Source organism: Faecalibacterium sp. HTF-F (assembly GCF_023347535.1).
Classification (GTDB): Bacteria; Bacillota; Clostridia; order Oscillospirales; family Ruminococcaceae; genus Faecalibacterium; species Faecalibacterium wellingii.
On sequence record NZ_CP094473.1, the window covers coordinates 1088327 to 1198300 of the forward strand.

Genomic DNA, 109974 nt, shown 5'->3' on the forward strand with positions numbered 1-109974 from the left:
TTTATGAGCAAACCAGCTGCGTATCGGTGGTTCGCCCTCCCGGGTCGTGCGGCGGGTAGCTGCACAGTCATATTCGCCGGTCAGCAGCGTGTCCAGCATGTCCGGCAGAAGTGACGGTGGGTCCTGCAGGTCGGCATCCAGCGTTGCCACATAGTCGCCTTTCGCTGCCTGCAGACCTGCATAGATGCCGGCTTCCTTGCCAAAATTGCGGCTGAAGGAAATGTATCGTACCCGATCATCCTGCCGGTGCAGTTTCCGCGCTGTATGCAGAGTACCGTCCTTTGAACCATCATCCACAAAGATGATCTCAAAGTCTGCATTATGAGATTTTTTCATATTCTTTGCCACGCGGCACGCTTCCTGATAAAAAAGGGGCATGGCCTCTTCTTCATTATAACAGGGTACGATCAGACTGATTAACATATCGCCCGTTTTCTCCTTTTCCATTCATTCGTCTTTTTGGAGCAGGTAAATAACTGCCAGACCTTTTTCTGAGATTTTTTCTACTGTTTTGTAATTTTCCTGTTTGGCAAATTCATACACTTCAGCCTCGGTCATCTGCGTTTCGGGGTAGGTTGCAACTGCCAAGATCATTTCCTTGTTTCCCGTTTTCTCCGTCAGGTAGCTCTCCGAAATATCATTGGAAATATCATCTGTTACACAGATACTGTCAAAGTACAAAAGCTGCGGGAGAAGTGAGGTAATAGACGGGTTACTTATCTTTGATCAAAATATGCATTTTTTTGAGTATAGCATACTTTTCGTCCGACTTCCAGTGCAAGTCTGCGTCTGGAATGCATATTCCCCGCATTGAAGATCAAGCTCCTTTTGTTATTCGCACACAGCTTTCTAAAACAAAAAGCAGCCGCATAGCAAATACTACACGACTGCTCATATGTCTGTCCGGTCGAAGGATGACAGCACCGCAGGCTTAGTTCTCTGCACCGCCCTCGGCCTTCATGGCGTTGTAGCCGATCAGGACGGTCCACACATAAGCGCAGGTCTTGGGGATCATCAGCATACCGATCAGCGGGTTCACTTCAGCCCACAGCACGACGGGGATATAGAAGCCGAAGCTCAGCACGATGGTGAGCCACATCCAGCGGAAAGCCCGGTCGCTGTGCTCCTTTGCACTGTGGTAGAACAGCACGATGACCAGCAGGCCAAGCAGTGCAAAGGGGATGTTCCGCAGGATGCCCCAGGCGAGGGGAGTCTTGTTGGTGAGCCACTGGTTCTGAGGCATCATGCACAGCAGCACACGCGCAGCGGACAGGACATACACGGCAATGGTCAGACCCTTCCGGCCCTCCACATGGTAGCGCTTGCGCCAGACATAATACAGCAGCACGTAAAAGACGGTCATGGTGATGGAAGTGATCCACTTGCCCAGACCCAGAGGAACTGCGTAGTTTTCCAGACCGGTGGTGCACAGTGCCAGTGCACGGGGGACAAGGTGGAAGGAATCGCCTGCACCCAGCACCATAGCCATAAGGCCGAACAGCTTGAACTGCGAGCCGCTCTTGCTGCTGCGGATCATACGGATGCCCACCGTGAGCACGGTGACCAGATAGAAGATGTCGAAAACGGTTTCAATGATTGCACGCATAGGGTTTGCTCCTTTTTAGATTGGATTGGAGAAAATATGATATAGTATATGGGAACAGGATACTTTCATCCTGCGGCACCAATCAAGTTGAACACTGTTCATTTTAGACTTAAAAAATTCCCACAAATCTGTGGGACATTTTTCAGTAGACAGCCCGCCGTACGATCTCCAGCACGGTAGATGGGTCAAAGTCCTGCCGTACCAGAGCGGACAGCATCAGCGAGAACAGCATCTCTGCAAATTTTTCAACGGTAAACTCCGCTGTGAAGGCGTCAGCCCGGATTCTGGTATCATTCCGCAGCACCGTGCACAGGGCATCCAGAATGTGCTGCCATGCCCGCTGCATCTGCTGCTTTCCATCGGCGGTGTCCTGCTGGACAAAGCCCAGCGCATGATGGGTGAAAAATCCCGGATACCGCTGGCAGCCGTACTCCAGCTGCTTGTACATCCACCGGACGCAGGACAGGGTGTCCTGAAAGACAGCCTCATCCTCCGGATGATGGAAGATATCGTTCCAGATGCTTTCCACCGTGGCACTCAACAGATCGGTCTTGGATTCAAAGTAATTGTAGATGCAGCCCACCGAGACTCCGCAGGCAGCAGCCACCGAACGGATGTTGATACCGGCCCATCCGTTTTGCTGGATGAGTTTTCTGCTGATCTGCAGGATGTTCTCTTTTGATGTTGCCATTGGATTCATCCGATCACCTCAACGTGAACATTGTTCATAATGCGTAGTATACACACCGGATGGGGAATTGTCAAGAGATATTTTGAGCTTTCGTACCTCTCCATGCCCTCCTGCTTTGCAAAGATTTTTCGGGTACATCCTGACTGCTGCCTGACAAAAATGCGGTGGTACAGCCTGCGCAGGCGGCAAAAGATAGGATAGAACCATTATAGCAAGCGGCCCATGCACACGCAAGAGAGGCGTTCCGGCTTTTACATCCTAAAACCGGCGTGCGGCGGCATAGGAAGAAAGAAAAACAGCTCTGCGAAAAAATAGACGATTGTACGGAGTTCATAATTTTTTAAGATTTATTTTGTGAAAAAGTAATATTGAAAAACCAAATCAGGGCTGATATACTAGTACTATGATATCCAGTTGGACATGTTACTGGTAATGCAGGCAGGATCTGACGGAATGACGAATACCTTTTCTTTTGGGTGGATTATAGCCAGATACTATGATTCCGGGAGAAGCTGTATACGGAGTCATTCTGTTGGATCCTTTTTCTTTTGCTCGTTTCGGCCGGACGGCAGGGGAATGCCATCACACACAAGATAAAGGAGAACACAATGAAAAACTACAAGCAGACTGCCTCCGACGTGCTGCGTCTGGTTGGCGGCGAAAAGAACGTTGTGCAGGTCGAGCACTGCTCCACCCGCCTGCGCTTCACTCTGGCAGACACCTCCAAGGTGGATGTTGCTGCCCTGAAAAAGACTGCCGGCGTCATGGGCGTTATTTCCAGCGGCCCGCAGTGTCAGGTGGTCATCGGCAACGATGTCATCGAAGTGTACGATGAGCTGCTCAAGCTGGGCACCTTCAACGCAGGTCAGGCAGCGGCTCCCGCTGCTCCCAAGGGCAAAAAAGAGATCGGCGGCATTATTCTGGACTACATGGTCGGCATCTTCCAGCCGCTGGTCCCCGCCATTGCAGGTGCAGGCGTTCTGAAGGCCCTCATGGTGCTGCTGAGCACTCTGGGCGTGATGAGCAGCGGAGACATCGCCTATAAGGTGTTCGTCGGCGTGGCAGATGCGGCTCTGTACTACCTGCCCGTCATGGTCGCCTTCACCACTGCAACCAAGTTCAACTGCAACAAGCTGGTGGCTGTGGCTCTGGCTGCTGCCATGATCCACCCCAGCGTTTCCGCTCTGCTGGCTACCGAGGGCGGTGCCTACTTCCTCGGCATCAAGCTGCAGAACATCGCTTACGGCGGCCAGGTGTTCCCGGCCATCCTGACCGTCATTTTCATGTCCTTCATTGAAAAGTGGGCCAACAAGTGGTGCCCCAAGGCCATCCGCGTGTTCTTTGTGCCCATGTTGTGCTTCGGCATCGGCTTCCCTGTGGCACTGGTCGTCCTCGGACCTCTGGGCTACAACATCGGTGCCCTGCTGACCACTGTGATCCTTGCTCTGTACAACACTCTGGGCTGGCTGGCCGTTGCTCTGCTGGCTGCTGTGCTGCCCTTCATGATCTCCATGGGCATGCACAAGGCTCTGGTCCCCTATGCAGTTGCTTCTATTTCCGACCCCGGTTTTGAAATGCTGTACATGCCCGCTTCTCTGGCACACAACATTTCCGAGGGCGGTGCCTGCCTAGGTGTTGCTCTGAAGACTAAGGATGAAAACCTGCGCGCTACCGCAATTTCCGCTGGCATCTCCGGCCTGTTCGGCATCACCGAGCCTGCTCTGTACGGCGTCACCCTGCAGCACAAGAAGGTCATGATGTCCGTTGTGATCTCCAGCTTTATCGGCGGTCTGTTCGTTGGCCTGATGAAGGTCAAGGCATTCGTTGCTATGGGCCCCGGTCTGGCCGGCATGGCCATGTTCGTTGACCCGGACAACTCCAAGAACATTCTGTGGGCTGCCATCGGTCTGGTGATCTCTATTGTGGCCTCCTTCGCACTGTCCTTCTTCCTGTACAAGGATGAGACTCCCGCTGAGGGCGAGACCGCAGAGACCGCTCCCGAGGCTGCTGCAGACGCAGCTGCTGCGGATTCCACCATCAGCAGCCCCCTGCAGGGCAAGGCCATTGCACTGGATCAGGTGAAGGACGAAGTGTTCTCCCAGAAGATCCTGGGCGACGGCATCGCTGTGGTGCCCGAAAAGGGCGAGCTGTATGCCCCCGCAGACGGCGTGATCGAGTCCGTGTTCGGCACCAAGCACGCTGTTTCCATGAAGACCGCTGCCGGTGCCGAGCTGCTGATGCACATCGGCATGGATACCGTCAAGCGCGACGGCAAGGGCTTTGATCCGCAGGTCAAGGACGGTGAGACCGTCAAGAAAGGCCAGCTGCTGATGAAATTCGACCTTGACGGAATCAAGGCAGACGGTTATGATGTAACTACCCCCATCGTCGTGACCAACGCCGATGAGTTCACCATCAAGACTGTGGCCGAGGGCATGGTTGTGCCCGGCGCTGCACTGCTGAAACTGGAGGCTGTAAAATGAGTTTCCCCAAAGGTTTTTTCTGGGGCGGCGCTGTTGCTGCGAACCAGGTAGAAGGCGCATGGAATGTGGACGGCAAGGGCCCCAGCGTGGCGGACGTTGCCACCTATAAGCCCAATACGGACGTGAAGGATTACAAGTCCCATGTTGCCATGGACGACGCACACATTGCTGCCGCCATGGCCGACCCGGATGATACCTATTATCCCAAGCGCCGCGGCATCGACTTCTATCATCATTATAAAGAAGATCTTGCCCTGTTTGCCGAGATGGGCTTTACCATGCTGCGCGTCTCCATCGCATGGACCCGCATCTTCCCCACCGGCGAGGAAGCCCAGCCCAACGAGAAGGGCCTGCAGTTCTACAGCGACCTCTTTGCCGAGATGCACAAGAACGGCATTGAGCCGCTGGTTACGCTGAGCCACTACGAAATGCCGCTGGCACTGGCCACCAAGTACAACGGCTGGGTGGACCGCCGCGTCATCGATTGCTTTGCAAAGTTCTGCCATGTGTGCTTTGAGCGCTACAAGGATCAGGTCAAGTACTGGCTCACCTTCAACGAGGTGGACAGCGTCATCCGCCACCCCTTCACCACCGCCGGCATCATCCCCAGCCGTGTGCCCGAGGATAAGATGCTGGAGACCTGCTATCAGGCTCTGCATCACCAGCTGGTGGCCAGCGCTATGGTGGTAAAGGACTGCCACGAGATCATCCCCGGCAGCAAGGTGGGCTGCATGCTCACCAAGCTCACTACCTACGCCCGCACCTGTGCACCCGACGATGAGCTGGCTACGCAGGCAAAGAATCTGGAAAACCTGTTCTATGCCGATGTGCATGTCTGGGGCGAGTACCCCCGCCTGATCCTCAAGATGTTCGAGCGCAAGGGCATCCACGTGGAAATGCTGCCCGAGGATGCCGCCACCCTGAAGGCAGGCTGTGTGGACTTTGTTTCCTGCAGCTACTATATGACCATGACCGAGTCTGTGGACCCGAACGCAGAGCGCACCCCCGGCAATACTGTGCTGGGCGTCAAGAACCCGTATCTGCCCTCCACCGACTGGGGCTGGCAGATCGACCCCAAGGGCCTGCGCTACAGCCTGATCGAGCTGTATGACCGTTACCGCAAGCCGCTGATGGTGGTGGAAAACGGCATGGGCGCCAAGGACGTGGTGGAGGCCGACGGCTCCATCCATGACCCCTACCGTGTGGAGTACTTCCGCCAGCACATCAGCGAGATGGGCAAGGCCATCGATGAGGGTGTTGAAATGTGGGGCTACACCACATGGGCACCCATCGACCTGATCTCTGCATCCACCAACCAGATGTCCAAGCGCTATGGCTTCATCTATGTGGATCAGGATGATATGGGCAACGGTACTCTGGCCCGCAGCCGTAAGGACAGCTTCTACTGGTACAAAAAGGTCATTGCTTCCAACGGCGAAGAGCTGGACTAAGCGGCAGTCTTAAGGTTTCAACGGAAGGAGGAGGGACCGATGCACATTCAGAAGGTGCTGAACAGCAGTGTTGTGCTGGTGCAGGATGACAGCGGCGAGGAATCCATCCTGCTGGGCAAGGGCATCGGCTATGGCCGCAAGGCAGGCGAGCCCATTGAACGGAAGCCCTCAGACCGCGTGTTCCTTCCATTGTCCAACCCGGACGCACAGCCTATGCTGGAGCTGTTTTCCAGCATTCCGGCATCCTATCTGGAATTGACGCAGGACATTGTGGACGACGCAGAGCAGTCGCTGGGAGTCAAGCTTTCGGCGCACATCTATCTGCTGCTGACCGACCACCTGCATTTTGCAGTGGAGCGCCAGCAAAAGGGTCTTGTGGTGACCAACCGCATCTTCTGGGAAATCAAGCATTTTTATCCCAAGGAGTACGCGGTGGGCCAGCGCGGCCTGCAGAAGGTAAAGGCAAAGCTTGGCATTGAGCTGCCGGACGAAGAGGCAGGCAACATCGCCTTCCATATCGTCAACGCCCGGCAGGACCCGCAGGCCGGCTACGATGCCATGCGGGCAGCGCAGCTGATCGGTGAGCTGTCCAACATTGTCACCTACAGTATGCACTGCCCGGTGAGCACCGAGAGCATCCACTATGCGCGGTTCGTGAGCCACCTGCAGTATTTTGCCGAGCGGTTCTTCTCCGGCAAGCTGATGGACAGCGAGGACGACTTTTTGTTCCAGCAGATGCAGCAGAATTATCCGGCAGCGGTGACCTGCGCGGAAAAAATACGCACCTTTGTGCTGCGCAAGTACGGCGTGTTTTTGCCCAACGAGGAAACCGCCTATCTGGCGTTGCATGTGGCGCGGCTGACAAGCGGCAAATAAAATCAAAAGGGGAGAGCTGCCTTGCAGAAAGGCGGCTCTCCTTTTGGGCTTTTACAACACAAGACGGAAAAGAGGAAAAACAATGCAGATCAGCATTCTTTTGGCCCAGCAGATCGCGCAGCTGTTTCTGATCCTGATCATGGGCTACGCCGTGGTCAAAGCAGGGCTGCTGAAGGCAAGTGACAGCAAAGTGCTCTCGGTGGTTATGGTATATCTGGTCACGCCCTGTGTCATCATCAATGCGTTCCAGATCAACGACACGCCAGAGATCCGCAAGGGACTTTTGTACTCCATGGCTATTGCGGCGGCTATCCATATAGTGCTGCTGGGGATCAGTGCACTGCTGAGCCGTCCGCTGAAGCTGGATGCCGTGGAACAGGTGAATGTGATCTACAGCAACGCGGCGGCGCTGGTGATCCCGCTGGTCAGGGCCCTGCTGGGCGATGAGTATGTCATCTATTCCTGCGCATTTATCATTGTACAGCTGATCCTGCTGTGGACGCATGCCAGTTCTCTTTTGCAGGGCGACCGTGCGCTGGACTGGAAAAAAGTTTTTTCCAACATCAATATGATCGCCATTGCGGCCGGTGCGCTGCTGTACTGGTTCCGTGTGGCGCTGCCTGCGCCGCTGCAGAACACCATGAGCACCATGGGTGATATGATAGGCCCCATGGGCATGCTGCTGGCGGGTATGGCCATTGCAGAAAAGCCGCTGCGGGATGTGTTCTGTACCCGCCGCAACTACCTGCCCACCGTGCTGCGGCTTGTGGTGTGCCCGCTGGTCGTGCTGGTGCTGCTATTGGTCTGCCATGCTTCCAGCTGGGTGGCTGATGGCAAAAACATCCTCATGACGGTGTACCTTGCCGCCATTACCCCCGCCTGCGCCACCGTTACCTCCATGGCCCAGCTGTACGACCGCGATGCAGCGCATTCCAGCGCGTTGTATGTGCTCACCACGCTGCTTTCCATCATCACAATGCCGGTGATGATCGGCCTGTTCGATCTGCTGCTGTGATGAGCTGCACGTATTCCCTCCGCCAAAACACAATGGAAAGGAACCAACTTCAATGAATCGACCCAAAGACGAAGGCCTGAACGGAAACGAAAAAATCGAGCAGGCGGTGTACGCCCTGCAGCAGGAGGCCACACAGGAACAGCTGGCCCACACCCTCACCGTCATCCGGCGGCGCATGAAGGAACACGGCCAGTTCGTCGTGGCGGTGGAGCCTAATTTGGGCAGTGAGCAGATGCAGCTCCGGACCATCCGGACAGCCGACGGTGCAAGCTGGTGGTATGCATTCACCAGCTTTGAGGAAGAACTGAAGGGAGCCGAGCCGGTGCAGTCCACCTTTCTTGTGGATATGGACAAGCTGTTTGATGCAGCACTAGCCGTGCCGGAGATCAGCGGCATCATCCTGAACCCATGGAACCGCACCATTCAGCTGGATAAAACGCTGATCCGCATTACCAAAGGAAGCTGACCGCCAAAGGGCAGCAGACTACTTATGATGAAAGTGCAATATCGGGGAGGAAAGCAAAGATGTTCAGACTCATGAGAAGAGCGAACCGGGAAATCCCGGAGGAAGCCGCAAAACATCTGCTGAAGCGGTCCCGGCGGGGCGTGCTGGCCGTCAACGGCGATGACGGCTATCCATTTGCCATTCCGGTCAACTATTTCTACGATCAGGAACAGGATAAGATCTATTTTCACGGTGCAAAGTCCGGACATAAAGTGGATGCACTGAAAAAGAACGATAAGGTCTGCTTTACCGTTTACGGCAATGAGCACTTTGAGCCGGGCGATTGGGCCCCCTATGTGCAGAGCACAGTGGTCTTTGGCCGCTGCAGGCTGGTCGAGGATGCAGCCGCCACCGAGGCCCGCGTGCGGGAACTGGGCCTGAAGTATTATCCCGGCAGGGAAGAGGTGGAAAAAGAAATCGCAAAAGCCATCAAGGGCGTACAGCTCTACGAGATCACGATCGAACACCTGACCGGCAAGCAGATCCAGGAAAAGTAAAAGGCCTTCCGGATCGCATCTGCGTGGAAACTGAAAAGACAAAAAGACAGAGGCAGCATAAAAGCTCCTCTGTCTTTTTTAGATGATGGCTTTATAGCAGGTGCTTATGAAAACGGTTTCTCAGTCCACCACGGGGATGTCCAGCCCGAATTCCAGCGGGCGGAAGCGGGGACAGACGTTCTCGGTGATGCAGATGACCGATGCAGCCAGACGACTGCCAATCTCACAGGACTCGGCCAGAGTCTTGCCGTAGGTCTGGCCGATGACTGTGCCGGCGAAGAAGGCGTCACCGGCACCGGTGGTGTCGAGAACGTCTACCTTCTTGGCGGGCACGATGCCGGATCCGCCGTTGGCACGGGCGTACACGGCACCCTGACCGCCCATGGTGATCACCATGCTGGGAATGTTGGCACTGTGTACATTGGCAGCCAGCACTTTGCGCATTTCCTCGGGGCTCAGGTGGTCGTAGTCGTCCGAAAAGAGCAGCCCGGCTTCCTGCTGGTTGCACACAAAGCAATCGATCTGCTGCAAAAAGTCCCGGCGCTCCATAGCGATGCTCATGTTGGAAATGGCAGCAAAGACCTTCTTATGGTACTTTTTGGCATAGTGCAACACCTGCTTTACAGTTTCCTTTTCCAGATCCAGCTCCAGTGCAATGGCGTCACAGTCGGCAAAGATCTCATCTCCCTTTTCCTTCAGCAGGCCGGTGAGGGGAGTGGTGTCCGGCCGCTTGGAAATGGCTGCGTGCACATCGCCGTCGTTGTCAAAGATGGCCAGCCAGGTGCCCATGCCGTCCGGCACACGCAGGATGTAGCGGGTGTTCACCTTATGATTTTCCAGCTTGTTGATCACATCCTGTCCCATGCCGGTGTCGTCCACCAGACTGACAAAGGTAGGACGCAGCTCTACATTGGCGATATCTTCCACTACATTGCGGCTCACACCGCCATGCACCTGCTCAATGCGCCCAGCGTTGCGTCCGCCGGGAATGTAGGCAGACAGGGGATACCCCTTGATATCCACAAAAACAGCTCCGATGACTACGATGCCCATAAACGATAAACCTTTCTGAATTCAGTTGATTTTACCTTTATTATACAGGAAGCAGACAAAAGAAGCTATCCTTTTGCCGATTTTTGCGGAAAAACTTCTGTGCGGGACGATTTGAAAACGCCCTCCGCTGCGCTCTGGGCATCGTCAGAGGAAGAACTATTTTTTATTTGGGATTCCGAAAAGTCTGCGGACTTTTCGGAATCCCTTTTTCACGGAAAGGGGTCGTGACCGAGAGTGGCAGCTTTCATTTCTGCATTTTGGAAAGCCTGTAATAATTGTTGTAGATGTCGTTTTCCGCTACGGGCCCTCCCGTGAAAAGGCCAATCGGGAAAATCCGCAGATTTTCCCGATTGGCAAATATAAATAATATTCCGCTAAAAATGCCCAGAGCGCAGCGGAGGGCATTCTAAATCAGCACGTATCACATCGCGGTGCGTGCCGTGCGCACCAGATATTCCATGGCCTGCACCGGGTAGTGTCCGGCGGCCGTTTCGCCGGTCAGCATGACGCTGGCGGCACCGTCTAATACGGCGTTGTAGATGTCGCTCACCTCGGCCCGGGTGGGTACGGCGCGGGTGCACATGCTGTCCAGCATCTGGGTCACCACCATAAAAGGCACACCGGCAGCCCGGCAGACAGCAGAAAGCTGCTTCTGGCAGCGGGGCAGCTCCCACAGCGGCATGGCGTTGCCAAGGTCGCCCCGGGCAATGACGATCTCATCTGCAAGGTGCAGAAATTCCGGCAGGGCACGTACCCCAGCCATGTTTTCAATTTTGGCAAAAATGCGGATGTCTGCTGCGTCTGCCTGCTCTAAGGCGCTGCGCAGGGCCAGAATGTCTGCCTTGCCGCGCACAAAGGGCAGCATCACGCCGGTAACACCGCACTGCTTTGCAATTTTCAGGTTCTGCAGGTCCTCTTCGGTCAGGGCAGGAGAGTGCACGGCAAGGCCCGGCGCAGCAATGCTCTTGCGGCTCTGCAGCGTTCCGCCGCGTACCACTGTGCACAAAAGGGCACCCGGCAGGGTCTGCGTCACCTGCACCAGAAGTTTCCCGTCGTCCAGCAGAAGCTGCTGTCCGGGTGCAGCGGCCTGCACCAGAGCTGCCGGGCAGGGAATGCCGTCTGCGCCAAGGCGTACAGAACTGCCCTCAACCAGAGTGACAGGCTCTGCCAGCGTGCCGATGCGCAGCTCCGGACCCTGCAGGTCGATGAGAAGCTGCCGGATGCCGGCTGCGCGGATCATTGCCAGCCAGTCAGCGTGTGCGGTCAGCGGTCCGTGGGAAAGATTCATGCGGATGCCGGTCATGCCGGCTTCCACCATGCGCTGCAGGGTCTCCAGCTGCCCACAGGCCGGGCCGATGGTTCCATAAAAATCCAAGATCCTTTTCCTCCGTCCATTTTCGGTGCTGTTTATCCAATGAACCTATTGTAACATGAATTGTCTGGATTGAAAAGAGCCGGACGCGGGCAGAATAAGGGGATAATAAAAGAGGCTGTTGCACATCGTTTTAGCCGAAAGCGCAACAGCCTCTTTTGTTGTGGGCAATCAGCCCTCAGATGCAAAAAATTCCCGGGTCAGCCTGACCACTGTGCCGGAAAGCAGCAGCAGCGCGAGCAGGTTCGGAATGCTCATCAGGCCGTTGAAGGTATCCGCAATGCTCCACAGCAGGCCCAGATCCATCGTTGCGCCCAGAATGGACACAAAGGAGTAGACCAGAAAGAAGGGCTTTGCCACCTTATCGCTGCGGCACAGGAACACCAGAAACCGGGAACCGTACAGGCCCCAGCCGATGATGGTGGAAAAGGCAAAGCAGCACAGCGCCACAGCGGTAAAGACCGATGCCCACCCGCCGTAGGTGGTGGTGAAGCCGCTGATGGTCAGCTCTGCACCGGCAGCAGTGCCGTAATTCACGGGAGTGCCGCTGCACAGGATGACCATGGCGGTCAGGGTGCAGATGACGATGGTATCCGCAAATACTTCAAAGATGCCGAACATGCCCTGCTTGACCGGCTTTTTGGTGTCGGCGCAGGCGTGGGCGATGGAGCCGGTGCCAAGGCCGGCCTCGTTGGAGAAGATGCCGCGGGAGACGCCCTTCTGCATGCTGACGAACAGGCTGCCGATGGTGCCGCCGGTGAAGGCAGCGGGATCGAACGCACCGGCAACGATGGACTTGAACACATAGGGCAGACGCTCAAAATTCAGCACCATGACGCCCACGGCCAGCGCGATATAGAACAGCGCCATAAAGGGCACCAGCTTTTCGCTCACGCTGCCAATACGCTTGATGCCGCCCAGCAGCACCAGCGCTACCAGCAGGGTCACGATGATGCCCACCACAAGGTTCAGGGTGGAAAGAGAACCGCTGCCCACGATGCCATACTCCAGCAGGGCGGTGTCAACGGCCGCAACGATGGTGTTTACCTGTGTGGCATTGCCGGTGCCGAACACGGTCAGCACGCCGAACAGGGAATACAGCACAGCAAGAAACTGCCAATGCTTGCTCAGGCCGTTTTTAATGTAGTACATGGGGCCGCCTACCCATTCGCCGGTCTCGCTGCGCTCACGGTAGTACACCGCCAGCGTGACTTCGGCGAACTTGGTGCACATGCCCAGCAGGGCAGAGCACCACATCCAGAACACCGCACCCGGGCCGCCGATGGCGATGGCACCTGCCACACCGGCGATGTTGCCGGTGCCCACGGTGCCCGCCAGTGCGGTGCACACCGCCTGAAACGGCGTCATGGCACCATCGGAAGCATCCTTTTTGCGGAACATGCGTCCGATGGTAGTTTTGATGGCGTAGGGGAATTTGCGGATCTGCAAAAAGCCCGTGCGCACGCTCAGGAGCAGGCCCACGCCGATGATGCACACCATGGCAGGTACGCCCCAGATGAATTGGTTGACCGCATGATTGACGGCCGTGATCGTTTCGATCATATTTTCCCACATCCTCTGTTAAATTGCGCTTTTCCAGCCGTAATGCCGGAAAACAAACAATTTATTTTACATCAGAATTTATACGCTGTCAAATAAAAATTGCAAAAAAGAAGGAAGAACCTTTGCGGCTCTCCCTTGTGCTGTGGACGTTTGTTTTACTTTGCCTTCGCCGTCCGGCGCTTTCAGGAAAGCTCAGCGCTTTTCAATTGCCCGGCGGTACACCGGGTAGGCCACCAGCGCAGAAAGTGCCTCGGTGATCCAGAAGGCATGCCACACGCCGTTTGCGCCCAGAAAATGGCACAGCACAGCGGCCAGCGGCATAATGAAAAGAAGATAGCGGCACAGCGAAATGACCAGCGATTCGGTGCCTTTGCCAAGGCCCTCCAAGGCACCGGAAGAGGTGGTGGAGACGGCAGAAACCACAAAACCCAGACAGATGATGCGCAGGGCGGTCTGGCCGATGGTGATGGTCTCGGGGTTGGAGGTGAACAGCTGCATCAGCGGGCGGGACGCGAACAGGCAGATCAGGGTCCCGGCTGCCATGATGGCTGCACTCATAATGAGGGTGAGCTCATAAAGCTTTTTCACACGGGCGTGCTGTCGGGCACCGTAGTTGTAACCAATGAGCGGGCGCATGCCCTGCACAATGCCGTTAGCGGGCAGATACAGGAAGGTCTGCAGCTTATAGTAGATGCCCAGCACCACCACATAGCTCTGGGAAAAGCCCGCCAGCAGTCCGTTCAGGAAAGTGACCAGCAGGGAGGGCAGGGCCAGATTGAGAATGGCGGGCACACCGATGCCGTAAAGCCTTTTGTCCAGTGCGGCGTTCGGGCGCAGGCAGCTGCGGCGCAGGCGCACTGGGAGCTCGGTGCGGGCATAGACGAAAAGGTAGACACACAGGCTCAGCAGCTGACCGATGCCGGTGGCAAGGGCTGCACCTGCAATGCCCATGGCAGGCACCGGGCCTAAGCCGAAGATCAGGATGGGGTCCAGAAGGATGTTGCACACACAGCCGAAGATCAGCGCCGCCATGGTCACCTTCATGCGGCCCACGGCCTGAAACATCTTTTCAAAGGCCAGTGCCGCCATGTTGATGGTGGCAAACAGGAATACGATGGTGGAGTAGGTGATGCCGGAGGAGATCAGGCTTTCGTCACCGGTGAACCGGCGCAAAAAGCCCGGCATGATGGCGATGCTGAGAATGGTGATGAGAATGCCGTGTATCAGGCTCAGAGCCATACCGTGGGTGGCTGCGGTCTCAGCCTTTTTGCGGTCGCCTGCGCCCAGATACAGTGCGATCATGGCATTGATGCCGATACCGAAGCCGATGGCGATGGCGTTGGCAAAATTCTGGATCGGGAATACCAGCGACAACGCAGTCATGGCGTCCTCGCTGATGCGGGCCACGAACAGGCTGTCTACAATGTTGTACAGACTGTTCACCAGCATGGAAATAACATTGGGCAGCGCCATGGATACCAACAGCGGCAGCACCGGTTTTTCTTTCATAAAGGTTTCGTTCATAGTGTTTGCATTGCTCCTGTAGAGAAAAGAAATGAATTACTGCAGCCGCGGAATCGTCAGGGCGAGACTGCTCGAAGATAAACGCAGACGCAAAAAAGCCACACAATGGCTCTTTTGAAGTCATTGTGTGGCGAAAAGTAGCATATTGCTGTAAAAATCCACACGAATTTTATTAACTGTAGGATAACACGGCTTCCGGCAGATGTCAAGAGGTCAAACAGATAAAGTATGACTTTTATAGACTTGACCATTTTTCACCGGGAGGCTAAAATAAAAATAGATACTTTATAAAATAAGGAGAATCCTGCCATGAAATGGATGATCGCATCCGACCTGCACGGGTCGGCGTTTTACTGCAAAAAAATGATCGAAGCGTTTGAGCGGGAGAGAGCAGACCGGCTGCTTTTGCTGGGGGACCTTTTGTATCACGGCCCCCGCAACGACCTGCCGGAGGGCTATGCCCCGAAGGAGGTCATCCCGCTCCTGAACGGGCTGAAGCCGGCGCTTTTGTGCGTGCGGGGCAACTGTGACGCTGAGGTGGATCAGATGGTGCTGGATTTTCCCATTCTGGCCGACTATGCTGTGCTGCCAGTGAGCGGGCGGCTCGTTTACGCTACCCACGGTCATGTGCACAACCTGAAAAATCTGCCGCCGCTGGCTCCGGGAGATGTCCTGCTGCATGGCCACACCCACATTCCGGCGTGGACAGAGTTCGGCGAAGACAATCTCTACCTGAACCCCGGTTCTGTGAGCATCCCAAAGGAGGGGAGTGTACATAGCTATATGACACTGGAAGGGGAGACCTTCCTTTGGAAAACGCTGGAAGGTGAAGTGTACCGGGAGCTGGAGCTGTGATGGGGGCAATGGAGCTGGAAGAGAAAACGGTTCAGATCCGGGATGATTTCGACCCGGACAAAATTCTGGCAAGCGGCCAGTGCTTTCGCCCCCGGAAGCAGGCGGAGGGCTGGTATCGGTTTGTTTCCGGGAGACAGCTGCTTTACCTCAGACCGCTGCGCAGCGGAACCTACACGGTGAGGTGCGAGTCGGGCGCATGGGAAACCTTCTGGCACGGTTACTTCGACCTTGGCCGCAGCTATGCCGCTCTGCGTGGAAAGCTGGACAGCCGGAACGACTTTTTGCAGCGTGCCATGGAATATGGCCGGGGCATCCGGGTGCTACGGCAGGACGAGTGGGAGATGCTGGTCAGCTTCATCATCTCGCAGCGAAAGAGCATCCCGGCCATCCGCAGGGCGGTAGAGCTGCTTTCGGAGCGGTTTGGCGAGCGGCTGGGCAGCGATGGCGAAGGGCCTGTGTATGCGTTCCCGACAGCAGAAGCGCTCTGCTGTGCCGGGGAGCAGGCGCTGCAGGAGTGCGGTCTTGGCTACCGCACCCGCTACGTGCTGCATGCGGCGCAGCAGGCGGCAGAGGGCACACTGGACCTGAAGAAGCTGGCTTCCATGCCCGATGAAGCGCTTTTTGCCCGGTTGATGGAGCTGGATGGCGTGGGCAAAAAGGTGGCAAACTGCGTGTGTCTGTTCGGCTATGGTCGTGTGGGCCGTGTGCCGGTGGATGTCTGGATCGAACGGCTCATCCGGGACGAGTTTGCCGGGCAGGATCCGTTCCCGCAGTTCGGGCCGGAAGCGGGCATCGTGCAGCAGTACCTGTTCTTTTATAAAAGAAGCGTGGGATGAGAACCGCGGAACTGCAGGCAGGAGCGTAGGATCATCCGTTAAGCAAAAAAGGCGGCGGCTTCCTCTGTTTGAGGAAAGCCGCTGCCTTTTCATCATTTTACCGCCTGCTTTAACCGTTCCAGATCATCCGCATCCGGGTGAGAAAGGGCGTTGTCGAAATTCTCGATCAGCGCATCCAGGTTGGGCAGATGGATCGGCTGCTTTTTCATGCCCTCATACCGCTGGCGTACCGACAGCGGCATCTTGCCCTGACACATATAACGGCCGAAGACCGTGTTGCTCCTGTCCAGTGAACGCTCCGCCTTTTTCAGGATCTTGCTGAAATACTCCTCACTGCCGCCAAAACCGGCGGTGCCAAAGAGGAAGATATTTTTGCCATGCAGCTGCTTCAAAAAGTCCAAAGTACTTTCGTCAGCGGTTCCTTTGTCTGTCCAGAAGCCCACGTAGAGTTCGTCTGCCTCCAGGGCAGCAGGGTCCGGAGTGCCAAAATAGCAGCAGCTTTCCTGTGGCAGACAGGTGTGCAGCGTGTCTGCCAGTAATTTTGTGTTGCCTGTTTTACTGCTGAATACGATCGCGTAGCTCATAGGTTTCTCCTTTGTTCGGTAGCAACAAAAAACACCACACGTTTCCGTGCGGTGTTTTTCCTTCTGGTGGAGAATACCGGGATCGAACCGGTGACCTCTTGCATGCCATGCAAGCGCTCTCCCAGCTGAGCTAATCCCCCAGATGTCCGCGCCGTGCCTGACGACAGGAGTAATTATACCAGCGCTTTGCCGGATTGTCAACCGTTTTCGGAAGATTTTTTCCGGAAAATAAAAAAAAACAAAACCCCCGCACAGAACGGTTGCCCATTCTGTGCGGGGGTATGTCAGCCCTTTGGTTTCCCTCCGGACACAAATCTATTCTTTATTCAGAACAGATTAGACAGTCTTCAGATCCTTGCCGTAGTTCCAGTAGCCGCTGTTCAGGCCAGGATTCGTCGCAGGCTTGACTTGCAGACCGATGGGCTTAGAACCCAGAGTGTAGATAGCAGCCAGGCCGCCAGCAACGCTCAGACCAGCGTTCAGGATACCCAGAGCAGCGCCCCAAGCGCCGTTGCCGTAGGTGTGGGTGCCCTTGTCGTATGCACGATGCACGGTGTTGAACACGCCGCCGATGAAGTCACCGGGGACATAAGCGCCATCGAACACGCTGTTGAAAGCAGCGTTAACATAGTTGGCCAGGAAGGTGTTGCCGACGATCTTAATCACGTTGGTAGAAACATTCTGCCAGTTCTGAGCGGTCATAACGGGTGCCAGGTAGTCAACCAGAGAAGCACCACCAACAACGTAGGTCAGTTCGTTTTCTGCAACAGCAGAGAAGTTTGCAGGCATCATCATAATGATATTCTCCCTTCAAAATTAGAAAAAAGTTTCCAAGCCGCTCTTGCGCGGCCCGTACTCTTCTTAGGATGGCAATAATATACCACACTTTCCAGAAAGATTCAAGTGCTTTTTTGAAAAAAATGTGAAAAGTGTGATAACTTGTGAAAATTCGGTCTCAAAGTCTTTACAATGGCCGTTTTTTTTACGGATCAATAGAACTTTTTCCAATATTTTGGAAATACTGAATTGTATGTAAAACCTTGCGGCTTTGCCAGCTCAGAGCTGCAAAAGCACCTACAGGTCAAAGCCCCGGAGAGGCATTCTGCCGAAAAGAAAACCCCCGCACAAAACGGTCTCCCATTCTGTGCGGGGGTATGTTAGCCCTTTGGTTTCCCTCCGGACACAAATCTATTCTTTATTCAGAACAGATTAGACAGTCTTCAGATCCTTGCCGTAGTTCCAGTAGCCGCTGTTCAGGCCACCAGCAGTGGAACCAGCAGTAGCGCCCTTGACTTCCAGACCGATGGGGTCAGAGCCCAGAGTGTAGATAGCAGACAGGCCGCCAACAACGCTCATACCAGCGTTCAGGATGCCCAGAGCAGCGCCCCAAGCGCCGTTGCCGTAGGTGTGGGTGCCCTTGTCGTATGCACGATGCACGGTGTTGAACACGCCGCCGATGAAGTCACCGGGGACATAAGCGCCATCGAACACGCTGTTGAAAGCGGCGTTAACATAGTTGGCCAGGAAGGTGTTGCCGACGATCTTAATCACGTTGGTAGAAACATTCTGCCAGTTCTGAGCGGTCATAACGGGTGCCAGGTAGTCAACCAGAGAAGCACCACCAACAACGTAGGTCAGTTCGTTTTCTGCAACAGCAGAGAAGTTTGCAGGCATCATCATAATGATATTCTCCCTTCAAAATTAGAAAAAATATTCCACAAACCACTTTGTGTGGTTCGCATCCCGTATCTAGGATGGCAATAATATACCACACTTTCCAGAAAGATTCAAGTATTTTTTTGAAAAAAATGTGAAAAGTGTGATAACTTGTGAAAATCCGGTCTCAAAATCTTTACAAAAGCCGTGCTTTTCAGCGCATCGACATGGTTTTTTCTGTAATTGGAAGATACTGGAATGTGTGAGGGCTTTTCTATGAAAACTGTGATCTATCTGGATGAGCTGCTGCTGACGAACTTTCTGGCCGCAGCAATGCTGCTTTTGTGCACCGGGCTGCTGTGTGCACGGCAGTGCAGCGGCCTGCGCCTGCTGGCAGGCAGTGCGGCGGCAGCGGCCTTCTCCCTTGGCATCCTGCTGCCAGAGCTGCCCGGCGCGGCGGCAGTGCTCTGCAAAGCCTTTACCTGCGGTGCCGTTGTGGCTGCTGCCTACGGTGTGCCCGGCCCGCGCGGCTTTGCCCGGCTGTGCGCGTGGTATCTGCTGCTGAACCTGCTGCTGTGCGGGGCGGCAGTGCTGCCCGGCGTGCAGAGTGCGAACCTCTGCGTGTACCTTGCCCTTTCTCCGGGGCGGCTGCTGCTGAGCTGCGGGGTCGTATTGGCCATGCTGCGGGCGGTGCTGTTCTGCTTTGGCCGGGCAGGGCCCCGCAGCGTCGCCGCCGTTCTGGAGCTGGACGGTGCCGCTCTGCCGGTGCAGGCGCTGTGCGACACCGGCTTTTCGGTGCAGGACCCGCTGAGCGGGCGGGCTGTGGTGCTGCTGCATTACCCCTCTGTGCGCGACGGCCTGCCGCAGGCGCTGCGTACCTTTCTGGACAGCTACTTTGCCTGCGGCGCGGCACCGCCGCCGGAGCTGGGGGTGCGGCTGGTGCCCTGCACCACCATTGCCGGGCACTGCGTGCTGCCTGCGGTCCCAGCCAAAGCCCTGCGCGTGGGCAGCCGCCGGGCACAGGGTTTTCTGGCTGCATTCTGCCGCCCGGAAACACCCCCGGAGCACTGGACCGCACTGCTTGACAGTGAGCTGGCCGGGCAGCTGGGCATCCGCTGACGCTTATATTATAGATGTACAGGAGGAGATCTCATGTTCCATGGTATTTCTGCATTCCGGCTGTTCTGGCAGCGGCTTCTTGCACGGCTGCGATACTGCGGCGGTGCCCATTATCTGGCGGGCGCGCCCAGTCTGCCGCCGCCCCTGACCCCGGAGCAGGAAAAAGCCCTGCTGGCCCGCATGGCAGAGGGAGACGCCTGCGCCCGGGACGATCTGATCACCCACAACCTGCGGCTGGTGGTGTACCTTGCCAAAAAATACGAAAACAGCGGGGTCCCCGCCGAGGATATGATCAGCATTGGCACCATCGGGCTCATCAAGGCCGTGAACACCTTCACCCCGGAGCGCAGCATCAAGCTGGCCACCTACGCCAGCCGCTGCATCGGCAACGAGATCCTGATGTACTTACGCAAAAGCTCCAACCGCCGGCAGGAGGCCAGCATCGACGAGCCGCTCAACGTGGACGGCGACGGCAACGAGCTGCTGCTCTCGGACATTCTTGGCAGCGACGAGGACCAGATCAGCCAGCGGCTGGAACAGGACGCCGAGCGTGCCATTCTGCGCCGTGCCGTGGACAGCCTGTCCTCACGGGAGCGGCAGATCATGGAGCTGCGCTTCGGTCTTGCCGACGGCGTGGAGCGCACCCAGAAGGAAGCCGCCGATGCCCTTGGCATCAGCCAGAGCTATATCTCCCGGCTGGAAAAGCGGATCATCCATACATTAAAGGCCCAGCTGGAAAGCGAGTGAAGTGGAAAAACGCGAACTGCCGCCCGCCGGGCTTGACAATCCGCGCTGATTCGCATATAATAAAACTACAAAAGGCGCTGGCCCTGCAAACGGCTAGTTCCTTACCGGATTAGTCAAGAAAAGATGACCGCTCGGATTGGGACTCGAGGCGGTCATCTTTTATTTTGCCGCGCTTTCCTGCCAAACGGGAAAGCGCACAGTTTTTTCCACGCATACAGTGCCGCTGCACATCCCATACTCCCGGTGAGAACAAAAACAGACCGGGGGCGTTTGGATGTACAACAAAGTGGAGCTGTGCGGCATGAACACGGCCCAGCTGCCTGTGCTGACCGAGGCCGAAAAGCGGGAGCTTCTGGCCCGGGTGCGCACCGGCGATGCCGCTGCGCGGGAGCGGATGGTGGAGGGCAATCTGCGGCTGGTGCTCAGCGTGGTGCAGCGGTTCGCCCAGCGCGGCGAAAATCTGGACGACCTGTTTCAGGTGGGGTGCATCGGGCTCATCAAGGCCATCGATCATTTTGACCCCGCCCAGCCGGTGCGCTTCTCCACCTACGGAGTGCCCATGATCATTGGCGAGATCCGGCGCTTTCTGCGGGACAACAATGCCCTGCGGGTGAGCCGCAGCCTGCGGGATACCGCCTACCGGGCCATGCAGAGCCGCGAGATGCTGGAAAAGCAGCTTGGCCGCGAGCCGACCATGGACGAGATCGCCCAGAGCGCCGGGCTCACCCGCCGGGAAGTGACGGCGGCGCTGGAATCGGTGGTGGAGCCCATCAGTCTGGATGAGCCGGTGTACACCGACGGCGGCGACGCCATGTATGTGATCGATCAAGTGCGGGACCCGGATGGCGAGGACAGCTGGATCAGCGGGCTGCAGTTCCGCCAGACGGTGGCCGGGCTGACCCCGCGGGAGAAAAAGATTATGGAGCTGCGCTACCTGCAGGGCAAGACCCAGATGGAGGTGGCGCAGGAGATCGGCATCAGTCAGGCACAGGTCAGTCGGTTGGAAAAGGGCGCGCTGAACCAGTTCCATCCCCAGAACCGGCAGTAAAACAGACGGCACGCTTCCGGAACAAAAACAGAAAGCGCGCCGTCTCTCATTTGCGGCTGTATTTGCGCCGGGTAGCTGCGCCGCCGCGCAGATGCCGCTCGGCTTTGTTGCGGGCCAGCACAGCCCGCACCTGCCGGAACAGCTCCGGCTGCAGCGTCCGCAGCCGCACGGCCACGTCCTTGTGCACCGTGGATTTGCTGCACCCGAACACCGCAGCCGCCGCCCGCACGGTGGTGCGATGAGCCGCAATGTACTCGCCCAGCTGTATTGCTCTCTGCTCAGGGTCTCCCTTCATGCCCGGATCCCTCCTGCTGTATTATGGTACAGCCTATGCGCCTGACGGGGCAGATATGTGCCGCCGGGGCTTGACTTCTGCACCAGATGCGCTATACTTTTATACGGACATAAAAACAGGGGTGCCGAAAGGCTGAGATCCGCATTGTGCGGAGTACCCTTTTACCAGACCGGACAATGCCGGCGTGGGAGTTTGCAGAACTGTCCGTTCTTTCACAAACCCCGTGCGCCTGCTAAAAAGCGGGCGCATTTTGTTTTTGTGTACTATCGTTCTGAGAAGAGGAATCCTTATGACCAAAACCTATTCCAAGACCCGCATTCTGGTGGAGGGCGCACTGATGATCGCGCTGTCCACCGTTTTGAGCATGATTCAGATCCCGCTCATGCCCCACGGCGGTTCCATCACCCTGTTCAGCATGGTGCCCATTCTGGTAATGAGCTACCGCCACGGCGCAAAGTGGGGCGTCATGACCGCCTTCGTCAACAGCCTGATCCAGCTTGTGCAGGGCCTTGGCAATCTGGCGTACTGCCAGACCCTCACGGCGCAGGTGGGCTGCGTGCTGCTGGACTACCTTCTGGCCTTCACTGTGCTGGGCTTCGCCTGCCTGATTGCAAAGCCTTTCCGCAGCCGTACCGTGGGTGTCGGTGTCAGTGCCTTTGTGGTATGCCTGCTGCGCTTCCTGTGCAGCTTTCTGTCCGGTTACATCGTCTGGAAGGACTACGACTACGCTTTCAGCTGGATGACCGAGGTCGGCTTTCCCGGGATCTCCAGCATGAGCGTGGACGGTCTGTGCTGGCTGTACAGCGCCGTGTACAACGCCACTTACATGCTGCCGGAAGCCATCCTGACCACCGTCCTTGTGGTGATCCTGATCCGTGTCGCACCCCAGATCTTCGACCGGCAGAACGCAAGAGCGTAAGTTTTTTCGCAGTCATTTTTCCCGCCGGGAAGGGCATTCCCCCGGCGGGAATTTTTTTGCAGAAAATCCAGAAAAGCTGTTGACAATCCGGCAAGGCGCTGGTATAATTACTCCTGTCGTCAGGCACGGCACGGACATCTGGGGGATTAGCTCAGCTGGGAGAGCGCTTGCATGGCATGCAAGAGGTCACCGGTTCGATCCCGGTATTCTCCACCAATCAAGAGCAAAACGAACACAGAACCACCATTCAAATGGTCGGTAATGTGTTCGTTTTGTTTTGCGAGATTCCAAATGTCACCCTGACATGAAAAAAGCGCCCACGTTACCATCATCGGTAGTGTGGGCGCTTTTCTGTCTTAATTTACCGAAAATCGGAAAAAACTCCCGAAATATGAAGTTTTCTGCCAAAATGCAGACAAGCCGGGTACATATCGGCTAAAATTTCGGTAAAAGGAGACAAAAGGCTATGATTAGAATTTTGCTGTCTACCCGCCTCGGCGAAAGGCGGATGACACAGAGCGAACTTGCACGTGCAACAGGGATTCGCTCCCAGACCATCAATGAGCTGTACCACGATTTTGCAGAGCGAGTCAGCCTGGATGATCTCGACCTCATTTGCGAGGCCCTTGACTGCGAACTGGATGACCTCATCGTGAGAGAGCCCAACCCGGAGCGTAGGGTCAAAGAGGTGCGGCACATCCCTCAGACCGTGAACAAGTCTCGCAAGAAATAACCTCTCCTGCCCGGATGCGTCAAGCGTCCGGGCTTTTTTCGTTCTCATCCGGCACGAATTCCAGAAGATCTGCGGGCTGGCAGTCCAGAACGGTGCACAGCTTGTCCAGAACGTCCAACGGAATATGCTTGACGGAGTTGTTGTTCATGCCCGACAGAGTGGGCTGGCGAATCCCAGTCATTGCGACCAAATCCTTTTGTTTGATGCCTTTTTCGGCAAGCACGGCTTTCAACTTGATGCGAATCATGTAAGCACCTCCCTTTTCTTCACTATATCACACTTACCTGAAAATTGCAACGCTTTTCGTAAAAATATTTACGAAAAATGTTGTTTTGCTATTGACATACAACGAAATTCGTTGTATAATATAGACATAGAGAGGAGGTTACGAGGTGCAAGGGAGCAACCCAAAGGGGGTGATGCTCCATGACAAGCAAGGAATTTGCAAAGCTCACCAGAGCCGAGCAGGTAGCCCGCTTTGAAGCATACAAAAAAGCGGCTCAGGATCGCACCCTGAACCGCTAACCGCTAAAAGCCCGTTATCCACAAGCCCCTTGCACCTCCATTTTATTTTTTTATTGAAGATTTGTCAAGAGTAAATCGGAGGTTTTCAGCATGAAGTTCATTGACATCAACCGAGAGTTCACCGCAGCAGCCAACAGCTACATGGCGCAGGGCTACTACATCAACGCCGGAACGATGGGCGGAAGCCAGGGCGAGGTCGCTCACATCGACCTCACAAACGGCACCGAGATCATCCGGGTGCTGCTCACCACATTTAACAACTACCTTGGCACCGAGGGTGTGGAGCTGATTGTTGGCCGGGTCAAGGACGACATCAAGCCCAATCAGGAAGACCGCTGGAACACCGTCTGGAATGAGCGTCTAGAGGTCATCAGCAACAAGAAGTTCTACCGTCTGAACAACCGCGCACAGGATGGATTCTACGGCACAGAGGAGGAAGCAAACGCCGCCGAGGAGAAGCGGTTTGACCGCTACAAGAGCCGCCGCAGCAATGACAGTGCGCTGGATGTGACCACAAAGGCCGCTCCGATGGTCAAAAAGTACATCCACGAGAAGTTCGGTGTCCGGCGCGTGAAGATGGACGACATCAAGGTCGTCAAGCACGGTGGCCGCTACACCGTCACCTACCACAAGCACGCTGCACAGCTGCACTAAGGGGAGGGCGCAAAGATGGTCACGATTCAGAGCCAAAACTTCGGCGTTGAGATTGAAATGACGGGCGTTTCCCGCGGAACAGCCGCCTCCGTCATCGCCAACTACTTCGGTGTCGGCGGTATCCACTTTGCAGGTGGCACCTACCAGACGTACGAGGCCAAGGATAGCAAAGGCCGCGTATGGAAGTGCATGAGAGACGGTTCCATCACTCCCCGGCGGCGCAGAGGTGGTGCAATCGTAGAGGCAGACGATACCTACCGCTGCGAGGTCGTGACCCCGATTCTCCAGTATGAGGACATCACCGACCTGCAAGAGGTCATCCGGGCACTGGTCAAGAAGGGTGCCATGGCGAACAGCTCCTGTGGTATCCACGTCCATGTTGACGGTGCGAACCACACGCCCGAAAGCCTCTGCCGGCTGCTGAACTTCGCCACCGGGCGGCAGGATCTGTTCTACGAAGCCCTGCAGATCGGCAGCCGCGCAGACCACTGGTGCCACAAAATCAACCCTGCCCTGTTCCGTGAAATGAAGAAGAACGGCCGAGCAAGCCGGAACGATGCAGAGCGCATCTGGTACAGCGTAGTGAATGACGGATATGATGGAGGTGTGGATTCTTCCCACTACAACAGCACCCGGTATCACGGAATCAACCTCCATGCATTCTTCACAAAGGGCACCGTGGAGTTCCGGCTGTTCAACGGAACCACCCACGCCGGGCGCATCAAAGCATACGTTCAGTTCTGCTTGGCAATGAGCGCATGGGCTATCAACTGTGACCACGACAACCTTCACTTTAGGTCTATCAGCGGGTACACCCAGCAGCAGAAGCACGATTTGATGATGCGGGTGCTTACAAAGCGTCTGGGCATGAGAGGCCCGGAATTCAAGACCGCCCGGTTGCATCTCACCTCTGCATTTTTGACAGAGGCCGAGAGTGAAAATACCGCCGCCTAAAAACCGAAAAGCTGCGCTATCTGGCTATACGGGCATTTGGAGGATATGACAATGAAACTTTACAAATACTCCGGCACCATCGAGGAGCTTGCCGTTGAACGCGGTCGAATCTCCTATATCAAACTCTTTGATGTGACCGACTTCGACAAAGCACCAACCAGACTGGAAGTCTTCGGTGCGCTCGGCAAGTACATTGCGGCCATCGAGTTAACCGATGCCGAAGAGCGGTACATCAAGAGTGATTGGTACTTTGACAGCAACCTGTATCTGCGCCGCATTGAAGTCCCCGGCGTGGGCGATTGGCCGGCAAAGATTATCACCCAGTCGCCTGACGACATCGACCAGCTGGAGATCTTCGGAGAGCGGGAGTACATCGAAACCAGCAAGCCGAAGTCCATGCCCGGCGAGGAAGTGAACCGCTGGCTGATGTGGGAACGTCAGAACATGAAGTAAGGAGGTCATGACCATGTTCAGTATTACCGATAATGAGAGATTGCGGGATGCGTATGCACTCCTGATGTTCATGCAGCGCGATATTTCAGCCTCTGCCGAAAAGAAATCCGCTGTGAAAAACTTGGCCGCAACCGTCAAGATGGAGATCCGGGCCTACAATAACCGCCCCGTTTCCAATGTGCGCATTATCAGTGCCGACTATGACGGCCGTCTGGAGCTTGTTCAGCTGCCCGATAAGCTGGACGAGGCGCACGAGGCGGATGCCGCCGACTGGTTTCGCGACAACTGCTATCTGGAAGCTTACAACAGCCAATATGACTGCACAGGGCAGGAGTTCACGAGCTGGTATAAGCTGTTCAGGCGGCAGGGCCACTGGTTTGCATACCACTTGGTTAGCCGAGATGTTTAAGGAGGAAGCACAATGACAGACGAAAAAGCTATTGAGAAGATGGTCTATGACCAGCAGCAGGGCTGGCCGCTGTGCCCCCGCTGCGGCGAGAGGATGCCGAACAAACTGACCCACGGAGCACTGAGCCGCCACGCCAAGGGCGTGTACATCTGCGCGGCCTGCGGCACCGATGAAGCCCTCCGGGACTGGACCGGGAACGTCAAACCGCTGTCCGACTGGGTGCTGGTTCGCGTATACAACGGAGATTTATGGAAAGAGGCGAAGTAAAATGAGTAACATTGAAAAATTTGCTCCGAGGCTGAGAACGCTTATTGACGAAAGCGGGATTACTGTGCGTTCGCTGGCAAAAGATTTGAATGTATCGGTTGGCGTTTTGTCTGATTGGCAAAACGGAAACAAGACTCCAAGAGGAGATTCTATTATGAAACTCACGGAATATTTCGGTGTCACTGCTGATTATCTGTTGGGTCTGACCGATGCAAGCACGATAGATGCCGATATTAGAATTTCGTGTGACACTACCGGTCTTTCTGAAAAGGCGGTCAAGATACTTTCCGGCATGGAAAAGTCGGACGTTGAAAAGCTGTCCAAGTTGATTGAATTCTACAGCACCATCCGATAAACAAAAAATCCCCCTCCACTTTGCCTACACATACCCCGCGAGGTTCGCAGGGCTTCGACAAAGCAGAGGGGGATTTTTGCGCGCTACCGAGGTAGCCAAATATAAAATCAAGAGTGGACCATGCCGGGCCGCTCTCTACAAAAGCCGAAGCTTTTCAAGTGCCTCTATTTTACACGGCACTCATGCAGCAGTCAAGACTTTTTGCCCAGTGCTGCGGTCATAACATCAAAGGCGTGTTCGATGACAGTATCCATCACCTCGTCGGTGATGGCCCAGCGGATAGCCGCCGGGCACTTGGCGCGGAGAGCGGCGAACACCTGCTTCTTCTTTTTGGCACCCTGCCCGCTGCCCATGATGGACAGCTCGGCCTTTTCGACCAGCTCCAGAGCCAGATCCTTGACGGTGGCCTTGTAGCCCAACCGGATACCGCCGATTGCCAGTGCGATAAAACCCGCCAGCATCAAGATGATGGCGACGGGAGCGGGAATAAAGTTCAGCATAGCTTCCATGGTATTGCCTCCTATAAGCATCAGCGGCGCGGAGAGCTACCCCTGCGCCGTTTTGTCGTGTTGGTTATATCGGATGTTTCACAGGTACTTGGAAGCCCCGGAAATGGCCTTCCAGCTGGCAGGGCCGCAGATGCCGTCCACCGTCAGTCCATGAGCCTCCTGCGCTTTCAGCAGCGCGTTCTCTGTGCCCTCGCCGAAAATGCCGTCCGGGGTCAGTCCCAGCAGCCGCTGGAGCATCTTCGTGGCTGCACGGTTTGCATCCCCGGTGCAACCCCGGCGGATGGTCGGCAGAATGAACTTCTGGTAGGTGGTGCTGGGGTAGTGCCGCGGGGCATCGCACAGCCACGTTGCCTTTGCATCGCGGGTATCGGTGTGTACGATGGCGCAGCCGTCATACCAGTAGATGCCCACCGCCTTGAAATACTGGGCGGCGATGATGCCCAAGGCCACAGGATTGATGCTGCGGTTCACCATGCGCCAGTCTGCCGCCATACCATAGCGGTGCTTGGAATTTGGGCTTCCGCCAACGGTTTTGCTGGCATTGTGCGTGATGCAACGGTATCCGCTGGTCACCTTGATGGCCTTGCCCAGCTTATCCCGGATGGCCTGAAGTTTTTCGACCAGCTCCGAATCGACCATCTGGCGAGTACACCCGCAGGGGCACTTGAAGTCCTTGCGGGTGAAGTTCTTGCTCAGGGCAGATGTGTCGCTGGCCTGATAGACGATGACTCTCATGTAGAAAACCTCCTTCAAGAGAAGTCGTGCTTTTGAAGCCGCTCATTGTACACCCGTTTGATATTCGCTACCGCACAGATGCAGCGGTTGTTTTTGTAGTCGGGGTGACTGCGGCAGTAGTCCTCATAGGCATCAATGACGGCCAAAATCTCGATAAAATGCTCCCTCGTGTGGTGCTTATCATCAATCAGTTCGTCATTGAAGCGCAGGATCTGGGTACGCAGAAGATTGGCATTGCGCTCATCATCAACTTGGATATGCTCCTCCAGCTTTTTCTGGGTCTGCTTCTGCTGTTCCAGCACTTCAGCATTCAGGGCGTGTCCGATGATTTTCGCAAGCCTGCTCCACGGATTGATCTTGATGGGCGAAACCTCAATGAGCGAGAGCAGCACCAAAACCATCCCGCCACCGCTCCAGAACAATTCTTTCAGATTCACAGCCATCCCCCTCACTGAACCAGCGCGGCGATTGCCTGCAAATCAAAAATCGGAGCATCAAAAAACGCTCTCGCCCACAGCCAGTAGTCTTCGGACTCCGGGCGGCGGTACTTTTGACAGAGTGCCGATGCCCAAACCCGGTTCCAGCGGGTCTGGTAGGCTGCATCCCGGCGCTCAAGGCACCGCTGGATGCTGTCAACCAGCTTCCCCCGCAGGTCACCAGCGCCGTCGTCGTCCTGCACGAAGTAGTCCAGAGCGTTCTGGCTGCTCACAGTGCATACGCGCTTATTCTGGTGTATAAGAAAACCGCCCTGATTACTCAGGACGGTTCCATAAGGGATGTTCACACGCCCGTCAATCCCGACGAAGCGGGCCCGACGGCGGGCGATAAAGCGTTCATGCTCCATAGGTTAGACCTGCTCTTTCTTCTCGGCGAGCATACCGGTCAGCTCGGCGTAGTGCTCATCGGTCAGTTTGCCGGCGGCGTAGAAAATATCGATCTTCTCCGCCAGACCATCGGTACTGCCGCGCTCGATCATGCGCTTGCAGGTGCGATACAGAACTAGTTCCGTTGCTTTGCTCATTGCCTTTTCCTCCTATCAGGTATTCTCAGTGTCATCCGTATCGGAGACATTCAACTCCAGAAGGGTCAGGCGATAAGCCTGATCCACGTTCATCTCGTCGGCATCCTCGATGGCAGCTTTCGCCCCCATAATCCAGCCACCAATGTCGGTCGGCTCCAGAATGACGCTCTCTGCATCATCCAGAGGCTTCCGACCAAACAGGTGGTACGGTGTGCCGGCATAAGAAATGCCCGAAGCATCAGGCTCCGGGCAGAGGATATAACAGCCGTTGTCGGCTTTTTTGATGTAGGTCACGTCCTCGGTCAAGGCAAGGACGGTGCCATCACTGGCTTTGATGATTTTGTTGAACAAGGCACTCTACCTCCAAAAATTGCATAGCAAAGCCGCCGCAGGCGCAGCAGCCGCCCATGGTCATCAAAATTTTTATAGTAGGCTTCTTGGCAGTTCATATACTGCGCTACCTCCTGCAGGGTACGTTTCCCGGCCAGCCATTCACGGTGGAACAGCTTCAGTTTCCTCCGTGCGCGTATCACGCCGTCACGGCTACCATTGACTTTGATTTTCCCGGTCTCGGTCAAGGTAAAACGAGCCTTGCACCAGCGGAAAGGCTTTGTCAGAGGGATAATCTTGCATTTCTTCTTGTTGACCGGGATGCCGCGGATTTCAAACTGGCGCACGATAGCGCGGCCCAGCTTTTTCAGATCTTCGATATCCGGGAGAATGATGCAGTAATCATCCATGTAGTGTCCGGCGCTATGCGTGGACATCTGGCATTTGATCCAGTTGTCCACAGCACTGGGCATTGCCGCCATTTCTTGTTGGCTCGGCTCAACGCCCAGCGGCATCCCACGGCCCGGAAATTCGCCGGGAGCAGTATCAATAATGGTATCTGCTATCCGCCGAAAATCAGGGTTCAGGATATACCGCTGGTGCCGCTGATAGATGATAGAATGGGGTGCATAAGGAAAGAACTTCTTCAGGTCGAGCAGCAACACCCCGCCCGCACGGCCATACTTGCGGTAATGCCGTGCCAGCTGCTGTTTGATGCGCTTGATCTGCCAGTGCAGTCCCTTACCAATCCGGCTTGCACCGTTGTCATAGATCATGCTGGGGTCGTAAAGCGGCTCCAACACTTCCTTGCTGATGACCTTGTGGATTTGTCGGTCTGTAATATGAGGAGCGTCAATCCCACGAATCTTGCCGCGTTCGCAGACCGTGAAATGAACGTATTTCTTAGGCCGCCACCTTTTTGCCAAAATAAGCCGCCGCTGCTTCGCTGTGTTGGAAAACAGATGCCGCTCAAAGTTCTGCGTGCTCTGCTTCCAGCGTACACCGTTGCAGCATTTCCGGCCGTATTTGAACATCGTGTGGTAGCTGAACACTTCTTCCAACGAACCGAGGGCGGCACAACGGGCTTCCTGTCTGGCTCGGCGTGCTGCCCGGCGGCGCTGGTATCGTGCTTCATGGCGCTCCTGACTTGTCATAAAAGTATTCGCTCCTCGTACAGATGAATTGTAGGGCATCGTCTAATCTGCTTTATGCCGGCACATGAAACGCGGTAAGATGCATCCCGCGCCATGCAAGAAGCGTCCGTGTCGGCATATCGAAAAGCAGTTTTAGAGGTTTGACCCTCAGGGAAGTACCTCTCCTTTTGCTATGGTCGTCTTTCACCTATGGCTACTCCATGTGACCAAGCATTGCAAAATCCGGGCACAACACCATACGCATTGTTAGCGTTGTTATAGTCCAACGACCCCGACGACGAAACCGCGCAGAAGTAGTTGTTGTTGTTGATGTTGTTGTAGTTCGGCGACCGCAGCCACCAGACCGCCGCCGCAGGAATTGACAGAGATACACCCACTTAAAAATCAGGCTTTCCGATTGACCGTTCCGATCATGCCTTGCAGCAGGTCGTTTTCCTTGTCAATCAGCTCACCCAACTTTTGAGCCATTTTGTCCAGTCTTTCAGTTGCTTTCTTCGCATCGACACTTTTCCCTGAGGGAGTTGTGAAACATCCCTGCGGGTTCTGGGTCATGATGAGATAGCAGTGAGTCAACCGAACATCCAGCGCCATCAGGGATGCCCGCGCTTCCAGAAGATGTGCTTTACGAAGCTGGCGCCGCTGATCGTCGGAGGGATAGATGCTGTTTGCCTTTTCAGCGTGGTCTATCACCTCGCCTGCCAGCTTTGCAACCGGTTCTGCAATCAATCTGGAATACCTTGCGGAAATGCGGGTCAGGAAGTTTATCGTTTCAATGTAAATCGCATTGGCGACATTCACATACTCCGCCTTGCTTTCTGTGCGCTTGGATTTCAAAACTGACATGATACTTTAGTCTCCTTCGGGGTCATCGAGATCAATTTCCCCTTGCTCTCGCTCAACTTCTTCCAAATGCTTGAGCAGCACATACTCTATGTAGTTCGTGATGGACCGATGCTCTTTTGTTGCTAGAACACCGATCTTATCAAAAACTTCATCGGACAGGCGCAGTGTAAAGACGCGCTTGTTAGTTGCCATACAATACCTCCTAACAAACAGGTTTTGAAAGTATTGTATAGCGTTTTTCGTGCCGTGTATGCACTCATAAGACAGTTGAGTGATAGCACTTTCAGTATCTTTTTTCAAAAAATCGCGCGGGGCGCTGACGCGCCCTTTGAATTTTTTAGGAAAGTTTGCTGTTTTCCGCCCACTTCCGTGGGCTTGAGTAAGTCGAGAATCCCTGCGGGGGATTAGACAACAAAGCCGGGCACAACACCATACGCATAGTCAGCGTTGTAATAGGCCAACGACCCCGACGACGAAACCGCGCAGAAGGAGGGGTCGGTGTAGAAGCTGGTGTAGTACGGCGACCGCAGCCACCAGACCGCCGCCGTTCCGGTGGCGGAATGTTTATTGGCAACTTTGCTGTTACCCGCTTTGAAGTAATCGTACTGTGCCTGATAGTTCGGCTCCGCATCATTGCAATACTGGTGCGTTGCAAAGACCTCATACTCGGACAGCAGGAACAGATAATCCGTGGTAGAGGACACGTTGCTGGCGGTATTGCCGCCACCCTTATTATCCGTATACTTCGTGCAGGACTTCATCACCGCCCGCAGGTCGGCGGGGAGTGCAGCCAGCAACGTGTTGGTGGTCGGGCTGGTGGGAGAACTTGCGCTACCCAGTACCTTGCTCCGCATCTGACTGCTCCCCCAGCCGCCAGAGTTCGTGTTGCTGGTGTTCATCGTGAATGCGCCAGACGTGGAAGTCGTGCTGCCGTAGCTACTATCCACCAGACCAACAAACTTGCCGCTGATCTTGCCCAAAAGGAAGTGGATGCGGTTGCTGCCCTCCTTGCCGGAATTGTGGTTGAAACCGATGATAAAGGCATCAACTTTCAAGCTGGAGATCGTAGTCGCACCCACCTTGCCATTGATTGTCACGGACTTCGTGGCACCAACAGACCAGTAGTTTGCACCCTGACCAGCATCGCTGACGGCCTTGATGACTGCCCAACTGTTGCTGCTGAGCGTTTTGGACACCAGCGTAACGGCCACCGTGAACGTCTTGCTGGACGGTGCAGTATAGTTGGTATCTGCACCCACATTGACCGTAATAGTGGCACTGCCGGTCGCCTTTGCGGTCACCGTGATGGTGGTGCCGGAAACACTTACCGTTGCAATGTTCGTACTGCCAGAGGATGCGGTCACCGTACCGCTGCCCGGCCGCGTAACAGTGATGGTGCCAGAGGTTTTCGGGTAGGTCAGGCTCAGACTGCTTGCGGACAGCGTAATACTGCCGGTCGCCTTGCCGATCGTCCACGAAGCGCTCTTGGCCGTAGTCGTCCCATCCGACCACTTATAATTGGAAGTCGGGGTAAAGGTGGCGCTGTAGCTGCCAGCGTTGGTTGCGCTGCTCGTGCCGCCGATCGTCAGCTGAGAACTGTTATAGTTGCTCCATGCAGGGGACTGCGCCGAGCCGTTATAGGTCACGCTGCCGGTCTGTGCCGGCACATTCTTGACCTCGGCTCGGCCAATCGTCCACGACACACTCTTGGCTTCCTGCGTGCCGTCCGTCCAGACATACTTGCCGATGGGCGTAAACGTGGCCGTATAGGTGCCAGCATTGATGCCGGAGGTCACGCCCCCGATCGTCATCATGCTGCTGTCATAGCCTTTCCATGTGGGACTCTGGGTGGAGCCGGTATAGGTCAAGCTCCCGCTCTGGGCGGGCACGGCCTGAATCGTCAGGGTCAGCACAGAAAGCGCATCAATGGCTTCCTGCACATTCGCCGCCGAAATTCCGGACTTGCTGTTGTCATAGGAAATATCTGCCGCAGTGCCGCCGGACGAACCGCCGCCACCACCAGCATTAAAAGGACCCCATGCCATAAGATTAACCCTCCTTTGCCGCTGTCGCGGCCGTGATGATGTGGTACTGCGCCGAAATCGCAGCTGTGGGCACCGATGCCGCACGGAGCCGGAGGATGCCGGCACGGCTTTCCGTCGCAACAAAATTTGCCGCTCGTGCAACTGCGCTGCTCGCCGGGACAACATCCACCACCACGCTATCTGCCGCCGTCAGACCATCCACCTTGATGTCGATGTACTTCGTATACCCGGGGACGCTGGAATCGGACTTCCAGCCGGTGACAGGGATGGAGAACGAAACGAATGTTGCCCGGTCTGCTTTCAGTCCGTGCATTTCTTCCAGTGCAGCTGCGGCGGCAGATGCGACTTTGGCGGTAGCATTGCTGGACTGGGATGCAGCGCTGCGGAGCTGATCCAAAGTTGTGAGCGCATTGCTCAAAGAAGTCACCTCCCATAAAAAAATAAGGGGCAGCGGTGAATATTCTCCGCCGCCCCTTTACTCATGAGATCTCAGAGGCTTACTCGCCGTAAATCTCTGCCAGCATCTCGGACACCTCGGCATCGGTAGCCGTATGGTTCGCAATGGCCTTATCGATGGTGGTACCCATGCCGTCCAGCTTGGTCTTATCCTCAGCGGACATCAGGCCAGCCTTGGCAGTGGTCGCCTCGTCATAGGTGGTATCCTGAGCCGGGATGCCAAGGCCGGTGATATCATCCTTGGTCACAGGAATGGTATCGGTCACATGGCCCTCTTCATCCACAGTGGTCTTGTACAAACCGCTGGCAGCAGCGGTGTGGGTGGGATGGACATACTTGTTTGCGCCAGCCTCAATGCCGTCCAGCTTATCCTTGAGAGCCGCAGTGAAGTTCTCGTCAGACAGACCCTTGCCCGCTTCTTTCTTCACATAGCCAGACAGGTCAACGAAACCGGCCAGCACATCATACTTGTAGGCATCGCCGACCTTGACCACCACGACATTGGTGCCCTTGGGATATTTGTTGCCCGCACCCTCAACGAAGTTGGCGGTGGTGGTGAAAGCATCGGTCACGTTGTAGACGTTGCCCAGAACGTCCTCAGCCAGAGCAGGCAGCGCAGCAAAGGCCACAGAGCCAGCGGGCTTATAGACAGCGCTGATCTTGGCGTTGATCTCGTCCTTGGTGTAAGCGTCGGTGATGCCGTATCCACCCAGAGTAGTGGCCTTGTCGGCCTTTGCAGCCAGAACAGCAGCCAGAGCGTCGTCGAGGTCAGACTGGGAAATCTTCGCCTTGTAGGCCAGTGCAGCCAGACCCTTGATGGCAACATCGGTACCAGCCACGGAAATGCTACCGTTCTTGGAGCCGGTGGCAACCAGAATGTCCACCATCTTCTCAGCGATGGCCAGGGCAACGCCGTTCACCTTAACGCCCTCCAAGACGTTGGCCTGTGCGCCGACATCCTCCAGAGCCTTGATGCGCTTGTTCTGGGCCTCGTCAACGGCCTTCTGCTTCAGACCCAGCTCCTTCAGTGCGCCCAGCTTTGCGAGCTTCTCAACATTGTAAGCCATAATAAGTATCCTCCGTAAATTGTTGTTTGGTGTTTATTTGTCGTAGATTTCGGCCAGCATTTCGGATACATCATCCGTAGCTGCCATCTGGTCTTCGGAAACTGTGGCGTGGACAGAAATAACACCGTCTTTGGTCACTTCCACGCCGTCGCCAATTTTCACGCAGCCCAGCCGGTCACGGGTCGCAATTACCAGTTCACCGGTGCCACCTCCTTTCCCGAACAGAGTGACGACTGCCTGAATATCAGCTTCCGGGATGCGCTGAGAGAAAAAGCGAACAATACCGTTCAAAGTCTCGCACCCGTTCAGGACACCCGCCTTGTTCGAAATAGAAAAGCAGCTGGCAGTTGCGGAACCGCTGGGCCAAAGCTCAGGGGTGCAGTCTGCCAACTCTGCATCGTAGGTATACGCATACGGCATTTCACCCTCGCTGTCCGATACGGCTTTCCAGCCGTCCACAGAAAGGGTCAGGTCGTATTTGCCATAGTAGCCGCCGGAGCTGCCGCCACCACCGCCGCCGCTTTCTTTGATAAGTTCTTTGACCCTGTCTTCCGACATGATCTGGCCGGATTCCTCCAGCTCTTTCAGAGCCTTACTGGTGGCTTCGGTGATGATTTTGGCATGGGCATCCGGGGCATCGTTGTGCTGTGAGATCTCCTTCAGCACCATTTCCCGCACCATCCGCATAATTGCTTCAACCTGCGGGTCAACGGTGAGTGAGATATTGGCTTTGGTCGAAACGGCCAGCAACACAGCAATTTGGAATTCATGGTCAGCAGTACCGATGGCCGGGATCTCGATGCCCCGATCGTCCTGCATCAAAAAGAGCAGCGTGTCCTCCGGGTCGTCATTGAGGCGGCCAAACACACCGATCTGGTGCATGAAGTACGGCTTATCTGCACCGCCCGTCCAAATGCTAACTTTGCGGGCTTTTTCACCCTCATATTCCACGGTGTCGATGCCCAGCAGTTTAAGCTCATAGGTATCACCGCTGACTGCCGTTTCCTCGGACAAGTCGGTGTCAACGGTGCCCGTGCCGCTTACAGCACGGGTGATGGTGAGCGCACCGCCCGAAATGGACTCGGACAACATCGCAGCACCGGCGCTGGTATATGCATATTTTTCCCAGCTCATAACGATTTCCCTCCTAACTTGATGGTGACGGTTTCATAGGTCTGCGCAGGTCTGCCAGATGCAAGCGCCTGTGCAGACACAGCCTTGGCGTGGATAGTTCCGGGCAGCGCAATGGTCGTTTTCATCCGAGTTGTGCTGACCGCACCAGCGGCGCAGGCGTGTGCGCTGACTGCCCGCGGCTCGATAACACCCGGCATAAGAACCGTGTAGGACATCGTTGTGGCGCAGGGAATCGCTGCAACATAGCACGCTTTCGGCTCCGTTTCCGTGTAGTAAATGACGCTGTCCAAATGCGACCGAAGATTTTTGTAGCAGATGATTTTTTGCAAAACCTGCTGATGTTTGGCCTCATTGATTGCAGCGAAATCAACCGTGATACGGAGTTTGAAGTGGTACGGATTGCCGCCGTACTCAAACCACTCCAAAACTTTGGGATTGGGATAAATCGCAGAAATGGCTCTTTCAACAGCCGCTTTTGTGCCACGGTGCCGGTGAACATAGAAGCTGTCCTTGATGGTTTTTCTTTTTTCCTCAAGGGTGTAGGATCTATCGTACCAGTCCACGGCGAAGTCACGAGCCAGAATGTCAAGCAGCCATTCGGGCAGTTCGTCGATGCGGGTATAAATCCGCAGGGAGTCGATTTCATCCTGCCGGGATTCCATCACCTTGGCTATGGCCTGTCCCAGAGCCACCGTCTTAGGGTCTTTTTGGAGCGCAATCGGAAACTGCTGCATCATGTTGTCAGCAGTCAGGCCGTGGTTACTCATCCTCATACCCTCCGCTCTTTATCGTCACCGTGCCCAACTTTGCCACTTGCGGAACCTTGTCGTTGCGGTCAAGGGATGGCGCACCGTCTTCCAGCGGAGTAAAGGCGGGCTGTTTGAGGTCTACACGTTTGATGCCGGCCGAAAGAAGCAGATACCGCAGCCTGTCAGGGTTGATGTCCCTGCCCATCTTGCCGGACTGCCAGCGGATGTACCGCTGCACAGCCTCATTCACGCCGGACTGAGCTTCACTTGCGGAAATGCTTCCGTCACGGGTCAGGTAATAGGTCAGGTCGATATCATAGGGCACTTCTTCCGGGTCGCCGGAGATCACATAGTCCGTCAGCGGCCGGATTTCATCCGGTGAGCAGGCCGCAACCATGGCACGCTTGGTTTCTTCGCCAGCCACGCTGCCATCGTTCATGACGGCATACAGGCAAACCGTGCCAGGGCTGGGCGAATTTGCAACGACATCTGCGATTTCCGTGGAAACCCTCTTTGCAAAGTATTTGTAGGCACCGATTGGGCCAGCATCAGACCATGCACTCTGACTGTCACGCATCAGCTCATAAAATTCCTCGTCGTCCGGGGCATCAGAACCGTTTGCGCTGACCGTGATATTGGAGCAGCCGGAGTAGTAGTCGTAGATGTCAACAGCGGTGTGGATGTCCCCCACAGCATAATCATTGCCAGCCGTGCCCACGGTCTGGCAGGTCACCTGAACATCCGTGTATGTTGCGCCGATGGGAACGTACTCGTCTGCGGAGGTTTCCCAGTACAGGGCTGCATTGTCGTCTGTGACACGGGTGCCGGCCGGAATCAGCACCGCCGTCTGGCGGGGCTCGCTGATGTAAAAGCGCATGGTGCAGGTCGCCGCCGTAGGCTTGGGGCGCTCCTGCAAATAGAACAGCTCGGCCAGGCCATCCAGATACTCGCCCTCTGCGCTGCTGGGCAAGTTTTGGCAGCCTGTCCAGTTATTCTGGGCACGCTCGTACATGATGGCATCTTCGACCCACGAAATGAAAAGCCGTTCCGGGCTACCGGGCATCACAGTTTTGCCAAAGAACTGCTCATATCCTGCGACAAGCAGCCTGTCCAGCTCATCCATGTCCGTAGACACGAACTCGTAGGTTTTACGCACTGATGCTCACCTCCACGACGGGCAGCATCCGCCCGGGAGTGTCCGGGGCTTCCTTGAAAGTAGTCCCCATGTAGGTGGCACGAGGTTCAAACCGCTCGATGGCCTCCTTGATGGCAGCGCAGAGCATAGGCTGCGCCACATTTTCCGGCCGGTCGAGAATGTTCGCAATATCAATGCCAAATTCCCGGTAGCAAGGCACTGTGCCTTTCGGTGTAGACAGGATGACGGCGATGTTCTGCAGAACGCTGGTCACGGTATCCTGCTCCCCAAGGGAAATGGTGGTCAGGTCGTTTGCCGATACCAAGTAGTTGCTCACAAAAATCACCTCATTCTCTCTGATATTCCAACAAAGAAACGCTTGCGGTAATCCATGTCGGTGTACCGAAAGCGTCTGTGTGCAGGGTCTTGAATTTTACAGATTTGATAACCCACCGATAGCTGCCATAGACCACATTGCCGAGAACGAACGGCAGCGTTGTCCCATTGAGGACGCATTCTTGCAGTCGTTCCCGCTCTTTGGTTGGATTCACGCCGAGGTATGCGGCCAGTTCAATGTCAAACGTAATTGTTTGAGCATCGGTGCCTGTAAACTCGGTCAGGGCCGGGCCTCCGGCGCGCTGGTGGGTAGTATATCTGGCAGATACATTTTGCACCATGTTCTTGATGGTCTCGACATGGCTATCGAACACGGCAAAACTGATGTCTCCGAGGCAACCGACAATCACGGATAAATCCCTCCCAGCACGAAGCCATCAGCATTGAAGCACGGGAGGTACAAGCAGACCACCGTATCATCAATGGCCGGCAGCCACCACACCACATGGGACTTGTGCTGATGGTTTGTGGAGTTGTCCGCCCCGATGACCTTTTCTTCCTCATCCCAAATCTGGCGTGAGCCATCCATGGTCGTTTTGATCTCAAGGTTGTAGGGGCTGGGGTGGATATACTGGTGATTGTGTTCGCCGGCTGACTCCGTATAGACAATGGCTTTGTAGTGCTGCATCACCGGGAGCCAGCCGGACGTGATGCCGGTGTCCTCAAATTTGCAGCGGACAAGGCGCTTTTCTTTGTTCACATCGGTGACTTTACCGAGGCGAACGTCAACAGCGGTGTTCATCAGTACCCTCCTAAAACATGACGGCCGGAAACCTGCGTGGTGTACCCGCCAGAGCCGGTCACGGTATGCTTGGCCTGCTTCACGATGTACTTTCCATCCCACGGCCCGAAGCTCTTGGTTTCAAACGTCAGGCCTGCAACCTTGCCCGGGTCGCCGTGGTAGGTAAAGCCAACCTGACGCTCAAACTTGTTGTGCAACCGGAGCTTTTTGGCAGCCAGTTCTTTGGCCTCGGTCTTGCTCGTGACCGGGGCATAAACTTCCAGCTGCTGGTTGGTTTTGCTCTTGGCATCGTAGTCCTTGACGTAGGCGATACCCTCAATGGGCTTGCCGTTCGGCCCAACATAGGACACCCGGCAGGACGCATACTGCGTTCCGGCCTGGCCGAGCGTGTGGCTCCACTTGATATAGCTTTTGTCGTCTTTGGTGACAGTCCATGCAGAATCTTTTCCCTCGTATTCTTTCTGGTCGAAGATAACGAGTTTGCCGTCTGTGCATTTCAGCGACAAGCCGGCATCATGGCACAACTGCGACAGGAAGTCGATGTCAGAGCAGCGGTACTGCTCCACACGCTTATACTCAGGATCCTTTTTCGCAAGGAACTGGGACTTCATACCGTTCTTCTTCGCCATTTCATTGGCGATGCCGGATAACTTGTACTTTTCCCAGCCCTTGCTCTGCTTGGTCTGCCGGATCTGGCTGGTATAGGGCAGCCCCGTGGCCTTTATGGTGATAATGTCGGGCGGGCCGGATGCGTTTATGCTATCCAGCTCAAACTCCCCGCAGTCCAGCGCCTCATCCTTTCCGTCAGAGTTCCAGTTACAGGCCGTGATGGTAGCCCGGATTTTCAGGCCACCTTCACTGCTGCCGGAAGAACTGCCGCCAGATTTACCGGAGATCTCGCTGGCATCGACCCAGCCATAGACCCGGGACGTTCCGTCCGTGTGAATAACATGGTACGGGTGCAGCGCGCCCTGCTTGATGATGGTGATCTTGGCCGGGCCAGCCTTTGGTGTTCCGTTTGCCTTTTTGTCGGTAGATGCCTTGTAGTGTGGACCGCCAAGGAACTGCACCACGTCACCAACCTTGTAGCCATCAGAAGATGCGGCCGACACATCGCCGTCCAGCATCTTCTGGAGCCAGTCGGTCATCCAAACGCCCTCCCGGTCTTGTAGTTTGATCTGCAGGTCGTCACTGGCATCTTCCTCATTATCGGTAAATGTCAGCGACAGCAGGTAGGGCTTGATGCTGCTGGTGATGTCCACGCCGTCAAACTCCACAGTACACTCGGCATGGCGGGCGGTATTTTCGTCGCTCATGTGACCACCTTCTTCCACGGGGGCAAGGTAGAGCTGGTTTGTGTCTCGGTATCCGGGAGCGTCAGAACGATTCCGGCCGGGAACACAAAATAGCCCAAGTGCTGCGGATTAGCAGCCATCAGGTTGGGAGCATAGGCGCAACTGCCGAGCTGCTTATAGGCCACGCTGTCCCAGCGGTCGCCTTGCACAGTCGTATAGGTTTTACTCATGCATACCTCCCTCTGAAATCATCGTCCTCTGCATCTTTCACGATTTCGAGGACAAGTTCTCTCAGGCTGTCATTCTGGGCATTCAGGACGTTTTGCAGCTCGGCAGTATCAGATATACCTGAGATATGGTAAACCGGCGAGAGCGATATAGGAACCGTGCTGCGTGCTGAGGAGGAGCCGTTGCTCTCTGGCAGCTCAGCGCTCATGGGGGTAACGCTTGCGCTCTCCATCTCCCGTCTGGTTTCCGAGGCCGTCAGAACAGATTCCCCGCCGTTGAAGTAGACCAGCTCCGGGCCATGCTCACCAACGAGGGCAAAGCCGGGAGCCGCATCTTCCGTACCAACAGCATATCCGGGGATTCCGTGGTTGACATTGTAGCGCTCGTTGGAGCCTGCCAGCGCAGTAGAGGCCGCCGAGGCGATTTTGGCATAGGCTTCCTGCACACGGGGCATCATGCTGGATGCGCCATCGATGAAGCCCTGAATCGTCTCCTTGGCGCTTTTCGTGGCCTCGTCGCTCATGTCCATTTCCGATACGGTATCGGCTACGGTCTTGGCGATTTCGTCCATAGAATTGCTCATGCCGGTCTTGAGGTCGGCGATAGATTCGCTGGTGGTATCCTGCGCTTCTTTCAGTGCAGCATAGTTCTCAACCATTTTGGCGAGATCAGCATCCGAGGCCGAGGCCATACCGGCAATCGCATTGACGGATTCCTTGCTGCCATCCGCAAAACTGGCGATAACTTCACTCAGACCGTCGATGTCAGCCGCCCGTTCGTTCAGCTTTTCGAGGTTCTGGTTGTAGTTGTCCCAGTAGGTGATCTGGCTTTGCAGTGCATTGTTGATGGATGTAGCGGAGGTCGAAACGACCTTTTCCGCAGAATCCCACAACGCATACTGGCCGCTGATGCTGCCGTAGGCTTCATCATAGGCATCCTTGTAGGCTGCAATGATGTCCTGAATTCGAAGCTCTGCATCAGAGATGGCATTCGCCACGTTCTGCTGCTGCGCTGCAACATCGTCTGCGCTGTCGGCGGCGGACTGTTGCGAAGCATTCAAGGCATCGACTGCGGCGCTGGCCTCCTGATACTCGGCCTCGGCGGCATTGATAGCCTCCTGATCCTGCTCTACGGCGGCGGTGTAGTTCTCGACCTCCCGCCGGGCAGTGACAAGGTCATCCGAGTACCCCATGTACTCAGTGCGCAGTTGCTGCACATCCTCGCTCATGGTGCGCCACGGCAGATCTTCTACCGTGCCGTAGGTGAGCTTGAACTGCTCATCCGTCAGGCCGAGGGTGGTCAGCAGCTTATCGTAGGCAGCAGACATGCCGGCATTGGATTTTTCAACCTTTGCCTGCGCAGTCGCCAGCTTGGTTTCGTTCTCAGCGCTCTCAACCAGCACATTGTTGTACTGGTCATAGAGGGTGTTCAGGTATTCCTGCCGGGCCTGAGCCTTGGCATCTGCTACATAGGCATCCGTATGCTGGCGCAGCGCAGCGGTGCCGCCCTTGATGGAATTGGTCTCAAGGTCAATATCATCCGCAAGGCTGGGAACCAGAACAGACAGCCGGGCCAGCGTGTCGTGGTATTCGGCATTTCCGTCCGTGTTCCCATTTGTGGCGGCCTCGATGGCCTCCAACTTGCTGATGTACTGGTCCGCAACGCTGGCGGTCGCTGCCATGTTGGACAGGGTGGAATCGTAGCTTTCGCTCGCTTCTTCCATGCTGTCGCCCATGTCACGAGCGGCGCTGGTCAGCTCCTTTACAGAGGGCACCGTCGCATCGGCAGATGTTGCCAGTGCCGTGACGAGCGTAACCGTTCCTGCAATCGCCACAGATGCAAGCGTCAGCGGGCCAGCAAGTCCCGCCAGAGAGCCAGTGAACAGAGTTGCCGCCGCATGAGCTAGTTTTATGCCAGCTGAAACCGCAGTCAGCGTGCCGACCAGGCCGCCCAGCGTGACGGTTCCTGCCGCAATTCCCTTGACCACACCGGGATTTTCCTCTACAAATCCCTGCATCCAGCCCAGGACTTCCGCGCCGACATCGTACAAATCCGACATCACCGGGGTCAAATCCTCACCGATGGCGATTTTCAGGCCGTCTGCTGCGGACTGCATCAGCGTCAGTCTGCCGTTCATGTTGTCGAGCATGGTGCCTGCCATTTTATCGGCAGATCCGGCGCAGTCGTTCAGAGCTGCGGTGTAGTCCGCAAAAGACTGCCCACCCTCGGCTGCGGCCTCGCTGCACCCGGCCATGATGGTTTGCAGTTTGGAATACTGGTTCGTGCCGGCAATGACCTTTGCAAGGTTGGCTTGCTCTTGGTCGGTCAGGGTGTCCCAGATACCGGCCATGCCTGTGAGGATGCTGGACAGGCTCTGCATATTGCCGTGCGCATCATAAATCTGCACACCGTATTCTGCAAGGGTGTCCCCGCACTCTTTCGTGTTGGTTGCAAGGCGGGTGAAGATGGCGTTCAGGGCCGTGCCAGCCTCGCCGCCCTTGACACCGGCGTTGGCCATGGTAGCCAGCACAGCGGTGGTTTCCTCGACCGAGTAGCCGAGGGAGGTGGCGGTGGATGCGCACGCCTTGTATGCCTCGCCCAGCTGGATCACGTCCGTGTTGGAGTGAGCCATGGCGTAGGCCATCACATCGACAAAGTGCGTGGTGTCAGAGGCTTTCAGACCAAAGGCAGTCAGATAGTCGGTAACAATATCGGATGCCTGCGCCAGATCCATGTTGGCGGCAGCAGCCAGATTCAGCACCGGGCTGATGCCCTCCAGCATAGACTGGGTGTCCCAGCCTGCCAAAGCCATGTAGGACAGAGCATCAGCCGATTCACCAGCGGTGAATTTCGTGGTTGCGCCCATTTCCTTGGCCTTGTCGGACAGGGCCGTCAATTCCTCGCCGGTAGCGCCGGAGAGTGCCTCGACATTGCTCATGGATGCTTCAAAATCACCTGCGGTGTTGATGCAGTCCATGTAGGCATCCCGGATTTCTCCAAGGGCCTTTGAAATACCGACCGCGGCCAGCGTGGCTTCGACCGTCTCAAGCGCCTCGACCGATTTTTCACCGAATCCCTTTGCGCCCTCGCCGGCCTCGTCCATCGTTTTCTTGAGGTCAACCTGCTTATCCTTGAGCTTATCGACCTCAGTTTCCAGCCGGACGCTTTCCGCCGTCAGTTGCGTGGTATCCACGCCAGCTTCGTGCAGAGCATTCCCGGTGGCAGCCAAACGCTGCTCATAGGTGTTCAGGGAGGCCGTGGTCTTGTCGATCTGCGCCTGTTTGGAAAGCAGCTTGTTTTCCAGCGCAGAGGAATAACCCTCGGTTTCCTGAATTTCTTTCTGGATGTTGTCGTACTGCTGCTGCAAAACAGAAAGCCGCTGACGGGTTGCGTCAACGGCCTGTTGCTGCTTCTGGTACGCCGAAATGTCGGATTGTACTTTGTTCAGCTGCTGAATCTTCCCCTGCGTTTCCACAAGGGCAGACTGCGCAGCCTTGAATGTACTGGAAAAGCTGCTGTTCTGTTTAGCGGACAGGTTGAACAGCAGCTCCCACTCTTTACGAGCCACTACTTACCGTCCTTTCTCGCTCTCTGGCGCTCGGCAATGAGGTCATTGCTGCTGCGGATCCATTGCCGGAATTGATACAGGGGCATTTCCAGCCAGTAGGGCGCGGGCGTACAGTTGACCTGTGCCATTGCGAGCACCTGTCGCCGCAGCCACACGCCGCCATCACCAGTTACAAGTCCGACCTCAGCAAAAAATTTCTCGCTTTGGTGCGGATGGTGTTGTAGTCCCGGATGCTCATAGCACCGATGACATCAACACCGATAGGCTCGGTACACGCCCGGCAGGCCATGCGGATGAGGTAGCCCGCACTCATCGAGGGGATGATCACAGGCTGATTCAGAGCCGTAAGCTCGGCCTCAATGGCGAGGGAGTCATTGCCGGTCAGCTTGCCCCAGTCGAACGTGAGGGATTCGTAGTGCTTGCCCTCATAGTCAAGGGGCTTCTGGAGCTTGTGGGTGTAGGTGTACGGGTCAGCAGCGGCAGCAGCCTTTGCGGCGGCAGCCTGAGCTGCATCAAATTCTTTCGGGTCAATGACGGCGTTCATGCTGGATAGCTCCTTTCACGCTCAAAAAATAGGCCGGGGCTGCAAAATGCAGCTCCGGCGGAACGGCATATGCGGATTACTTGCCCAGGGCCGCACGGACACCGGCCAGATAATCCACACCGTTGATGTAGCAGATGAAGTTGAGAGGGTCCAGCTCACGCACCTTCTTGCCGTTGATGTACGTTGCCCAGTAACGGACGGCGTACTCGCCAGAGCCAGAAGTGGGCGTTGCGGGGGCAATGGTGCCGCCCTTGGTCGATTTGGGCACGACCACGAAAATGTGCTTTTCCTTCCGTGCCTCAACCACGCCCGAAACAGGATCCTCATACTGGTTTGCCACACGCAGGTCAATGCTGTGGCGGCGCAGCTCCGACAGCCGGACGGACTGCGGCGTGGTGGTGCGGAATTCCAGACCGAGGGTCATAGCCTCCAAATGGCCCAGAATGACCGCTTCGACGTTACCGCCGACACCAGCACCCGAAATGCTCTGCGTCAGAAAGGTAACATCCGGCAGGGTAGCTTTCGACATACCCAGATATTCCACGCTGTCCTCATAGACCGCGAAGTTGATAACGCTCTGATCGATTGCCATTGTAGTGCCTCCTTTTTAGGACTGGAGTGCGCTGGTCACATAGTCAGCGTCATATTCCAGCACAAAATCAATTTCCTGCGCCGGAGAGGGCGGGGTCATGTAGACGTGCAGCTTGATTTTGCCCGCCATCAGGCTGGTCAGCGGGTTCTCGTTTTCCAGCATTTCCACACGGGCACCCAGCAGATAGCCTGCGCCCACCAGACCGTTCAGCCAGATGGTGGCGCTATCCAGAATGGTGTCGATGAGACGACGGTTCATCGGCTTGTCGAGCTTGCTCCAGAACGTCTTGATGAGGGTGTTGGAGACGTAGTCGAACATACGGCTGAGCGGGATGAAGTAGTCCTTCACATCCGTGGACTTGGGGTAGCACGCAGTATGGTTGCCCCAAGCGGTCCAGCCGCCCATGAAGTTCAGGAAGGTGCAGATGCCTGCAGCATCAACAACAAGGGCCTGATTATAGGTCAGGTTGATGGTGTTGCCGTCGTCGTCGCACAGGCCGTCGATGTGAACGGTCTTGTTGGAGGGGCTTTCATAGGGAATGCCCTCGTTGCCGGTATCGGTTTCTGCAAGGCAGCCCGCCTCGACGGTGGAGCCGTGGAAACGCAGATCACCGAGGGTGCCATTGGGCCAGCACAGGATGGTCTTTTCGGTATAGGTGCCGCTGTTTTTCGCCTGAACCGCAGCGGTATAGGTCTTTGCGGAAATGTCCACCAGAGCCTTGCCGGTAAACATGCCGTTGATGGAGCCAGCCTTTGCGTCCATAACAGCTGCAACGGTGGCATCCTGGGAGAAGCCGGGAGCCATAATCAGGTCGGGCACAATGCCGAACATGGTCAGGCACAGCTCAATCTGCTCAACAGCGGCGGACACATCGGAAGCCTCGGCGGTCTCGCCAACGGGCAGGAAAATGACCGGCTGGCAGGCGCACAGCTTGAAGTGGTAGTACATCACCTCACAGACGGTGTACTTGGCCCAGTCGTCGTCATAACCCAGCTGTTCCTTTGCCTCATCATAGCTGGTGCAGAGCACCGGGAGGCCAGCGGTCGCAGCAGTACCGGTCGCCTTAGACAGCGGTGCGGTGCCAATGACAAAGGGGATGCCGCAGGTTGCGGTGTTCGGTGTCGCCACGGCGGTATCGGCGCGGCTGACATTGATACCATGATCTGCCATAGTATGTATTCCTCCTTACTTGGATTTGGCGAGCATCCGTGCAAATGCAAGGACGGCCTCGCCGCGTGCTTTTACCTTTTCAGGCGTGGTGTGCAGTTCGTCCACATTGATGATGAAGTCGGCCACACCGGGATATTTCTCGGTGGCAATCTTCACATCATCACGCTCTACGGCCTCCGCAGCAGCGCAGGGGTAAATCGTGTTTTTCTGGATGTAGCCCAGAATGGACGGGCCGACGTAAATAGAAACGCCGGGCTTGCTCTGTGCAGGCTCGGCGCTCACGGTGTTTTCGGCGGGCTGTTCCGCCGTGGTCTTTTTCACCGCCATAATTCAATGTCCTCCGTTTGCTGCACGGTCGGCAGCTTCCAGTAGGTGATCATTTCTCCGGCATAGTAGGGCTTCGATTCCTCGTCATAAGGAATGCTTTCCAACTTGTGGTCGGGAGAAATATCGAGAGTGAACTGATACCGGGGCTTTCCATCCGCTCCGACAGCGCCCACCTTGCGGACTTTCAGCAGCTCTACCCGGAAACGCTCCATCATGTTCAGGAGTGCAAGGTCGCCCTCCTGCTCGTCCGGGTTGTAGCAGCAGAAAATAGAGCGCACGGAAACGACCGTGCGCTCCTCGCTGCCGGGCTGCTGTTCCGTTTCCAGCGGAATGACCCGGTGGATGATGTAGGGGGCCTTTTTCTTGGCCGCCCTGCTGTCAGGCAGCCGCATCAGGTAGACTTCCGGGGCACGGTAGGCTTGCTCGGTGTCGCCCTGCTGCATAGCCACCGGGAGAATCATGTCGGCCATGATTTTCTCGGTGAATGCTTTCAGCTGTTCAAGCAAAACCACACTGGTCATATCACACACCCCATCCGTTCAAAACTCGCGTGATTTCATGCTCAATGCGTTCCTCATATGTGGAGGCCATTTTCGCCTCGATGGAGTCCATGACAACCTCATTGGAATACATCATCTGCGGGGTAGCCGGGCCGAAAAGCTCCTTAACCGGGAATCTTTTTTCGCCCTGCCTCTCGTAGATACCATAATGAGAACCCATTTTCGCCTCGAAAGCGTGGTCCAGCGCCTGTCGGGCACTGGATTTCTTCACACGGGTAACAACGCGGCCGCTGCGGTCTACCTTGGTGTCGAAAACTCTAAGGGGGATGACGCTGCCACGGTAGCCGAAGTTGATAGAAACCTCGCCGCTGCTGGCCCGCTGAATGTTGTTGACGTTCTTGGTGCGGTTGGTGAATTCGCTGCTACTGATGGCGTACTCCTGCGTGACCGCCCGCTTTGCTACCGTCTTTCCGGCAGCAGCGGCACGGGCAAGTGCAGAGCCAACGGCACGATTGGCGCCACCGGGAATCCCGGAAAGGATGGCTGACACGCGGTCAAATCCCTCCTCTGCAATGTCAACAGCAATGCCAGCGGCCACGCTGTGCATCATGGTGTCTGTTGTCACATCACTCATTCGTCAATCGCCTCCAATTCCACCCGCAGCATCCCCATTTCGCAGACAGAGGATGCCACATAGTAGCTGCGGACAAATCCGTTTTCGTCAATGCCCAGTTTGCAGCCCTGCTCCGGCTGCTTCCCGCCGATGGCTGCAATATCGCAATGCAACACCCGGCTTACCCGGTATATGCCCTCCGCATGGTCACTGATGCTCTGACGCACCCGCTCCTTTTCGGAGAGGCCGGTCATGACAATGGGAATATCCGAATACTCCTCACCGTCATAGTAGACCGTGTGCGTTTCTGCAAACTCGTCCAGATTCAGAAAGACGCTGTTCAGGTCTTCCTGCACAGCGTCCTTGAAGCTGCTCATGCGGTGGGCATCGCAGCAGACAGCTCCGGGGTCTCGGTGCTCTCGTCACCGGGAACAACGTCCTCGGCGCAGATAGCCTCGACGAGTTCATCCTTGGTCTTGAGCTGCTTGGTTTCGATGCCCATATCCGCCGCCAGCTTCTTCAGCTCAGCAACAGTCATGTCCTGCAACTGGTTGGGGTCAAGGTGGGCCGTCCCAGAGCCGCCCTGCTGGGTTTCGGCTGTGGGGGTGTCGTTACCTTCCGCAGTCGCCGGAGCCGCCGCAAGGGTGCTCGCCGTGCCTCTGTCGGTGATGTACGGGGATTTTGCCACGCCCAGCCCGATAAGGCGGCGTGCTTCGCTTTCGCTGACCTCGCACTGTTCACCACGCATGACGGTGTGAATGCCCGTCTTGGTGCGGCAGCCATAGCCGCCGCAAAGAATCTCAACAAGCATCGGTATACTTCCTTTCTGGCCAGACTTAGCCGACCACGTTCTTGACGCGGATCCACGGGCAGTAGTTGTGGGGTGCGGCCAGCGGGCGGGCCTTGAGAATGGTCTTGCGCAGGTCGTTCTCCTGATTGAGGCTGAACTTCGGAACACGGCGACTTGCGATGGTGGTATGCTTGGTATCACCGTAGTTGATCTGGGTGATGGCACCATACATCAGGTGGCCGCAGCCGGGAGCGGTGACCAAGGCATCGGTCTTGGGGAACTGAGGCCGCACCTTGCCCTCATCGTCAACATAGGTCTCGTCAACGGAGATCAGGTTCAGCTTGTGCCCCTTGAAGTTCAGGGTGCCACCATAGACCACACCATGATACGGGCTGAGCTGCTCCTCAATCTGGCCCACAATGATGCCAGAGTTCTTGTCCAGCAGGCGCTGCACCTTTTCGAGGTCCAGAACGGCATTGTAGGTATCGGCACCCAGCAGCAGGTCTGCGGAAGCCAGACCACGGCTGGACAGCATATCACACATGGCAGCAACATCCTCAAAGAATTTGCCGCCTTCCTCGTTCCACTTTGCAGCAGGGACATAGATATGGTCGTTCTCGTGGCCGGGGTTGTAGAACTTCACAACCTTCGTATCGCCCTTGGTCTGGTTGTCGATCATTTCCTGCATGGTGCAGCCGTTATCCAGCATAGTCTGGGCACACATCCACTCCTCACGGCGAACGATGCGGGCATCCATATCTGCCAGGTCTTTCTGGGTCAGCTTGGCCGCACGCTGCGCCGGGGTGCTGTTGGCATAGATAGCCTCACCGAAGCCACGCTTCGTCAGGTCGTCGGTGGACAGCTCACGGCTCATGCCGATGAATGCAGGTTCAAGCTCATGGATCTCGTAGCCCATGCGCTCCATCGGAATTGCGCCGACACGAGGCGCAACAAAGGCTGCCATCTTCTGGTCGCCGTCCATGTACTCGGTCAGAACCTTGTTGGACGCAAAGATGTCCTCGTCGCTGGTCGGGAAATAGCGGTCACGGAAGAAAGTCTTCTTGGGGACGACCCTCTTATAGACGGCCATCAGGGTGTAGGTATCGAAAAAATTCAGTTCAGCAGGCATGATATATCCTCCTTACAGTGCCGGTGCAGCGGCCTTGAAAAAGATGCCGCCCTCGCGCAGGGCATCCTTGTCAGCCTCGGTCATGGTGTAGCTGTCGGCCACAATGCACTTGTTGGTGTTGAAGCAGCCCGTCAGATACACAGGGACGGTCACATCATCGGACGTGCCGACCTCAACGTCATCACACAGGATGCAGTTGGCAGTCAGCACCTCGTCGCCAGTGGCCGCGGTGCCCAGCACCACCAGTTTGCCATCGCCGGAAGTGCCGCTGGACTTTGCCAGAATGGTGCCACGCTTGATGGTGGCAGCCTCGGCCAGCTTACGGATGGTGCCGCCGCTGACCACCAGCTTAGGATAGATGTCGGCAATCAGGCCGTCATAATCCATGCTGCCCAGTCTTTTGTTCAGCTCAGTCATTGTAGTGTTCCTCCTTACTTTTTCTCGTCCCCGTCAAGCAGCGCAGCGACGGCAGCATCAGCCGCAGCCATGCGTTCAGCCGGGGTCTTGGGTGCATTGCCCGTTGCATCGGGCAGGGACTCCGGGTCGCCGGTTGCGGATGCGCCCGGCACGGCCTCCACGCCCTGGGCACCGGATGCCTGATTGTCGGCCGCCAGATTCTTCAGGAACTCGTGGCCCTGCGCAGCTGCGGCCTTGGCAGCGCGGAAAGCCAGCTCGCGGGCATCGCAAGCGGTCTTGCCGTACTTGGCCTCCTGAACCATAGTCGGGTCGAACAGGTTGGCCACCTCGTCAATTTCAGACAGGCGGGTGCGCTCGTTCTGGGATGCCTGTTCAGAAGCGCTCTGCTCAAGCTGGCGGCACAGCTCCGGGTTTTCCTTGCGAAGCTCCTCGATGGTAGTTGCCATAGTGGTATGTCCTCCTTCGTTGGACTGGGCGGCGGGTGCCGCCGGTGTATTTGCAGTAGCGGTCGCAGGTGCAGCCGCTTTAGCCATAGGAATATTGCCGGGCAGTTTTGTGCCCGGTCTCAGGTGCAGGGCGTGGCCCTTGGCGTAGATGGTCTGCCGGTCGGCACTTGCGGAGATCTCCACCGGCTCGGCATCATCCAGCAGCTCATTTGCAAAGCCCTTTTCCACGGCCTCTTTGCCGGTCATGTAGGTGGTATCGGACATCATGTGCAAAAGCACGGTCTCGGAGAGGCCGGTCTTCCGCTTATAGATGGAAACCTGACTCTTATCCCATGCGTCGTTGGCATCTGCGGCTTTGCGCAGTTCATCGGCGTTGTAGTTGCCCCAGATGAGCGACCAGCACTTGTGAATCATCACGAGGCTGGATGGGTTGGCCTTGACGGTGTCGCAGGCACACATGATAAGGCTGCCGCCGGACATGGCCACGCCGTCCACAATACAGGTCAGTTTCGTGCCCTTGGCGGCCAGCTCACGCAGCCTGTTGTGAATCAGGATGGAAACACCAGCATCGCCGCCCACGCTGTCCATGCGGATGGTGATCTCCGAACAATGCTCGACCTGCTGCAAGTCGGACAGGAACTCGCTCTCAATGATGTACTGACCCGGAATCGGCTCACCCGTCCACCAATCCGTGGGCTGCGTGTCCACGATCTGGCCGTACATGGTGATGTCAGCGCTCTGGCCGTCAGTGCTGGCCATTACATAGCAGGGCCGCTGGATGCTCACCATCGGGGTGCTACTCGGTGCTTTCGGCATTTTCTTTACCTCCCTGTGTAGTGACACTTTCTGTGGTTTCGATTACGCCCTCGCTGCCCGCAGCTTTGAGCTGCTCATTTTCGTGGGCCAGCTCTGCGACATTGTCCTCCCAGTCGCCGCCGCCCAGCTCGCGCGTGACCTGCTCATGGGTGCGGAAGCCGTGATGGGTCTGGAGCACGGCGGCCTCGACCTCTTTCTTCGGGTCAAGGGTGCCCTGCACAGGCCCAATCCACCGTGCGCCGCACCATGCAGCACGCACCAGAGGGTCATCAAAAAAGCCCGGGGCGATTACTCGTCCACGGGCCACAGCCTCAGAAAGCCAAATTTCATATACAGGCTGGCAGAAGCTGCCTACCAGCCATGCACGCCGCATCTTGATACCTTCCCATGCCTCCAAAAGAGAGGCACGGCTGGCCGAGTAGCTGGCGTTGAACTCTTTCAGCAACAGCTCATACGGCATTTCTATGGCACCACCCATGAGTTTGCACAGCGTTTTGACGAACGTATCAAACCCTGCGGTGGGAATATTGGGGTTTCCGAACTTGATGTCCTCGCCCTTGCCGAGGTGCGCAACCGTACCCGGCCCCATCTCATACTCGTTCGGGCTGTGGCTGGCGTTGTCAGCCTTTGGGTTGTCCACAGGAACACCGCCGAGATCTCCGCTGCCGGTTTCGTCAAACGGGATAGCGTTCTTCGGGGTATCGGTGACAATCCATGCCGTGAAGAAGCTCTGCACCAGAGCTGCCAGCAGTTCCGACTCCGTATATCTGCGAAGCTGGAGCAGCGGTTCGATAATGGGTGCAATGAGCGGGACACCACGGTACTGGTCCGGACGTTCGGACTCCATAATGTGCAGGATCTGGGGCAGCCCAGTTGTCGCACCGACCGACTCCACTCGCTGCCATTTGGTGATGTCATTCCGCCACTCATGCGGATATGTGTTGCGGACGTGGTAGGCCACGATCATGCCGCTGCTGTCCACTTCCACACCATCATAGATTTTGTTCCCGGTGTTGGGGTTTGTGCCCTCGGTATAGCCCAGGCCATCCAGCATACCGCCGAGCTTATCCGGGGTGGACACACGGTCAGCCTCCACCAGATGCAGCCGCAGCCCGTAGGGGTGCAGCTTGTCCGGGTCACGAATTTTCACCACGGCGAACACATCACCGCTCATAAGCCAGCTTTTCAGGGCCAACTGCTGCAAGCCGTAGAAATCGTTCAGCCCCATGGCATCACAACTGCGGCGGTTTTCGGCCCAAAGCCGGAACTCTGCCTCGGTTTTACTCTGCCACTCTTTGGCTTTTTCCGGGGATAGCCCCAGTACGTTTCGGTCAACGGTCGCTTTCAAGGTCAGCCCGGTGCCAACGATCTTCGTTCGATTCGTGTTGATGGCACTGGTCGCAACAGGTGCGCTCATGTAGAGCATTCTGCTCCGCTGCCGCAGAATATCTGCGTTGTCGTGAATATCGCTGCTCGGAGAGCTGCTGTTGGGGAAGAAAGCCCGCAGCGCACGCCGTTTGTAGGATGCGCCCGCCTCGCTGTAGCCGCTGGCCTGCGGTGCAGCGGTGACGCGGTATCTGACACTCAAGAGTAATCGCCTCCGTAATTTTCAAACTAAGCGGGCTGGCTGGGGAAAGGAGTAAAAAGCAGCCAGCCCGCGGCAAAGGCCCTTTCGGGCCGTCACCCTAAAGGATCACCAATCGCGCGGGATAACGGAGAATGCCTTGCGGGCACTCTGGCCGTTCAGCAGCGCGGTCAGTTCATCGACCTTTTCCTCGGCATCTTTGATCTCATCGCTGAGCTTGCCGAGGTCAAGACGTGTGAGTTCCCGGTCGTCCAGACGGTAGCTTTTCACGCCACCGGAAAGCAGCTTGTTGTAGGCCACATACAGGTTATCAAGCCGCTTCGTGTGGAACTCCAGCCGCTTTTTGATGGTCACGGTATCCATAACTCACACCTCACCAGTCGTCTAAAAAGTTCTCCCGCCTCCGGCCGGGGGACGGCTGGGGACGGGAGACGGGTTGTTGAATATTTATCACCGGGGCTGCCGGTGCCTCTGGTGCCTTGCCGCGCAGCCTTTTCAGCGCCCGGTCGATGGCATCAAGGTCTTTCGGCAGCACCTTGTAGGCCGCTATGGCATAGTTTCGGCAGTCAAGAGGTTCGTTTCGCTCATGGCCGGAGATTTTATCCCATTGCCACGGGTTGCGGTGGCCCTCTTTGTATATCAAATGCTCTGACAAGAGGCCGTTGAAGTAGCCGAGGCCGTAATCGTCCCGGCGTGGGAAGTGGCAGTACCGAGGGCCCGGCTCCTGCACTTTCAAATCGTCCATGATGATTTGCTTGCCAGCGTCAACGCCCAACTGGTACTGCCAGCACATCCCGATGTAGCGGTTCTGCACCGTGATTTTTACCTGCTTTGGCGGGCCTGTGAACGGCCGGTCGGAGCCGGGAAAGCCCTTGATGCAGAAAACCTTTTTGCCGATGCGGTCATGGCAGCGCTGGCGCACCTCTTGGGTGAAATGGCCGCCCTCGTCTACAAATTTGATGGAAACGGGCAGCTCTAGGCCGTCAGCGAATTTCAGCTTGCGGTCGAAAACCAGCTCGTCCAGTTGCTGCCAGACCTCGTCACTGTCCGGGCGGCCAGAGATGATGCCTTTTTCGATGCCCCATGTTTCCCCGAAGTGGCCGAAGCCCACGATCTCGTACTCCATGCGGTCGTCCTGCGTATCAACGCCAGCGGTCAGCACCAGCACACCATCCGGCAGTTCCGCAGGGTATTCCTCCCTGCGGCCAAGCATGGTGTCCTCGTCCTGCACATCGCCGCGATCTTCCCACAGCAGCCCCAGACGGGTGTTGTAGACAACCTGCATCTTCTTGGTATCGCCCAGGGCATTCAGGTATTTCAGCACGGTATCTTTCCATGCTGCCCACTGCGAAACAAAGCTGTTCAGCCAAAAGCTGCGGATACCGTTCTCATAGGCGGCGGGATTTTCCGCTTGCCAGTGAGCTGGTGCCCGCTTCATGGTCACTTCGTCCGAAATGCAGGCGCACTCCGGGCAGAGATACCACACGTCCTTGACCTTGTAGGTTTTCTCTCCGTGGGTTTCGATGGTGTCATACTCGTACCGAATATCTTCCCAACGCAGTTCATGGAATCCCTTGCAGTGCGGGCACTGGGATACCCAGCGCTCCATCGTGCCCTTGACGTAGGACTTGGCAATGGCACTGTGTCCCTTGATGGTGGGTGTGCTGACTTCCACAGCCTTTGCGTTGTAGAAAGTGGTCTGCCGGGCCATTGCCAGTTCCCAAGGGTCGCCCTCTGTGCCGGCACTCACTGCCCAGCGGTCACGCTCGTCACCCAGCACATAGCGGATGGGCTTTGATGCCAGAGCGTGCGCCTCGGTAGATCCGCACATGGTCAGGATGCCGCCAGGATAACTTTTCTGCAAAATCGTGTTGCCGCTGTCCCGGCTCTTTTTCTCCGCGACCTTGGCCCGCAGTGTAGGGCAGTCTCGTATCATGGGGGCGATACGGAGCTTGCTGTACTCCTTGGCATCCGTCATTTGGGGATGGATGAAAAGAATACTGCCGGGGTCAACGTCAATGGTGCGGCCTATGACATTGTTTTCAAACTCCGACTTGCCGACCTGTGAGGACGCAACGACAACGATATGATGGATGCGCGGGTCGGAGAATGCGTCCATGATCTCCACCAGATAGGGCGTGCGGCTGTTACGCCAGCGGCCCTGCTCGGCAGACGCTTCCGGGGACAGGACGCGGTTTTGTGTGGCCCACTCGCTCACGGACACATTGGGCGGGGGCCGGATAGCTGCCACCAGCTTTGACACCAGAGCATTCAGACGGTCAACCGCTGCATTCTCACTCATCGTCGTCACCAGCCAGCTTTTCAGCCCACGCCTTGCGTTCACGGACACGGGCCTCATACTTTGCCGGGTCGTAACGGAACATGGCGATTTCCTCGGCTATCTGATTCACCTCGCCACGCATATACTCTGCCACCTCTGCCGGGTCAGATAGAGCAGCCGCATTGATGGCAACACGGCTGGGCAGCGCCATCAGCGCACCCCGGACGGTGTAGATAAGCTCAGAGGTCATAGCGGCCACATCCTCACTGCGGTGCATCTGCCCGGACAGCTCTTTTGCCTCAGCTTGAGCGATTTTCGCTTTGCTGGCTTTGAGCGTAGCTTCTGCTTTCTGCTTGATGTGGTCCAGCTTTTTGGCCTCTGCCGCTTCCTCTTTGGTCAGCCCGCCACGGGCAGTGCTGGCATTGTAGGCCTGCACTGCGTCACCAAGGACAAATTTTCCTCGACTGACGGTGGTGAGCACCCCATCCTGTGTGAGCTGCTGCACCCTGCGGTTCGTGATGCCCAGCACGGCGGCCAGTTGGGTGGTGGTCACAGTCATGTCAGCAACTCTTTCTTTTGTCGGCATTCAGAAACCACCTCCTTTTTTTGTAAAACTCTTTGGAAAATCACAGCGAAGTCATTATACAAACCGTAACGAAATGACTGATTTTTCCCTCACTAACTAGCTTGGTTTCGGGGTCGTCGAGCCCGCTCAGTGTGGGGCACCCCCGTCACAGTACCTTTTCGTCACCGAACGAGCCATCGTCGGCCCGCTCCTGTCCGCTGTTGGGCGGATGCAGAAAGGCTTCGACCACAGCAGGGTCATACTCGATGGTACACTCGATGCTGTCCATAGGGACGCTGGGACAGGCGTATACGGTTACGGTGTTCATGGTGTCGTGCTCCTTTCAGCAGGGAATGCTCACGCTTTGAATCTTCCTATAGGCATCCAGACGCAGCTCCTTCTTGTCGCCGTCGTAGGTTGCCTCGTAGTACATACAGTCAGGGACGGTGGTGGACAGCCAAGCCTTGTTGTTCTGAAGGGTGCTGCCGCACCAGAGTACGCACACGTCTTTCACGCCGATCTTCTGGAGATGTGCCAGCTCAGCGTTTGCATTATAGAGGCTGGCGACGGCAGCAATGGCGGATGCCACAAAATCATAGTAGTCCATAGTGATGATTCCTTTCCTCGAGATAAAGCCCCTGCCCGCATGAGCGCTGGCAAGGACGATTTCATACGCTGCGGATGACCTGAGCCTTGGAGTATGTGTCGTGGCCCTTGGTCATCATGTTCAGGAACTCGTCTTTGGTAAAGCCGGACAGGCGGAAGATTTCTTCGGGCTTCATGCCCAGCTGCTTGCCGATTTCCTCCACGGTCTTGCCCTCGTCAATGAGTTTCTTGACAATGGCTTTCATCGGCTCCAACAGGTGGGTGCCACGGGCACGGTTGTGGGTTATGGTGCCGTACACGTCGGCGCTCTCGTCGCCGTGGTGGTCTACGACTACGACCGGCACTTTGCCGCCCAGCAGGGACAGCAGCGGCTCCCGGCCCGATACAGTCCAGCGATGGAAGCCGTCAATGATGGTGCCGTCAGGGCGTACCACGATGGGCAGTGTCCAGCCGTTGGTCAGGATAGACTGGATAAGCAGCTTCAGGTTTTCCTCGCTGACCTTGTTGGGGTTGTAGTCGTTGGCGTGAATAGTGTTGCGGTCTACCCACTGGAGGGATGCCAGCGGGGCGAATACATCAATGCTTTCCATGGTTCTGCTCCTCCTTGATGCGGGCGTTGTGGTCGTTGTAGATGGTGGTCCAGAGAATGCGCAGGATACGCATTTTGGGGTCTCCGTACAACAGGCCCTCGTACATGGTCTTGTAGTGCTTCTGCTCAGCGATGCCGTAGGTCTTGATGAACAGGCCACGCCAGTGCTCGATGTGGGACAGGGTGTCCTTGGCGATGGTGTAGCGCTCCGGGTGCAGGAACAGAAGGTCTTTGCAGAGGGCTTTATAGTCCTTTTTCTCGGATTCTTCTTCCAGCTCCCCGCGCTTGCGGGTGGTGCGCCGGAACATTTCAGAATCCCAGTAGAGCAGAACGAGGTAGGCATTGGGTTCTCGCCGCTGGATGCGCTCCCACAGGTCGTTGTCCGTTTCAGCTATCCAACGGAGGCCCTGTGTGCCGCAGTCACCGAAGAATGCGCACAGCCGGAGGGCATTCTTTCGGACACCCGCCTCATAGAGCCTCATGTAGATCTCAGGAAATTCAAGGTTTCGCTCCTTGATGTACAGCCACACATCGGAGTCCTTCCAGTCGTAGATGGGATAGAACTTGCCGCCGCGGGTGATGCGCTCCATTTTGGTGTTGGCAATGCACTTGAAGCGGGTCAGGCTTTCCGCCGTACGCAGACCGACAAGCTGGATGCCGTCAGAAAACGCCTTGGAGCAGAACGTCTGGTAGTTCATTTCCCCTGCATAGTGGAGGTAGGGACTGTACATGATGGCAAAATCGGGCGGTTTGCGCATCCAGACATCTTCCTTGCCCGGCTCCCACGTTATCCACGATTCGGAGCTGGACAGGTGGTCAATGACGGACACCTGCTTGAACGGCAGGCAAAACCACAAGAATTTTGCGCCGACCGACAGGAAGTTGCGCCGCCAGCGGTATGCTGCATCGACCATCGAGGGGTAAAGCCCCTCCTCGTCGATGAACGTCACCGTCAGCTGCTTGGGGTCCAGCTCACCGGAGAGAATCATTTCATAAACGAGGTTGGCCATGCACAGGCTATCCTTGCCGGAAGAAAAGCTCAGGTAGATTTTGCAGCCGTTGGCGAACACATTTCGGATGCGGATCTTCGCAGCCTGCAACACGTTCAGGTTGCTTTCCACTACTTTCACAGGCATATCAGCTCACCACACTTCGGGCAGCGGATGTACCGGTGCTGCTCTGCGCCGCTGGCCGCCTCAGGAACAGCGGTTTCCGGCTCGGTAGGTGTAGACACCTCCAACACCGGGGAGGACTGCTGCGGAGGCTCGGAGACGGTGGACACGGGCTGTGGGTCGGGCGGCGCTACCGGATAGGTAGGCGCTGTTGCATAGGGGACGTGTTCCTCATTCTGCTGGCGGTTGATGGACGAAATCTCGCTCTCCGGGAATTCTCCGTAGGAGCCAATCATTTCGTCCGCTTCATCCTCGGTGCTGTTCAGCATTTCCAGCAGATCGGCATCCCAGCCCGGGACATCCACATCACCGTCCAGCTCCTTGACCAGTTCCTCGATGGCATCCACATCAGTGAATCCCAGCTCATAGACCTTGTTGTCGGCCATCATGAGCTTTTTCTTCTGAACATCGGTCAGGCCGACCATGACATAGCAGTCACAGGTTTCCCGGCCCATGCGGAGTAGCGCTTCATACAGACCGTTACCGGCGATGATCTCACCGTCCTCGGCCACGACCAGCGGCTTGACCTGCCCGAACATTTCAATGCTGCGGATGTACTCGGTCAACTGCTTCTCGGAATGCCGGCGGATGTTGTGGGCGGGCTTGTGCAGCTCGGACAGCTTCTTTACCGTGATTTTCATCGTGCATCCTCCTTTCGGTCAGAAACGAGGTGCAGGACCACGGAGGCCAGCAGCACAAAGATGATGATGTACACCCGAAGCTCACTCATCAGCGTCCAGATGCCCATGACACCCAGCGGGATCACGAGCTGCCACGAGGTAACAGTGAGCACGTCAATGAGAAAGCCGATGTTCTCACCGAACACCAGATACTCCGAATAGAGGTAGGTGGACAGCGAGGACAGCGCAATGATGGTGATCAGGATAGCCTTGAGCGTGTTCAGCAGTGGGCTGAAATTGACCCATGTGAGCAGCGCAGCCAGCACCATGTAGACACCGAACATCACGCCAGCCAGCACAAAGGACTTTTTCATGTTGCCGTGCTGGGTGCCATCTTCATTTTTGTCGTTGTAGGAGAACAGCGAGTAGTAGTACGGATAAGTGAACGGGCCGGGCAGCAGCAGGAAGCCTTTGTAGAGGCCCGTCTGGATACCGGCAGCAGTCAGGCCGGGGTCGATGTTGACGAATGCACCGTGGGTGTATACCAGCGCGGCAATGACAACGACTGCCAGCAGACCGTAAACAACCACCCATGAAAAGCCATCAGACAGGACGTTCCGAATCATGCCCTCTTTCAGAAGCATAAACAGGAACACAAGGCAGGTGCCGTAGACAATCAATGTGCCTCCGGTGGTGCCGATCGGCGTGTCGCCGAAGATCTCATAGATGCCGGACATCTGCGTCCATGTCTGGAACACGGTCAAAAAGCCGATGAAGTAGAACATCACCTTGCTCTGCATGATGCGCCGGACGGTCGGGATGTACTCCGCAAACAGACCGAAGAAGATACAGGCCAGCGAGTTGAAAACCGCCCAGATGATAGCCGCAGCAGCGCCGTTGTTGATGGCCAGCGTGCGGAAGTTCATCAGGGAGCCGACTCCTGCCCATGATGCAACGATGGAACAGGCGTAGAAAATGGTGGGGTTTGCCTTGAATTTTGCCTTGATTTTCTGATACATGGAAAATCTCCTTCTTTGTGACTGGGCACGGCGAAATGCCCAGCTGCAGCACCTCGGCTTTTCGGGGTGCTACGGTGATGCCGCACGCAAAGGAGCAACGTGCGGCCCGGAATCCTCCTTTCAGGCAATAAAATAGCGGCACCCACCGGGAATGGTGAGCACCGCTTGGCTTGATTTGAATTTTGCATCCTAATCATATCACTCGGAGCGTCCGTTGTCATCTGAATCCATCGGTAAGCTTCGGCATCCATCCGAAACCATCCGACAACGTCCAACAGCGAGTGAAACCATCCCCTTGATTCTCAACGATTTCCACTTTGAATTCAACTTTTCAGGGGGGAAAAGTTAAATTCATTTCAATTTTGAGCTGATTTTGTGTGGATTTCTGATTTGAATTTCAGTTTTGGGGCAAAAATAAAAAGCCCCGCAAATGCAGGGCTTATCGGTCAGTTTTTGTTGAGGTAGTTGTATGCCATCCGGCTGACCCCATCTTCGGTATATCCTTTTCCCAGAACTCCGGCAACTTCGGCCCATGAGTAGCAGCGGATAAACCGCAGTCTGAAAACCAGATACATCCGGGCATCCACAATGCTCTTGCAGTAGGCCTCGACTTTGGGCTTTTCCTGTGCTGCCAGTTCTTCCAGCCAGCGGATACGCTCGTCCATGTCAGCCAGCTCTACGGCCAGATCTCCGACTTTATCCCGAACACCCGGCGTGTGGGGCATCCCGGTCAGTTGTGGGGAGGCGGGAGTGATTCTTTGCCGCAGTCTCTCCAAGGCTTCACGGTCTTTTTCGAGGGTCATTTGGATGTCATAGTACTTGGACAATTCCTGTAATGTCACAACCTACCTCCGTCATAATTCAGCTACCGTCTTTCGGCGGCGCCTCTATTATTTTATCACATTTTGCTGTCGGAAGGTAGACCGGAAGTCCACAAATTATGTGGTCTGCACCAATTTTGCACAGGCCGGGCACAGTATATGTCTGGCCCTGGGCATCAGTGCGCTGGATGGACGGTTCAAGGGGTATGTAGTTCTCACAGGACAAGCAACTCATTTTTTCCCGCCCCCATCATCCTCATGATATTTAACGCCGGACAATGCCGGAATCAAAAAGAACCAAAGCGCTCTCAGATCTCCTGTGACGTGGATTGCGGTTGACACCGCCAACCCCACTGAAATCCACTCCGCTGCATAGATAAGCGCAACCCATTTCATTCAGGCACCTCCTGTCTGCCGTTGCCAAAACTCCGGGCAAATACCGCCCGTTGGATAAAGTCCACATCCTCTGCAATAGACCGTACCGATGAATTATCAGAGCGGATTTCAAAGGAGCGGAGAATGAAGTGCTTCAAAGTGTCCAGACTGTAACCTGCGATCGACTTCCCGAAGAATGCGGTAAGGATTTCAATAATGGTTTCCTCATGCCGGGCGAACTCGCATCCATAGACTTTGTGTTCAGGAATAAAAGACACCCAGTAGGTAAACCGAGACTTATCGTGACCGGCTTTCAGGTCAAGGCAGCGGGTTTCGGTTTGCAAGTAGCGGACTGCTCTATCCGTTATCTGTTTTAGCTCCTTTTCTCCAATGGTGCAGCCGTCCGGGAAAAGTTCTTCCATGAATTGGAGAAAAAGCTGTTCGCCATTGGCACAATCGAACACGTCATGCCATGTGGCAGCCCATTCGGACATTGCTTCTCTTTTTTCAAAGAGAATTGTGCAGGCCAGTCTGACAAAGTTGGCCGGAGATTCAACCATGAAATGCAGTCGTTCCGTTGTCATATTCAGCCTCCATACACGCTTTCTTGCAAGCCTCGCATTTCTTGTACGGCTGCTCAAGCCAGCAGTCGAACAGCAAGCATTTGGGCTTTCTGTATTCCGGCGGAGCCTTTCGTCCATGGGTTTGAGTACGAAACGTATGGTACTTGCACACCTCTTTGCCCCAAAAATCTCCGCCGAATTCGCAACTTTCACGACCCGGCGAAACCTCATGCTTAACTGTGATGGTTTTCATTTTTTCACCTCCGGCGGCTCCAGCAGCGGAGCCCACAGCTTCACATGCCCGTAGTGGCCATCCTCTGCACGGTGGCCATCCTCAATGTGCCACGTCCCGTTTTCGACCCAGCCTTTCATGGTGTGGCCGCTCTCGCAGCACACCCATACGATGTCGCTTATCACGGCGCAGTGCTTTTCGCCGGCGCATTCCCAGCTTTCTTCATGGGCGATTGGCGGGTTCTTGGCATCATGCCATGACATCTGGCGCACAAAGTCAACGACCATCTGGCTGGCCTCGTGCAGGGCTTTGGCAGCAGCGTCTTTGCCTTTGAAGCCGTTGTAATATTCAATCTCGGCCAGAGCGTCCAAATCCGTTGCCGGGTCGATGAGGCGGCAGGCTTCCTCAAGGGTCATTCGATGTACCTCCGCTTGTCCTTGTCCCAGTGCAACGTGATGGGATTGCCGCACTTGCAGGGGATGGTGATTTCCAAATCCTCGATGTTGGTCTGGCCTTTGGCGTGCAGCCCGCAGCACCCACACTCAAACTCATAGTGGGCAAGCCCACGTTCAAGCGAGATCGTGGCCCCGCAGCGGCAGCCGATGGACATCTGCGAAACGTGGAGGTATGTACCGAACTCCTTACCGCAGCAGGGGCAGCGCAGCCGCAGCAGCCCCCGTGCGCCGACTTCCGGCGGGCGGTTATTCCTGTTCTTCCTCATGGGAGGCTCCTTTCTGTGTCTGGAAATGAATCACTTCACGGAAAAGCAATTCGTTTTTCTGCTCTGATTCGGCCATGAAGTTGATATACTCCCGGAACAGAGCACGGTCGTGCTGCTGGCGGCTGGTTTCGCCCAGCAGCGCCCCGATGGACACGCCAACGGCCAGCAGCGCAATGTTGATGAAAAACTGGTCAGGCATCGGTATCACCCAGCACTTTCTCGATGAGGTCAAAGACCATTTCCCGGTCTTCGGTACTCAGAAAGTCGGCAGCCACAATTTCAAATTTGAGGCGGTCTGCATATTCTTTTAAGTCGTCCATGGGTTACTCCTTTCCCAGTGCGGCGAGGATCTCGTTGCCCTTGTCCATCAGTTCATCCCGCCGTTTTTTCTGCTCAGCCTCCAGCTTTTTCATTTCCGCCTGATACTTTTTCAGGGTTCCCGGCCGGAAATTCTTGCTCTGGCCCATGCGGATTTTTGCGGCAATTTTCTTGTGCTGCTGAACGGTCTGGCGCAGTTCGGTGTCCGTGGTCAGAATCTGGTAGCGATGGTGGCAGCCGGGGCAGGTGAAATACTGCACCATGTAATCGCCGCTCCATGTACTGCGGATGCCGGCTGTCTGGATGCTGAACGGTGTGCCGCAGCGGTCACACTTTACAAGGTCGGTCATTCGCCATACTCCTTTCTGCACAGCTGGAACGCATTGCAGTGGTCATCGCAAGTTTTGCAGCACTTGTCGCATTCAGGGTGAGCAGCTTTGCACTTATCGCAGGGCGTGTCAGCCTGGCTGCCGGAACCATACACCGCAAAAAGCTGGTGGGTGCCGTCTTGCAAAGCCTTTTCATCATCGGCCATTTCGTAACCGAGTGCAGCGAGCAGTTCATAGGTGCTGTCAAGGTCATCATTTTTGCGGTGAACGAACTTGCTCGCGCCTGTCGGCCCGTTCCATTCCGTGCTCCAATAACCCTCACGACTGCTGTCCGTTGCATCAAAAGCAACCGCCAGTAGAATCTTCTCCGGCTCGGTATCGTAAGCATTGAACATTTTCAGGGCATCTTCCAGTTCCGTGTCTTCCCGAATCTGCTCATCCAAACCGATGCCGAGCAGCCGCAACACGTTTTCGTCATCCTCCATGTGCCGATATTCGGTCAGAATCGGGGTGGAATAAGCCAAGATTTCCGGCAGGTGCTTTTTGCACTCCGCGGGAGTCAAGTCCTTCACGAAGTCCCATCGCAGCTCGTACATGAGCTTCGTAACAGCGGCAAACTGTTCTCTCGCAAGCTGCTCGGTGGCTCTTGCGGCATCCCTCGCCGAGTTGCTGGCATCCTCGGCTTCCGTATCGCGAGGTTTGTACAGGTCAATCTGATTTTCACTGACCTTATAGACATAAGCAACCTTGTCGGCATCTTCCGGCATGATGACTTCCTTTTTTGTGCCCCATTTGCCATACGCATTTACGTGTTCGTGTGTCTGGTAGGTGGCCTGCGGATCTTCCACGGCGAATTTTTTGAGCTGCTCAATCCATTCGGCCTTTTGGTGCTGCCATTTTTGCTGTTCCAGCGCATCCTGCATAGCCCTGTTGAAGTTCTGGGTGCCGAGGGTCTCCAACACCCGGTTTCTGGCTTCCAAGTCCTCGATTTTGTCCAGCTGGGCGAAGTCAGACAGGGTTGCACCGCGCTTTTCGGCTTTCTTGAAGCTGTCGTGGTTCAGTTCCAGCAGCTTGATACGCCGCCGAACGGTGGACTGTGAGAAGCCGGATTTGTCGGAGATCTGCTCCACGGTCTGCCCAAAGTCCATCATCATCTGGAAGCCCTGCGCCTGTTCGTAGACGGTGAGGTCTGACCGCTGCATATTCTCAACCATCATGGTCTGCATCTGCTCCCGCTCGTCCATCTCCACGATGGCGCAGGGCAGCTCGTACAGTCCTGCCTGCTGCGCTGCTGCTGCCCGGCGGTGGCCGATGATGATGGTGTAGTCCTCACTGGACCACACAGCCTTGGGTGTCCATGCTGCCGCTGCTGCGGCTGCATCCCCGCCCTCGTCAACGCACTTTGCGATGTACTCCCGGCTGTTGAGGTAGTGGCCGGGGATTACGGTCAAGTTCTGGTACACGCCGTTTTCCTTGATGCTGGCGGCAAGTTCGGACAGGTCGCCCAGTTCCTTGCGGGGGTTATCGGGGTGAGGGTACAGCTGCCGGATAGGGATGTAAGTAATGTCTGCCATAGGGATACTCCTTTCTTATTTCGGGTTAGAAAAACGTGAGCTGCCCGGTTTTGGTTTCGTTAAGAGGCTCGTTTTCCGGGGCTTTAGGCTCATTTTTGATAGATTTTTGCAAATTTGCGGGTTTAATATCGGTTTTTTCGATTTTTGCAGGTTCGCCTTTCGGTTCAAACAGCAGGTTCATCTGCGCTATCTGGCGGCGCATATACCACACATCGGTTGAGAAAAGCGGCATATACCAGATGCGGTTTTGTGGTCCTGCGGGCAGCAATCCGCGGCTGTCGTAGGCCGTTGCCGGGTTCACGAGTGTGTCACCGATGACTACATATCCAGCGCAGCCCATGAAGCTGCACTGGATGTAGCACATCAGCCCAACGATGAAGTCAATGTCTTGGGCTATGACAAGGACTTTGTTGTGGTAGCAGATATTCCGTCTTTTGCAGACGTTCAAAAAGGCAAGCAGCGTGGCCCCAGCACCACAGGCCGGGTCAGATACCGAGATGAATCCCTCCATGTCCGGGTGCAGCTTCGGGTCGAACGTAATCTCGGCCATGCAGCGGCACACATCGTAGGGAGTGAAGAACTGCCCGGCGTGGTCGTTGCCCAACTCGCACATCATGTACAGCGAACCGAGGAAGTCTTGGTCAGGATTCTGCTCCATGCCCATGATTACCTCAGCCAGCATTTCAACCATGCCGTCCCGCTCCTTGGCGGAGTATTTGGAAACGATGGTCTGATACATCTTAGTGCGCTCTGGGGCATTTACCTTGTCCGTGCTGTTCGAGATCTCGATGGCCGTCAGGGTGACAAAGTCCTCCCAAATCTCCCAGCGGCTGTGCTTTCCAGTCAGGCTATTGAAGATTTTGAGGAAGTTCTTCTGGTGGTCATCCCGGATGCTGCGGGTCACTGCTGCCTTTGCCATAGGTTACTCCTCCTCGCTGTCAGCAGCGGCGATGGTGTAGTGGCCGTTGGAGAACTCAATCACACCAGCGGATTCCATATCATCCAGCAGCGCAATGGCCTTTTCTGCGGTCACGCCTATCTGCTGCTCCAACATGGCCTGCGTAACGCCGCCGTTCTGCCGGGCAATCTCGGTGGCCTTGGTCAGTTCATCGGCTGCGGGTTCCTCCGCATCGTCCAGTTCCTCAGCATCAACTTCTTCCAGCGGTTCGGCCTCCCCGGGGAGATTCGAAGAATCAGGCTCATTTTCCCGGGGCGCATCCTGCTGCCCACCGGATTCCGGAATATCCGGCATTTTGTAGCCGAGAGCTGCCAGCTTTCCACCCTCGACCAAATCCCGGAAGAAGAACTGGAGCCAGAGGTAGTGCATATTCTTGAAGATGTTCTTGATTTTGTTGAACAAGGTGTCGGAGATGGTGAACGTCTTGCTCATGCGGTAGGTCAGGTTCCCATCCTTGACGGTGAACAGGATGGATGCACCCGGCGAGATGTAGTTGTCCTCGGATGCCTCCTCCAGCATCGACATCTGTTCACCAACGCCGCCCAACGGACGGATAACCAGCTTGATGGGGTATGCGTTCTTGATGAACACATAACTCAGGTTGTTGGCCTCGCAGATGCCCTTGAGTTTTTCACGGTAGACTGCGAAACGTGCGGATTCAGACAGAGAATTATCCATGATGAAGCTCCTTTCAAGTAGCTTTTAAGTAGTTGAAAATTTGTAGTCGTTCTCCCGGTTCTCGATGGCGGTCAGGCCAAGTGCGTAGGCTGCCCACACATCGGCCTTAAAGCCATAGAAGAAATCCGGCTTTTTCTTTGTGCCCTTGCCGTTTTTCAGGTCATGGGCTGCAAATCGGTCGATCAACGCCCGCCGGATGGCGGTATCGTTGGCTCTGCTGTCGTGGCAAATGTGCTTTTTCTCCTCGATGCGGCACAGCATTCGCACCGGGCATTGGTCGGAAAGAACTTGGTAAAAGCGACCGATCCAGACTGTAGTGTCGAAAACGTCCCGACCAACCGACATTCCATAGGATGCCACCATTTCGATGACCGCCCACCGCCAACCCTGTGCTCCGGCAGAGGAAAGCTTTTGCAGCAGCTCTGCATTGTCGATTTTTCCGAATTCCAGAGGGCGCAGGGTGCTGCGATCAATCACGCAGTAGCCAGACTGGGTGTTGCCGGGGTCGATAGCAATAATCGGACAGGCACTCACAGGTACGACCTCCCAAACTCTTGGATGAACCGCGCCTCTGGCCAGCCGTAATACTCCATGGCCTTTTTCTGCGCCCACTTTTTTAAGCGGAGATCGGCCTCTCTATTTGTATGTACGGCAGTCACGCCGTTCTGGTGGCACCAAGGGCAGAGGTTTGCCCACAGGCCAAGCCGCTTGCTCTTATCCCGGTACGGTCCGAAAAAGACTTCGTGCCGGGCGGTGCGATACCGCCCGCAAATCAGACAGGTGGGGCTCTTGCTGAGGATGCTGGGCGCATAGCCATTGCTGTCCAGCTTCTCGCCGTATTCATTTTGTGCCATATCAACGTCTCCTCCTACGTTCAAAAGACTGCTGGGAAACCTGCTGCATAATCAGCTGAACCTTGTTCTGCACACCCTGTTCGGCCAGTACGTTGACGGGCTGTGAGGTGGCACCGATGCGACCAAGGGTCTGTGCCCGGACACGCTTGATGAAATTCAGCTGCTGCTTACGGAACTCCTTGTCCACTTCCGCAGCATACTTGCTGCCATCAATATCAGAAACTTCCATTTCCGGGGCTTGCATAGCCTCCGCAGCGCAGCGGCGCAGCTTTTCCATCGCAACGTCCAGACCATCCTCATGCCCCCACTTGTTCAGTTGCTCATAGTTGGCATGGCTTTCCTTGCGCAGCCGTTCCAAGCGGTCTGGACCATAGTGCAGCACATCAATAACCGCCTTGGCGTAAACCTGCCAAGCAATTTTGGCAGCCCTGTCGCCAGCAATGCGGTACTGCTGCTCTTTGCGTCCACGAGGCAGTCTCACCATCGGGATTCGGTAGTCGGAAGAAACGTATCCAGCCAGCCAGCTTTCCCGGATGGTCTCTGCCTTGTCCTTGGAGGGTCTGCCGTAGGCATCCGGGGTCATAATGACTTCGGTGTTCTGGTTCTCCAACTCGTCAATTCTAGCTTTAATGCGCTCCAGTCTGGTCTTGCCGACACCGAACTCCTGATGCAGCGCAATGGTGGTGCACAAACCCACGATTTGTCCGACCGCCTGTCTGGTGTCGTCCATTTCGGTCTCAAACGGCTTTTTCACGGTTCAATACCTCCCGAAATAATCCAGACCCGGCGGGAGCCCCATCCAGACCAGCTTAGAGCCTCTGCATGGGTGTTTACCGCCACATCCAGCTTGTTACCTTTTACCGCGCTGCCAGTGTCCTGAACGACCCGGAGGCCTACGCCCTCGATATAGACCACTGTGCCGTAGGGCAGAACGCTGATGTCAGCAGCTACGGTCACGCCCGGCTGCACCTTTGCGCCGCTGGATGTGATGCCGTGCCCCTCGCCACAGATGTGGGCGTATTCCTCGGAACAATAGGCTGTGCAGCTGAACGCCCCGGCGTATGTAAGGGTCAAATCGGTCTGGGCGTTCAGTTCTGCGGTCAGCTTGTCTACCTCGGTTTGGAGTTGGTCAATGGTTTCATCACGTTCTCCGGCCATGCGCTCCCAGTTGGATGACTTGCTGGCGTAGATATCCCGCTCGGTCTCCAAATCGTTCACCCGCCGGGAGTAGGCCGTGCTTGTGAGGATGCAGCCAACCATCGCACACGAAACGCATACGATCAGGCTGTGGAATGGTCTTTTCGACCTCATGCCGTGCCACCTCCAATCTGTGCCGGGGCTGCGCCGCCGGGCAGAGCCGGGGGCTGCAAACTCTCAACCGGGGCATCCTGCACAGCCCGGTCGAAGCCCGGCCGGACGAACTGGCGCAGATCCGCGCTGCTGCGGCTGCTGAAAATCTCCGACAGGTCCGCCGGGGAACCAGCCCACCGCTGTACCACCATCGGGAGAGCAGCGAAGATTTTCGCGTTTTCCTTTTTGAAATCTTCGCCTTTCAGCTTGCGCCCATCAGGGGCAATGAATCCGCCGTGGGTCTGGTAGTACAGATTTGCCTCGATTTTCCGGGCAGCTGCCGCAGCCTGCGCCCAGAGGTCATTTGCCGAGGGCTGCTGGGCTGACAGCAGCTTTTTGATTTCAGCACACCAGTCCACAATCAGCTGGTTCTGGAATCTGCACTGTGTAAATGCCGTATACAGAGCCTTTTCCACAATCTCGTCCGGGATGGTGCCAAACGCCCGGATGTAGATTTGCGTGTCGGCCCTGCGCTCCTCCAAGCTGCGGGCGCGGCCGTAGTGGTCATCGATGACCACCAGCAGCTCACGCAATTTCGTATCGGTCATGTTGTCGAGCCTCCTAAAAGTTCTCCGAAAATTTCATCGTAGTCATCGGCAGCGGAACGCTTTGGCTGCTGACCCGCCGGGGGCTTACGCCGCTGGTCGCGGGCTTGCACATCACCAAGGGTTCTCACACCCTCGTTTTTCCATACTTTCAGGATGCCGTTGACGTAGGACCATTTGCGAACCCCGGCCAGAGCGGCCTTTTTGATGGCCAGCAAGATGAGGTCGTCCGTGAAAATCTCCCGCCAGCCCAGCAGGTCTTCCCGCGCTGCTGGTGGGAAACCTCCGAGATTGTCCTCGAAAGAGCGGATGATCTCAGCCAGCCCAGCATCGACGGTCGGACTATCGTTATCTCTTACTCTTTCTCTGTTCTCTATATCTTTATCTTTCTCTATCTCTTTCTCTGTAGGGACATTTTCACCACCATCAGTGGACACATTGTGTCCAGTTGTGTGTCCGGTGTCGTGTCCCGCCTGTAACTCCTTATTTGCAGCATTGCTACGAATTTTACGATTTTTTGCTGCCCAGTCGGTTTCGCTGCCAATCATGTTCTGATAATCAGAGATTGACAGAGTTCCGTCCGGGTTTTCAAAAATCAATCCGATTTGTTTATAAACGGTCAGAGCCAGACGGACGGTTGACAAAGGAAACCATTTGCATTCCCTCTGAATCTTTTCGGCATCGTAGGGGATGAGCATTTCTCCGATTTTGGAAACCAAACAACCGTTTGTGTTGATGGTCTTGAGGCACAACATTTGATAGAGAACAACATAGTTGGCACCATCCGGCTGGCTCATAAGGTAGTCGATTTCGTCCGAGGACATGAAACTATCTTTGAGCTTTATCCAGTAGTACCGTTTGCCAGTTGCCATCAGCGAACCTCCTTAGAACGGCAGATCGTCGGCATCGTCCAGAACTGAGAAATCATCGTCACTACCCTGCGAGAAGTTCTGACTGACCTGAACATTACCGGGATGATCGGACGCGCCATGCCATTGCTGGCGCTGGCTCTGGGTAGCAAAACCCATCTGCTGGGGCTGCGGCTGCTGGTTCCGGTAGGTGGCCGGTGGCGGGTTCGTCCCGCCATCATCCACGGGCCCTTGCTGGTTCTCCTGCTTCGGCCCCGCAAAATAGATGTTGTCCACCACAAACTCAATCGCCGTGCGGTTATTGCCGTTCTTATCCTCAAACTGCCGCGTCTGGCAGCGAGAATGAACCACAGCGGCGCTTCCCTTACGAAAGTACTTGCTGACGAACTCCGCCGTCTTACCCCATGCAGTAAAGGTGAGCCAGTCCGTAGGTCGGCGACCGTTGGCATCCACCATATCCCGGTCAACCGCCATACGGAAACTTGTCACCGTTTTTCCCGTCTGGGTGGTTCGCAGCTCAGGGTCGGCAGCAAGCCGCCCCTGAAAAGCGCAACTATTCAGCATTAAAAATCACCTCTTTCATGAAAAGCTGACTATTTAGCCCACTCTTCCTTGTAATGGGCCAGCTGTTCCGGAGTATCGGTCTGGATACCCAATTCCTTAGCTTCCTCGATTGCTCCATCCACAAGGTGAGCAAACTCCTTTGAATCCATTTTGTGACTTTCCTTGTAGACAAAATAGCAGGAGTAGTCTTTGCCGTTTTCCTGCCGGGTTTCATAGAGCCGGACATAGGGATAAAAGTCACATGGATCCACGGTCGGAGGGAGCTTCAGACCAACAGGCTTGCCGTCCTTATCGCGGGCAAGCGCTCCATACGAAACCACGAGCCGCCGCTTCACGGCATCCTCGCTCTCACCGGTCTCCGCAGAAATCTTGTTGCACAGAACGTGGAAATACGCATTTGCCGACAGGCTACGCTTTTCCCTGTGCTTTTTGATTTCCACGTCCAGAATCGGCTCCTGATGGAGCTTGTCCCAGATTTCCCGGAAGTCACCGTTGAGTTCCAGCGTGACCCTCTGTTTCCCGTCGAGGGTAAAAGCCATGTCCACCAGCCGCCCGGTCATGTGGCATCCTCCTTGTCCTGATGGCAGTGCATATAGATATAGGCACTGTTCGGCCCCATGTTGGCGTACAGCCAATCATTGATTTTGGCCACACTCATGTGGTCTCGCAGAACACGTTTTTCATAAATGTATTCGCCAGTCAGCTTCTTTTCTGCAATTTTGGCCTGAATGTCCTTGTCGTCATAGTTGGCCTCAACCATGTACAAGTCATAGTTCGGGGCGGAAATGCCGTTTAGGTTATTCATGTCGGTACAGTAAAACAGCTTTCTCCCGTCCAGCCAGACCTTCCACCCGCAGTTTGGAACATTGTGCTTGACCATGTGTGGAATGACGTTGCAGATTCCGTATCCGTACAGGTGTCCCGGCTCCAGAACGTCAATCTGCGAGACCGGCACCCCTGCATCCACCAGCGGCTTGCACAGCCAAGCACAGCAGGCAAAGCGGAGCGTCGGCCGGTTGGAGGCCAGCAGCCGCAATGTGGATGGATGAAAGTGGTCACTGTGGATGTGGGTCAGCAGCACCAGCTTCAACGTCCGGTATTCCGCTGCCAGTGCCTTGAACGAAACCCCGCAATCAATGAGGATTTTGTGCTCGATCACCACCGCATTTCCCTGACTTCCGGTGGATATGATGTTGTAGTCGATCATAACGAGCTGAGGTCAACTACCGTTTCTACGGTCGTCGGTTCACCCTGAGAAATATCCCCATGAGGCAGAGCGCCCTGACCATCGCCGACATCCGGTTTCCCGGTGTGCAGCTCCGGCTGTTCGGATGCACTAGGCATAGATTCCGGTTCGGGGATGATTTCGCCGTTGCCGTCCACCATGGACACGGTGTTGTCGCTTTCAAAGGCTTTGGCCATCTCGATGCTCATAACACCCCAGCGAGAAATGAGCTGGCGAAGCAGGGTTTTCTTTGCCATATCATCAAAGTTCTTGTACCAGAAAGAGGAATACTTCCACATTTCGCTTTCCGGGACTTTTCCTGCCTGCAATTCCTCGTACTTCTGGCGGCTGAATGCTTTGGAGTAGGTGTCGGCGTGGTTCATCATCTTTTCTTTGGACCAGTACAGCACCTTGCGGAAACCGTTCAAATACTCGAAGTAGGCCATATAGCCCACCGTAGGCAGTGCATCCCGCTGATCGTCGTCCTCAATAAACTGGAACTTTGCCTTGCCGGTCAGCGAATCTTTGCCAAGGTACTCGCCTTCCTTGATTTCCATCACATCGAGATCAGCATACTGACCGCTACGCAACGCCAGCTGAACGTACCCCTTGTAACCCAGTACAAACGTGGCCGTGGTGATTTCCGGGCGGATCAGTCGATTGTTGCGGTCATACTTGGCCTTCTGCTTGAACGGAACCAGATAATATTGGCCCAACTGCGGGGACGGGCTGAGGTTCAGGCTTTCGCCCAGCAGGGCACCGGCAAGAATCGTACCGGCATCGCATTCCTGCAAAGCCGGGTTGACAGCCACCGCACTGGTGATGGAGGCTGTAAAACGGCGGGCGCGGGCCGGGTCACGCAGGGTGTTGGAGATCAAGGACTGGTAGCTCTTGGTGGTGATTGCTACGGAGAACTTGGGTTTCTGCTGCGCTTGCAGTTGATTATTAGGCGTTGCCATATTCAATACCTTCCTTTTCAAGATAATGCTTCAAACCAACGAGCTGGGCCTTGGTGCCCTTTGCATAGAAGCGGGTCATGAAGATAGGTTCCGGCTTAGGCTGCGGTACCGGCTCCTGTTCAGGCTGCACGGCGATTTCCGGGTCTGCGGAGATTTCCTGCGCCGGTTCAGGCTGGGCCTTGGCTGCGGCCGCAGCAGCGGTACGAACCTTTTCAGCAGCAGCTTCCCGCTCTGCCTGCCGGGCGCGGCGTTCTTCTTCACGTCTGCGCTGTTCTTCCAGCGCCTTGTGCCGGTCAGCCACGGTCTTGATGGCAGTGGGCAAGTCCAGATTGCTGCGGTACTCCACCATGATCTCAGCGGCGTTATCCATGCCCTCGATGGCGGCCACGTCGGCCACAATGCCGTCCACAAACGCCTTTGCCTGCTTTTTCAAAGAAGTCAGGCTGTCACTCATAGTGACCTTCGGGCGGTAGGTCAGATTATCCAGCCAGTCAATGTTGGCGGCTTCCACCAGCTCGCCGTAGTAATCCATGAGCTTTTCCGTTTTCTGAGCCACAATACCAGAGGTCACATCCGCAATTTTCTGCTTCAACTCGGCATCTGCTTGCTGGAACGGTACCGTCACACACTCCCGGTAGACCTGCTCAAAGGCATTGTAAGGCTCAAGGATTTTGTCCTTGACAGCAATGCGCTGGGCCTCGTACTCCTTGAATTCCTTGGTTAACTGCGCGCGGGCATCCTTGACGCTTTTATAGGTCTGTTCGGTGCAGACCAGTGAAAGAGCTTCGGCAGTGCGCTGCTCAATATCGGCCTTAACGCTGTGAAGCCGCTCGACAATGATGGGCAACTGCTGAAGTTCAATGACCTGCAATGCGGTATCCTGTGCCATGTTGCATTCTCCTTTCATTTTTTGAACATGATGTACTTGCCAGTGGTGCGGTTGACCAGCTCCATGAAGTCCGGGCCATCCCGGACACAGAGGTACAGGCGGAAATCCCAGCCCTGTGCGGAGAGGGCCTCTTTCTGCTTGCGGGTCAGCTTTTTGCCTCTTACTTTCAAAAAATCACCCCCTCCTCGGCCTTGTTGACAGCGATGTTCAGAGTGATGGTCTCCCGGCAGCGGAGGCCGAAGTTGCCGCTCGGGCCGAACATCTTGGTTTTCTCGAACTCCCTTGCGCTGTACACGCTGGAGCAGTTCAGGATATTGGGAATGCGGTCGGGATGCACTGCCCGGAACGCCTGACACGCCATGTGGTAGTTTGGTGCCCAAACCTCCGTCCACCCACCGCAGTACGGCTGGACATCATCGGAACCGTAGGTGAAGTAGAATTTTTCCAGATCCATCATTCGGCCTCGCTTTCGTCCTTGATGCTGATGCCGAGCGCGAAAAGCAAGAGAATCAGGTTGGTTTTATCATCCTCGGTCAGGCTCACAAAATCACGCTCGCCGTCCACAAAGCCCTCGCCGAGAATCACGGCGTTGCCAGCAATGGGCTGACCGTGTTCCGGCGTGCCATAGAGGACGCTGGCAATGTTATTGACGGGGGAGCCTTTCAGCAATCCCTCATCATCTACCACCATGCAGAGGCCTTCCGGCAGATACTTGGGATGAACCACCTCGATGTAGCCGCCGACCTCTTTCTGGAGGTTATCCAGCAGCGGTTCGCCGAAGTCCTTGAGCTGAATCCGATTCTCAGTGTCAAATACCAATCCTTTCATAAAAATCACTCCTTTTCCGGGAAGCACTCGTTGACTTCCCATGCATCTGCGGCCTCTAAGCAGCGGTCGCAGCCAACGATTGTGCCATCATCGGTGCGGTAGATGGTATCGCACCTCTGGTGGCAGAGGGGGCACACAGGAGGCTCAGGATAGCCAGCTTCTTCGTCAGTCGGATACAGCATCCAGCACCTCCCGGAGCTTGCGCCCCATCCAGCGGCCTACATCATCGAACATCCCCATGCTGTCCAGCCAGACAAACAGGGCTGCGATAACAGAGGTCACAGCAAACTGCGCCGCCGGGGCACGAGCTGCTGCCTGTTCGGCGGTGATGCCGTACACGATCATCAGAATCCGGGTCATTCCTTACACTCCCTTTCTTTGCGAGCCTTGCGGGCAGCCGTTTGGGCTTCCAGCTTCTCGCGGTTCCCGGGCTGGGCGATGAATTTTTTGAATCCCGCCAGCGTCACGCGGCCAAAGCTCTCACCGACTTCCGGGGGAATATCGGCCACGTTGATATGAATTGTGGTGTCCATGTGATCCTCCTGTGTAACCGATTAAACATCGTCGGCAAAAAAAATCTGGTCAATGCTCACGTTCATGGCTGCGGCCAGAGCAACCAGCGTCTTGGTGGTGGTCACTCGCTCAGTACCGGCTTCCAGCGCAACGATAGTGCCCCGGCTAATGCCGCTCTTTTCGGCAAGTTCCTCCTGGCTCATTTTCAAAGACTTGCGAACCTCTTTAATTTTGAAGCCCATTCTTGTCACCTCCTATCTTTTCGGTTCACAACGGATTTTGTTTAATCGGTTGCACACACATAGTACAACATCCCATGGCCTTTGTCAAGTTCATTACACAAATTTTGTTTAAGAAATTACACAAAACTCATTGACAGCGTCTCGACTATAATTGTATAATGGATTGTACAAAACGGAGGGATTGAACATGACCTTGAAAGATTTAATCATTGAATACCGGAATGACCACGGACTGTCTCAACGGCAATTTGCTACTGCTTGCGGGTTGTCTAATGGCTATATTTCGATGCTGGAAAAGGAAATGAACCCCAACACTAAGCTCCCGGTCACGCCAACTCTCCCTAAATTGAAGCAGCTTGCATCCGGAATGGGAATGAGCCTGACTGATTTGCTGGTCAAGGTTGACGATATGCCAGTAGAACTCATTCTTGATGATGCAGACAGCAAAAAACTCGTCCCCGAAATTGAGGACGAGCTGGATGCAGAGATTATGAAAATTATTTCAGGTCTTACTCCGGAGAAGAAGCAGCAGGCATTGAGCTATATTCAGTACCTTGCGCAGTCCTGAGGAGCCGAAGCAACTTGATTTTTTCAGCAACAGTCAGTAAAGCCAGCGATTTTTGAATGGATGTGCATAATTCAGTATCATTCATGGGTTTGCAAGTCCTTTCTTGATAAAATAACCACCGGCAGCAACTGAATTATATCAAATACGCACCCGCTTTTCATGGAATCGTGGAATTATACCGAAAATCGGAAAAATTTGTGCGTTTTCGGCATAATATTGTGAATTACGTTGCGGAGGCCGTTTTATGAATTTGAAAGAAATTGCGCTTCGACTGAGAGAATATAAACGGGTGTATGTAACTGGAACTCCGGTTATGTTGCGAAGCCGATTAGATTTTCTCGATATTTTCTCAGCATACGGTTTGACTGCGGATATGAGTGTGTCGAAGAAGATTGGTGTTTTGGTTGCGTGTAGCAATCCAATGCAGAAGAAAATCGATCAGGCCAAAGCTCTAAATATTCCGGTCATTTCAGAACAGCAGTGGTTTGAGCTTATGCCAGAACTGGAAGCACTCGGAATGTGGAACGGAAAGCCAATTCCGTTTGCAGATGATAATGGAATTTACCATATTGATGTGGGCGGTGATGGTTGATGGCCCGAAAAAAGAATATTGCTGCTGGCCTCGATGCCGTCATCTATGCCCGGTACTCGTCGCATAACCAGCGAGAGGTCAGCATCGAGCAGCAGATCGCAGAGTGTACGAAGCACGCAGCTGCGCTTGGACTGCGCATTGTCGGTACATACGAGGACAGGGCAATCAGCGGCAAGACCGATAAGCGGCCCAACTTCCAGCGAATGATGCGGGATGCTGAAAAAGGCAAATTTCAGGCGGTTGTGGCATGGAAGTCAAACCGCATTGGCCGCAATATGCTTCAGGCAATGGTCAACGAGGCCAAACTGGAAGACTGCGGCGTGAAGGTGTTCTACGCCGAGGAAGATTTTGACGATACAGCCGCCGGGCGTTTCGCATTGAGGAACATGATGAATGTGAATCAATTCTACAGCGAGAACATGGCGGAGGACATCACCCGGGGGCTGTATGATAACGCCAGCAAGTGCATGGCGAACGGTCGGCAGCCCTTGGGCTACAAGCGGGGTGAGGATGGCCGTGTGGTGCTGGATGAAGCGAATGCGGCCGTTGTGCGGGAAATATTCACCCGTGTGGCTGCTGGTGACCTGTTCGTGGACATTGCGCGAGATCTCAATGCCCAGGGCATCAAGACCAGCAAGGGAGCCAACTGGAACAAAGGCAGCTTCCAGAGTATTTGCCAGAACGAGCGGTACCGGGGCATCTACATATACGGGGATGTCCGGGTGGCCGATGGCATTCCACGCATAGTGAGCGATGATTTGTGGTACAGGGTACAGGAGGCCATGAGGATGAAAAAGAATCCAGTCGGAACCCGGCACCGTGTCGGGGCAGAAGATTATCTGCTGACCGGGAAGCTGCGCTGCGGGCATTGTGGCAGCTACATGACGGGCGTATCTGGCACCAGTAGAAACGGCGAGCTGCATTACTACTACACCTGCCAGAAGCGGCGCACCGAGCACGCCTGTGACAAGAAGAACATCCGCCGGGATGTCATTGAACCGGCTGTGGCTCAGGCCATCAAGATGTACTGCTTGACCGATGATGTCATTGCGTGGATAGCAGATCGGACGGTCGAATACTGGGAAAAGCACGACAATGACCTCCAGATTGAGGCGTTGGAGCAGCAGTTGGAGGAAAATAAAAAAGCCACCTCGAATATGCTGAAAGCCATCGAGATGGGGATTATCACAGAGGCCACCCGCACCCGGATGGTCGAGCTTGAGACTGAGCAATCCCGGCTGAGCGTCCAGCTGAATGTGGCCAAAGAGGATGTCGTGAAAATCGACCGGGAGCAAATCATCTCCTATCTGGAACTGCTGCAGCAGGGCGACATCCACGACCGGGATTTTCAGATGGAGCTGTTCAAAAACTTCCTCGTGGCCGTCTATGTCTACGATGATAACCGCATGAAGCTGGTGTTCTCCTGCATGGGAGACCAGAATAGCGTCGAAATTCCTTTGGAAACCGGAGAAGACCCGCCCGATGGCGGGCTGTCACCGGATGCTAAAATGTTCGTTTTGACTCCTGATAGCTCCACCAAAAAGCACTGTACTTCGTAGGGAGTATGGTGCTTTTCTTTTTGCTGAAGCCGATTTTTGGGGGCTGCATTGCTTCGCCTGCACCGTTTTCAGGCTTTTGCAGGCGGTTCCTATACAACCCCCAACTTTTGACTTTACACCGTTTTCAAAAAGGACTGTTTGCCGCCCGTTTTTTCAGCAGGCTGCTGCATCATCCCCCTCAATAGACGCAGCAAAAGGCGGTGGTCTCCCACAATAAGGGGAGCCACCGCCTTTGTTGATTATCGGATGAGCCAGCCGTAATCCTGTCTGCAATCTACCACATAATCTGCATAAACCGTATTATCTACGATTCTCCATTTGCTGACTTTAATCCGAATATTCAATTGTGGTTTCCCACAATTTCAGCTTACAAAAAAATGAGATAGGCGACCCCTTCCGGGGAAGTCTATCTCATCTTTCGTAGGAGGCTGTTGCAGCAGCCTCGCTCTTTCCCAATACTCTATACACAAAATCAGGCAGTCACACGGCGGGGCATGGCTGCGGGCACAGGCTCCACAAGGGCCGGATGCATTCCCTCTCGATAATCCAGATCGCCCTGATCCAGACCGCGCAGCAAAACCTCTGCGGTGGCAATGTTGGTGGCAATGGGTACGCCGTGCATGTCGCACAGGCGGAGCAGATTCTGCTCCGTGATGCTGGAAGCGTCTGCCTTCAGCGGGTCGCGGAAGAACAGCACCAGATCCACCTCGTCACAGGCAACGCGGGAAGTGATCTGCTGCACACCGCCCAGTTTTCCGGAGAGATAGCAATGTACCGGCAGACCGGTGGTCTGTGCCAGCATCCGTCCGGTGGTACCGGTGGCAATGACTGTGTTTTTGGACAAAATGGCACTGTAAGCAGTACAGAACTGCAGTGCAAGCTCTTTACGGGAATCATGTGCAAGAATGGCGATCGTCATATTGCTCTCTCCTTTGTTCCAAGTATAGTGTTGTGTGTGACGAACAACTTTCTCATTGGAAAGTGAAATGGAGTGAAATCGTTATCAAATCTTCCAATATAGTTTTACCGCATCGAAATAGGGGCTGTCAAGGGGATTCTTGTACTTTTTACAAAACAAAATGGAGAAAGTAGGACTATATCTTTGTGAGAAGTGCAGGAAACTGGGATACATTCATCCATATCAGGGAACGATTTAAACGGGCCTGATGAAAACAAAATTCAAAAATTGTATTTTAAACAAAAACAGTCTGTCTGTGTGAAACAAAAATACAGGCTGACGCAATTTGCACCAGCCTGTATTTGAAAAAGCTTTTCAGATCCTTTTGCCAAATGATGAATTGAATGGAGAAATCGCTCACTCCCGATCTTCACACGCGGAAGGTGGGTTCAGCGGGTCTGTCCGTTGCCGCGGATGATATATTTGTAGCTGCACAGCTCGGCCAGTCCCATGGGGCCGCGGGCGTGGAGCTTCTGGGTGGAAATGCCCATTTCGCACCCAAGTCCAAACTCGCCGCCATCCGTAAAGCGGGTGGAGCAGTTCACATACACAGCGGCGCTGTCCACAGCAGCGGTAAACAGATCTGCGTGGGCCTGTGTCCGGGTCAGGATGGCCTCGCTGTGGCCGGTGGAATGCCGGGCAATATGGTCGATGGCTTCCTCCACGCTGTCCACCACTTTGACGGCAAGGATATAATCCAGAAACTCGGTGTCAAAGTCTTTTTCGCCGGCAGGCGTGCCAGCGATTATGGCGGCGGCGCGCTTGTCAAGACGAAGCTCTACCGGATGCAGACCCTTTGCAATGCGGTCCGAGCCAAGCCGCTGGGCCAGACGGGGAAGAAACTCTCCGGCAATGGCAGAGTGCACAAGGCACACCTCCTCGGCGTTGCAGACGCTGGGGCGGCTGGCTTTTGCGTTCTCGATGATGTCCAGCGCTTTGGAAAGGTCGGCAGTGTCGTCTACATAGATATGGCAGATGCCGGTGCCGGTCTGGATACAGGGCACCTTGGCGTTCTCCACGCAGGCACGGATGAGCCCTGCACCGCCGCGGGGGATCAGCAGATCCACATAGCCTACGGCGGTCATCAGAGCGTTGGCGGAAGCGTGGGTGGTGTCCTCGATCAGGCAGACCGAAGTCTCGGGCAGACCGGCCTTTTTCAGGCCCTGCCGCAGAACGGTGACGATGGCGTTGGCACTGCGCCAGGCCTCCTTGCCGCAGCGCAGGATGCAGGCGTTGCCGCTTTTGATGGCAAGGGCGGCGGCATCGCTGGTCACGTTGGGACGGCTCTCGTAGATGATGGCGATCACGCCCATCGGCACGGCGGTCTTTTCGATCACAAGGCCGTTGGGGCGCTCTACCCGGTTCAGCACCCGGCCCACCGGGTCGGGCAGGGCGGCTACCTCGCGGATGCCCTGCGCCATGGCTTCGATGCGCGGAACGGTCAGGGCCAGACGGTCCAGCATCACATCGCTGATGTGCCCTTTGGCAGCAGCCATGTCCTCGGCGTTGGCAGCAAGGATGGCAGACTGGTTCTGCGCATCGCACAAAGCGTCCGCCATGCCCAGCAGGGCAGTGCTGCGGACAGCGTTATCGGCCAGTGCAAGGGCGCTTTTGGCGCTGCGGGCCGCTTCCAGAATTTGCTGTGTCGTCATAGGTTCAGTCCTCCTTGTGGCCGGTAAAGCGGGTACCTGCGGGCTTGCCCGCGGCAATGTCATACAAAAGTTCCGGGTGTGCACCGTTCGCAATGACCATGTCGGCACCGCTGCCGGTCACCATGCGGGCGGCGCGCAGCTTGGTGGCCATGCCGCCGGTGCCAAGGGCGGAGCCCGCGCCATCGGCCAGTGCCATCACCGCAGGGGTGATCTCCCGCACCAGCGGGATGAGCTTTGCATCCGGGTGGGTGTGGGGATTGGCCGTGTACAGGCCGTCGATGTCGCTCAGCAGCACCAGCAGGTCGGCCTGTGCACAGCAGGCCACGATGGCCGCCAGTGTGTCGTTGTCGCCGATGGAGGTGATCTCATCGGTGGCAACGGTGTCGTTCTCATTGATGATGGGCAGTGCACCCAGCTCCAGAAGGCGGGACAGGGTGTTCTGGAAGTTCACCCGGCGCTCGGTGTGCTCCACGTCCACGCCGGTGAGCAGGATCTGCGCCACAGTGTGATTATAGGCATTGAACAGACGGTCGTAGGTGTACATCAGCTCACACTGTCCCACAGCGGCACAGGCCTGTTTGGTGGAGGTATCCTTTGGGCGGGTTGGCAGAGAAAGCTTGCCTACGCCCATTCCGATGGCGCCGGAGGACACCAGAATGACCTCGTGGCCTTCGTTTTTCAGGTCGCTCAAAACCTCGACCAGCTTTTCGGTGTGGCGGATGTTCAGCCGTCCGGTGGCGTATGCCAGAGTAGAAGTGCCTACTTTCACAACGATGCGCATGATTCCATTAACCCTTTCCCATTTCCTTAGTCTTATTGTACGAGGCGATGACGGCATCCATCACCGCACCGCGCAGGCCACGCTCTTCCAGCACGCGCACGCCCTGAATGGTGCTGCCGCCGGGGCTGCATACGGCATCCTTGAGTTCGCCGGGATGCTTTCCGCTTTCCAGAACCAGCTTTGCGCTGCCCAGAACCATCTGTGCGGCATATTCCTGTGCTTTGGTGCGGGGCAGGCCGCAGGCCACACCGCCGTCGGCCAGAGCCTCAATAAACTGGTACACCCATGCCGGGCCGCAGCCGGAAACGCAGCTGGCAGCATCGATCAGGCTTTCCGGCACGGCGTCCAGACGGCCCGCGGGAGCCATGATCCTGAGGAACGCTTCCTCTTCCTCTGCGGTAACGTTGGAAGAGCAATACTGGATCATGCCTTCGCCCACCGATGCCGGGGTATTGGGCATGATGCGGATCACAGGAAAGTCCTCACCGGCCAGCTCCTGAATGCGGGCGATCGAAAGGCCTGCTGCCATGCTGCACAGCACAAAGCGCTTGGGGCGCTCGTCCAGCGTGAATCTGAGCGGCTCCAGCAGTGCTTCCATCATCTGGGGCTTCACGGCCAGAAAGATCAGGTCGCAGTCACCGGCCACCTCAGCATTGGTGGCTGTTTTGCAGCCCAGTTCCTTGGCCAGTGCCTGTGCCTTGGCCGCAGTGCGGTTTGCTAGAAAAACCTTCTTAGGGTCAACAGCTTTGCAGACGGCACGGGCGATGGCTCCGCCCATGTTGCCGCAGCCCAGAAAACCAATGGTATCCATCATAGTTTGTACCCTCCCTCAAAACGGAACTTAATTCACAGCCGTCTGCTCCCATTCTAAGCGCAGAGGAATATAAAATCAAGGGCCTTTTCCGCTTTTTTGCCGGAAGAAGCCGCTTTTGCAGGCATTGCACACCGCCGGAAGGGTCTTTTGGGGGCAGAGAAATGGCTTCTGAAGCGAGAAACTGCCGGAGTGAAACACAGGAAGTCATTCTTTGTTTACAAAGTGTACAGAATCAATGCTTGCAATCGGGACTGCTTTTGCGGTATTATAATGTAGAAAGCTGCCAATCGCCGTACGCAGCGGGAAAAATTTCTACGGTCGGGAAAGGAAGGTTTTTGTGTCACAAACAACGAAGCGGGCACTGGAAGCATCGCTGAAAAAGCTGCTGCTGGAAAAGCCCCTCAATAAGATCACGATCAACGATATCACCGAGGACTGCGGTGTGAACCGCATGACTTTCTACTACCACTTCAAGGATATTTACGATCTGGTGGACTGGATCCTGACAGAAGATGCAACTAAGGCGATGGAAGGCTGCGAGAGCTTTGATACATGGACCGAAGCGTTTCTGGACATCCTGCACCAGATCCGGGATAACAAAGCACTGGTGCTGAACGTATACCGCTCTGTGGGCCGTGAACAGGTGGAGCAGTATCTCTACAAGCTTCTGGACCCCATGCTGAAGGAATTTGCGGATCGCGAATGCCGCGATATCACCGTGCAGGACGATGACAAGCAGTTTGTGGTGGATTTTTACAAATATGCGCTGGTGGGCGTGGTGCTGGAATGGATCCGCCGGGATATGAAGACCGATCCTGCTGTAATGGTAGAACGTACAGGACGGATGCTGCAGGGGGATCTGCGCCGTGCGTTATGCCGCCTTGCCAGCAATAAGATCCATCTGGAACAGGACGGCTGAACCGGAAGAACGACAAAATTTTATCATAATCTGCGCCGTGATGGGTTTTCTATCACGGCGCTTTTTCTGTTTATGGCGCACGTTTGTTAAAAATGGTATGATGTCGGCAACAAAAGAGATTTCCGAAGATGTTGTTTGGAGGAAAAGGATAATGAATACTTCTGTTGAGAACCTGACTCATAAAATGCAGCGCGCTGCCGTTGGTAAAATGGCAGACGTGGTGCTTTCTCATGCCGATAAAGACCGTCAGAAAACCGTGGGACAGCTGGTGGATGTTGCAAAGCAGTTCTATGGCAGCTCGTTCAGCGACGAGGCCTACGAGCACGCCAAGCAGACCCTGACCGACCCCGACAGCAAGTGGTCCAAGCTCATCAACTGCGTGCTGGATCAGACCGACCCCAACGTGGCCCGCACCACGGCACTGAATCTGGGCTATGAAGCCTTCTTCCGCGGCACGAAGACCATCCGTGAGAACCGCGTGAAGTACCAGTGCAACATTCCGTGGCTGATCCTGTTCGACCCCACCTCTGCCTGCAACATGCATTGCGTGGGCTGCTGGGCTGGCGAGTATGGCCACAAGAACAACCTCAGCTTTGAGGATATGGACAAGATCGTTACCGAGGGCAAGGAACTGGGCGTATACCTGTACATGCTGACCGGCGGCGAGCCGCTGGTGCGCAAGGCCGATATCCTGAAGCTGGCGGAGAAGCACAATGATGTTGAATTTGCCATCTACACCAACTCCACCCTCATCGATGAGCCCTTCTGCAAAGAGGTGGTGCGTCTGGGCAACATTGCCTTCATGCTGTCCATCGAGGGCACCCCGGAGACCAACGATGCCCGCCGCGGTGAGGGGCACTATGCCGCTGTCATGAACGCGATGGATCTGCTGAAGAAGTACGGCATCATTTTCGGCACCTCCATCTGCTATACCCGTGATAACATCGAAGCTGTCACCAACGACGAGTTCATGCGTTTCCTGTGCGAGAAGGGTGCACACTTCGGCTTCTACTTCCACTACATGCCCGTGGGCAACGAGGCAGCACCGGAGCTGATGCCTACCCCGGAGCAGCGCAAATATATGATCGACCGCATCCGCTATCTGCGCTCGGAGGCCTGCGATATCCCGTTCTACCCCATGGACTTCCAGAACGACGGTGAGTTTGTGGGTGGCTGCATTGCCGGCGGCCGCAACTACTTCCACATCAACTCGGCCGGTGATGCAGAGCCCTGTGTGTTCATCCACTACTCCAATGCCAATATCCACGACCAGAGCATTCTGGAGATCCTGCACAGCCCGCTGTTCATGGCTTATCACAACGGCCAGCCCTTCAACAAGAACCATCTGCGTCCCTGCCCGATGCTGGAAAACCCCGAACTGCTGCAGAAGATGGTGCACGAGACCGGTGCCCACAGCACCGACCTGCAGTCCCCGGAGAGCGTGGAGCACCTGTGCGAGAAGTGCAAGAGCTACGCCGCCAACTGGCAGCCCACTGCGGACGAGATCTGGTCCCACACCAAGATCCGCGAAAGCCGCTACGAGAACTACAAGGATTGGAAGCCCTCGCAGCCCATTGAAAAGTAATCTTCGGCAAACATCATCATAAAAAGCAAAGGCCCTGCGTTCTTTCGAACGCAGGGCCTTTGTGATACAGGGCAGGGGAGATGCTTATTGCTTTTCGGCAGACGGTTCCGGGACAGGCGAAGTATCGTCCTCCGGGTCGCCGAAATTGTCGTGGTAGGTCTGAAGCATGTCGAGCTCTGCATTGCGCTTCAGACCGTGAATGACCAGCTTTTTGATGATGTCATAGATGACGGCAAACAGCGGTACACCCACGATCATGCCCACAAAGCCCCACAGACCGCCGAACAGCAGGATGGCGAACAGGACCCAGAAGCTGGAAAGACCGGTGGTGTTGCCTAGGATCTTGGGGCCGATTACATTGCCGTCCAGCTGCTGCAGGACCAGCACGAACAGCACGAACCACAGTGCCTTGATGGGGTTCTGGATGAGAATGAGCAGGGTAGCCGGAACCGCACCGATGAACGGGCCAAAGAAGGGGATGACATTGGTCACACCGATGATGACCGACACCAGCAGTGCACTGGGGAATTTGAAGATCAGGCAGCCGATATAGCACAGCACGCCGATGATGGCGGAATCCATGATCTTGCCGTTGATGAAGCCGCCGAACATCTTATCGGCATACTTCGCTTCTTCCTTGATGAGCTCTGCCCAGCGGGGCTTGAAGATGCTGTAGAGCACCAGCTTGCCCTGCTGCACAAAGCGCTTGCGGCTGGCCAGCATGTACACGGCCACGATGATGCCGATGACCAGATTCTTGGCTACCGTTACAATGTTCAGCACACCAATGGCGGCACCGCTGACGATGTTCTGCATGGAGGGCAGGAGGCGGGTCTTGATCAGATCATCAAAATTGGTGCTGATGGTGGCATAAGCAGAGTTGAGCATGTTCATGATCTGCTGGTTGTTCTCAATGAACTCCACATGATTTGCCCACTGCACGAACTTTGCAAGGTTGCGCTGTGCAGTGTAGTACAGGGTGGTCACGCTGGTGATGAGCTGCGGAATGATCATCATGCACAAAGCGTAGATGAGGAGCAGACCGAACAGGATGGTCAGTGTAATAGACAGCACATTGACCAGACCATGCATCTTTTCCGGAATGAAGCGGCGCAGAAAGCTCTCGATGGTGTTGCATACGGGCTTGAGCAGGTAGGCGATGACGGCACCGTAGATGAACGGCATCAGAATGCCGGTCAGGGTCGAGATCGCGTTGCCAAAACCGTCAAAGCGGTAGATCAGAAAGAAAAAGATGATGCTCAGGGAGATCGCTCCGAACCCGGCCAGCATCCCGTAAAGATAGGGCTTGATGTGCGGCTTTTTGTCCATCATGTGATAAACTCCATTCCTGCCGCAGGCAGCAGGAATACCCACGGCACATGTTAGATTTTGTTGCTCCTGCGCCAGATATGCATCTTTTCGGCTTCCTTGATAAGGTCTTCGCGGAAGTCGGGATGTGCAACGTTGATCAGGGCTTCAGCCTTTTCCCAGGTGGTCAGGCCCTTCAGGTTCACGCAGCCGAACTCCGTGCACAGGTAGTGGATGTTGGCACGGGTGTCGGTGATGATGCTGCCGTTTTCCAGCGTGGGACGGATGCGGCTCTCCATCTGGCCGGTCTTCTTATTAAAGAAGGTGGAGGACAGGCAGATGAAGCTCTTGCCGCCCTTGGAAAGGTATGCGCCCAGAACGAAATCCAGCTGACCGCCGGCACCGGAGATGTGCTTGAGGCCTGCAGTCTCGGCGTTCACCTGACCGAACAGGTCGATGTCCACAGCGTTGTTGATGGAAATAAAGTTATCCAGTGCGGAGATGCTGCGGATATCGTTGGTATAGTCCACGGGAGCGGACATGCACTCCGGATTATCGTTCAGGTAATCGTACATCTTCTGGGTGCCGGCACCAAAGGCGTAGACCTGACGACCCTTGTCCAGCTGCTTGCGTGCACCGGTGATCTTGCCGGCCTTGGCGATATCCACAAAAGCGTCCACATACATTTCGGTGTGCACGCCCAGATCCTTCAGGTCGCTCTGTGCAATCAGGCTGCCGATGGCATTGGGCATACCGCCGATGCCCAGCTGCAGGCAGGCACCGTTGGGGATCTGCGGAACGATCAGGTTGGCGACCTTCAGATCCACTTCGGTAGCAGCACCGGGAGCGGCCATCTGGCCGATGGGAGGATTCTCGCCTTCCACGATGCCGGTGACCTGAGAAATGTGGATGCAGTTCTCCATGCCGCCAAGGCAGCGGGGCATGTTCTTGTTGACCTCAACAACGATCTTCTTGGCTTTTTCGCATACAGCGCCCAGATGAGATGCACTGGGGCCGAAGTTGAAATAGCCGTGCTCGTCCATGGGGGTCACCTGGAACACGGCCACATCCAGCGGGTCCGGGCTCTCACGGTAGTAACGGGGCAGCTCGGAATAACGGATGGGGGAGTAAAAGGAGAACCCCTGTGCAATGGCCTTGCGCTCAATGCCGCCCATGTGCCAGCTGTTCCAGGTCATGTGTGCGGCGGGGTCGTCGATCTGGAAGATCGCGGGCACCCACATCAGGATGCCGCCGCGGAAGTTGACGCCCTCCAGCTCCGGCAGACGCTTTGCAAGCTCGGCATCCACCGCCACGGGGGTGTTCACTGCCCAGCCGTAGTCCACCCAGTCACCGCTTTTGACCAGTGCGGCAGCCTGAGCGGCGGTCATTTTTTTCTGAGCATACAGTTCCGTAAAATCCATTATAAACCATCCTCTCCTATAATAACATAAAGGAATTGTAAATTTATCATTTACACTTCCTGCACGGACAGATCTTTGCAGGTTATTTACCGGTTTTTGGTAGTTTGCACACAACTCTGACATAACCGTGTGGTATCCTGACAGACAGCAGGGAAAGCTGCCGGACAGGTCGGCAGACCTGCACAACTTAGTTATAACATTAACAATGTGCAGAATCAATAGTTTATCGTGAAAATTTTGGCTGACTGTCAATATTTACAAAATTTAGAGCAATTTCGGAGGATTGTTTGGTGCGGTGAAACCAAAAATCTTTGCAAAAGGACTTGATAAAATTTTGACGATGTGATTTACTTATAGCGTAGCAAGTTGCCGCGATGTGGCACAGCGTTGATTGTTTAAATTTTAACGATAAAACGTACAGCTTGCACAAAATCTTGCACCCAAGACTGGAAAGTGCTATCATGGCAGAACCAAAACGCGCTTTTCACAGCGCTCAAGGAGGACACCAGACGATGGCAACAGCAGTTTACCCCGGTTCGTTCGACCCGGTCACAAAAGGACACCTTGATATCATCAAGCGCGCAGCAAAGATCAACGATCATCTGATCGTGGCAGTGCTCAACAACAGCGCAAAGAATCCGCTCTTCACCGTAGAGGAACGCGTAGAGCTGCTCAAGGAGTGCTGCAAAGGCATCCAGAATGTTTCGGTGGAGAGCTTCGACGGCCTGACCGTAGAGTTCGCCAAGAAGCGGCACGCTTCGGTGATGGTACGGGGACTGCGGGCTGTGACGGACTTTGAAAACGAGATCCAGCTTGCGCAGACCAATCACGCACTGATGCCCGGCATTGAGACCATGTTCCTTGCCACCAGCATCAAGTGGAGCTACCTTTCTTCTACAATCGTGAAGGAGGCAGCGTATTACGGCAGCGACATCAGCAAGTTCGTCACCCCCAATGTGGAAAAGGCGGTCAACGAAAGGTATGCGCTGATCCGGCAGGGAAAAGACCCTGAAAAATAATTTGCAGAAATGCCCAAGGGCGTTTTGATAAAAAGGCAATCGAAAAGCAACACATACACAATTCAGGAGGCTATTCACATGAAAAAGATCGTTATCGCATCTGCATGCCGTACCGCTATTGGCAAGTTCGGCGGCACTCTGGCAAACGTTCCCGCAGTTGAGCTGGGCTCCATTGTCATCAAGGAAGCCCTGAACCGTGCAAACGTCGCACCTGAGCAGGTCGATCATGTTTACATGGGCTGTGTCATTCAGGCTGGTCTGGGCCAGAACGTTGCACGTCAGGCTGCTCTGAAGGCTGGTCTGCCCATCGAGACCCCGGCTGTCACCGTCAACGTGGTGTGTGGCTCCGGTCTGAACTGCGTCAATATGGCTGCTCAGATGATCGAGGCAGGCGATGCTGATATCGTGGTCGCAGGCGGCATGGAGAACATGGACATGGCTCCCTTCGCACTGCAGAAGGCTCGTTACGGCTACCGCATGGGCGCTCCTATGGGCAAGAGCGAGATCGTGGATACCATGGTCAACGATGCTCTGTGGGATGCCTGCGGCTTCAACAAGCACATGGGTATGACCGCTGAGAACGTCTGCACCAACGAGACCTATCAGAAGAAGTACGGCTACAGCCCCATCACCCGTGAGATGCTGGACGAGTTCTCATACAACAGCCAGCTGAAGGCTGACAAGGCCATCAAGGACGGCGCTTTCAAGGACGAGATCGTTCCTGTTGTGATCAAGGGCAAGAAGGGCGACACCGTGTTCGATACCGATGAAGGCCCCCGTCTGAGCGCTCCTGAAGTGCTGGCAAAGCTGAAGCCTGCTTTCACCAAGGACGGCATCGTGACTGCTGCAAACTCCTCTGCCATCAACGACGGCGCTGCTGCTCTGGTCATCATGAGCGAGGAGAAGGCCAAGGAGCTGGGCGTGAAGCCTCTGGCTACCTGGGTTGCAGGTGCTCTGGCAGGTGTTGAGCCCGAGGTCATGGGTCTGGGCCCCATCGCTGCTACCAAGAAGGTCATGGCTAAGACCGGCATGAGCGTTGCTGATATGGATCTGGTCGAGGCAAACGAGGCCTTCGCAGCACAGTCCATCGCTGTCGGCGAGGCTCTGGGCTTCGATAAGGATAAGCTGAATGTCAACGGCGGCGCCATCGCTCTGGGCCACCCGGTCGGCGCTTCCGGCGCTCGTATCCTGGTCACCCTGCTGTATGCTATGAAGCACCGTGGTGCTCACAAGGGTCTGGCTACCCTGTGCATCGGCGGCGGTATGGGCTGCGCTACCATCGTTGAGATGGACTAAACTCCATTATTGGAGAACCTGACTGAATGACAGACCCGGGCAGGGGAGGAACCGGAGAGCCTGCTCTGGCCCGGGGGCTGTTTATGATAACTGATAAGATTTGAATAGGAGGTTTTCACAATGGCATTTGTAAAAACCGAGGTGCAGGGCGCAGTTGAGATCATCACCATCGACCGTCCCAAGGCACTGAATGCCCTGAACCCCGAAGTTCTGGCAGACCTGAAGGCTGCATTTGAGGCTGTGGATCAGGAGACTGTCCGCTGCATCGTTCTGACCGGCGAAGGCGACAAGAGCTTCGTGGCAGGCGCTGATATCGGTTCCATGAGCACCATGACCAAGGCAGAGGGCGAGGCCTTCGGCAAGCTGGGCAATGATGTGTTCCTGATGATCGAGAGCTTCCCCATCCCCGTCATTGCAGCCGTGAACGGCTTTGCACTGGGCGGCGGCAACGAGCTGGCAATGAGCTGCGACATCCGCATCTGCTCTGACAACGCTGTGTTTGGTCAGCCTGAAGTTGGTCTGGGCATCACCCCGGGCTTCGGCGGCACTCAGCGTCTGGCACGTCTGGTCGGCATGGGCATGGCAAAGCAGCTGGTCTACTCTGCTCTGAACATCAAGGCAGACGAGGCTCTGCGCATTGGTCTGGTGAACGCTGTGTATCCCCAGGCTGAGCTGATGGAGAACGTGCTGAAGCTGGCCGGCAAGATCGCAAAGAACGCACCCATCGCTGTACGCAACTGCAAGAAGGCAATCAACGGCGGCATCAGCCTGCCCATCGAGAAGGCTGTTGAGGTCGAGGAAAAGCTGTTCGGCGACTGCTTCGAGACCCACGATCAGGTGGAGGGCATGAGCTGCTTCCTGTCCCGTGAGAAGCCGAAGCCCAAGGCAGTGTTCACCAACAACTAATCCATTACTACATAATTTTTGATATTAAAGGAGAGGTTTCCTATGAAGATCGGTGTTATCGGCGCTGGCACCATGGGCCAGGGCATCGCAAAGGCATTTGCACAGGTTGAGGGCAACACCGTTGCTCTGTGCGACATCAAGCAGGAGTGGGCCGAGAATGGTCTGGCAAAGATCAAGAAGGGCTACGAGAAGCTGGTTGCCAAGGGAAAGATGACGCAGGAAAAGGCAGACGCTATCGTTGCTGCCATCACCCCGGGCCTGAAGGAAGACCTGTGCGCTGACTGCGATCTGGTCGTTGAGGCTGCTTTTGAGGATATGAAGGTCAAGCAGACCACCTTCGGCGAGCTGGATAAGATCTGCAAGCCTGAGTGCATCTTCGCTTCCAACACTTCTTCTCTGTCCATCACCGAGATCGGCAAGGGCGTTGGCCGTCCGCTGGTCGGCATGCACTTCTTCAACCCCGCAGACCGCATGAAGCTGATCGAGGTCATCGCAGGCTGCAACACTCCCGCTGAGACCGTTGAGAAGATCAAGGAGATCTCTGTTGCCATCGGCAAGCAGCCGGTTCAGGTCAACGAGGCTGCAGGCTTTGTCGTCAACCGCATCCTGATCCCCATGATCAACGAAGCAGCCTTCATCAAGATGGAAGGCGTTTCCGATATCGCCGGCATCGATACTGCTATGAAGCTGGGTGCCAACCACCCCATGGGTCCCCTGGAGCTGGGCGACTTCATCGGCCTGGATATCTGCCTGGCTATCATGGACGTGCTGTACAAGGAGACCGGCGACAGCAAGTACCGTGCATGCCCGCTGATCCGTAAGATGGTCCGCGGCGGCAACCTGGGCTGCAAGAGCGGCAAGGGCTTCTACGTTTACAACGCAGACCGCACCAAGACCCCTGTTGACCAGCTGTAAATTCTGATAAACGTTTCTCCCGACTATGGAAACACGGCCGGGAGGAATTTGTTTGCACCGGGCAATTCCGGTAAATGAAAAAGACCCGTTAGGAGGATATAGCGATGGATTTTACTCTGTCCAAGCAGCAGCAGATGGTACAGAAAATGTACCGCGAGTTTGCTGAGAACGAAGTCAAGCCCCTGGCAAAGAAGGTTGATGCGGAAGAGTACTTCCCCAAAGAGACCGTCGAAAAGATGGGCAAGCTCGGCATGATGGGCATTTATTTCCCGACTGAGGTCGGCGGTGCAGGCGGCGATGTGCTGTCCTACGTCATGGCAGTGGAAGAGCTGAGCAAGGTCTGCGGCACCACCGGTGTCATCGTCTCTGCTCACACCAGCCTGTGTGCTGCTCCTATTTATGAAAATGGTACTCCCGAGCAGAAGGCAAAGTATCTGCCCAAGCTGTGCAGCGGTGAGTGGCTGGGTGCTTTCGGCCTGACTGAGCCGGGTGCCGGCACCGACGCACAGGGCCAGCAGACCATTGCAAAGGAAGAGGACGATTGCTGGGTGCTGAACGGCTCCAAGATCTTCATCACCAATGCAGGCTTTGCTGATGTGTTCATCGTCATTGCCGTCACCGACAATGTGCTGGACAAGAAGGGCCGTCCCACCAAGCTGTGCTCTGCTTTCATCGTGGAGCGTACCGACCCGGGCTTCTCCGTCGGTAAGGCTGAGGACAAGATGGGCATTCGCGGTTCTTCTACCTGCGAGCTGATCTTTGAGGACTGCCGCATTCCGAAGGATCGTATGCTGGGCGTGCGCGGCAAGGGCTTCCAGCTGGCTATGGCTACTCTGGATGGCGGCCGTATCGGTATCGCATCTCAGGCTCTGGGCATTGCCGAGGGCGCTCTGGAAGAGACCGTGGCTTACGTCAAGGAGCGCAAGCAGTTCGGCCGTGCCATTGCAGCTTTCCAGAACACTCAGTTCGAGCTGGCTGAGATGAAGGCACGTGTTGAGGCTGCAAAGTATCTGGTCTACGCTGCTGCTCTGAAGAAGCAGGAAGCAATGGATGGCAAGAAGGTTCGTTACAGCGTCGAGGCTGCTCAGGCAAAGCTGATCGCAGCCCGCACCGCAAGCGATGTGACCCGCCGCTGCCTGCAGCTGTTCGGCGGTTACGGCTACACCCGTGACTATCCCATCGAGCGCATGATGCGTGATGCCAAGATCACTGAGATCTACGAGGGCACCAGCGAAGTGCAGATGATGGTCATTTCCGGCGCGCTGCTGAAGTAAGGGAGGCAAGAGTTACAATGAAAGCAATTGTTTGTGTAAAGCAGGTTCCTGATACCTCCGGCAAGGTGTCCGTCAAGCCCGATGGCACTCTGGACCGTGCTTCGATGGCTACCATCACCAACCCTGATGACCTGAACGCTCTGGAGGCTGCTCTGAAGCTCAAGGACGCTACCGGCTGCGAAGTCGTTGTTGTTACCATGGGTCCTCCGCCGGCAGAAGGCATGCTGCGTGAGCTGCTGGCCCGCGGTGCAGATAAGGCTGTTCTGGTCTCCGGCCGTGAGTTCGGCGGTTCCGATACCTTCGCAACCAGCCAGATCCTGGCTGCTGCCGTCAACAAGATCGGTGTCGGCCCCGAGGACGTTGTGTTCTGCGGCCGTCAGGCAATCGATGGTGATACTGCTCAGGTCGGTCCTCAGATCGCTGAGAAGCTGCACCTGCCTCAGGTCACCTATGTGGCTGACATCCAGAAGGATGGCAACACCCTGACCGTGAAGCGTATGCTGGAGGACGGCTACATGATGGTCAAGGTGCAGACTCCCTGCCTGCTGACCTGCATCAAGGAGCTGAACCAGCCCCGTTACATGAGCGTGAACGGCATCTTCACCTGCTATGACAAGCCGATGGAAGTGTTCGATTACAACGCACTGAAGGACGATCCGCTGATCGAGGTCGATACCATTGGTCTGAAGGGTTCTCCGACGAACGTCTTTAAGTCCTTCACTCCTCCGCAGAAGGGCGCAGGCACCATGCTCAAGGGCGACGATACTGCCGCACAGCTGGCTGGTATCCTGGCCAAGAAGCACCTGATCTGATGAAAGGAGCATAGGATTACAATGGCTGATTTTAACGAATACAAAGGCGTTTGGGTCTTCTGCGAGCAGCGCCAGGGCAAGCTGATGCCCACTGATTTCGAGCTGGTGAGCGAGGCCCGCAAGCTGGCTGATGAGCTGGGCTGCAAGGTCACTGGTCTGCTGCTGGGCGACAACGTGGAAGGCATTGCCAAGGAGCTGGGCGGCTATGGTGCCGATGAGGTCATGGTCTGCGACAGCCCCCTGCTGAAGGATTACACCACCGATGCATACGCTAAGGTCGTGTGCGACATGGTCAACGAGTACAAGCCCGAAGTCCTGCTGATCGGTGCAACCAACATCGGCCGCGATCTGGGCCCCCGCTGCGCAGCTCGTCTGCACACCGGCCTGACCGCTGATGCTACCCATCTGGACATCGACACTGCAAAGTACATCGATTTCCTGAAGGAGAGCTCCACCATCGACCTGTCCAAGCAGAAGTTCGATATGGAAGACCGCAACCTGAAGATGACCCGTCCCGCATTCGGCGGCCATCTGATGGCTACCATCATCTGCCCCCGCTTCCGTCCGCAGATGTCCACCGTGCGTCCCGGCGTTATGAAGAAGGCTCCCTTCGATCAGGCCAAGGCTGATGCCTGCCAGATCGTGAAGCCCGCATTCGCTCTGGCTGCTGATGACATCAAGACCGAGGTCCTGAGCGTTGAGAAGGCCGCTGAGAAGCTGGTCGATCTGATCGGCGCAGACGTGATCGTCTCTGTCGGCCGCGGCATCAGCAAGGATGTCCAGAAGGGCATTGAGCTGGCTGAGCAGCTGGCAGCTGCTCTGGGCGGCGGCGTTGTGGGCGCTTCCCGTGCCGTCACCGATGCAGGCTGGATGACCGCTGACCATCAGGTTGGTCAGACCGGCAAGACCGTGCACCCCAAGATCTATGTTGCTCTGGGCATTTCCGGCGCTATCCAGCACACTGCTGGTATGCAGGACTCCGAGTGCATCATCGCTGTCAACAAGAACGAGGGTGCTCCCATCTTCGGCGTGGCTGACTACGGCATCGTGGGCGATCTGTTCAAGGTCGTGCCCGAGCTGATCAAGCAGATCGAGGCAGCAAAGGCTGCTCAGTGATCGCCTGAAGCAAGATTTTTTCAATAGCATAGCCTGAATTGTGGAAGGGCGGCTCTTCGGAGCCGCTCTTCTTTTTTTGTTTGTCAAATGCTAAGGTGACGCATAAAAGACAGTGGACAAAACAGCAAGAGGCAGGGCTTCGCCAGAGGTCCTGCCTTTTTGCTCTGTTCGGCGATTCTTTGAACTATGTCCTTTTTGGCGGGGCTTGTTGCATTTTGCGTAATACTCGGTTCCGTCAGAGCAAAGAGTTAGAGTATTAAACTGTACGGAGGGACAGCACAGATGGGTTCGGAAGAACCGTCTGCGCTGTTTTTTGTTGCGGATGGTGCTGCAAAAGAGCGGATGCAGTGCAGGGATAGCCAGAGGAAGAAAAAGCAGCGTCTGAAAGTGCACACAAAGTGCAGCGAAACATGGAAAAACGGCTTTGAGTTAAGAAAAAGACGGAAATACACAATTAAAGCGTAACAAAATCGTGTTGCAAAAGTGAATTTCCGTACAAAAAGTGCCATGAGCAGCCTCCGAAAAAGGACGTATTGCAACATTTGCATAACAATAAACCAACATTTAGAACGTGTTTGAGGCGCTTATAAAGGGCTTTTTAGGAGAAAAAAGCTCTAAAATTTTATGTGATTCATCAAAACATGACTGAATCCCTTGACCATGAGACACTTTTGTGATACTATTGTTGCACAACAGTTGCATTTGTGAAACGGTAGTGTTGCAAACAAGTTGCAAAAACTTGCGGAGGATGTCTTATGGAACTTGAGATGAAGATCGTAAAGAAGGTCGCAGCCGCTGCGATGGCCATGGCTGTGGTTTTTGGTGCCGCATCCCTCAAGCCTGTTGCCGCAAATGCTGCACAGGCCGGGTCTGAGACAGCTTCCGTGATGGAAGAAGAAAACTCCTTCCTGAGCCATCAGGATGAAGCTTACCAGAACGAGTTCCTGCGCCGTGTGAACAGCGAGCGCGCAAAGGCTGGCCTGAAGCCTGTCCAGCTGGGTGATAGCAGCCACAATAGTGCTGCTCAGGAGCGCGCGAAGGAACTGGCCTCTTCTTATTCTTACGTTCGTCCCAATGGCCAGCGCGATTTTACCGTCTTCGCAGAGAATGGCATCGAAGATGTGTCGATTGGCGAGGACTACATGGCGGGCGTTTCCACCCCCGATGCAGCGGTAGATCAGTGGATGAATATTGATTTTGCCCGTGAGCGCATCCTGAACGCAGATGCGACCACCATGAGCGTGGGCCACTATGAAGGCGGCGTTTACAACAACTACTGGGTGCTGATCTTCTCTTATCCCGAAAACTCTTACACCAGCGACTATCGTCAGAGAGTTCTGGATCTGGTCAATGCAGAGCGCGCAAACTACGGCCTGCAGCCTCTGGTCATGGGGGACGCAAAGCTCACTGCAGCTGCACAGCATCGTGCTGAGGAGATCGCAACTGTGAACTCTCATGTGCGCCCCAATGGTTCCAAGTGGTACACCGTGCTCAGTGAATACGGTGTGACCGATGTTGCTTCCGGTGAGAATGCCGCATGGGGCAGCGTTTCTCCTGAAGAGGTCGTAACGGCATGGATGAATTCCGAAGGCCACCGTGCGAATATTCTGGACCCGGAAGCCCGCGCAATGGGTGTTGGCTACTACTACAACAGCTCCAGCACCTGGGGCCATCAGTGGATCCAGCTTTTTACCAAGTAATCATCGTAATCATATGCTTTCTTCAGAAAAATCGGTTGGGCCGCAGGGCTCAGCCGATTTTTTGTTGTCTTTTTTAAGAGCCGGGGGAGCTGAGGATCCGACCGAAAAGAAATGAAACAGATAACGTGTTCTGCAGTGGTTGCACAACGGCCGATTTATGTTATACTTATTCTGAATAAAAAGCAGGAGGAACCACCGTGGAGGATTACCGCACGATTCGTGGCACGGCCACAGGAGAATACGAAGAAAAGAAGAGCCGCTTCATTGCATCCCTGTCTTTTGCGGACAGTGAGGAAGCCGCCGTTGCATTTCTGGAACAGGTGCGTGCGGCCAACCGGACCGCGCGGCACAATGTATATGCTTACCGCCTGCGGGAAGGCAACCGGGAACGCTACTCGGACGATGGCGAACCGGCAAAAACGGCGGGGACCCCGGCGCTGGAAGTGCTGCAGCACAGCGGTCTGACCGATCTGATTGTGGTGGTGACCCGCTATTTTGGCGGTGTGCTGCTGGGCACCGGCGGCCTTGTGCGTGCCTATACGACGGCCACAGCCCGGGCATTGGAGAACGCCGAGGTGGTCACGGTGCGCAGCGTGGTGGAACTGAGCGTGACGGTGGATTACTCACTGTATGAGCGGGCCTCGCTGCTCATCGACGCGGCGGGAGCAAAACAGGCCGCACCGCAGTTCACGGACCGTGTGACTCTGTGCTGGCAGATGCCTGAGCACACGGAAGGCCCGCTGCTGGAGCAGCTGCGGGAGCTGACCCGGGGCGGAGCACAGGTCCATGTCTCGGAACCTTTCTACGCACCCTTTTGATAAAAACTGCGTCCATAAGAGGACTTTTGAAAAAAACGGGCAAAATTTTGTGAAACGACAGGGTATTTCCCCCTTCGACAAACCGGGTGTGTTACAATTGCCGCGGGCGCAGCAATTGGGATCGGCTGTGCCGAAGCAGAGAGGGGGAATGCTGAAAAAAGGAGGGGATCCTGTATGAATGTACGACAGCGCACGGAAGAGATCGAACGTATGACCTTTGCACCATGGGCGACCTTCAGCGACCAGAGCAGGGGGAGAATGGTGCAGGAGGAACAGGACCCGATCAGGCCGGTGTTCCAGCGCGACCGTGACCGGGTGCTGCACTGCAAGGCCTTCCGCCGCCTCAAGCAGAAAACGCAGGTATTTCTCTCGCCGGAAGGAGATCTGTACCGGACCCGGCTGACCCATACGCTGGAAGTTTCACAGATCGCCCGTACCATTGCCCGGGCCCTGCGGCTCAACGAGGATCTGACTGAGGCCATCAGTCTGGCCCATGATCTGGGGCATACGCCCTTTGGACATGCGGGTGAGCAGGCGTTGAACGAGCTCTGCCCGGATGGCTTCAAGCACTATATGCAGAGCCTGCGTGTGGTGGACAGGCTGGAAAAGGACGGAAGGGGCCTGAACCTGACATGGGAGGTGCGCAACGGCATCGTGACCCACACCAAGGGGACGTGGGCGGCAACGCCGGAGGGACGCATCGTGCGCATGGCCGACCAGATCGCCTTTGTGAACCATGATATCGAGGATGCCGTTCGTGCCGGGGTGCTGGACCCGGACATTCTGCCCAAAGAGTGCACGGCTGTGCTGGGCAGGACCAAATCTGCCCGCATCACCACAATGATCAACAGCATTCTGGCCAACAGCGAAGGCGATGTGAAGGTGGGCACAGAGGAAAACGAGGCTTTCCTCGCGTTGCGCGACTTCATGTACGCTACGGTGTATGTGGACCGGAGCGCCAAGCGGGAGGAGCAGAAGGTGGGCAAGGTGATCGAAGAGCTGTATGAGTACTACCTGAGCCACATCGATCAGATGTCCAACTTTTATGTCCAGCTGGCCTATCAGGAGGGCAGAGAGCGTGCCGTCACCGACTACATCAGCGGCATGAGCGATGAATTTGCCATCCGGACCTTTGAGGAAATTTTTGTGCCGCAGAAATGGCATGTGTTGTAAACTTTGAAAGGTTGTTTGAAAGATCCATGATCCCACACGAATACATTGAGGAACTGACCCGCCGCACCGACATTGTGGAGCTGGTGGGCAGCTATGTGCAGCTCAAGCGCAAAGGGCGGCTGTACGGCGGTCTGTGTCCCTTCCACAGCGAGAAAACGCCCTCTTTCTATGTCTACCCGGACACCCAGAGCTTCTACTGCTTTGGCTGTCAGGCGGCAGGCGATGCCATCAGCTTTGTCAGAAAGATCAACAGCATCGATTACCCGGAGGCCGTCAAGCTGCTGGCGGCGCGGGCCGGAATGCCCGAACCGCAGGAGGACGACAAGACAGGCCGGATGCGCAGCCGCATTCTTTCCATGAACAAGGAGGCTGCGCGCTTTTTCCATGCCTGTCTGAACTCCACCGTGGAGGAAGCACGGCAGGCGCGGGCCTACTGGCGGCGGCGCGGACTGGACGATAAGACCATTGCACGGTTCGGGCTGGGCTATGCACCCGATGACGGACAGGCCCTGTACCTGTACCTGCGGGATAAGGGCTACAACCAGCAGGAGCTGGATGCCAGCGGCCTGTTCAAGCGCAGCCAGTCCGGCCGTATCTACTGCCTGTTCTGGAAGCGGGTGATGACCCCCATCTTTGACCTGCGGGGCAATATCATCGCGTTCGGCGGGCGGGTGCTGGACGATTCCAAACCAAAGTATGTCAACAGCCCGGAAACGCTGGTGTACCACAAATCGGAAACGGTATTTGCATTGCAGATCGCAAAGCGCAGTGCAGTGCGCCGGTTCGTGCTGTGTGAGGGCTACATGGACGTGATCAGTATGCATCAGGCGGGGATCGATACTGCGGTGTGCGCCTGCGGCACGGCCCTGACACCGGAGCAGGTGCGGCTCATCAGCGAATATGCAGATGAGGTCATTCTAAGCTACGATTCCGACGAGGCCGGCCAGAAGGCGACTCTGCGTTCACTGGAACTGTTCCGCAACAGCCCGGTGAAAGTGGGCGTTTTGCAGATCCCCGGGGCAAAAGACCCGGACGAGTACATCAAAAAGTACGGTGCAGAACGATTCAAGGCGCTGCTGGACGGTGTGGGCAATGCACTGGATTTCCGGCTGGGCCGCCTGCGCAGCCAGTACGATCTTGCACAGGATGCGCAGCGGCTGGAATACGTCAAGGAAGCTTTGAATATGCTGGCAGAGCGCTCCAACCCTACTGAGCAGGAGGTGTATGCGGGCCGTCTGGCAGAGGAGACCAATATCTCCAAAACAGCCATTATGACCCAGCTGGAAACGGCAGTGAAAAAGGCCGGAAACAGGCGCCGCTGGGAGAAACGGCAGCAGGTGCTCAAGTCCGGCGAAATGAACCAGATCAAGCTGCCCTACAGCGCGGGCGGCAGTCAGGCGCTGGGGATCGCAAGTGCACAGCAGCGGCTGCTGGCAGCGATCCTGCGGGAGCCGCAGTATCTGAAGCTGGCAGAGAAGGAGCTGTTGCCGGAGCAGTTCATCCAGCCCCAGCAAAAGGAGCTGTACGAGGCCATGCTTCGCTGCAGCAGGGAAGGCATTGAGCTCAACCTGACCACGCTGCGGGCCTATGTCAGTGAAGAAGCGCTGAATGAGCTGAGCCGTTTTGCGGCACAATACAGCGAAGTGAATTGCACGCCGGACGATATCCGGCTGTATCTGGACCGCATTGCCCGGGGGATGCCCGTGGCAGGCAAGGCGGCGCATATGTCCAATGAGGAACTGAGTGATTACCTCCAGTCGATGCGCGAAAAAAAGCAGGGAAGCGTTCCTGTAGAAGAATGAGACCGCTGCTTTTCCCTCCGGCTGGAGCAGGAGCGGAAAGGAGCAGGAATCATGCAGAAATTGTCGCAAACGGAGGAATTGGCCCGGGAGCTGGCCTCCCATGCCCGCCGTCACACCGTGACGCCGGAACAGATCAGCCGTGCTATGGACGAGAAGGATTACGATGTGGCACAGCTGGATGAGCTGTATGCTGCATTGGAGACCCGCGGCGTACATCTGGCCGAAGAAGAGACCGAGCTGCCTGCATTGGACGAAACGCAGATCGGCAGGCTGGAGCACGAGCTTTCGGCCGAAGGCGTGGCACTGGATGACCCGGTAAAGACCTATCTGAAGGAGATCGGACAGGTGCCGCTGCTGACGGCAGAACAGGAAACGGAGCTTGCCCGTGCGGCGCAGGCCGGAGACGAGGATGCCCGCCGTCGCCTGAGCGAAGCAAATCTGCGGCTGGTGGTGTCGGTGGCAAAACGCTACGCCGGGCGGGGACTGCCGTTTCTTGATCTGATCCAGGAGGGCAATCTGGGGCTGATGAAGGCTGCAGAAAAATTTGAGCCGGAACGGGGTTTCAAGTTCTCCACCTATGCCACATGGTGGATCCGGCAGTCCATCACACGGGCCATTGCGGATCAGGGGAGAACGATCCGCATCCCGGTGCATCTGGTGGAGAGCATCAACCGGGTCAAAAAGACGGCTGGCGACCTGCTGCGCAAAAATGGCCGGGAGCCTACGGTGGAGGAGATCGCCGTGCGGCTGGATATGGAGCCTGCCCGGGTGCGGGAGCTTTTGCAGTTGGCACAGGACCCCATCAGTCTGGAAACACCAGTGGGTGAAGAAGAGGACGCCCACCTTGAGGATTTTATTCAGGACGAGGAAGCGGGCGTCCCGGTGGATGAAGCCGGGCGGCAGCTGCTGCGCCGGGAGCTGTTCAGCGTGCTCAAGAGCCTGACGCCCCGGGAAGAGCGGGTGATCGCACTGCGGTTCGGGCTGGAGGATGGCCGGGCCCGCACACTGGAAGAATTGGGCAAAGAGTTCAATGTGACGCGGGAGCGGGTGCGGCAGATCGAAGCCAAGGCCCTGCGCAAGCTGCGGCACCCCAGCAGGGCAAAGCGCCTGCGGGATTACTTGGATGAGTGAACGATTATAATTGCCGCCGCGTGCGCTCTGGCAATATTAGAGGAAACATTATTTTTTATATTTGCAGCTCAGAAAAGCCTGCGGGCTTTTCTGAGCTGCTTTTTCACGAAAAAAGGACCACGAAGGAAAACGGACATATCCGACTGTAAAAGTAATACTCCAAAACACAAGAGCAAAGATAGACAAATTGCACAAGGGGATTATGAACAGGAACGTGCAAAATAAAAAAATCAAGACCCAAAACGGAAAAAAGCAACACACTGCCGGGTGTGCCGAAATTGAAAGAAAAATAAATTTATTTTGGCAAAAATCTGAAAAATGGCTTGACAACAAGACTTTTAGAGTTTATACTGTATTAGTATCACATAATGGACTAGTGCGCCAAAAAGGGGAACACAGAGGCAGCGGCTGGATGGGTCAAACCGGAAAGTTTGTGAAAAACGCCGAAAGGCTCCCTTCGACGCGGGTCGAATTATGTGTGTCTGCTCAAATTTGACCCGTGTATACGACATCCCGTAGAGTATAAAAGTAAGGAGTGGTTGATTTTATGATGAAAGTCAAGCCCGTAAAGCTCGGCAAAACCGAGCGCATGAGCTTCTCCCACATCGACGAAGTCATCAGTATGCCGAACCTGATCGAGGTCCAGAAGAACTCTTATCAGTGGTTCCTGGACGAGGGCCTGAAAGAGGTCTTCCACGATATCGGCACCATTGAGGACTACACCGGCAATCTGGCACTGAGCTTTGTGGACTTCCGTCTGGATAAGGAGCCGAAGTACAGCATCAAGGAGTGCAAGGAGCGCGACGTGACCTATGCAGCACCCCTGCGCGTCACCGCCCGTCTGCTGAACAAGGAAACCGGTGAAGTGAAGGATCAGGAGATCTTCATGGGCGATTTCCCGCTGATGACCGATGCCGGCACCTTTGTGATCAACGGTGCAGAGCGTGCTATCGTCAGCCAGCTGGTCCGCTCTCCCGGCGTGTTCTACGGTGATGCCAAGGATAAGGTGGGCAACGACCTGTACAGCGCAACCATGAACCCCAACCGTGGTGCATGGCTGGAGTACGAGACCGATGCTTCCGATGTGTTCTATGTCCGTATCGATAAGAACCGCAAGCTGCCGGTCACGGTGCTGTGCCGTGCACTGGGCCTGTCCACCAATGAGGACATCCTGAACTTCTTTGGCGACGATGAGCGCATCCTCGCTACTCTGGAAAAGGATACCACCAAGAATCAGGAAGAGGGCCTGCTGGAAGTCTACCGCAAGCTGCGCCCCGGCGAGCCTCCCACGGTGGAGTCCGCTACCAGCCAGATCAACATGCTGTTCTTCGACCCGCGTCGCTACGACCTGTCTCGTTTCGGCCGTTATAAGATGAACAAGAAGCTGTCTCTGGCCCGCCGCATCACCGGTCAGGTGGCTGCTGAGAATGTGGTTGCTCCGCTCACCGGCGAGATCCTGATCGAGGCCGGTGCCAAGATCACCCGCGAGCTGGCCGAGAAGGCTGACAACGCCGGTGTGAATTTGGTCGAGCTGAAGCTCGACGATCCCATGAAGGAAGAGAGCCGGAAGATCAAGGTCATCACCAATGGCTGTGTGGATGCACAGGGCTTCTTCTCCTTTGACGTGAAGGAGTGCGGCATCAACGAGCGCTGCTCCTTCGACGAGATCAAGAAGATCCTGGACACCACCTCTGATGTGGAAGAGCAGAAGGAGATGCTGCGCCGCAACCACGACCAGCTGATCGGCCGCACCGTTACGGTTGCCGATATTCTGGCTTCCATCAACTACCTGAACGGTCTGGGCCACAACATTGGCACCACTGATGATATCGACCATCTGGGCAACCGCCGCATCCGCAGCGTGGGTGAGCTGCTGCAGAACCAGTTCCGCATCGGCTTCTCCCGCATGGAGCGCGTCATCCGTGAGCGCATGACCCTGCAGAGTCAGGATCAGAGCGTGATCACTCCGCAGGCCCTCATCAACATCCGTCCGGTGGTGGCGGCCATCAAGGAGTTCTTCGGTTCTTCTCCGCTGTCCCAGTTCATGGATCAGAACAACCCGCTGGCTGAGCTGACCCACAAGCGCCGTCTGTCTGCTCTGGGCCCCGGCGGTCTGAGCCGTGACCGCGCAGGTTTCGAGGTCCGCGACGTTCACTACAGCCACTACGGCCGTATGTGCCCCATCGAGACCCCTGAAGGCCCCAACATCGGTCTGATCTCCTATCTGGCATCCTACGCAAAGATCAACGAATATGGCTTCGTGGAAGCTCCGTACCGCAAGGTCAAGAAGACCTACGACGAGAATGGCCGCCTGCTCGAGCAGGTTGTCACCGACGAAGTGGAGTATATGACCGCTGACGTTGAGGACGAGTACGTTGTGGCACAGGCCAACGAGCCGCTGGATGAGGGCAAGCACTTCGTGCGTCCCCGCGTTTCTGCCCGCCGCCGCGATGAGATCCTGGAAATCGACGCAGAGAAGGTCGATTACATGGACGTTTCTCCGCGAATGATGGTCTCTGTTGCTACCGCATGCATCCCCTTCCTGGAGAACGATGACTGTAACCGTGCTCTGATGGGCTCCAACATGCAGCGTCAGGCAGTGCCTCTGATGGTCACCCAGCAGCCCATCGTTGCTACCGGTATGGAATACAAGGCAGCTACCGACTCCGGCACCGCTGTTCTGGCAAAGAATGACGGTATCGTTGAGAAGATGGATGCCGACCACGTTGTTGTGCGCAACAACAAGGGCGAGCTGGAGGACTATCCTCTGATCAAGTTCGCACGCTCCAATGCAGGCACCTGCATCAACCAGCGTCCCATCGTCGAGGTTGGCGAGAGCGTCAAGGCCGGTCAGGTGCTGGCCGACGGCCCTGCAATGCGCAATGGCGAGATCTCTCTGGGCAAGAACGCCCTGATCGGCTTCATGACCTGGGAAGGCTACAACTACGAGGACGCCGTTCTGCTGAACGAGAAGATCGTGCGCGAGGACGTGTACACCTCCATTCATATTGAAGAGTACGAGACCGAGAGCCGCGACACCAAGCTGGGACCTGAGGAGATCACCCGTGATATCCCCAACGTCTCTGAGGATGCGCTGAAGGATCTGGACGAGCGCGGCATCATCCGCATCGGTGCCGAGGTCAAGAGCGGCGACATTCTGGTCGGTAAGGTCACCCCGAAGGGCGAGACCGAGCTGACCGCTGAGGAGCGCCTGCTGCGCGCCATCTTCGGCGAGAAGGCCCGCGAAGTGCGCGATACCTCTCTGCGTGTGCCCCACGGCGCATACGGCATCATCGTGGACGTCAAGGTGTTCACCCCGGAGAACAGCGACGAGCTGCAGCCCGGCGTGCGCGAGGTCGTTCGCTGCTATATCGCCCAGAAGCGCAAGATCAGCGTCGGCGATAAGATGGCAGGCCGTCACGGCAACAAGGGTGTCGTTTCCCGCATTCTGCCGCAGGAGGACATGCCCTACCTGCCCGACGGCACCCCGCTGGACATCGTGCTGAACCCCCTGGGCGTTCCTTCCCGTATGAACATCGGTCAGGTGCTGGAAGTCAACCTGGGCTACGCTGCCAAGGCATGCGGCATCAAGGTCATGACTCCCGTCTTCGATTCCGCCCGTGAGAACGACATCGGCGATACCTTTGATACCGCCCGCGAGATGTGGCACGGTGAGAATGCTCCTGCATATCCCACCAAGCTCCCCAAGATCATGGGTGAGAAGGGCCACATCATCGACTTCTCCAAGATTGAGCTGGACCGCGATGGCAAGACCACCGTTTACGACGGCCGCACCGGTGAGAAGTTCGATAACCGCGTTACCGTCGGTTATATGTACTACCTGAAGCTGCATCACCTGGTCGATGATAAGATCCATGCACGTTCCACCGGCCCCTACTCTCTGGTCACTCAGCAGCCTCTGGGCGGCAAGGCCCAGTTTGGCGGCCAGCGCTTCGGCGAGATGGAAGTCTGGGCACTGGAAGCTTACGGCGCTGCATACACCCTGCAGGAGATCCTGACCGTCAAGTCCGACGACGTGGAGGGCCGTGTCAAGACCTACGAGGCGATTGTCAAGGGCGAGCCCATCCCGCAGCCCGGCATCCCCGAGTCCTTCCGTGTTATGCTCAAGGAACTGCAGTCTCTGGGTATGGACGTTGTCGTGCAGGATAAGGAAGGCAACGAGATCGACATGCGCCAAAACTTCGACGACGAAGAGACCGGCTTTGACATGCGCGATGTGGCCGGCACTGAGAATGTCGTACAGGAGAGCGAACTGCTCAACGATTACAATATTAAGGACGCCGATGCTGGCTTCGATGATCCTTCCGTGCTGGAGGACGATAACTCTGGCAGCGAGGCTCCCGCTTCTTCCGACGAAGTAGATTTCTGATCAGAACAAAAACACAGGTCTGCTGCCCCTGACCGCGTGCTGCGGCAGGGGAGAGGCTTGTGCTCTGAATAAGAAAGCCGCCTGTATCATCGAGACAACAAGAGATTAAGGAAGGGTTCGTTTCATGGAAAACAACGTTTTCGATTCGATCAAGATCGGCCTTGCCTCCCCGGAGCAGATCCGCAACTGGAGCTACGGCGAGGTCAAAAAGCCTGAAACCATCAACTACCGTACCCTGAAGCCGGAGCGCGACGGCCTGTACTGCGAGCGCATTTTTGGACCTACCAAGGACTGGGAGTGCCACTGCGGCAAGTATAAGCGCATCCGCTACAAGGGCAAGATCTGCGACCGCTGCGGCGTTGAGGTCACCAAGGCCAAGGTCCGCCGTGAGCGCATGGGCCACATCGAGCTGGCCGCTCCCGTGAGCCATATCTGGTACTTCAAGGGCATCCCCAGCCGCATCGGCCTGATGCTGGACATCAGCCCCCGCCTGCTGGAGAAGGTCCTGTACTTTGCAAGCTATATCGTCACCGATCCGGGCGCTACCCGTCTGGAAAAGAAGCAGCTGCTCACCGAGAGCGAGTACCGCGAAATGCGCGACCACTACGGTGATGAGTTCGAGGCTGCTATGGGCGCCGAGGCTATTCAGGATCTGCTGAAGGAGATCGATCTGGATCAGCTGAGCGCAGAGCTGACCGCTGAGGTGGAAAAGTCCTCCGGTCAGAAGCGCGTGCGCATCCTCAAGCGTCTGGAGGTCGTGGAGGCATTCCGCATTTCCGGCAACCGTCCCGAGTGGATGGTCATGGATGTGCTGCCTGTTCTGCCGCCTGACCTGCGCCCCATGGTCCAGCTGGATGGCGGCCGCTTCGCCACCTCCGACCTGAATGACCTGTACCGCCGCGTCATCAACCGCAACAACCGTCTGCGCCGTCTGCTGGAGCTGGGTGCTCCCGACATCATCGTGCGCAACGAGAAGCGCATGCTGCAGGAAGCAGTGGACAGCCTGATCGACAACGGCCGCCGCGGCCGTCCGGTCACCGGCCCCAACAACCGTGCGCTGAAGAGCCTGTCCGACCTGCTGAAGGGCAAGCAGGGCCGCTTCCGTCAGAACCTGCTGGGCAAGCGTGTTGACTACTCCGGCCGTTCCGTTATCGTCGTCGGCCCTGAGCTGAAGATGGATCAGTGCGGTCTGCCCAAGGAGATGGCTCTGGAGCTGTTCAAGCCCTTTGTCATGAAGGATCTGGTGGAGAAGGGCATCGCCAACAACATCAAGTCCGCCCGCAAGATGGTGGAGCGCGCAAAGCCTGAGGTCTGGGACAGCCTGGAAACCGTGATCAAGGGTCATCCCGTTCTGCTGAACCGTGCACCTACCCTGCACCGTCTGGGCATTCAGGCCTTCAACCCGGTGCTGGTGGAGGGCCGTGCCATCAAGCTGCACCCGCTGGCATGTACCGCATTCAACGCCGACTTCGACGGTGACCAGATGGCAGTGCATCTGCCTCTGGGCGAGGATGCCTGCCGTGAGGCCAAGATGCTGATGCTGGCTTCCGGCAACCTGCTGAAGCCCTCTGACGGCGCACCTGTTACCGTGCCTACGCAGGATATGATCCTGGGCAGCTACTACCTGACCACCGTTCGTGAAAACGATGAGGGTGCAGGCAAGGTGTTCCGCGATGAGAATGAGGCTCTGATGGCTTATGCAGAGCACATCGTCACCCTGCACGCACCCATCAAGGTGCGCCGCACCATGGTGATCGATGGCGTGGAGCGCACCGGTCTGGTGGATGCTACCGTTGGCCGCATCATCTTCAACAACCCGGTTCCTCAGAATCTGGGCTATATCGACCGTACTGATCCCGAGCACTGGCTGGAGTACGAGGTCAGCTTCCGTGTGACAAAGAAAACCCTGCCCGACATCATTTCCCGCTGCATGACCCGCAACGGCACCCGCAAGTGTGCAAAGATGCTGGACGCCATCAAGGCGCAGGGCTACAAGTACTCCACTCTGTCTGCAATCTCCGTCGCTGTGTGCGATGCTGTGATCCCGCCGCAGAAGCAGGAGCTGATCGCTGAGGCTGATCAGCAGATCGCCAAGGTCGGCAAGCTGTTCAACCGCGGCCTGATCTCCGACAACGAGCGTTACAACCAGACCATCGCCATCTGGCAGGCTACCACTGATAAGGTCTCCAAGGCTCTGGCAGACAACCTGCCCAAGGACAACGAGATCTATATGATGGCAGACTCCGGTGCTCGTGGTTCTATGAACCAGATCAAGCAGCTGGCCGGCATGCGCGGCCTGCTGGCAAACACCGCCGGCCACACCATCGAGATGCCCATTCGCGCCAACTACCGTGAAGGTCTGAATATTCTGGAATATTTCGTTTCTGCCCGTGGCGCCCGTAAGGGTCTGGCAGATACCGCTCTGCGTACCGCTGACTCCGGCTACCTGACCCGCCGCATGGTCGATGTCTCTCAGGATGTCATCGTCCGCGAGATCGACTGCGGCACCACCGACGGCCTGTGGGTCTCCGAGATCCACGAGGGCAAGGAGAAGATCGAGAGCTTCCGCGAGCGTCTGATCGGCCGCTTTGCTGTGGGCGATGTGGTCAACCCCGTCACCGGCAAGGTGATCGTGCCGGAAGGCAAGATGATCGACCTGTACGACGCAAACGAGATCGAGGCAGCCGGCATCACCAAGCTGAAGATCCGCAGCCTGCTGACCTGCCGTGCAAAGACCGGTGTCTGCGCACGCTGCTATGGTTCCGATATGGCAAACGGTGAGCCGGTCCGTCTGGGTGAGTCTGTCGGTGTTATCGCCGCAGAGTCCATCGGTGAGCCCGGTACCCAGCTGACCATGCGTACCTTCCATACCGGCGGTATCGCATCTGCTGAAGATATCACACAGGGTCTTCCCCGTGTCGAGGAGCTGTTCGAGAGCCGCCGTCCCAAGAGCATGGCCATCATGAGCGAGATTTCCGGTGTCGTTTCTCAGGACGATACAAAGAAGAATGTCGTCATCAAGGTGACCGGCAAGGACGAGACCGGTGCTGAGGTCGTGAAGAGCTACTCCATCCCGTTCACCCAGCATTCCCGCGTGATGCCGGGCGACCGTGTGGAGAAGGGCGACATCATCACCCGTGAAGGTGTTCTGTATCCGCAGGATATTCTGGCGATCAAGGGTCTGGAGGATGTCCAGAACTACCTGATCAACGAGGTCCAGAAGGTTTACCGTCTGCAGGGCGTTGAAATCAACGATAAGCATATCGAGGTCATCGTCCGTCAGATGTGCCGCAAGGTGCGTGTGACCGATTCCGGTTCCTCCAACCTGATCGGCGGTGCTCTGGCAAGCCGTCTGGAAGTGGAGAACATCAACGCCGATCTGCAGCAGCGCATCGATGCTGGTGAAGAGGGCCTGAAGCTGGTCGAGTATCAGCAGGTGCTGCTGGGCATCACCAAGGCTGCACTGGCCAATGACTCCTTCCTGTCTGCCGCATCCTTCCAGGAGACCACCCGCGTGCTGACTGAAGCTGCCATCAAGGGCAAAGTCGATCCGCTGGCCGGCCTGAAGGAGAACGTCATTATCGGTAAGCTGATCCCCGCAGGTACCGGTCTGCCGGAAGTCCGTGAGGATCTGAAGAATCGTGAGGCTGAGCGCGACGCTGAGGTCGCTGCCGAACAGGCAGCTGCTGCACAGTAAGCAAAGCTCCTTCCTGAAAGTATAAAGCACAGACCGTTCTGTGGGCAGCCGCCTGCAGAACGGTCTTTTGTATGTCCAAAACACAGAAGCAGGGGAGGAAAATAACAGCGTTTTGTCTCGAAAAAACA

Annotated in this window: 133 protein-coding genes and 2 tRNA genes (1 of these 135 running past the window's edge); 41 read left to right on the forward strand and 94 right to left on the reverse strand. The window is 55.9% G+C overall.

Features of this window, described 5'->3' with window-relative positions; all coding sequences use genetic code 11:
• The 4 genes from MTP37_RS05120 to MTP37_RS05135 form a co-directional block, all read right to left on the reverse strand.
• Positions 1-423 carry the 5' portion of a glycosyltransferase family 2 protein gene (locus MTP37_RS05120; protein ID WP_249238443.1) on the reverse strand. It extends 522 nt beyond the left edge of the window, so 423 of the gene's 945 nt are visible here — the first part of the coding sequence; the start codon lies at positions 421-423; its stop codon lies beyond the left edge, outside the window.
• Between the two features lie 24 nt (positions 424-447).
• On the reverse strand, positions 448-588 hold the full coding sequence (locus MTP37_RS05125; protein WP_249238444.1) for a hypothetical protein: 141 nt from the start codon (positions 586-588) through the stop codon (positions 448-450).
• A 343-nt stretch (positions 589-931) separates the two neighbouring features.
• Positions 932-1606: a hypothetical protein gene (locus tag MTP37_RS05130; RefSeq protein ID WP_249238445.1), complete on the reverse strand. Its 675-nt coding sequence runs from the start codon at positions 1604-1606 to the stop codon at positions 932-934.
• A 142-nt stretch (positions 1607-1748) separates the two neighbouring features.
• Positions 1749-2306, reverse strand: a complete 558-nt coding sequence (locus tag MTP37_RS05135; protein WP_249238446.1) for a TetR/AcrR family transcriptional regulator — start codon at positions 2304-2306, stop codon at positions 1749-1751.
• 599 nt (positions 2307-2905) lie between these two features.
• On the opposite strand from MTP37_RS05135, the gene MTP37_RS05140 reads away from it, so the two are divergent.
• The 6 genes from MTP37_RS05140 (at position 2906) to MTP37_RS05165 (ending at position 9124) form a co-directional block, all read left to right on the forward strand.
• Positions 2906-4780: a beta-glucoside-specific PTS transporter subunit IIABC gene (locus MTP37_RS05140; RefSeq protein ID WP_249238447.1), complete on the forward strand. Its 1875-nt coding sequence runs from the start codon at positions 2906-2908 to the stop codon at positions 4778-4780.
• A complete protein-coding gene (locus MTP37_RS05145) occupies positions 4777-6231 on the forward strand; it encodes a glycoside hydrolase family 1 protein (protein WP_249238448.1) in 1455 nt (484 codons plus the stop codon). The genes MTP37_RS05140 and MTP37_RS05145 overlap by 4 nt, the downstream gene beginning before the upstream one ends.
• A 39-nt stretch (positions 6232-6270) precedes the next feature.
• Positions 6271-7107 carry a PRD domain-containing protein gene (locus MTP37_RS05150; RefSeq protein WP_249238449.1) on the forward strand — a complete coding sequence of 279 codons (837 nt, stop codon included), beginning with the start codon at positions 6271-6273 and terminating at the stop codon, positions 7105-7107.
• 82 nt (positions 7108-7189) lie between these two features.
• Positions 7190-8122 (forward strand): AEC family transporter, encoded by a 933-nt coding sequence (locus tag MTP37_RS05155; RefSeq protein ID WP_249238450.1) that lies wholly within the window; start codon positions 7190-7192, stop codon positions 8120-8122.
• 52 nt (positions 8123-8174) lie between these two features.
• Positions 8175-8588 (forward strand): SseB family protein, encoded by a 414-nt coding sequence (locus tag MTP37_RS05160; RefSeq protein ID WP_249238451.1) that lies wholly within the window; start codon positions 8175-8177, stop codon positions 8586-8588.
• 59 nt (positions 8589-8647) lie between these two features.
• Complete coding sequence (locus MTP37_RS05165; protein ID WP_249238452.1) at positions 8648-9124, forward strand: pyridoxamine 5'-phosphate oxidase family protein; 477 nt, start codon at positions 8648-8650, stop codon at positions 9122-9124.
• A 120-nt stretch (positions 9125-9244) separates the two neighbouring features.
• Here the strand turns inward: MTP37_RS05165 and MTP37_RS05170 are convergent, their stop codons facing one another.
• The 4 genes from MTP37_RS05170 to MTP37_RS05185 all read right to left on the reverse strand — a co-directional run bounded on the left by MTP37_RS05170 (position 9245) and on the right by MTP37_RS05185 (position 14636).
• The gene (locus MTP37_RS05170) at positions 9245-10177 is read right to left on the reverse strand and encodes a carbohydrate kinase family protein (protein ID WP_249238453.1); all 933 of its coding nucleotides are present in this window, start codon (positions 10175-10177) and stop codon (positions 9245-9247) included.
• A 421-nt stretch (positions 10178-10598) separates the two neighbouring features.
• Positions 10599-11552, reverse strand: a complete 954-nt coding sequence (locus MTP37_RS05175) for a pyruvate kinase (RefSeq protein ID WP_249238454.1) — start codon at positions 11550-11552, stop codon at positions 10599-10601.
• Positions 11553-11720: 168 nt separating this feature from the next.
• Positions 11721-13112, reverse strand: a complete 1392-nt coding sequence (locus MTP37_RS05180; RefSeq protein ID WP_249238455.1) for an alanine/glycine:cation symporter family protein — start codon at positions 13110-13112, stop codon at positions 11721-11723.
• Positions 13113-13304: 192 nt separating this feature from the next.
• Positions 13305-14636 (reverse strand): MATE family efflux transporter, encoded by a 1332-nt coding sequence (locus MTP37_RS05185; protein WP_249238456.1) that lies wholly within the window; start codon positions 14634-14636, stop codon positions 13305-13307.
• A 309-nt stretch (positions 14637-14945) separates the two neighbouring features.
• Here MTP37_RS05185 and yfcE point away from each other — a divergent pair, with 309 nt between their 5' ends.
• Both yfcE and MTP37_RS05195 read left to right on the forward strand, forming a co-directional pair.
• The gene (gene yfcE / locus MTP37_RS05190) at positions 14946-15491 is read left to right on the forward strand and encodes a phosphodiesterase (RefSeq protein WP_249238457.1); all 546 of its coding nucleotides are present in this window, start codon (positions 14946-14948) and stop codon (positions 15489-15491) included.
• On the forward strand, positions 15491-16327 hold the full coding sequence (locus MTP37_RS05195; RefSeq protein WP_249238701.1) for a DNA-3-methyladenine glycosylase family protein: 837 nt from the start codon (positions 15491-15493) through the stop codon (positions 16325-16327). The genes yfcE and MTP37_RS05195 overlap by 1 nt, the downstream gene beginning before the upstream one ends.
• 92 nt (positions 16328-16419) lie before the next feature.
• On the opposite strand, the gene bilS is transcribed toward MTP37_RS05195, so the two are convergent.
• The 4 genes from bilS to MTP37_RS05215 all read right to left on the reverse strand — a co-directional run bounded on the left by bilS (position 16420) and on the right by MTP37_RS05215 (position 18591).
• The gene (bilS, locus tag MTP37_RS05200; RefSeq protein ID WP_249238458.1) at positions 16420-16911 is read right to left on the reverse strand and encodes a flavodoxin family protein BilS; all 492 of its coding nucleotides are present in this window, start codon (positions 16909-16911) and stop codon (positions 16420-16422) included.
• Between the two features lie 64 nt (positions 16912-16975).
• Positions 16976-17051 (reverse strand) — tRNA-Ala (locus MTP37_RS05205).
• Between the two features lie 196 nt (positions 17052-17247).
• Positions 17248-17706, reverse strand: coding sequence for a hypothetical protein (locus MTP37_RS05210; protein ID WP_249238459.1), 459 nt, complete (start codon positions 17704-17706; stop codon positions 17248-17250).
• 414 nt (positions 17707-18120) lie between these two features.
• On the reverse strand, positions 18121-18591 hold the full coding sequence (locus MTP37_RS05215; RefSeq protein ID WP_249238460.1) for a hypothetical protein: 471 nt from the start codon (positions 18589-18591) through the stop codon (positions 18121-18123).
• 252 nt (positions 18592-18843) lie between these two features.
• Here MTP37_RS05215 and MTP37_RS05220 point away from each other — a divergent pair, with 252 nt between their 5' ends.
• The 3 genes from MTP37_RS05220 to sigG all read left to right on the forward strand — a co-directional run bounded on the left by MTP37_RS05220 (position 18844) and on the right by sigG (position 21481).
• Positions 18844-19686, forward strand: coding sequence for a sigma-E processing peptidase SpoIIGA (locus tag MTP37_RS05220; protein ID WP_249238461.1), 843 nt, complete (start codon positions 18844-18846; stop codon positions 19684-19686).
• Positions 19687-19719: 33 nt separating this feature from the next.
• Positions 19720-20433 carry an RNA polymerase sporulation sigma factor SigK gene (gene sigK, locus MTP37_RS05225; RefSeq protein WP_249238462.1) on the forward strand — a complete coding sequence of 238 codons (714 nt, stop codon included), beginning with the start codon at positions 19720-19722 and terminating at the stop codon, positions 20431-20433.
• Positions 20434-20707: 274 nt separating this feature from the next.
• Positions 20708-21481: an RNA polymerase sporulation sigma factor SigG gene (sigG, locus tag MTP37_RS05230; protein ID WP_249238463.1), complete on the forward strand. Its 774-nt coding sequence runs from the start codon at positions 20708-20710 to the stop codon at positions 21479-21481.
• Between the two features lie 46 nt (positions 21482-21527).
• On the opposite strand, the gene MTP37_RS05235 is transcribed toward sigG, so the two are convergent.
• Positions 21528-21776 (reverse strand): sporulation transcriptional regulator SpoIIID, encoded by a 249-nt coding sequence (locus MTP37_RS05235; protein WP_249238464.1) that lies wholly within the window; start codon positions 21774-21776, stop codon positions 21528-21530.
• A gap of 289 nt (positions 21777-22065) precedes the next feature.
• Here MTP37_RS05235 and MTP37_RS05240 point away from each other — a divergent pair, with 289 nt between their 5' ends.
• From MTP37_RS05240 to MTP37_RS05250, 3 genes are all read left to right on the forward strand, one after another.
• Positions 22066-22695, forward strand: coding sequence for an energy-coupled thiamine transporter ThiT (locus MTP37_RS05240; protein ID WP_249238465.1), 630 nt, complete (start codon positions 22066-22068; stop codon positions 22693-22695).
• A gap of 140 nt (positions 22696-22835) precedes the next feature.
• Positions 22836-22911, forward strand: a tRNA-Ala gene (locus tag MTP37_RS05245).
• Positions 22912-23161: 250 nt separating this feature from the next.
• On the forward strand, positions 23162-23428 hold the full coding sequence (locus MTP37_RS05250; protein WP_097772643.1) for a helix-turn-helix domain-containing protein: 267 nt from the start codon (positions 23162-23164) through the stop codon (positions 23426-23428).
• A gap of 19 nt (positions 23429-23447) precedes the next feature.
• On the opposite strand, the gene MTP37_RS05255 is transcribed toward MTP37_RS05250, so the two are convergent.
• Entirely contained in the window at positions 23448-23675 is a 228-nt protein-coding gene (locus MTP37_RS05255) for a helix-turn-helix domain-containing protein (protein WP_097772642.1), read from the reverse strand.
• A 368-nt stretch (positions 23676-24043) separates the two neighbouring features.
• Between MTP37_RS05255 and MTP37_RS05260 the strand changes: the two genes are divergently transcribed.
• Genes MTP37_RS05260 through MTP37_RS05285 form a run of 6 tightly spaced genes read left to right on the forward strand, consistent with a single transcriptional unit; the run spans position 24044 to position 27045 of the window.
• A complete protein-coding gene (locus MTP37_RS05260; protein ID WP_112121215.1) occupies positions 24044-24607 on the forward strand; it encodes a hypothetical protein in 564 nt (187 codons plus the stop codon).
• Between the two features lie 15 nt (positions 24608-24622).
• Complete coding sequence (locus MTP37_RS05265; RefSeq protein ID WP_097772640.1) at positions 24623-25561, forward strand: amidoligase family protein; 939 nt, start codon at positions 24623-24625, stop codon at positions 25559-25561.
• A gap of 51 nt (positions 25562-25612) precedes the next feature.
• On the forward strand, positions 25613-26014 hold the full coding sequence (locus tag MTP37_RS05270) for a hypothetical protein (RefSeq protein ID WP_249238466.1): 402 nt from the start codon (positions 25613-25615) through the stop codon (positions 26012-26014).
• A gap of 13 nt (positions 26015-26027) precedes the next feature.
• On the forward strand, positions 26028-26423 hold the full coding sequence (locus MTP37_RS05275) for a hypothetical protein (RefSeq protein WP_249238467.1): 396 nt from the start codon (positions 26028-26030) through the stop codon (positions 26421-26423).
• A 12-nt stretch (positions 26424-26435) separates the two neighbouring features.
• Positions 26436-26690, forward strand: coding sequence for a hypothetical protein (locus tag MTP37_RS05280; RefSeq protein WP_249238468.1), 255 nt, complete (start codon positions 26436-26438; stop codon positions 26688-26690).
• Position 26691: 1 nt separating this feature from the next.
• Complete coding sequence (locus MTP37_RS05285) at positions 26692-27045, forward strand: helix-turn-helix domain-containing protein (protein ID WP_249238469.1); 354 nt, start codon at positions 26692-26694, stop codon at positions 27043-27045.
• Positions 27046-27236: 191 nt separating this feature from the next.
• Here MTP37_RS05285 and MTP37_RS05290 read toward each other — a convergent pair whose 3' ends face one another.
• From MTP37_RS05290 to MTP37_RS05640, 74 genes are all read right to left on the reverse strand, one after another.
• Positions 27237-27554, reverse strand: a complete 318-nt coding sequence (locus tag MTP37_RS05290) for a hypothetical protein (protein WP_249238470.1) — start codon at positions 27552-27554, stop codon at positions 27237-27239.
• Between the two features lie 78 nt (positions 27555-27632).
• Positions 27633-28289, reverse strand: a complete 657-nt coding sequence (locus tag MTP37_RS05295; protein WP_249238471.1) for a D-Ala-D-Ala carboxypeptidase family metallohydrolase — start codon at positions 28287-28289, stop codon at positions 27633-27635.
• 14 nt (positions 28290-28303) lie between these two features.
• Complete coding sequence (locus MTP37_RS05300) at positions 28304-28726, reverse strand: hypothetical protein (RefSeq protein ID WP_133300820.1); 423 nt, start codon at positions 28724-28726, stop codon at positions 28304-28306.
• A gap of 11 nt (positions 28727-28737) precedes the next feature.
• Complete coding sequence (locus MTP37_RS05305) at positions 28738-29133, reverse strand: isoaspartyl peptidase (RefSeq protein ID WP_249238472.1); 396 nt, start codon at positions 29131-29133, stop codon at positions 28738-28740.
• 3 nt (positions 29134-29136) lie between these two features.
• On the reverse strand, positions 29137-29310 hold the full coding sequence (locus MTP37_RS05310; protein ID WP_249238473.1) for a hypothetical protein: 174 nt from the start codon (positions 29308-29310) through the stop codon (positions 29137-29139).
• Positions 29311-29325: 15 nt separating this feature from the next.
• On the reverse strand, positions 29326-29661 hold the full coding sequence (locus MTP37_RS05315; RefSeq protein WP_249238474.1) for a hypothetical protein: 336 nt from the start codon (positions 29659-29661) through the stop codon (positions 29326-29328).
• Positions 29613-30794, reverse strand: coding sequence for a reverse transcriptase domain-containing protein (locus MTP37_RS05320; protein WP_249238475.1), 1182 nt, complete (start codon positions 30792-30794; stop codon positions 29613-29615). Before MTP37_RS05320 ends, MTP37_RS05315 begins: the two co-directional genes overlap by 49 nt.
• Positions 30795-30964: 170 nt before the next feature.
• Positions 30965-31171 (reverse strand): DUF6273 domain-containing protein, encoded by a 207-nt coding sequence (locus MTP37_RS13200; protein ID WP_353963852.1) that lies wholly within the window; start codon positions 31169-31171, stop codon positions 30965-30967.
• A gap of 7 nt (positions 31172-31178) precedes the next feature.
• The gene (locus tag MTP37_RS05325; RefSeq protein WP_097772629.1) at positions 31179-31637 is read right to left on the reverse strand and encodes a hypothetical protein; all 459 of its coding nucleotides are present in this window, start codon (positions 31635-31637) and stop codon (positions 31179-31181) included.
• Between the two features lie 6 nt (positions 31638-31643).
• A complete protein-coding gene (locus MTP37_RS05330; protein ID WP_207684533.1) occupies positions 31644-31829 on the reverse strand; it encodes a type II toxin-antitoxin system antitoxin in 186 nt (61 codons plus the stop codon).
• A 212-nt stretch (positions 31830-32041) separates the two neighbouring features.
• Positions 32042-33682: a DUF6273 domain-containing protein gene (locus MTP37_RS05335; protein ID WP_249238476.1), complete on the reverse strand. Its 1641-nt coding sequence runs from the start codon at positions 33680-33682 to the stop codon at positions 32042-32044.
• Between the two features lie 4 nt (positions 33683-33686).
• Positions 33687-34100 carry a hypothetical protein gene (locus MTP37_RS05340; protein WP_097772626.1) on the reverse strand — a complete coding sequence of 138 codons (414 nt, stop codon included), beginning with the start codon at positions 34098-34100 and terminating at the stop codon, positions 33687-33689.
• A 79-nt stretch (positions 34101-34179) separates the two neighbouring features.
• On the reverse strand, positions 34180-35205 hold the full coding sequence (locus MTP37_RS05345; protein WP_249238477.1) for a hypothetical protein: 1026 nt from the start codon (positions 35203-35205) through the stop codon (positions 34180-34182).
• Between the two features lie 33 nt (positions 35206-35238).
• Complete coding sequence (locus MTP37_RS05350; protein WP_249238478.1) at positions 35239-36339, reverse strand: hypothetical protein; 1101 nt, start codon at positions 36337-36339, stop codon at positions 35239-35241.
• Entirely contained in the window at positions 36336-37106 is a 771-nt protein-coding gene (locus MTP37_RS05355; RefSeq protein ID WP_249238479.1) for a phage tail protein I, read from the reverse strand. The genes MTP37_RS05350 and MTP37_RS05355 overlap by 4 nt, the downstream gene beginning before the upstream one ends.
• The gene (locus MTP37_RS05360; protein WP_227613389.1) at positions 37099-38244 is read right to left on the reverse strand and encodes a baseplate J/gp47 family protein; all 1146 of its coding nucleotides are present in this window, start codon (positions 38242-38244) and stop codon (positions 37099-37101) included. The genes MTP37_RS05355 and MTP37_RS05360 overlap by 8 nt, the downstream gene beginning before the upstream one ends.
• Entirely contained in the window at positions 38237-38560 is a 324-nt protein-coding gene (locus MTP37_RS05365; protein ID WP_097772721.1) for a GPW/gp25 family protein, read from the reverse strand. The genes MTP37_RS05360 and MTP37_RS05365 overlap by 8 nt, the downstream gene beginning before the upstream one ends.
• Before the next feature lie 10 nt (positions 38561-38570).
• Positions 38571-38969 (reverse strand): phage tail protein, encoded by a 399-nt coding sequence (locus MTP37_RS05370; protein ID WP_249238480.1) that lies wholly within the window; start codon positions 38967-38969, stop codon positions 38571-38573.
• Positions 38966-39361, reverse strand: coding sequence for a hypothetical protein (locus MTP37_RS05375; protein ID WP_097772620.1), 396 nt, complete (start codon positions 39359-39361; stop codon positions 38966-38968). The genes MTP37_RS05370 and MTP37_RS05375 overlap by 4 nt, the downstream gene beginning before the upstream one ends.
• Positions 39361-40677: a phage late control D family protein gene (locus tag MTP37_RS05380; RefSeq protein ID WP_249238481.1), complete on the reverse strand. Its 1317-nt coding sequence runs from the start codon at positions 40675-40677 to the stop codon at positions 39361-39363. The genes MTP37_RS05375 and MTP37_RS05380 overlap by 1 nt, the downstream gene beginning before the upstream one ends.
• On the reverse strand, positions 40674-40886 hold the full coding sequence (locus MTP37_RS05385) for a tail protein X (RefSeq protein ID WP_097772618.1): 213 nt from the start codon (positions 40884-40886) through the stop codon (positions 40674-40676). The genes MTP37_RS05380 and MTP37_RS05385 overlap by 4 nt, the downstream gene beginning before the upstream one ends.
• Positions 40883-44452, reverse strand: a complete 3570-nt coding sequence (locus MTP37_RS05390) for a phage tail tape measure protein (protein ID WP_249238482.1) — start codon at positions 44450-44452, stop codon at positions 40883-40885. The genes MTP37_RS05385 and MTP37_RS05390 overlap by 4 nt, the downstream gene beginning before the upstream one ends.
• Positions 44452-44580, reverse strand: a complete 129-nt coding sequence (locus MTP37_RS13115; protein WP_015563536.1) for a hypothetical protein — start codon at positions 44578-44580, stop codon at positions 44452-44454. Before MTP37_RS13115 ends, MTP37_RS05390 begins: the two co-directional genes overlap by 1 nt.
• Positions 44581-44621: 41 nt before the next feature.
• Complete coding sequence (locus MTP37_RS05395; protein WP_097772616.1) at positions 44622-44996, reverse strand: phage tail assembly protein; 375 nt, start codon at positions 44994-44996, stop codon at positions 44622-44624.
• Positions 44997-45072: 76 nt separating this feature from the next.
• Positions 45073-45588, reverse strand: coding sequence for a phage major tail tube protein (locus MTP37_RS05400; RefSeq protein ID WP_249238483.1), 516 nt, complete (start codon positions 45586-45588; stop codon positions 45073-45075).
• 15 nt (positions 45589-45603) lie between these two features.
• Positions 45604-46758, reverse strand: coding sequence for a phage tail sheath family protein (locus MTP37_RS05405; protein WP_249238484.1), 1155 nt, complete (start codon positions 46756-46758; stop codon positions 45604-45606).
• A gap of 15 nt (positions 46759-46773) precedes the next feature.
• The gene (locus MTP37_RS05410; RefSeq protein ID WP_249238485.1) at positions 46774-47085 is read right to left on the reverse strand and encodes a hypothetical protein; all 312 of its coding nucleotides are present in this window, start codon (positions 47083-47085) and stop codon (positions 46774-46776) included.
• The gene (locus tag MTP37_RS05415) at positions 47076-47606 is read right to left on the reverse strand and encodes a hypothetical protein (protein WP_227613380.1); all 531 of its coding nucleotides are present in this window, start codon (positions 47604-47606) and stop codon (positions 47076-47078) included. Before MTP37_RS05415 ends, MTP37_RS05410 begins: the two co-directional genes overlap by 10 nt.
• A gap of 1 nt (position 47607) precedes the next feature.
• Positions 47608-48219: a hypothetical protein gene (locus MTP37_RS05420; protein ID WP_227613379.1), complete on the reverse strand. Its 612-nt coding sequence runs from the start codon at positions 48217-48219 to the stop codon at positions 47608-47610.
• Complete coding sequence (locus MTP37_RS05425) at positions 48216-48575, reverse strand: hypothetical protein (RefSeq protein WP_227613378.1); 360 nt, start codon at positions 48573-48575, stop codon at positions 48216-48218. Before MTP37_RS05425 ends, MTP37_RS05420 begins: the two co-directional genes overlap by 4 nt.
• Entirely contained in the window at positions 48572-49009 is a 438-nt protein-coding gene (locus MTP37_RS05430; RefSeq protein WP_227613377.1) for a Rho termination factor N-terminal domain-containing protein, read from the reverse strand. The genes MTP37_RS05425 and MTP37_RS05430 overlap by 4 nt, the downstream gene beginning before the upstream one ends.
• 25 nt (positions 49010-49034) lie before the next feature.
• Positions 49035-50117 (reverse strand): major capsid protein, encoded by a 1083-nt coding sequence (locus MTP37_RS05435; protein ID WP_156069628.1) that lies wholly within the window; start codon positions 50115-50117, stop codon positions 49035-49037.
• Positions 50118-50129: 12 nt separating this feature from the next.
• Positions 50130-50534 (reverse strand): head decoration protein, encoded by a 405-nt coding sequence (locus MTP37_RS05440; RefSeq protein WP_120119930.1) that lies wholly within the window; start codon positions 50532-50534, stop codon positions 50130-50132.
• Positions 50535-50548: 14 nt separating this feature from the next.
• Positions 50549-51796 (reverse strand): head maturation protease, ClpP-related, encoded by a 1248-nt coding sequence (locus tag MTP37_RS05445; protein ID WP_227613376.1) that lies wholly within the window; start codon positions 51794-51796, stop codon positions 50549-50551.
• Positions 51777-53384 (reverse strand): phage portal protein, encoded by a 1608-nt coding sequence (locus tag MTP37_RS05450; protein WP_249238486.1) that lies wholly within the window; start codon positions 53382-53384, stop codon positions 51777-51779. Before MTP37_RS05450 ends, MTP37_RS05445 begins: the two co-directional genes overlap by 20 nt.
• A 105-nt stretch (positions 53385-53489) precedes the next feature.
• Entirely contained in the window at positions 53490-53744 is a 255-nt protein-coding gene (locus MTP37_RS05455; protein WP_097772604.1) for a hypothetical protein, read from the reverse strand.
• A gap of 10 nt (positions 53745-53754) precedes the next feature.
• Positions 53755-55725 carry a phage terminase large subunit family protein gene (locus MTP37_RS05460; RefSeq protein WP_242960383.1) on the reverse strand — a complete coding sequence of 657 codons (1971 nt, stop codon included), beginning with the start codon at positions 55723-55725 and terminating at the stop codon, positions 53755-53757.
• Complete coding sequence (locus tag MTP37_RS05465) at positions 55676-56248, reverse strand: hypothetical protein (RefSeq protein ID WP_097772602.1); 573 nt, start codon at positions 56246-56248, stop codon at positions 55676-55678. The genes MTP37_RS05460 and MTP37_RS05465 overlap by 50 nt, the downstream gene beginning before the upstream one ends.
• Positions 56249-56393: 145 nt before the next feature.
• On the reverse strand, positions 56394-56555 hold the full coding sequence (locus tag MTP37_RS05470; protein WP_179859159.1) for a hypothetical protein: 162 nt from the start codon (positions 56553-56555) through the stop codon (positions 56394-56396).
• 15 nt (positions 56556-56570) lie between these two features.
• Positions 56571-56834, reverse strand: coding sequence for a DUF6275 family protein (locus MTP37_RS05475; RefSeq protein WP_227613371.1), 264 nt, complete (start codon positions 56832-56834; stop codon positions 56571-56573).
• Positions 56835-56895: 61 nt separating this feature from the next.
• Positions 56896-57423 (reverse strand): ParB N-terminal domain-containing protein, encoded by a 528-nt coding sequence (locus tag MTP37_RS05480; protein ID WP_097772601.1) that lies wholly within the window; start codon positions 57421-57423, stop codon positions 56896-56898.
• The gene (locus tag MTP37_RS05485) at positions 57410-58558 is read right to left on the reverse strand and encodes a phosphoadenosine phosphosulfate reductase domain-containing protein (protein WP_097772600.1); all 1149 of its coding nucleotides are present in this window, start codon (positions 58556-58558) and stop codon (positions 57410-57412) included. The genes MTP37_RS05480 and MTP37_RS05485 overlap by 14 nt, the downstream gene beginning before the upstream one ends.
• Positions 58549-59235 (reverse strand): ParB/Srx family N-terminal domain-containing protein, encoded by a 687-nt coding sequence (locus tag MTP37_RS05490; protein WP_249238487.1) that lies wholly within the window; start codon positions 59233-59235, stop codon positions 58549-58551. Before MTP37_RS05490 ends, MTP37_RS05485 begins: the two co-directional genes overlap by 10 nt.
• A complete protein-coding gene (locus MTP37_RS05495) occupies positions 59232-60233 on the reverse strand; it encodes a hypothetical protein (protein WP_097772598.1) in 1002 nt (333 codons plus the stop codon). Before MTP37_RS05495 ends, MTP37_RS05490 begins: the two co-directional genes overlap by 4 nt.
• 446 nt (positions 60234-60679) lie before the next feature.
• Positions 60680-61075, reverse strand: a complete 396-nt coding sequence (locus MTP37_RS05500; RefSeq protein WP_143405745.1) for a Rossmann-fold NAD(P)-binding domain-containing protein — start codon at positions 61073-61075, stop codon at positions 60680-60682.
• Positions 61076-61285: 210 nt separating this feature from the next.
• Complete coding sequence (locus MTP37_RS05505; protein WP_179859160.1) at positions 61286-61450, reverse strand: hypothetical protein; 165 nt, start codon at positions 61448-61450, stop codon at positions 61286-61288.
• Positions 61447-62013: a hypothetical protein gene (locus MTP37_RS05510; protein ID WP_143405744.1), complete on the reverse strand. Its 567-nt coding sequence runs from the start codon at positions 62011-62013 to the stop codon at positions 61447-61449. Before MTP37_RS05510 ends, MTP37_RS05505 begins: the two co-directional genes overlap by 4 nt.
• The gene (locus MTP37_RS05515; protein ID WP_097772595.1) at positions 61982-62245 is read right to left on the reverse strand and encodes a hypothetical protein; all 264 of its coding nucleotides are present in this window, start codon (positions 62243-62245) and stop codon (positions 61982-61984) included. The genes MTP37_RS05510 and MTP37_RS05515 overlap by 32 nt, the downstream gene beginning before the upstream one ends.
• Positions 62242-62640, reverse strand: coding sequence for a hypothetical protein (locus tag MTP37_RS05520; RefSeq protein WP_097772594.1), 399 nt, complete (start codon positions 62638-62640; stop codon positions 62242-62244). Before MTP37_RS05520 ends, MTP37_RS05515 begins: the two co-directional genes overlap by 4 nt.
• Positions 62637-62945 (reverse strand): hypothetical protein, encoded by a 309-nt coding sequence (locus MTP37_RS05525; protein ID WP_249238488.1) that lies wholly within the window; start codon positions 62943-62945, stop codon positions 62637-62639. The genes MTP37_RS05520 and MTP37_RS05525 overlap by 4 nt, the downstream gene beginning before the upstream one ends.
• On the reverse strand, positions 62926-63144 hold the full coding sequence (locus MTP37_RS05530; RefSeq protein WP_015563562.1) for a hypothetical protein: 219 nt from the start codon (positions 63142-63144) through the stop codon (positions 62926-62928). The genes MTP37_RS05525 and MTP37_RS05530 overlap by 20 nt, the downstream gene beginning before the upstream one ends.
• Positions 63137-63265, reverse strand: coding sequence for a hypothetical protein (locus MTP37_RS13120; RefSeq protein ID WP_015563563.1), 129 nt, complete (start codon positions 63263-63265; stop codon positions 63137-63139). The genes MTP37_RS05530 and MTP37_RS13120 overlap by 8 nt, the downstream gene beginning before the upstream one ends.
• A 3-nt stretch (positions 63266-63268) precedes the next feature.
• Positions 63269-63613, reverse strand: a complete 345-nt coding sequence (locus MTP37_RS05535; RefSeq protein WP_249238489.1) for a hypothetical protein — start codon at positions 63611-63613, stop codon at positions 63269-63271.
• Positions 63610-65166, reverse strand: a complete 1557-nt coding sequence (locus tag MTP37_RS05540; protein WP_249238490.1) for a ParB/RepB/Spo0J family partition protein — start codon at positions 65164-65166, stop codon at positions 63610-63612. Before MTP37_RS05540 ends, MTP37_RS05535 begins: the two co-directional genes overlap by 4 nt.
• A gap of 25 nt (positions 65167-65191) precedes the next feature.
• Positions 65192-66085: an N-6 DNA methylase gene (locus MTP37_RS05545; RefSeq protein WP_249238491.1), complete on the reverse strand. Its 894-nt coding sequence runs from the start codon at positions 66083-66085 to the stop codon at positions 65192-65194.
• Positions 66086-66088: 3 nt separating this feature from the next.
• A complete protein-coding gene (locus MTP37_RS05550; protein ID WP_249238492.1) occupies positions 66089-66802 on the reverse strand; it encodes a hypothetical protein in 714 nt (237 codons plus the stop codon).
• A 24-nt stretch (positions 66803-66826) separates the two neighbouring features.
• Positions 66827-67336, reverse strand: coding sequence for a hypothetical protein (locus tag MTP37_RS05555; RefSeq protein ID WP_249238493.1), 510 nt, complete (start codon positions 67334-67336; stop codon positions 66827-66829).
• Positions 67333-67656, reverse strand: coding sequence for a hypothetical protein (locus MTP37_RS05560; RefSeq protein WP_249238494.1), 324 nt, complete (start codon positions 67654-67656; stop codon positions 67333-67335). Before MTP37_RS05560 ends, MTP37_RS05555 begins: the two co-directional genes overlap by 4 nt.
• A 1-nt stretch (position 67657) precedes the next feature.
• A complete protein-coding gene (locus MTP37_RS05565) occupies positions 67658-68410 on the reverse strand; it encodes a hypothetical protein (protein WP_249238495.1) in 753 nt (250 codons plus the stop codon).
• Complete coding sequence (locus MTP37_RS05570; RefSeq protein ID WP_249238496.1) at positions 68407-68967, reverse strand: 3D domain-containing protein; 561 nt, start codon at positions 68965-68967, stop codon at positions 68407-68409. The genes MTP37_RS05565 and MTP37_RS05570 overlap by 4 nt, the downstream gene beginning before the upstream one ends.
• A complete protein-coding gene (locus MTP37_RS05575) occupies positions 68964-69554 on the reverse strand; it encodes a hypothetical protein (protein ID WP_249238497.1) in 591 nt (196 codons plus the stop codon). Before MTP37_RS05575 ends, MTP37_RS05570 begins: the two co-directional genes overlap by 4 nt.
• Positions 69551-70423 (reverse strand): DnaD domain protein, encoded by an 873-nt coding sequence (locus MTP37_RS05580; RefSeq protein ID WP_249238498.1) that lies wholly within the window; start codon positions 70421-70423, stop codon positions 69551-69553. The genes MTP37_RS05575 and MTP37_RS05580 overlap by 4 nt, the downstream gene beginning before the upstream one ends.
• A 12-nt stretch (positions 70424-70435) precedes the next feature.
• Positions 70436-70984 carry a single-stranded DNA-binding protein gene (locus MTP37_RS05585; RefSeq protein WP_249238499.1) on the reverse strand — a complete coding sequence of 183 codons (549 nt, stop codon included), beginning with the start codon at positions 70982-70984 and terminating at the stop codon, positions 70436-70438.
• A gap of 29 nt (positions 70985-71013) precedes the next feature.
• Entirely contained in the window at positions 71014-71544 is a 531-nt protein-coding gene (locus tag MTP37_RS05590) for a hypothetical protein (protein WP_249238500.1), read from the reverse strand.
• Positions 71541-72191, reverse strand: a complete 651-nt coding sequence (locus MTP37_RS05595) for an MBL fold metallo-hydrolase (RefSeq protein WP_256469124.1) — start codon at positions 72189-72191, stop codon at positions 71541-71543. Before MTP37_RS05595 ends, MTP37_RS05590 begins: the two co-directional genes overlap by 4 nt.
• Positions 72188-73168 (reverse strand): recombinase RecT, encoded by a 981-nt coding sequence (locus MTP37_RS05600; RefSeq protein WP_249238502.1) that lies wholly within the window; start codon positions 73166-73168, stop codon positions 72188-72190. Before MTP37_RS05600 ends, MTP37_RS05595 begins: the two co-directional genes overlap by 4 nt.
• The gene (locus MTP37_RS05605; RefSeq protein ID WP_249238503.1) at positions 73155-74057 is read right to left on the reverse strand and encodes a DUF1351 domain-containing protein; all 903 of its coding nucleotides are present in this window, start codon (positions 74055-74057) and stop codon (positions 73155-73157) included. The genes MTP37_RS05600 and MTP37_RS05605 overlap by 14 nt, the downstream gene beginning before the upstream one ends.
• Before the next feature lie 14 nt (positions 74058-74071).
• Entirely contained in the window at positions 74072-74227 is a 156-nt protein-coding gene (locus MTP37_RS05610) for a DUF6906 family protein (RefSeq protein WP_249238504.1), read from the reverse strand.
• The gene (locus MTP37_RS05615) at positions 74224-74514 is read right to left on the reverse strand and encodes a hypothetical protein (protein ID WP_146746951.1); all 291 of its coding nucleotides are present in this window, start codon (positions 74512-74514) and stop codon (positions 74224-74226) included. The genes MTP37_RS05610 and MTP37_RS05615 overlap by 4 nt, the downstream gene beginning before the upstream one ends.
• Complete coding sequence (locus MTP37_RS05620) at positions 74511-74885, reverse strand: DUF3846 domain-containing protein (protein ID WP_249238505.1); 375 nt, start codon at positions 74883-74885, stop codon at positions 74511-74513. The genes MTP37_RS05615 and MTP37_RS05620 overlap by 4 nt, the downstream gene beginning before the upstream one ends.
• 5 nt (positions 74886-74890) lie before the next feature.
• Complete coding sequence (locus MTP37_RS05625) at positions 74891-75067, reverse strand: hypothetical protein (RefSeq protein ID WP_179859163.1); 177 nt, start codon at positions 75065-75067, stop codon at positions 74891-74893.
• A complete protein-coding gene (locus MTP37_RS05630) occupies positions 75051-75245 on the reverse strand; it encodes a hypothetical protein (protein ID WP_097772575.1) in 195 nt (64 codons plus the stop codon). Before MTP37_RS05630 ends, MTP37_RS05625 begins: the two co-directional genes overlap by 17 nt.
• A complete protein-coding gene (locus MTP37_RS05635) occupies positions 75242-75418 on the reverse strand; it encodes a hypothetical protein (RefSeq protein ID WP_179859164.1) in 177 nt (58 codons plus the stop codon). Before MTP37_RS05635 ends, MTP37_RS05630 begins: the two co-directional genes overlap by 4 nt.
• A gap of 21 nt (positions 75419-75439) precedes the next feature.
• Positions 75440-75640, reverse strand: coding sequence for a helix-turn-helix transcriptional regulator (locus MTP37_RS05640; RefSeq protein ID WP_249238506.1), 201 nt, complete (start codon positions 75638-75640; stop codon positions 75440-75442).
• 187 nt (positions 75641-75827) lie between these two features.
• Here MTP37_RS05640 and MTP37_RS05645 point away from each other — a divergent pair, with 187 nt between their 5' ends.
• From MTP37_RS05645 to MTP37_RS05655, 3 genes are all read left to right on the forward strand, one after another.
• Positions 75828-76208 carry a helix-turn-helix domain-containing protein gene (locus MTP37_RS05645; RefSeq protein WP_249238507.1) on the forward strand — a complete coding sequence of 127 codons (381 nt, stop codon included), beginning with the start codon at positions 75828-75830 and terminating at the stop codon, positions 76206-76208.
• Between the two features lie 244 nt (positions 76209-76452).
• Entirely contained in the window at positions 76453-76800 is a 348-nt protein-coding gene (locus MTP37_RS05650) for a BRCT domain-containing protein (protein ID WP_249238508.1), read from the forward strand.
• A complete protein-coding gene (locus MTP37_RS05655) occupies positions 76800-78359 on the forward strand; it encodes a recombinase family protein (RefSeq protein WP_249238509.1) in 1560 nt (519 codons plus the stop codon). The genes MTP37_RS05650 and MTP37_RS05655 overlap by 1 nt, the downstream gene beginning before the upstream one ends.
• A 472-nt stretch (positions 78360-78831) precedes the next feature.
• On the opposite strand, the gene MTP37_RS05660 is transcribed toward MTP37_RS05655, so the two are convergent.
• The 4 genes from MTP37_RS05660 to proC all read right to left on the reverse strand — a co-directional run bounded on the left by MTP37_RS05660 (position 78832) and on the right by proC (position 82564).
• The gene (locus tag MTP37_RS05660) at positions 78832-79278 is read right to left on the reverse strand and encodes a methylglyoxal synthase (protein WP_177986569.1); all 447 of its coding nucleotides are present in this window, start codon (positions 79276-79278) and stop codon (positions 78832-78834) included.
• A gap of 428 nt (positions 79279-79706) precedes the next feature.
• A complete protein-coding gene (locus tag MTP37_RS05665; RefSeq protein WP_249238510.1) occupies positions 79707-80969 on the reverse strand; it encodes a glutamate-5-semialdehyde dehydrogenase in 1263 nt (420 codons plus the stop codon).
• Between the two features lie 4 nt (positions 80970-80973).
• On the reverse strand, positions 80974-81750 hold the full coding sequence (gene proB / locus MTP37_RS05670) for a glutamate 5-kinase (protein ID WP_249238511.1): 777 nt from the start codon (positions 81748-81750) through the stop codon (positions 80974-80976).
• Positions 81751-81757: 7 nt separating this feature from the next.
• Positions 81758-82564 carry a pyrroline-5-carboxylate reductase gene (gene proC, locus MTP37_RS05675; RefSeq protein ID WP_249238512.1) on the reverse strand — a complete coding sequence of 269 codons (807 nt, stop codon included), beginning with the start codon at positions 82562-82564 and terminating at the stop codon, positions 81758-81760.
• Positions 82565-82901: 337 nt separating this feature from the next.
• Between proC and MTP37_RS05680 the strand changes: the two genes are divergently transcribed.
• Positions 82902-83483, forward strand: a complete 582-nt coding sequence (locus tag MTP37_RS05680) for a TetR-like C-terminal domain-containing protein (protein ID WP_249238513.1) — start codon at positions 82902-82904, stop codon at positions 83481-83483.
• A gap of 151 nt (positions 83484-83634) precedes the next feature.
• Positions 83635-85068, forward strand: coding sequence for a radical SAM protein (locus MTP37_RS05685; RefSeq protein ID WP_249238514.1), 1434 nt, complete (start codon positions 83635-83637; stop codon positions 85066-85068).
• Between the two features lie 84 nt (positions 85069-85152).
• Here the strand turns inward: MTP37_RS05685 and MTP37_RS05690 are convergent, their stop codons facing one another.
• Together MTP37_RS05690 and MTP37_RS05695 are read right to left on the reverse strand one after the other, a co-directional pair.
• Complete coding sequence (locus tag MTP37_RS05690) at positions 85153-86400, reverse strand: AI-2E family transporter (protein WP_249238515.1); 1248 nt, start codon at positions 86398-86400, stop codon at positions 85153-85155.
• A gap of 50 nt (positions 86401-86450) precedes the next feature.
• Positions 86451-87797, reverse strand: coding sequence for a butyryl-CoA:acetate CoA-transferase (locus MTP37_RS05695; protein WP_249238516.1), 1347 nt, complete (start codon positions 87795-87797; stop codon positions 86451-86453).
• Between the two features lie 512 nt (positions 87798-88309).
• On the opposite strand from MTP37_RS05695, the gene coaD reads away from it, so the two are divergent.
• The 16 genes from coaD to rpoC all read left to right on the forward strand — a co-directional run bounded on the left by coaD (position 88310) and on the right by rpoC (position 109846).
• Positions 88310-88816 (forward strand): pantetheine-phosphate adenylyltransferase, encoded by a 507-nt coding sequence (gene coaD, locus MTP37_RS05700; protein WP_249238517.1) that lies wholly within the window; start codon positions 88310-88312, stop codon positions 88814-88816.
• A gap of 78 nt (positions 88817-88894) precedes the next feature.
• A complete protein-coding gene (locus MTP37_RS05705) occupies positions 88895-90112 on the forward strand; it encodes an acetyl-CoA C-acetyltransferase (RefSeq protein ID WP_249238518.1) in 1218 nt (405 codons plus the stop codon).
• Positions 90113-90232: 120 nt separating this feature from the next.
• Positions 90233-91018 (forward strand): enoyl-CoA hydratase-related protein, encoded by a 786-nt coding sequence (locus MTP37_RS05710; protein WP_249238519.1) that lies wholly within the window; start codon positions 90233-90235, stop codon positions 91016-91018.
• Between the two features lie 42 nt (positions 91019-91060).
• On the forward strand, positions 91061-91933 hold the full coding sequence (locus tag MTP37_RS05715) for a 3-hydroxyacyl-CoA dehydrogenase family protein (protein WP_097774829.1): 873 nt from the start codon (positions 91061-91063) through the stop codon (positions 91931-91933).
• A 104-nt stretch (positions 91934-92037) separates the two neighbouring features.
• On the forward strand, positions 92038-93207 hold the full coding sequence (locus tag MTP37_RS05720) for an acyl-CoA dehydrogenase (protein ID WP_097778133.1): 1170 nt from the start codon (positions 92038-92040) through the stop codon (positions 93205-93207).
• 17 nt (positions 93208-93224) lie between these two features.
• Positions 93225-94019 (forward strand): acryloyl-CoA reductase electron transfer subunit gamma, encoded by a 795-nt coding sequence (acrB, locus tag MTP37_RS05725; protein WP_005940175.1) that lies wholly within the window; start codon positions 93225-93227, stop codon positions 94017-94019.
• Positions 94020-94040: 21 nt separating this feature from the next.
• Positions 94041-95135, forward strand: coding sequence for an acryloyl-CoA reductase electron transfer subunit beta (gene acrA, locus MTP37_RS05730; protein ID WP_249238520.1), 1095 nt, complete (start codon positions 94041-94043; stop codon positions 95133-95135).
• A 282-nt stretch (positions 95136-95417) separates the two neighbouring features.
• Positions 95418-95600 carry a hypothetical protein gene (locus tag MTP37_RS05735; RefSeq protein WP_249238521.1) on the forward strand — a complete coding sequence of 61 codons (183 nt, stop codon included), beginning with the start codon at positions 95418-95420 and terminating at the stop codon, positions 95598-95600.
• A gap of 290 nt (positions 95601-95890) precedes the next feature.
• Positions 95891-96835 (forward strand): CAP domain-containing protein, encoded by a 945-nt coding sequence (locus MTP37_RS05740; RefSeq protein ID WP_249238522.1) that lies wholly within the window; start codon positions 95891-95893, stop codon positions 96833-96835.
• A gap of 197 nt (positions 96836-97032) precedes the next feature.
• Complete coding sequence (locus MTP37_RS05745) at positions 97033-97653, forward strand: IMPACT family protein (protein ID WP_249238523.1); 621 nt, start codon at positions 97033-97035, stop codon at positions 97651-97653.
• A 174-nt stretch (positions 97654-97827) separates the two neighbouring features.
• Positions 97828-98826 carry a deoxyguanosinetriphosphate triphosphohydrolase gene (locus tag MTP37_RS05750; protein ID WP_249238524.1) on the forward strand — a complete coding sequence of 333 codons (999 nt, stop codon included), beginning with the start codon at positions 97828-97830 and terminating at the stop codon, positions 98824-98826.
• A gap of 26 nt (positions 98827-98852) precedes the next feature.
• Positions 98853-100628 carry a DNA primase gene (gene dnaG / locus MTP37_RS05755; protein ID WP_249238525.1) on the forward strand — a complete coding sequence of 592 codons (1776 nt, stop codon included), beginning with the start codon at positions 98853-98855 and terminating at the stop codon, positions 100626-100628.
• Positions 100629-100679: 51 nt separating this feature from the next.
• Positions 100680-101759, forward strand: coding sequence for an RNA polymerase sigma factor RpoD (rpoD, locus tag MTP37_RS05760; protein WP_249238526.1), 1080 nt, complete (start codon positions 100680-100682; stop codon positions 101757-101759).
• Positions 101760-101961: 202 nt separating this feature from the next.
• Positions 101962-102255: a hypothetical protein gene (locus MTP37_RS05765; protein WP_249238527.1), complete on the forward strand. Its 294-nt coding sequence runs from the start codon at positions 101962-101964 to the stop codon at positions 102253-102255.
• 51 nt (positions 102256-102306) lie between these two features.
• The gene (gene rpoB, locus MTP37_RS05770) at positions 102307-106149 is read left to right on the forward strand and encodes a DNA-directed RNA polymerase subunit beta (RefSeq protein WP_249238528.1); all 3843 of its coding nucleotides are present in this window, start codon (positions 102307-102309) and stop codon (positions 106147-106149) included.
• A 124-nt stretch (positions 106150-106273) separates the two neighbouring features.
• Positions 106274-109846 (forward strand): DNA-directed RNA polymerase subunit beta', encoded by a 3573-nt coding sequence (gene rpoC, locus MTP37_RS05775; RefSeq protein WP_249238529.1) that lies wholly within the window; start codon positions 106274-106276, stop codon positions 109844-109846.
• Positions 109847-109974: the final 128 nt, after the last annotated feature.

Excerpts from the sequence above, each read along its gene's own strand:
- MTP37_RS05130 (WP_249238445.1), bottom strand. The coding sequence starts at position 1,606 with ATGCGTGCAATCATTGAAACCGTTTTCGACATCTTCTATCTGGTCACC.
- MTP37_RS05135 (WP_249238446.1), bottom strand. The coding sequence starts at position 2,306 with ATGAATCCAATGGCAACATCAAAAGAGAACATCCTGCAGATCAGCAGA.
- MTP37_RS05140 (WP_249238447.1), top strand. The coding sequence starts at position 2,906 with ATGAAAAACTACAAGCAGACTGCCTCCGACGTGCTGCGTCTGGTTGGC.
- MTP37_RS05145 (WP_249238448.1), top strand. The coding sequence starts at position 4,777 with ATGAGTTTCCCCAAAGGTTTTTTCTGGGGCGGCGCTGTTGCTGCGAAC.
- MTP37_RS05150 (WP_249238449.1), top strand. The coding sequence starts at position 6,271 with ATGCACATTCAGAAGGTGCTGAACAGCAGTGTTGTGCTGGTGCAGGAT.
- MTP37_RS05155 (WP_249238450.1), top strand. The coding sequence starts at position 7,190 with ATGCAGATCAGCATTCTTTTGGCCCAGCAGATCGCGCAGCTGTTTCTG.
- MTP37_RS05160 (WP_249238451.1), top strand. The coding sequence starts at position 8,175 with ATGAATCGACCCAAAGACGAAGGCCTGAACGGAAACGAAAAAATCGAG.
- MTP37_RS05165 (WP_249238452.1), top strand. The coding sequence starts at position 8,648 with ATGTTCAGACTCATGAGAAGAGCGAACCGGGAAATCCCGGAGGAAGCC.
- MTP37_RS05170 (WP_249238453.1), bottom strand. The coding sequence starts at position 10,177 with ATGGGCATCGTAGTCATCGGAGCTGTTTTTGTGGATATCAAGGGGTAT.
- MTP37_RS05180 (WP_249238455.1), bottom strand. The coding sequence starts at position 13,112 with ATGATCGAAACGATCACGGCCGTCAATCATGCGGTCAACCAATTCATC.
- MTP37_RS05185 (WP_249238456.1), bottom strand. The coding sequence starts at position 14,636 with ATGAACGAAACCTTTATGAAAGAAAAACCGGTGCTGCCGCTGTTGGTA.
- yfcE (WP_249238457.1), top strand. The coding sequence starts at position 14,946 with ATGAAATGGATGATCGCATCCGACCTGCACGGGTCGGCGTTTTACTGC.
- MTP37_RS05195 (WP_249238701.1), top strand. The coding sequence starts at position 15,491 with ATGGGGGCAATGGAGCTGGAAGAGAAAACGGTTCAGATCCGGGATGAT.
- bilS (WP_249238458.1), bottom strand. The coding sequence starts at position 16,911 with ATGAGCTACGCGATCGTATTCAGCAGTAAAACAGGCAACACAAAATTA.
- MTP37_RS05210 (WP_249238459.1), bottom strand. The coding sequence starts at position 17,706 with ATGATGATGCCTGCAAACTTCTCTGCTGTTGCAGAAAACGAACTGACC.
- MTP37_RS05215 (WP_249238460.1), bottom strand. The coding sequence starts at position 18,591 with ATGATGATGCCTGCAAACTTCTCTGCTGTTGCAGAAAACGAACTGACC.
- MTP37_RS05220 (WP_249238461.1), top strand. The coding sequence starts at position 18,844 with ATGAAAACTGTGATCTATCTGGATGAGCTGCTGCTGACGAACTTTCTG.
- sigK (WP_249238462.1), top strand. The coding sequence starts at position 19,720 with ATGTTCCATGGTATTTCTGCATTCCGGCTGTTCTGGCAGCGGCTTCTT.
- sigG (WP_249238463.1), top strand. The coding sequence starts at position 20,708 with ATGTACAACAAAGTGGAGCTGTGCGGCATGAACACGGCCCAGCTGCCT.
- MTP37_RS05235 (WP_249238464.1), bottom strand. The coding sequence starts at position 21,776 with ATGAAGGGAGACCCTGAGCAGAGAGCAATACAGCTGGGCGAGTACATT.
- MTP37_RS05240 (WP_249238465.1), top strand. The coding sequence starts at position 22,066 with ATGACCAAAACCTATTCCAAGACCCGCATTCTGGTGGAGGGCGCACTG.
- MTP37_RS05250 (WP_097772643.1), top strand. The coding sequence starts at position 23,162 with ATGATTAGAATTTTGCTGTCTACCCGCCTCGGCGAAAGGCGGATGACA.
- MTP37_RS05255 (WP_097772642.1), bottom strand. The coding sequence starts at position 23,675 with ATGATTCGCATCAAGTTGAAAGCCGTGCTTGCCGAAAAAGGCATCAAA.
- MTP37_RS05260 (WP_112121215.1), top strand. The coding sequence starts at position 24,044 with ATGAAGTTCATTGACATCAACCGAGAGTTCACCGCAGCAGCCAACAGC.
- MTP37_RS05265 (WP_097772640.1), top strand. The coding sequence starts at position 24,623 with ATGGTCACGATTCAGAGCCAAAACTTCGGCGTTGAGATTGAAATGACG.
- MTP37_RS05270 (WP_249238466.1), top strand. The coding sequence starts at position 25,613 with ATGAAACTTTACAAATACTCCGGCACCATCGAGGAGCTTGCCGTTGAA.
- MTP37_RS05275 (WP_249238467.1), top strand. The coding sequence starts at position 26,028 with ATGTTCAGTATTACCGATAATGAGAGATTGCGGGATGCGTATGCACTC.
- MTP37_RS05280 (WP_249238468.1), top strand. The coding sequence starts at position 26,436 with ATGACAGACGAAAAAGCTATTGAGAAGATGGTCTATGACCAGCAGCAG.
- MTP37_RS05285 (WP_249238469.1), top strand. The coding sequence starts at position 26,692 with ATGAGTAACATTGAAAAATTTGCTCCGAGGCTGAGAACGCTTATTGAC.
- MTP37_RS05290 (WP_249238470.1), bottom strand. The coding sequence starts at position 27,554 with ATGGAAGCTATGCTGAACTTTATTCCCGCTCCCGTCGCCATCATCTTG.
- MTP37_RS05295 (WP_249238471.1), bottom strand. The coding sequence starts at position 28,289 with ATGAGAGTCATCGTCTATCAGGCCAGCGACACATCTGCCCTGAGCAAG.
- MTP37_RS05305 (WP_249238472.1), bottom strand. The coding sequence starts at position 29,133 with ATGGAGCATGAACGCTTTATCGCCCGCCGTCGGGCCCGCTTCGTCGGG.
- MTP37_RS05310 (WP_249238473.1), bottom strand. The coding sequence starts at position 29,310 with ATGAGCAAAGCAACGGAACTAGTTCTGTATCGCACCTGCAAGCGCATG.
- MTP37_RS05320 (WP_249238475.1), bottom strand. The coding sequence starts at position 30,794 with ATGACAAGTCAGGAGCGCCATGAAGCACGATACCAGCGCCGCCGGGCA.
- MTP37_RS05325 (WP_097772629.1), bottom strand. The coding sequence starts at position 31,637 with ATGTCAGTTTTGAAATCCAAGCGCACAGAAAGCAAGGCGGAGTATGTG.
- MTP37_RS05330 (WP_207684533.1), bottom strand. The coding sequence starts at position 31,829 with ATGGCAACTAACAAGCGCGTCTTTACACTGCGCCTGTCCGATGAAGTT.
- MTP37_RS05335 (WP_249238476.1), bottom strand. The coding sequence starts at position 33,682 with ATGGCATGGGGTCCTTTTAATGCTGGTGGTGGCGGCGGTTCGTCCGGC.
- MTP37_RS05345 (WP_249238477.1), bottom strand. The coding sequence starts at position 35,205 with ATGGCTTACAATGTTGAGAAGCTCGCAAAGCTGGGCGCACTGAAGGAG.
- MTP37_RS05350 (WP_249238478.1), bottom strand. The coding sequence starts at position 36,339 with ATGAGCTGGGAAAAATATGCATATACCAGCGCCGGTGCTGCGATGTTG.
- MTP37_RS05355 (WP_249238479.1), bottom strand. The coding sequence starts at position 37,106 with ATGAGTAACCACGGCCTGACTGCTGACAACATGATGCAGCAGTTTCCG.
- MTP37_RS05375 (WP_097772620.1), bottom strand. The coding sequence starts at position 39,361 with ATGAACACCGCTGTTGACGTTCGCCTCGGTAAAGTCACCGATGTGAAC.
- MTP37_RS05380 (WP_249238481.1), bottom strand. The coding sequence starts at position 40,677 with ATGAGCGACGAAAATACCGCCCGCCATGCCGAGTGTACTGTGGAGTTT.
- MTP37_RS05385 (WP_097772618.1), bottom strand. The coding sequence starts at position 40,886 with ATGAGTAAAACCTATACGACTGTGCAAGGCGACCGCTGGGACAGCGTG.
- MTP37_RS13115 (WP_015563536.1), bottom strand. The coding sequence starts at position 44,580 with ATGGCACAGGTCAACTGTACGCCCGCGCCCTACTGGCTGGAAATGCCC.
- MTP37_RS05395 (WP_097772616.1), bottom strand. The coding sequence starts at position 44,996 with ATGAACGCCGTCATTGACCCGAAAGAATTTGATGCAGCTCAGGCTGCC.
- MTP37_RS05400 (WP_249238483.1), bottom strand. The coding sequence starts at position 45,588 with ATGGCAATCGATCAGAGCGTTATCAACTTCGCGGTCTATGAGGACAGC.
- MTP37_RS05405 (WP_249238484.1), bottom strand. The coding sequence starts at position 46,758 with ATGGCAGATCATGGTATCAATGTCAGCCGCGCCGATACCGCCGTGGCG.
- MTP37_RS05410 (WP_249238485.1), bottom strand. The coding sequence starts at position 47,085 with ATGGCGGTGAAAAAGACCACGGCGGAACAGCCCGCCGAAAACACCGTG.
- MTP37_RS05415 (WP_227613380.1), bottom strand. The coding sequence starts at position 47,606 with ATGACCAGTGTGGTTTTGCTTGAACAGCTGAAAGCATTCACCGAGAAA.
- MTP37_RS05420 (WP_227613379.1), bottom strand. The coding sequence starts at position 48,219 with ATGAGTGATGTGACAACAGACACCATGATGCACAGCGTGGCCGCTGGC.
- MTP37_RS05425 (WP_227613378.1), bottom strand. The coding sequence starts at position 48,575 with ATGAGCAGCTTCAAGGACGCTGTGCAGGAAGACCTGAACAGCGTCTTT.
- MTP37_RS05430 (WP_227613377.1), bottom strand. The coding sequence starts at position 49,009 with ATGCTTGTTGAGATTCTTTGCGGCGGCTATGGCTGCCGCACCAAGACG.
- MTP37_RS05435 (WP_156069628.1), bottom strand. The coding sequence starts at position 50,117 with ATGCCTGCTGAACTGAATTTTTTCGATACCTACACCCTGATGGCCGTC.
- MTP37_RS05440 (WP_120119930.1), bottom strand. The coding sequence starts at position 50,534 with ATGACTGAGCTGAACAAAAGACTGGGCAGCATGGATTATGACGGCCTG.
- MTP37_RS05445 (WP_227613376.1), bottom strand. The coding sequence starts at position 51,796 with ATGCCGAAAGCACCGAGTAGCACCCCGATGGTGAGCATCCAGCGGCCC.
- MTP37_RS05455 (WP_097772604.1), bottom strand. The coding sequence starts at position 53,744 with ATGGATACCGTGACCATCAAAAAGCGGCTGGAGTTCCACACGAAGCGG.
- MTP37_RS05465 (WP_097772602.1), bottom strand. The coding sequence starts at position 56,248 with ATGCCGACAAAAGAAAGAGTTGCTGACATGACTGTGACCACCACCCAA.
- MTP37_RS05470 (WP_179859159.1), bottom strand. The coding sequence starts at position 56,555 with ATGAACACCGTAACCGTATACGCCTGTCCCAGCGTCCCTATGGACAGC.
- MTP37_RS05475 (WP_227613371.1), bottom strand. The coding sequence starts at position 56,834 with ATGGACTACTATGATTTTGTGGCATCCGCCATTGCTGCCGTCGCCAGC.
- MTP37_RS05480 (WP_097772601.1), bottom strand. The coding sequence starts at position 57,423 with ATGGAAAGCATTGATGTATTCGCCCCGCTGGCATCCCTCCAGTGGGTA.
- MTP37_RS05485 (WP_097772600.1), bottom strand. The coding sequence starts at position 58,558 with ATGCCTGTGAAAGTAGTGGAAAGCAACCTGAACGTGTTGCAGGCTGCG.
- MTP37_RS05490 (WP_249238487.1), bottom strand. The coding sequence starts at position 59,235 with ATGAAAATCACGGTAAAGAAGCTGTCCGAGCTGCACAAGCCCGCCCAC.
- MTP37_RS05495 (WP_097772598.1), bottom strand. The coding sequence starts at position 60,233 with ATGTATCAGAAAATCAAGGCAAAATTCAAGGCAAACCCCACCATTTTC.
- MTP37_RS05505 (WP_179859160.1), bottom strand. The coding sequence starts at position 61,450 with ATGAAATGGGTTGCGCTTATCTATGCAGCGGAGTGGATTTCAGTGGGG.
- MTP37_RS05510 (WP_143405744.1), bottom strand. The coding sequence starts at position 62,013 with ATGACAACGGAACGACTGCATTTCATGGTTGAATCTCCGGCCAACTTT.
- MTP37_RS05515 (WP_097772595.1), bottom strand. The coding sequence starts at position 62,245 with ATGAAAACCATCACAGTTAAGCATGAGGTTTCGCCGGGTCGTGAAAGT.
- MTP37_RS05520 (WP_097772594.1), bottom strand. The coding sequence starts at position 62,640 with ATGACCCTTGAGGAAGCCTGCCGCCTCATCGACCCGGCAACGGATTTG.
- MTP37_RS05525 (WP_249238488.1), bottom strand. The coding sequence starts at position 62,945 with ATGAGGAAGAACAGGAATAACCGCCCGCCGGAAGTCGGCGCACGGGGG.
- MTP37_RS05530 (WP_015563562.1), bottom strand. The coding sequence starts at position 63,144 with ATGCCTGACCAGTTTTTCATCAACATTGCGCTGCTGGCCGTTGGCGTG.
- MTP37_RS13120 (WP_015563563.1), bottom strand. The coding sequence starts at position 63,265 with ATGGACGACTTAAAAGAATATGCAGACCGCCTCAAATTTGAAATTGTG.
- MTP37_RS05535 (WP_249238489.1), bottom strand. The coding sequence starts at position 63,613 with ATGACCGACCTTGTAAAGTGTGACCGCTGCGGCACACCGTTCAGCATC.
- MTP37_RS05540 (WP_249238490.1), bottom strand. The coding sequence starts at position 65,166 with ATGGCAGACATTACTTACATCCCTATCCGGCAGCTGTACCCTCACCCC.
- MTP37_RS05545 (WP_249238491.1), bottom strand. The coding sequence starts at position 66,085 with ATGGCAAAGGCAGCAGTGACCCGCAGCATCCGGGATGACCACCAGAAG.
- MTP37_RS05550 (WP_249238492.1), bottom strand. The coding sequence starts at position 66,802 with ATGGATAATTCTCTGTCTGAATCCGCACGTTTCGCAGTCTACCGTGAA.
- MTP37_RS05560 (WP_249238494.1), bottom strand. The coding sequence starts at position 67,656 with ATGGCACAAAATGAATACGGCGAGAAGCTGGACAGCAATGGCTATGCG.
- MTP37_RS05570 (WP_249238496.1), bottom strand. The coding sequence starts at position 68,967 with ATGAGGTCGAAAAGACCATTCCACAGCCTGATCGTATGCGTTTCGTGT.
- MTP37_RS05575 (WP_249238497.1), bottom strand. The coding sequence starts at position 69,554 with ATGACCGATACGAAATTGCGTGAGCTGCTGGTGGTCATCGATGACCAC.
- MTP37_RS05580 (WP_249238498.1), bottom strand. The coding sequence starts at position 70,423 with ATGGCAACTGGCAAACGGTACTACTGGATAAAGCTCAAAGATAGTTTC.
- MTP37_RS05585 (WP_249238499.1), bottom strand. The coding sequence starts at position 70,984 with ATGCTGAATAGTTGCGCTTTTCAGGGGCGGCTTGCTGCCGACCCTGAG.
- MTP37_RS05590 (WP_249238500.1), bottom strand. The coding sequence starts at position 71,544 with ATGACCGGGCGGCTGGTGGACATGGCTTTTACCCTCGACGGGAAACAG.
- MTP37_RS05595 (WP_256469124.1), bottom strand. The coding sequence starts at position 72,191 with ATGATCGACTACAACATCATATCCACCGGAAGTCAGGGAAATGCGGTG.
- MTP37_RS05600 (WP_249238502.1), bottom strand. The coding sequence starts at position 73,168 with ATGGCAACGCCTAATAATCAACTGCAAGCGCAGCAGAAACCCAAGTTC.
- MTP37_RS05605 (WP_249238503.1), bottom strand. The coding sequence starts at position 74,057 with ATGGCACAGGATACCGCATTGCAGGTCATTGAACTTCAGCAGTTGCCC.
- MTP37_RS05615 (WP_146746951.1), bottom strand. The coding sequence starts at position 74,514 with ATGATGGATCTGGAAAAATTCTACTTCACCTACGGTTCCGATGATGTC.
- MTP37_RS05620 (WP_249238505.1), bottom strand. The coding sequence starts at position 74,885 with ATGAAAGGATTGGTATTTGACACTGAGAATCGGATTCAGCTCAAGGAC.
- MTP37_RS05625 (WP_179859163.1), bottom strand. The coding sequence starts at position 75,067 with ATGCTGTATCCGACTGACGAAGAAGCTGGCTATCCTGAGCCTCCTGTG.
- MTP37_RS05630 (WP_097772575.1), bottom strand. The coding sequence starts at position 75,245 with ATGACCCGGATTCTGATGATCGTGTACGGCATCACCGCCGAACAGGCA.
- MTP37_RS05635 (WP_179859164.1), bottom strand. The coding sequence starts at position 75,418 with ATGGACACCACAATTCATATCAACGTGGCCGATATTCCCCCGGAAGTC.
- MTP37_RS05640 (WP_249238506.1), bottom strand. The coding sequence starts at position 75,640 with ATGGGCTTCAAAATTAAAGAGGTTCGCAAGTCTTTGAAAATGAGCCAG.
- MTP37_RS05645 (WP_249238507.1), top strand. The coding sequence starts at position 75,828 with ATGACCTTGAAAGATTTAATCATTGAATACCGGAATGACCACGGACTG.
- MTP37_RS05650 (WP_249238508.1), top strand. The coding sequence starts at position 76,453 with ATGAATTTGAAAGAAATTGCGCTTCGACTGAGAGAATATAAACGGGTG.
- MTP37_RS05655 (WP_249238509.1), top strand. The coding sequence starts at position 76,800 with ATGGCCCGAAAAAAGAATATTGCTGCTGGCCTCGATGCCGTCATCTAT.
- MTP37_RS05660 (WP_177986569.1), bottom strand. The coding sequence starts at position 79,278 with ATGACGATCGCCATTCTTGCACATGATTCCCGTAAAGAGCTTGCACTG.
- MTP37_RS05665 (WP_249238510.1), bottom strand. The coding sequence starts at position 80,969 with ATGACGACACAGCAAATTCTGGAAGCGGCCCGCAGCGCCAAAAGCGCC.
- proB (WP_249238511.1), bottom strand. The coding sequence starts at position 81,750 with ATGCGCATCGTTGTGAAAGTAGGCACTTCTACTCTGGCATACGCCACC.
- proC (WP_249238512.1), bottom strand. The coding sequence starts at position 82,564 with ATGATGGATACCATTGGTTTTCTGGGCTGCGGCAACATGGGCGGAGCC.
- MTP37_RS05685 (WP_249238514.1), top strand. The coding sequence starts at position 83,635 with ATGAATACTTCTGTTGAGAACCTGACTCATAAAATGCAGCGCGCTGCC.
- MTP37_RS05690 (WP_249238515.1), bottom strand. The coding sequence starts at position 86,400 with ATGATGGACAAAAAGCCGCACATCAAGCCCTATCTTTACGGGATGCTG.
- MTP37_RS05695 (WP_249238516.1), bottom strand. The coding sequence starts at position 87,797 with ATGGATTTTACGGAACTGTATGCTCAGAAAAAAATGACCGCCGCTCAG.
- coaD (WP_249238517.1), top strand. The coding sequence starts at position 88,310 with ATGGCAACAGCAGTTTACCCCGGTTCGTTCGACCCGGTCACAAAAGGA.
- MTP37_RS05705 (WP_249238518.1), top strand. The coding sequence starts at position 88,895 with ATGAAAAAGATCGTTATCGCATCTGCATGCCGTACCGCTATTGGCAAG.
- MTP37_RS05710 (WP_249238519.1), top strand. The coding sequence starts at position 90,233 with ATGGCATTTGTAAAAACCGAGGTGCAGGGCGCAGTTGAGATCATCACC.
- MTP37_RS05715 (WP_097774829.1), top strand. The coding sequence starts at position 91,061 with ATGAAGATCGGTGTTATCGGCGCTGGCACCATGGGCCAGGGCATCGCA.
- MTP37_RS05720 (WP_097778133.1), top strand. The coding sequence starts at position 92,038 with ATGGATTTTACTCTGTCCAAGCAGCAGCAGATGGTACAGAAAATGTAC.
- acrB (WP_005940175.1), top strand. The coding sequence starts at position 93,225 with ATGAAAGCAATTGTTTGTGTAAAGCAGGTTCCTGATACCTCCGGCAAG.
- acrA (WP_249238520.1), top strand. The coding sequence starts at position 94,041 with ATGGCTGATTTTAACGAATACAAAGGCGTTTGGGTCTTCTGCGAGCAG.
- MTP37_RS05735 (WP_249238521.1), top strand. The coding sequence starts at position 95,418 with ATGGGTTCGGAAGAACCGTCTGCGCTGTTTTTTGTTGCGGATGGTGCT.
- MTP37_RS05740 (WP_249238522.1), top strand. The coding sequence starts at position 95,891 with ATGGAACTTGAGATGAAGATCGTAAAGAAGGTCGCAGCCGCTGCGATG.
- MTP37_RS05750 (WP_249238524.1), top strand. The coding sequence starts at position 97,828 with ATGAATGTACGACAGCGCACGGAAGAGATCGAACGTATGACCTTTGCA.
- dnaG (WP_249238525.1), top strand. The coding sequence starts at position 98,853 with ATGATCCCACACGAATACATTGAGGAACTGACCCGCCGCACCGACATT.
- rpoD (WP_249238526.1), top strand. The coding sequence starts at position 100,680 with ATGCAGAAATTGTCGCAAACGGAGGAATTGGCCCGGGAGCTGGCCTCC.
- MTP37_RS05765 (WP_249238527.1), top strand. The coding sequence starts at position 101,962 with ATGAACAGGAACGTGCAAAATAAAAAAATCAAGACCCAAAACGGAAAA.
- rpoB (WP_249238528.1), top strand. The coding sequence starts at position 102,307 with ATGATGAAAGTCAAGCCCGTAAAGCTCGGCAAAACCGAGCGCATGAGC.
- rpoC (WP_249238529.1), top strand. The coding sequence starts at position 106,274 with ATGGAAAACAACGTTTTCGATTCGATCAAGATCGGCCTTGCCTCCCCG.